General features: G+C 60.9%; 119 protein-coding genes and 1 pseudogene (2 of these 120 running past the window's edge). 64 read left to right on the plus strand and 56 right to left on the minus strand.

Features of this window, described 5'->3' with window-relative positions:
- Positions 1-2,588, minus strand: partial view of a DNA gyrase subunit A gene (gene gyrA / locus SynA1562_RS09385; protein WP_186493657.1) — the 5' portion only. It extends 10 nt beyond the left edge of the window; 2,588 of the gene's 2,598 nt are visible here — the first part of the coding sequence; it begins with the start codon at positions 2,586-2,588; its stop codon lies beyond the left edge, outside the window.
- A 91-nt stretch (positions 2,589-2,679) separates the two neighbouring features.
- On the opposite strand from gyrA, the gene SynA1562_RS09390 reads away from it, so the two are divergent.
- From SynA1562_RS09390 to rsmD, 5 genes and pseudogenes are all read left to right on the plus strand, one after another.
- Positions 2,680-3,222 (plus strand): CAAD domain-containing protein, encoded by a 543-nt coding sequence (locus SynA1562_RS09390; RefSeq protein ID WP_186493658.1) that lies wholly within the window; start codon positions 2,680-2,682, stop codon positions 3,220-3,222.
- A gap of 63 nt (positions 3,223-3,285) precedes the next feature.
- A complete protein-coding gene (locus tag SynA1562_RS09395; RefSeq protein ID WP_186493659.1) occupies positions 3,286-4,449 on the plus strand; it encodes a GuaB3 family IMP dehydrogenase-related protein in 1,164 nt (387 codons plus the stop codon).
- A gap of 180 nt (positions 4,450-4,629) precedes the next feature.
- The gene (gene trxA, locus SynA1562_RS09400) at positions 4,630-4,953 is read left to right on the plus strand and encodes a thioredoxin (RefSeq protein ID WP_006851354.1); all 324 of its coding nucleotides are present in this window, start codon (positions 4,630-4,632) and stop codon (positions 4,951-4,953) included.
- A 26-nt stretch (positions 4,954-4,979) separates the two neighbouring features.
- A complete protein-coding gene (hisH, locus tag SynA1562_RS09405; RefSeq protein WP_186493660.1) occupies positions 4,980-5,621 on the plus strand; it encodes an imidazole glycerol phosphate synthase subunit HisH in 642 nt (213 codons plus the stop codon).
- Positions 5,618-6,157: pseudogene (gene rsmD / locus SynA1562_RS09410) on the plus strand (16S rRNA (guanine(966)-N(2))-methyltransferase RsmD); the annotation flags it as partial. The gene hisH and the pseudogene rsmD, both read left to right, overlap by 4 nt.
- 10 nt (positions 6,158-6,167) lie before the next feature.
- Here rsmD and petG read toward each other — a convergent pair.
- Positions 6,168-6,284, minus strand: a complete 117-nt coding sequence (gene petG / locus SynA1562_RS13080; protein WP_009790260.1) for a cytochrome b6-f complex subunit V — start codon at positions 6,282-6,284, stop codon at positions 6,168-6,170.
- A gap of 56 nt (positions 6,285-6,340) precedes the next feature.
- Between petG and SynA1562_RS09415 the strand changes: the two genes are divergently transcribed.
- The 13 genes from SynA1562_RS09415 (at position 6,341) to SynA1562_RS09475 (ending at position 17,455) form a co-directional block, all read left to right on the plus strand.
- The gene (locus SynA1562_RS09415) at positions 6,341-6,754 is read left to right on the plus strand and encodes a c-type cytochrome (protein WP_025362444.1); all 414 of its coding nucleotides are present in this window, start codon (positions 6,341-6,343) and stop codon (positions 6,752-6,754) included.
- Positions 6,755-6,763: 9 nt separating this feature from the next.
- Complete coding sequence (locus SynA1562_RS09420) at positions 6,764-7,510, plus strand: RNA methyltransferase (protein WP_186493662.1); 747 nt, start codon at positions 6,764-6,766, stop codon at positions 7,508-7,510.
- 28 nt (positions 7,511-7,538) lie between these two features.
- Entirely contained in the window at positions 7,539-8,684 is a 1,146-nt protein-coding gene (locus tag SynA1562_RS09425; protein ID WP_186493663.1) for a serine hydrolase, read from the plus strand.
- Positions 8,681-10,033 carry a DUF3370 domain-containing protein gene (locus tag SynA1562_RS09430; protein ID WP_186493664.1) on the plus strand — a complete coding sequence of 451 codons (1,353 nt, stop codon included), beginning with the start codon at positions 8,681-8,683 and terminating at the stop codon, positions 10,031-10,033. Before SynA1562_RS09425 ends, SynA1562_RS09430 begins: the two co-directional genes overlap by 4 nt.
- A gap of 20 nt (positions 10,034-10,053) precedes the next feature.
- On the plus strand, positions 10,054-11,142 hold the full coding sequence (gene bchI, locus SynA1562_RS09435; protein WP_011364902.1) for a magnesium chelatase ATPase subunit I: 1,089 nt from the start codon (positions 10,054-10,056) through the stop codon (positions 11,140-11,142).
- A gap of 18 nt (positions 11,143-11,160) precedes the next feature.
- Complete coding sequence (ruvC, locus tag SynA1562_RS09440; RefSeq protein ID WP_186493665.1) at positions 11,161-11,625, plus strand: crossover junction endodeoxyribonuclease RuvC; 465 nt, start codon at positions 11,161-11,163, stop codon at positions 11,623-11,625.
- Positions 11,622-12,170 (plus strand): 5-formyltetrahydrofolate cyclo-ligase, encoded by a 549-nt coding sequence (locus SynA1562_RS09445; RefSeq protein WP_186493666.1) that lies wholly within the window; start codon positions 11,622-11,624, stop codon positions 12,168-12,170. Before ruvC ends, SynA1562_RS09445 begins: the two co-directional genes overlap by 4 nt.
- An 11-nt stretch (positions 12,171-12,181) precedes the next feature.
- A complete protein-coding gene (locus SynA1562_RS09450; RefSeq protein WP_186493667.1) occupies positions 12,182-12,625 on the plus strand; it encodes a hypothetical protein in 444 nt (147 codons plus the stop codon).
- Between the two features lie 7 nt (positions 12,626-12,632).
- Positions 12,633-13,055 (plus strand): SufE family protein, encoded by a 423-nt coding sequence (locus SynA1562_RS09455; protein WP_115161315.1) that lies wholly within the window; start codon positions 12,633-12,635, stop codon positions 13,053-13,055.
- Positions 13,056-13,142: 87 nt separating this feature from the next.
- Positions 13,143-14,450 carry a homoserine dehydrogenase gene (locus SynA1562_RS09460; RefSeq protein WP_011364907.1) on the plus strand — a complete coding sequence of 436 codons (1,308 nt, stop codon included), beginning with the start codon at positions 13,143-13,145 and terminating at the stop codon, positions 14,448-14,450.
- 101 nt (positions 14,451-14,551) lie between these two features.
- Positions 14,552-14,788 carry a hypothetical protein gene (locus SynA1562_RS09465; RefSeq protein WP_041435076.1) on the plus strand — a complete coding sequence of 79 codons (237 nt, stop codon included), beginning with the start codon at positions 14,552-14,554 and terminating at the stop codon, positions 14,786-14,788.
- Between the two features lie 115 nt (positions 14,789-14,903).
- Entirely contained in the window at positions 14,904-16,436 is a 1,533-nt protein-coding gene (locus SynA1562_RS09470; RefSeq protein WP_255445785.1) for an ABC transporter substrate-binding protein, read from the plus strand.
- Positions 16,436-17,455 carry an ABC transporter permease gene (locus SynA1562_RS09475; RefSeq protein WP_186493668.1) on the plus strand — a complete coding sequence of 340 codons (1,020 nt, stop codon included), beginning with the start codon at positions 16,436-16,438 and terminating at the stop codon, positions 17,453-17,455. The genes SynA1562_RS09470 and SynA1562_RS09475 overlap by 1 nt, the downstream gene beginning before the upstream one ends.
- Here SynA1562_RS09475 and SynA1562_RS09480 read toward each other — a convergent pair.
- Positions 17,449-19,023, minus strand: a complete 1,575-nt coding sequence (locus SynA1562_RS09480) for an alpha/beta hydrolase (protein WP_186495388.1) — start codon at positions 19,021-19,023, stop codon at positions 17,449-17,451. The two genes, SynA1562_RS09475 and SynA1562_RS09480, sit on opposite strands and share 7 nt — an antisense overlap.
- 77 nt (positions 19,024-19,100) lie before the next feature.
- On the opposite strand from SynA1562_RS09480, the gene SynA1562_RS09485 reads away from it, so the two are divergent.
- Positions 19,101-20,369 carry an MFS transporter gene (locus SynA1562_RS09485; RefSeq protein ID WP_255445786.1) on the plus strand — a complete coding sequence of 423 codons (1,269 nt, stop codon included), beginning with the start codon at positions 19,101-19,103 and terminating at the stop codon, positions 20,367-20,369.
- 408 nt (positions 20,370-20,777) lie between these two features.
- Complete coding sequence (locus tag SynA1562_RS09490) at positions 20,778-21,353, plus strand: AAA family ATPase (protein WP_186493669.1); 576 nt, start codon at positions 20,778-20,780, stop codon at positions 21,351-21,353.
- Between the two features lie 8 nt (positions 21,354-21,361).
- On the opposite strand, the gene ychF is transcribed toward SynA1562_RS09490, so the two are convergent.
- A complete protein-coding gene (ychF, locus tag SynA1562_RS09495) occupies positions 21,362-22,453 on the minus strand; it encodes a redox-regulated ATPase YchF (protein WP_186493670.1) in 1,092 nt (363 codons plus the stop codon).
- Positions 22,454-22,504: 51 nt separating this feature from the next.
- Here ychF and SynA1562_RS09500 point away from each other — a divergent pair, with 51 nt between their 5' ends.
- The 4 genes from SynA1562_RS09500 to SynA1562_RS09515 are packed head-to-tail and all read left to right on the plus strand — an operon-like array spanning position 22,505 to position 28,447.
- Complete coding sequence (locus tag SynA1562_RS09500; protein ID WP_255445628.1) at positions 22,505-23,671, plus strand: efflux RND transporter periplasmic adaptor subunit; 1,167 nt, start codon at positions 22,505-22,507, stop codon at positions 23,669-23,671.
- A gap of 24 nt (positions 23,672-23,695) precedes the next feature.
- Complete coding sequence (polA, locus tag SynA1562_RS09505; protein ID WP_186493671.1) at positions 23,696-26,656, plus strand: DNA polymerase I; 2,961 nt, start codon at positions 23,696-23,698, stop codon at positions 26,654-26,656.
- Between the two features lie 46 nt (positions 26,657-26,702).
- Positions 26,703-28,184, plus strand: a complete 1,482-nt coding sequence (cysS, locus tag SynA1562_RS09510) for a cysteine--tRNA ligase (RefSeq protein WP_186493672.1) — start codon at positions 26,703-26,705, stop codon at positions 28,182-28,184.
- 20 nt (positions 28,185-28,204) lie between these two features.
- On the plus strand, positions 28,205-28,447 hold the full coding sequence (locus tag SynA1562_RS09515) for a hypothetical protein (RefSeq protein WP_255445629.1): 243 nt from the start codon (positions 28,205-28,207) through the stop codon (positions 28,445-28,447).
- A gap of 21 nt (positions 28,448-28,468) precedes the next feature.
- On the opposite strand, the gene SynA1562_RS09520 is transcribed toward SynA1562_RS09515, so the two are convergent.
- Entirely contained in the window at positions 28,469-29,788 is a 1,320-nt protein-coding gene (locus SynA1562_RS09520) for a sodium-dependent transporter (RefSeq protein ID WP_186493673.1), read from the minus strand.
- 79 nt (positions 29,789-29,867) lie between these two features.
- On the opposite strand from SynA1562_RS09520, the gene SynA1562_RS09525 reads away from it, so the two are divergent.
- The 3 genes from SynA1562_RS09525 to SynA1562_RS09535 all read left to right on the plus strand — a co-directional run bounded on the left by SynA1562_RS09525 (position 29,868) and on the right by SynA1562_RS09535 (position 32,848).
- Complete coding sequence (locus SynA1562_RS09525) at positions 29,868-31,115, plus strand: 1-deoxy-D-xylulose-5-phosphate reductoisomerase (protein ID WP_186493674.1); 1,248 nt, start codon at positions 29,868-29,870, stop codon at positions 31,113-31,115.
- 2 nt (positions 31,116-31,117) lie between these two features.
- Positions 31,118-31,507 (plus strand): ferredoxin, encoded by a 390-nt coding sequence (locus tag SynA1562_RS09530; RefSeq protein ID WP_186493675.1) that lies wholly within the window; start codon positions 31,118-31,120, stop codon positions 31,505-31,507.
- Positions 31,508-31,702: 195 nt separating this feature from the next.
- Positions 31,703-32,848 (plus strand): fatty acid desaturase, encoded by a 1,146-nt coding sequence (locus tag SynA1562_RS09535; RefSeq protein WP_186493676.1) that lies wholly within the window; start codon positions 31,703-31,705, stop codon positions 32,846-32,848.
- A 37-nt stretch (positions 32,849-32,885) separates the two neighbouring features.
- On the opposite strand, the gene SynA1562_RS09540 is transcribed toward SynA1562_RS09535, so the two are convergent.
- Genes SynA1562_RS09540 through SynA1562_RS09555 form a run of 4 tightly spaced genes read right to left on the minus strand, consistent with a single transcriptional unit; the run spans position 32,886 to position 36,773 of the window.
- Positions 32,886-33,917: an alpha/beta fold hydrolase gene (locus SynA1562_RS09540; protein ID WP_186493677.1), complete on the minus strand. Its 1,032-nt coding sequence runs from the start codon at positions 33,915-33,917 to the stop codon at positions 32,886-32,888.
- Positions 33,917-35,338 (minus strand): NAD(P)(+) transhydrogenase (Re/Si-specific) subunit beta, encoded by a 1,422-nt coding sequence (locus SynA1562_RS09545; RefSeq protein WP_186493678.1) that lies wholly within the window; start codon positions 35,336-35,338, stop codon positions 33,917-33,919. The genes SynA1562_RS09540 and SynA1562_RS09545 overlap by 1 nt, the downstream gene beginning before the upstream one ends.
- The gene (locus SynA1562_RS09550; protein WP_011364925.1) at positions 35,338-35,634 is read right to left on the minus strand and encodes an NAD(P) transhydrogenase subunit alpha; all 297 of its coding nucleotides are present in this window, start codon (positions 35,632-35,634) and stop codon (positions 35,338-35,340) included. The genes SynA1562_RS09545 and SynA1562_RS09550 overlap by 1 nt, the downstream gene beginning before the upstream one ends.
- The gene (locus SynA1562_RS09555) at positions 35,634-36,773 is read right to left on the minus strand and encodes a Re/Si-specific NAD(P)(+) transhydrogenase subunit alpha (protein ID WP_255445630.1); all 1,140 of its coding nucleotides are present in this window, start codon (positions 36,771-36,773) and stop codon (positions 35,634-35,636) included. The genes SynA1562_RS09550 and SynA1562_RS09555 overlap by 1 nt, the downstream gene beginning before the upstream one ends.
- Before the next feature lie 125 nt (positions 36,774-36,898).
- Between SynA1562_RS09555 and SynA1562_RS09560 the strand changes: the two genes are divergently transcribed.
- On the plus strand, positions 36,899-37,477 hold the full coding sequence (locus SynA1562_RS09560; RefSeq protein ID WP_011364927.1) for a hypothetical protein: 579 nt from the start codon (positions 36,899-36,901) through the stop codon (positions 37,475-37,477).
- Positions 37,478-37,525: 48 nt separating this feature from the next.
- Here SynA1562_RS09560 and SynA1562_RS09565 read toward each other — a convergent pair whose 3' ends face one another.
- Positions 37,526-37,759, minus strand: a complete 234-nt coding sequence (locus tag SynA1562_RS09565; protein ID WP_136975370.1) for a hypothetical protein — start codon at positions 37,757-37,759, stop codon at positions 37,526-37,528.
- 144 nt (positions 37,760-37,903) lie between these two features.
- Here SynA1562_RS09565 and SynA1562_RS09570 point away from each other — a divergent pair, with 144 nt between their 5' ends.
- From SynA1562_RS09570 to trxB, 3 genes are all read left to right on the plus strand, one after another.
- Positions 37,904-39,259, plus strand: coding sequence for a DEAD/DEAH box helicase (locus tag SynA1562_RS09570; protein ID WP_370593284.1), 1,356 nt, complete (start codon positions 37,904-37,906; stop codon positions 39,257-39,259).
- 96 nt (positions 39,260-39,355) lie between these two features.
- Complete coding sequence (locus SynA1562_RS09575; RefSeq protein WP_186493679.1) at positions 39,356-39,604, plus strand: hypothetical protein; 249 nt, start codon at positions 39,356-39,358, stop codon at positions 39,602-39,604.
- A 107-nt stretch (positions 39,605-39,711) separates the two neighbouring features.
- The gene (trxB, locus tag SynA1562_RS09580; RefSeq protein WP_186493680.1) at positions 39,712-41,094 is read left to right on the plus strand and encodes a thioredoxin-disulfide reductase; all 1,383 of its coding nucleotides are present in this window, start codon (positions 39,712-39,714) and stop codon (positions 41,092-41,094) included.
- Positions 41,095-41,106: 12 nt separating this feature from the next.
- Here the strand turns inward: trxB and infA are convergent, their stop codons facing one another.
- Positions 41,107-41,376, minus strand: coding sequence for a translation initiation factor IF-1 (gene infA, locus SynA1562_RS09585; protein ID WP_006041809.1), 270 nt, complete (start codon positions 41,374-41,376; stop codon positions 41,107-41,109).
- A gap of 201 nt (positions 41,377-41,577) precedes the next feature.
- Between infA and SynA1562_RS09590 the strand changes: the two genes are divergently transcribed.
- Entirely contained in the window at positions 41,578-42,240 is a 663-nt protein-coding gene (locus tag SynA1562_RS09590) for a pseudouridine synthase (RefSeq protein WP_255445631.1), read from the plus strand.
- Here SynA1562_RS09590 and SynA1562_RS09595 read toward each other — a convergent pair.
- From SynA1562_RS09595 to SynA1562_RS09615, 5 genes are read right to left on the minus strand one after another with little or no spacing between them, the layout of a single operon-like run.
- Complete coding sequence (locus SynA1562_RS09595) at positions 42,173-43,000, minus strand: methyltransferase domain-containing protein (RefSeq protein WP_186493682.1); 828 nt, start codon at positions 42,998-43,000, stop codon at positions 42,173-42,175. The two genes, SynA1562_RS09590 and SynA1562_RS09595, sit on opposite strands and share 68 nt — an antisense overlap.
- Positions 43,000-43,215 carry a hypothetical protein gene (locus SynA1562_RS09600; RefSeq protein WP_011364934.1) on the minus strand — a complete coding sequence of 72 codons (216 nt, stop codon included), beginning with the start codon at positions 43,213-43,215 and terminating at the stop codon, positions 43,000-43,002. The genes SynA1562_RS09595 and SynA1562_RS09600 overlap by 1 nt, the downstream gene beginning before the upstream one ends.
- Before the next feature lie 53 nt (positions 43,216-43,268).
- Positions 43,269-44,231 (minus strand): NAD(P)H-binding protein, encoded by a 963-nt coding sequence (locus SynA1562_RS09605; RefSeq protein WP_186493683.1) that lies wholly within the window; start codon positions 44,229-44,231, stop codon positions 43,269-43,271.
- A gap of 56 nt (positions 44,232-44,287) precedes the next feature.
- Positions 44,288-44,389, minus strand: a complete 102-nt coding sequence (gene petM / locus SynA1562_RS09610) for a cytochrome b6-f complex subunit PetM (protein WP_011364936.1) — start codon at positions 44,387-44,389, stop codon at positions 44,288-44,290.
- Positions 44,390-44,417: 28 nt separating this feature from the next.
- Positions 44,418-45,548 (minus strand): N2,N2-dimethylguanosine tRNA methyltransferase, encoded by a 1,131-nt coding sequence (locus SynA1562_RS09615; RefSeq protein ID WP_186493684.1) that lies wholly within the window; start codon positions 45,546-45,548, stop codon positions 44,418-44,420.
- A 37-nt stretch (positions 45,549-45,585) separates the two neighbouring features.
- On the opposite strand from SynA1562_RS09615, the gene SynA1562_RS09620 reads away from it, so the two are divergent.
- Complete coding sequence (locus SynA1562_RS09620; protein ID WP_186493685.1) at positions 45,586-46,551, plus strand: alpha/beta fold hydrolase; 966 nt, start codon at positions 45,586-45,588, stop codon at positions 46,549-46,551.
- Positions 46,523-47,053, plus strand: a complete 531-nt coding sequence (gene ilvN, locus SynA1562_RS09625) for an acetolactate synthase small subunit (protein WP_011364939.1) — start codon at positions 46,523-46,525, stop codon at positions 47,051-47,053. The genes SynA1562_RS09620 and ilvN overlap by 29 nt, the downstream gene beginning before the upstream one ends.
- Positions 47,054-47,055: 2 nt before the next feature.
- On the opposite strand, the gene SynA1562_RS09630 is transcribed toward ilvN, so the two are convergent.
- Both SynA1562_RS09630 and SynA1562_RS09635 read right to left on the minus strand, forming a co-directional pair.
- On the minus strand, positions 47,056-47,727 hold the full coding sequence (locus SynA1562_RS09630; RefSeq protein ID WP_186493686.1) for a peptidylprolyl isomerase: 672 nt from the start codon (positions 47,725-47,727) through the stop codon (positions 47,056-47,058).
- Positions 47,728-47,731: 4 nt separating this feature from the next.
- Complete coding sequence (locus SynA1562_RS09635; protein ID WP_025362460.1) at positions 47,732-48,268, minus strand: photosystem I assembly protein Ycf4; 537 nt, start codon at positions 48,266-48,268, stop codon at positions 47,732-47,734.
- Positions 48,269-48,456: 188 nt separating this feature from the next.
- Here SynA1562_RS09635 and psbD point away from each other — a divergent pair, with 188 nt between their 5' ends.
- The 5 genes from psbD to cysK all read left to right on the plus strand — a co-directional run bounded on the left by psbD (position 48,457) and on the right by cysK (position 54,670).
- Complete coding sequence (gene psbD / locus SynA1562_RS09640) at positions 48,457-49,512, plus strand: photosystem II D2 protein (photosystem q(a) protein) (RefSeq protein ID WP_006851499.1); 1,056 nt, start codon at positions 48,457-48,459, stop codon at positions 49,510-49,512.
- Positions 49,496-50,884 carry a photosystem II reaction center protein CP43 gene (psbC, locus tag SynA1562_RS09645; protein WP_011364942.1) on the plus strand — a complete coding sequence of 463 codons (1,389 nt, stop codon included), beginning with the start codon at positions 49,496-49,498 and terminating at the stop codon, positions 50,882-50,884. Before psbD ends, psbC begins: the two co-directional genes overlap by 17 nt.
- Before the next feature lie 109 nt (positions 50,885-50,993).
- Positions 50,994-52,136, plus strand: coding sequence for a PLP-dependent aspartate aminotransferase family protein (locus SynA1562_RS09650; RefSeq protein ID WP_186493687.1), 1,143 nt, complete (start codon positions 50,994-50,996; stop codon positions 52,134-52,136).
- Positions 52,133-53,629 carry a PLP-dependent transferase gene (locus tag SynA1562_RS09655; RefSeq protein WP_186493688.1) on the plus strand — a complete coding sequence of 499 codons (1,497 nt, stop codon included), beginning with the start codon at positions 52,133-52,135 and terminating at the stop codon, positions 53,627-53,629. Before SynA1562_RS09650 ends, SynA1562_RS09655 begins: the two co-directional genes overlap by 4 nt.
- A gap of 54 nt (positions 53,630-53,683) precedes the next feature.
- A complete protein-coding gene (gene cysK / locus SynA1562_RS09660) occupies positions 53,684-54,670 on the plus strand; it encodes a cysteine synthase A (protein ID WP_186493689.1) in 987 nt (328 codons plus the stop codon).
- Positions 54,671-54,745: 75 nt separating this feature from the next.
- On the opposite strand, the gene queA is transcribed toward cysK, so the two are convergent.
- The 10 genes from queA to lipB all read right to left on the minus strand — a co-directional run bounded on the left by queA (position 54,746) and on the right by lipB (position 66,111).
- Positions 54,746-55,846, minus strand: coding sequence for a tRNA preQ1(34) S-adenosylmethionine ribosyltransferase-isomerase QueA (queA, locus tag SynA1562_RS09665; protein WP_186493690.1), 1,101 nt, complete (start codon positions 55,844-55,846; stop codon positions 54,746-54,748).
- A 12-nt stretch (positions 55,847-55,858) separates the two neighbouring features.
- Entirely contained in the window at positions 55,859-57,190 is a 1,332-nt protein-coding gene (locus SynA1562_RS09670) for a dihydrolipoamide acetyltransferase family protein (RefSeq protein ID WP_186493691.1), read from the minus strand.
- Between the two features lie 119 nt (positions 57,191-57,309).
- Positions 57,310-58,221 (minus strand): Druantia anti-phage system protein DruA, encoded by a 912-nt coding sequence (locus SynA1562_RS09675; protein ID WP_186493692.1) that lies wholly within the window; start codon positions 58,219-58,221, stop codon positions 57,310-57,312.
- 31 nt (positions 58,222-58,252) lie between these two features.
- A complete protein-coding gene (locus SynA1562_RS09680; protein ID WP_186493693.1) occupies positions 58,253-58,924 on the minus strand; it encodes a sulfotransferase family 2 domain-containing protein in 672 nt (223 codons plus the stop codon).
- A gap of 389 nt (positions 58,925-59,313) precedes the next feature.
- The gene (locus SynA1562_RS09685) at positions 59,314-59,511 is read right to left on the minus strand and encodes a hypothetical protein (protein ID WP_186493694.1); all 198 of its coding nucleotides are present in this window, start codon (positions 59,509-59,511) and stop codon (positions 59,314-59,316) included.
- Positions 59,512-60,298: 787 nt separating this feature from the next.
- A complete protein-coding gene (locus SynA1562_RS09690) occupies positions 60,299-60,934 on the minus strand; it encodes a recombinase family protein (RefSeq protein ID WP_186493695.1) in 636 nt (211 codons plus the stop codon).
- 338 nt (positions 60,935-61,272) lie between these two features.
- Complete coding sequence (locus tag SynA1562_RS09695) at positions 61,273-62,730, minus strand: hypothetical protein (protein WP_186493696.1); 1,458 nt, start codon at positions 62,728-62,730, stop codon at positions 61,273-61,275.
- A 205-nt stretch (positions 62,731-62,935) separates the two neighbouring features.
- Positions 62,936-63,379: a YlqD family protein gene (locus SynA1562_RS09700; protein ID WP_114989554.1), complete on the minus strand. Its 444-nt coding sequence runs from the start codon at positions 63,377-63,379 to the stop codon at positions 62,936-62,938.
- Between the two features lie 91 nt (positions 63,380-63,470).
- Positions 63,471-65,384, minus strand: a complete 1,914-nt coding sequence (locus SynA1562_RS09705) for an AMP-binding protein (protein ID WP_186493697.1) — start codon at positions 65,382-65,384, stop codon at positions 63,471-63,473.
- A gap of 28 nt (positions 65,385-65,412) precedes the next feature.
- Positions 65,413-66,111: a lipoyl(octanoyl) transferase LipB gene (gene lipB / locus SynA1562_RS09710; RefSeq protein ID WP_186493698.1), complete on the minus strand. Its 699-nt coding sequence runs from the start codon at positions 66,109-66,111 to the stop codon at positions 65,413-65,415.
- An 11-nt stretch (positions 66,112-66,122) separates the two neighbouring features.
- Here lipB and hpf point away from each other — a divergent pair, with 11 nt between their 5' ends.
- From hpf to SynA1562_RS09735, 5 genes are read left to right on the plus strand one after another with little or no spacing between them, the layout of a single operon-like run.
- On the plus strand, positions 66,123-66,710 hold the full coding sequence (hpf, locus tag SynA1562_RS09715; protein ID WP_186493699.1) for a ribosome hibernation-promoting factor, HPF/YfiA family: 588 nt from the start codon (positions 66,123-66,125) through the stop codon (positions 66,708-66,710).
- 14 nt (positions 66,711-66,724) lie between these two features.
- A complete protein-coding gene (locus SynA1562_RS09720; protein WP_186493700.1) occupies positions 66,725-67,405 on the plus strand; it encodes a 2-deoxyribose-5-phosphate aldolase in 681 nt (226 codons plus the stop codon).
- Positions 67,406-68,179, plus strand: coding sequence for a DNA repair protein RecO (recO, locus tag SynA1562_RS09725; protein WP_186493701.1), 774 nt, complete (start codon positions 67,406-67,408; stop codon positions 68,177-68,179). It begins immediately after the preceding gene.
- 28 nt (positions 68,180-68,207) lie between these two features.
- Positions 68,208-69,587 carry an MFS transporter gene (locus tag SynA1562_RS09730; RefSeq protein WP_186493702.1) on the plus strand — a complete coding sequence of 460 codons (1,380 nt, stop codon included), beginning with the start codon at positions 68,208-68,210 and terminating at the stop codon, positions 69,585-69,587.
- A gap of 32 nt (positions 69,588-69,619) precedes the next feature.
- On the plus strand, positions 69,620-70,789 hold the full coding sequence (locus SynA1562_RS09735) for a glycosyltransferase family 4 protein (protein WP_186493703.1): 1,170 nt from the start codon (positions 69,620-69,622) through the stop codon (positions 70,787-70,789).
- Positions 70,790-70,797: 8 nt separating this feature from the next.
- Here SynA1562_RS09735 and SynA1562_RS09740 read toward each other — a convergent pair whose 3' ends face one another.
- The 4 genes from SynA1562_RS09740 to SynA1562_RS09755 all read right to left on the minus strand — a co-directional run bounded on the left by SynA1562_RS09740 (position 70,798) and on the right by SynA1562_RS09755 (position 72,955).
- Positions 70,798-71,316 carry an isoprenylcysteine carboxylmethyltransferase family protein gene (locus SynA1562_RS09740; protein ID WP_186493704.1) on the minus strand — a complete coding sequence of 173 codons (519 nt, stop codon included), beginning with the start codon at positions 71,314-71,316 and terminating at the stop codon, positions 70,798-70,800.
- The gene (locus tag SynA1562_RS09745) at positions 71,317-71,883 is read right to left on the minus strand and encodes a hypothetical protein (protein WP_255445632.1); all 567 of its coding nucleotides are present in this window, start codon (positions 71,881-71,883) and stop codon (positions 71,317-71,319) included. It lies immediately after the preceding gene.
- 70 nt (positions 71,884-71,953) lie between these two features.
- Complete coding sequence (locus tag SynA1562_RS09750) at positions 71,954-72,373, minus strand: hypothetical protein (RefSeq protein ID WP_255445633.1); 420 nt, start codon at positions 72,371-72,373, stop codon at positions 71,954-71,956.
- A gap of 21 nt (positions 72,374-72,394) precedes the next feature.
- Positions 72,395-72,955, minus strand: a complete 561-nt coding sequence (locus SynA1562_RS09755; protein WP_186493705.1) for an acireductone dioxygenase — start codon at positions 72,953-72,955, stop codon at positions 72,395-72,397.
- 68 nt (positions 72,956-73,023) lie between these two features.
- Here SynA1562_RS09755 and cobI point away from each other — a divergent pair, with 68 nt between their 5' ends.
- Positions 73,024-73,734 carry a precorrin-2 C(20)-methyltransferase gene (gene cobI / locus SynA1562_RS09760; protein WP_186493706.1) on the plus strand — a complete coding sequence of 237 codons (711 nt, stop codon included), beginning with the start codon at positions 73,024-73,026 and terminating at the stop codon, positions 73,732-73,734.
- Here the strand turns inward: cobI and proC are convergent.
- The 6 genes from proC to der all read right to left on the minus strand — a co-directional run bounded on the left by proC (position 73,731) and on the right by der (position 78,421).
- Positions 73,731-74,507, minus strand: coding sequence for a pyrroline-5-carboxylate reductase (gene proC / locus SynA1562_RS09765; protein ID WP_370593285.1), 777 nt, complete (start codon positions 74,505-74,507; stop codon positions 73,731-73,733). The genes cobI and proC overlap by 4 nt on opposite strands.
- Positions 74,508-74,551: 44 nt before the next feature.
- Entirely contained in the window at positions 74,552-75,118 is a 567-nt protein-coding gene (locus tag SynA1562_RS09770; protein WP_186493708.1) for a cell division protein SepF, read from the minus strand.
- 75 nt (positions 75,119-75,193) lie between these two features.
- On the minus strand, positions 75,194-75,856 hold the full coding sequence (locus SynA1562_RS09775; protein ID WP_186493709.1) for a YggS family pyridoxal phosphate-dependent enzyme: 663 nt from the start codon (positions 75,854-75,856) through the stop codon (positions 75,194-75,196).
- Positions 75,857-75,860: 4 nt separating this feature from the next.
- Positions 75,861-76,127, minus strand: a complete 267-nt coding sequence (locus tag SynA1562_RS09780) for a PipX family protein (RefSeq protein WP_186493710.1) — start codon at positions 76,125-76,127, stop codon at positions 75,861-75,863.
- 14 nt (positions 76,128-76,141) lie between these two features.
- Positions 76,142-77,050, minus strand: a complete 909-nt coding sequence (locus tag SynA1562_RS09785; RefSeq protein ID WP_186493711.1) for an energy-coupling factor transporter transmembrane protein EcfT — start codon at positions 77,048-77,050, stop codon at positions 76,142-76,144.
- A 3-nt stretch (positions 77,051-77,053) separates the two neighbouring features.
- Positions 77,054-78,421, minus strand: a complete 1,368-nt coding sequence (gene der / locus SynA1562_RS09790) for a ribosome biogenesis GTPase Der (protein WP_186493712.1) — start codon at positions 78,419-78,421, stop codon at positions 77,054-77,056.
- Positions 78,422-78,551: 130 nt separating this feature from the next.
- Here der and SynA1562_RS09795 point away from each other — a divergent pair, with 130 nt between their 5' ends.
- A complete protein-coding gene (locus SynA1562_RS09795; RefSeq protein ID WP_186493713.1) occupies positions 78,552-78,935 on the plus strand; it encodes a L,D-transpeptidase in 384 nt (127 codons plus the stop codon).
- 14 nt (positions 78,936-78,949) lie between these two features.
- On the opposite strand, the gene SynA1562_RS09800 is transcribed toward SynA1562_RS09795, so the two are convergent.
- Positions 78,950-79,417, minus strand: coding sequence for a DUF1823 family protein (locus SynA1562_RS09800; protein ID WP_186493714.1), 468 nt, complete (start codon positions 79,415-79,417; stop codon positions 78,950-78,952).
- Positions 79,418-79,423: 6 nt separating this feature from the next.
- On the opposite strand from SynA1562_RS09800, the gene dusB reads away from it, so the two are divergent.
- The 7 genes from dusB to SynA1562_RS09835 are packed head-to-tail and all read left to right on the plus strand — an operon-like array spanning position 79,424 to position 90,554.
- Positions 79,424-80,425, plus strand: a complete 1,002-nt coding sequence (dusB, locus tag SynA1562_RS09805; RefSeq protein ID WP_186493715.1) for a tRNA dihydrouridine synthase DusB — start codon at positions 79,424-79,426, stop codon at positions 80,423-80,425.
- Positions 80,422-83,433, plus strand: coding sequence for a rhamnan synthesis F family protein (locus SynA1562_RS09810; RefSeq protein WP_186493716.1), 3,012 nt, complete (start codon positions 80,422-80,424; stop codon positions 83,431-83,433). The genes dusB and SynA1562_RS09810 overlap by 4 nt, the downstream gene beginning before the upstream one ends.
- An 8-nt stretch (positions 83,434-83,441) precedes the next feature.
- Positions 83,442-84,380: a glucose-1-phosphate thymidylyltransferase RfbA gene (gene rfbA, locus SynA1562_RS09815; protein ID WP_186493717.1), complete on the plus strand. Its 939-nt coding sequence runs from the start codon at positions 83,442-83,444 to the stop codon at positions 84,378-84,380.
- Positions 84,370-84,960 (plus strand): dTDP-4-dehydrorhamnose 3,5-epimerase, encoded by a 591-nt coding sequence (gene rfbC, locus SynA1562_RS09820; protein ID WP_186493718.1) that lies wholly within the window; start codon positions 84,370-84,372, stop codon positions 84,958-84,960. The genes rfbA and rfbC overlap by 11 nt, the downstream gene beginning before the upstream one ends.
- Positions 84,957-85,841, plus strand: a complete 885-nt coding sequence (gene rfbD, locus SynA1562_RS09825; protein WP_186493719.1) for a dTDP-4-dehydrorhamnose reductase — start codon at positions 84,957-84,959, stop codon at positions 85,839-85,841. The genes rfbC and rfbD overlap by 4 nt, the downstream gene beginning before the upstream one ends.
- A gap of 55 nt (positions 85,842-85,896) precedes the next feature.
- Positions 85,897-87,033 carry a dTDP-glucose 4,6-dehydratase gene (rfbB, locus tag SynA1562_RS09830; protein ID WP_186493720.1) on the plus strand — a complete coding sequence of 379 codons (1,137 nt, stop codon included), beginning with the start codon at positions 85,897-85,899 and terminating at the stop codon, positions 87,031-87,033.
- Positions 87,034-87,065: 32 nt separating this feature from the next.
- Positions 87,066-90,554 (plus strand): rhamnan synthesis F family protein, encoded by a 3,489-nt coding sequence (locus SynA1562_RS09835; protein WP_186493721.1) that lies wholly within the window; start codon positions 87,066-87,068, stop codon positions 90,552-90,554.
- 232 nt (positions 90,555-90,786) lie between these two features.
- On the opposite strand, the gene SynA1562_RS09840 is transcribed toward SynA1562_RS09835, so the two are convergent.
- The 4 genes from SynA1562_RS09840 to SynA1562_RS09855 all read right to left on the minus strand — a co-directional run bounded on the left by SynA1562_RS09840 (position 90,787) and on the right by SynA1562_RS09855 (position 94,245).
- Positions 90,787-91,995, minus strand: coding sequence for a sugar ABC transporter (locus tag SynA1562_RS09840; protein ID WP_186493722.1), 1,209 nt, complete (start codon positions 91,993-91,995; stop codon positions 90,787-90,789).
- A 46-nt stretch (positions 91,996-92,041) separates the two neighbouring features.
- Positions 92,042-92,731 carry an ABC transporter permease gene (locus SynA1562_RS09845; RefSeq protein ID WP_255445787.1) on the minus strand — a complete coding sequence of 230 codons (690 nt, stop codon included), beginning with the start codon at positions 92,729-92,731 and terminating at the stop codon, positions 92,042-92,044.
- Positions 92,732-92,886: 155 nt separating this feature from the next.
- Positions 92,887-93,642, minus strand: coding sequence for a hypothetical protein (locus SynA1562_RS09850; RefSeq protein WP_186493724.1), 756 nt, complete (start codon positions 93,640-93,642; stop codon positions 92,887-92,889).
- Between the two features lie 87 nt (positions 93,643-93,729).
- Positions 93,730-94,245 (minus strand): DUF1997 domain-containing protein, encoded by a 516-nt coding sequence (locus tag SynA1562_RS09855; RefSeq protein WP_255445634.1) that lies wholly within the window; start codon positions 94,243-94,245, stop codon positions 93,730-93,732.
- Positions 94,246-94,305: 60 nt separating this feature from the next.
- On the opposite strand from SynA1562_RS09855, the gene SynA1562_RS09860 reads away from it, so the two are divergent.
- Positions 94,306-95,739 carry a class II fumarate hydratase gene (locus SynA1562_RS09860; protein ID WP_255445635.1) on the plus strand — a complete coding sequence of 478 codons (1,434 nt, stop codon included), beginning with the start codon at positions 94,306-94,308 and terminating at the stop codon, positions 95,737-95,739.
- 2 nt (positions 95,740-95,741) lie between these two features.
- Here the strand turns inward: SynA1562_RS09860 and SynA1562_RS09865 are convergent, their stop codons facing one another.
- On the minus strand, positions 95,742-98,516 hold the full coding sequence (locus SynA1562_RS09865) for an RNA helicase (RefSeq protein WP_186493725.1): 2,775 nt from the start codon (positions 98,514-98,516) through the stop codon (positions 95,742-95,744).
- Positions 98,517-98,760: 244 nt separating this feature from the next.
- Here SynA1562_RS09865 and SynA1562_RS09870 point away from each other — a divergent pair, with 244 nt between their 5' ends.
- From SynA1562_RS09870 to SynA1562_RS09880, 3 genes are all read left to right on the plus strand, one after another.
- On the plus strand, positions 98,761-98,991 hold the full coding sequence (locus SynA1562_RS09870; RefSeq protein WP_186493726.1) for a hypothetical protein: 231 nt from the start codon (positions 98,761-98,763) through the stop codon (positions 98,989-98,991).
- Between the two features lie 1,222 nt (positions 98,992-100,213).
- Positions 100,214-100,375: a hypothetical protein gene (locus tag SynA1562_RS09875; RefSeq protein ID WP_255445636.1), complete on the plus strand. Its 162-nt coding sequence runs from the start codon at positions 100,214-100,216 to the stop codon at positions 100,373-100,375.
- Positions 100,365-100,562, plus strand: a complete 198-nt coding sequence (locus tag SynA1562_RS09880) for a hypothetical protein (protein WP_186493728.1) — start codon at positions 100,365-100,367, stop codon at positions 100,560-100,562. Before SynA1562_RS09875 ends, SynA1562_RS09880 begins: the two co-directional genes overlap by 11 nt.
- A gap of 50 nt (positions 100,563-100,612) precedes the next feature.
- Here SynA1562_RS09880 and SynA1562_RS09885 read toward each other — a convergent pair whose 3' ends face one another.
- Together SynA1562_RS09885 and SynA1562_RS09890 are read right to left on the minus strand one after the other, a co-directional pair.
- Positions 100,613-100,777: a hypothetical protein gene (locus tag SynA1562_RS09885; RefSeq protein ID WP_186493729.1), complete on the minus strand. Its 165-nt coding sequence runs from the start codon at positions 100,775-100,777 to the stop codon at positions 100,613-100,615.
- 618 nt (positions 100,778-101,395) lie between these two features.
- Positions 101,396-102,328 carry a bile acid:sodium symporter family protein gene (locus SynA1562_RS09890; RefSeq protein ID WP_186495396.1) on the minus strand — a complete coding sequence of 311 codons (933 nt, stop codon included), beginning with the start codon at positions 102,326-102,328 and terminating at the stop codon, positions 101,396-101,398.
- 55 nt (positions 102,329-102,383) lie between these two features.
- Between SynA1562_RS09890 and SynA1562_RS09895 the strand changes: the two genes are divergently transcribed.
- The 5 genes from SynA1562_RS09895 to SynA1562_RS09915 are packed head-to-tail and all read left to right on the plus strand — an operon-like array spanning position 102,384 to position 105,763.
- Positions 102,384-103,523 carry an 8-amino-7-oxononanoate synthase gene (locus tag SynA1562_RS09895; RefSeq protein WP_186493730.1) on the plus strand — a complete coding sequence of 380 codons (1,140 nt, stop codon included), beginning with the start codon at positions 102,384-102,386 and terminating at the stop codon, positions 103,521-103,523.
- 14 nt (positions 103,524-103,537) lie between these two features.
- Complete coding sequence (locus SynA1562_RS09900; protein WP_255445637.1) at positions 103,538-104,209, plus strand: serine aminopeptidase domain-containing protein; 672 nt, start codon at positions 103,538-103,540, stop codon at positions 104,207-104,209.
- Entirely contained in the window at positions 104,191-104,955 is a 765-nt protein-coding gene (locus SynA1562_RS09905) for a methyltransferase (RefSeq protein ID WP_186493732.1), read from the plus strand. Before SynA1562_RS09900 ends, SynA1562_RS09905 begins: the two co-directional genes overlap by 19 nt.
- Positions 104,952-105,611 carry a dethiobiotin synthase gene (bioD, locus tag SynA1562_RS09910; protein ID WP_186493733.1) on the plus strand — a complete coding sequence of 220 codons (660 nt, stop codon included), beginning with the start codon at positions 104,952-104,954 and terminating at the stop codon, positions 105,609-105,611. The genes SynA1562_RS09905 and bioD overlap by 4 nt, the downstream gene beginning before the upstream one ends.
- Entirely contained in the window at positions 105,608-105,763 is a 156-nt protein-coding gene (locus tag SynA1562_RS09915) for a hypothetical protein (RefSeq protein ID WP_186493734.1), read from the plus strand. The genes bioD and SynA1562_RS09915 overlap by 4 nt, the downstream gene beginning before the upstream one ends.
- A 4-nt stretch (positions 105,764-105,767) precedes the next feature.
- Here the strand turns inward: SynA1562_RS09915 and SynA1562_RS09920 are convergent, their stop codons facing one another.
- The gene (locus tag SynA1562_RS09920; RefSeq protein WP_255445638.1) at positions 105,768-106,028 is read right to left on the minus strand and encodes a hypothetical protein; all 261 of its coding nucleotides are present in this window, start codon (positions 106,026-106,028) and stop codon (positions 105,768-105,770) included.
- Positions 106,029-106,059: 31 nt separating this feature from the next.
- Between SynA1562_RS09920 and bioA the strand changes: the two genes are divergently transcribed.
- On the plus strand, positions 106,060-107,358 hold the full coding sequence (bioA, locus tag SynA1562_RS09925; RefSeq protein WP_186493736.1) for an adenosylmethionine--8-amino-7-oxononanoate transaminase: 1,299 nt from the start codon (positions 106,060-106,062) through the stop codon (positions 107,356-107,358).
- Between the two features lie 11 nt (positions 107,359-107,369).
- On the opposite strand, the gene SynA1562_RS09930 is transcribed toward bioA, so the two are convergent.
- Positions 107,370-107,642 carry a DUF3143 domain-containing protein gene (locus SynA1562_RS09930; RefSeq protein WP_255445639.1) on the minus strand — a complete coding sequence of 91 codons (273 nt, stop codon included), beginning with the start codon at positions 107,640-107,642 and terminating at the stop codon, positions 107,370-107,372.
- Positions 107,584-108,123, minus strand: coding sequence for a J domain-containing protein (locus tag SynA1562_RS09935; RefSeq protein ID WP_186493737.1), 540 nt, complete (start codon positions 108,121-108,123; stop codon positions 107,584-107,586). Before SynA1562_RS09935 ends, SynA1562_RS09930 begins: the two co-directional genes overlap by 59 nt.
- Positions 108,124-108,148: 25 nt before the next feature.
- Between SynA1562_RS09935 and rsmG the strand changes: the two genes are divergently transcribed.
- On the plus strand, positions 108,149-108,880 hold the full coding sequence (gene rsmG / locus SynA1562_RS09940; RefSeq protein WP_186493738.1) for a 16S rRNA (guanine(527)-N(7))-methyltransferase RsmG: 732 nt from the start codon (positions 108,149-108,151) through the stop codon (positions 108,878-108,880).
- A gap of 9 nt (positions 108,881-108,889) precedes the next feature.
- On the opposite strand, the gene SynA1562_RS09945 is transcribed toward rsmG, so the two are convergent.
- The 7 genes from SynA1562_RS09945 to SynA1562_RS09970 form a co-directional block, all read right to left on the minus strand.
- Positions 108,890-110,089, minus strand: coding sequence for an aldo/keto reductase (locus SynA1562_RS09945; protein ID WP_186493739.1), 1,200 nt, complete (start codon positions 110,087-110,089; stop codon positions 108,890-108,892).
- The gene (locus tag SynA1562_RS09950) at positions 110,089-110,439 is read right to left on the minus strand and encodes a ferredoxin (protein ID WP_244272378.1); all 351 of its coding nucleotides are present in this window, start codon (positions 110,437-110,439) and stop codon (positions 110,089-110,091) included. Before SynA1562_RS09950 ends, SynA1562_RS09945 begins: the two co-directional genes overlap by 1 nt.
- Positions 110,440-110,442: 3 nt before the next feature.
- Entirely contained in the window at positions 110,443-110,835 is a 393-nt protein-coding gene (locus SynA1562_RS09955) for a DUF1257 domain-containing protein (protein ID WP_186493740.1), read from the minus strand.
- Positions 110,835-111,038 carry a DUF2997 domain-containing protein gene (locus SynA1562_RS09960; RefSeq protein WP_186493741.1) on the minus strand — a complete coding sequence of 68 codons (204 nt, stop codon included), beginning with the start codon at positions 111,036-111,038 and terminating at the stop codon, positions 110,835-110,837. Before SynA1562_RS09960 ends, SynA1562_RS09955 begins: the two co-directional genes overlap by 1 nt.
- A 74-nt stretch (positions 111,039-111,112) precedes the next feature.
- A complete protein-coding gene (locus SynA1562_RS09965; protein WP_115080885.1) occupies positions 111,113-111,925 on the minus strand; it encodes a HEAT repeat domain-containing protein in 813 nt (270 codons plus the stop codon).
- Between the two features lie 30 nt (positions 111,926-111,955).
- Positions 111,956-112,081 (minus strand): hypothetical protein, encoded by a 126-nt coding sequence (locus SynA1562_RS13085; RefSeq protein ID WP_011365010.1) that lies wholly within the window; start codon positions 112,079-112,081, stop codon positions 111,956-111,958.
- 30 nt (positions 112,082-112,111) lie between these two features.
- Positions 112,112-112,118, minus strand: partial view of a sodium:solute symporter family protein gene (locus SynA1562_RS09970; protein WP_186493742.1) — the final stretch only. 1,748 nt of this gene lie beyond the right edge of the window; the window shows 7 of its 1,755 coding nt (coding positions 1,749-1,755); the start codon falls outside the window, past its right edge; its stop codon occupies positions 112,112-112,114.

Genomic DNA, 112,118 nt, shown 5'->3' on the forward strand with positions numbered 1-112,118 from the left:
TGCGCTTCAGCTTCGGTGTCGTTGGACTCGGTGTCGTCAGCAGAGTCGTCCTCCGCTTCCGGTGGCACCAACACCACCTTCAGCAACCGGTCGCCCTTGTCGAGCTTCTGCAGACGCACCCCTGTGGCAGCACGGGATTGCTGGGGAATGGCATCGGCGCTGGTGCGCACGATCACCCCTTTCTCGCTCACCAGCAGCAACTCTTCACCGGCACCGAGCACACTCAGCCCCACCAGCTCGTCGGCATCGGTGCGGAACTTCATCGCCCGCAGGCCCATGCCGGCCCGCTTCTGCAGGCGGAATTGCGTCACCGGAACCCGCTTGCCCAGACCCGAGGCCGACGCCACGAGCACCCAGGGGCCCTCGCTGGCGGCATCGTCTTCATCATCTGCGCTGGCGGCCACCTGATCGGCGAGTTCCACCGGCAGCACATCCATGCTCACCAGGGCATCGCCATCGCGCAGGTTCATCGAACGTACGCCGCGGGCTGTACGCCCCAAAGGCCGCAATTCCTCATCACTGAGGCGGAAGTGGATGGTCATCCCGGCTTTGGAGCCGATCAAGACGCTGTCGCCGGGCACCGCCAAACGCACCCAGGTGAGGGCATCGCCTTCCTCCAGGTTGATGGCGATCAGACCATTGGAGCGGATGTTGCTGAAGGCCGAAAGGCGGGTGCGCTTGATGAAGCCACCTCGGGTGAGCATCACCAGGTCGGTGTCGTTGCTGAACTCCGACACCGGAATCAATGTGGTGATCGCTTCTTCCCGGGGGATCGGCAACAGCTGCACCACCGGCGTTCCCTTGGCCGCACGGCTGCACTGGGGCACGCGGTAGGCGGGCAGGGCGTACGACACACCACGGTCGCTGAACAGCACCAAGGTGTCGTGGTCGTTGCAGCTGATGAACAGCTTCACCGCATCTTCACCCTGGCTGCGGGTGCCCGCCTTGCCGCGGGTGCCGCGGCTGGTGGCCTCGAATTCGCTCACCGGCATCCGCTTGAGGTAGCCGGTCTCGGTGAGCAACACCACCGACCGCTCGTTAGCGATCAGGTCGATGTCAGACAGGCCACCGCCGAGGTCGAGGATTTCGGTGCGGCGCGGCGTCGGGTAGCGCTCCTGCAGCTGAGCGAGCTCGCTCTGGATGATTCCGAAGACCCGCTCACGCCGGCCAAGGATGTCCTTGTAGTCGGCGATCTTGGTGACCAGGTCCTCGTGCTCGAGCCGGATCTTGTCGGCCTCAAGAGCCGTGAGACGACGCAGCTGCATCTGCAGGATGGCGTCGGCCTGGATGTCGGACAGGCCATGGCGATCCTGCAGCTGTTGCCGTGCCGTGGCCGTATCGGGGGCAGCCCGGATCAAGGCAATGATTGGATCGAGCTGATCAAGGGCCAGCAGCAGGCCCAGCAGGATGTGGTCGCGCTCCTCGGCCTTGCGCAGCAGGTAGCGGGTTCGGCGCTCGATCGTCTCGACCCGGAAGTCGAGGAACACCTCGAGCATCTTGCGCAGGGTGAGCAGGATCGGCTCACCGTTCACCAGCGCCAGCATGTAGGCACTGAAGTTGCTCTGCAGCGGGGTGAGCTTGAACAGGTTGTTCAGCACCACCTGCGGGTAGGCGTCACGACGCAGCTCCACCACGATCCGCATGCCATCGCGATCGCTCTCGTCGCGGATGTCGGAGATGCCCTCGAGCTTCTTGTCGTTGACCAGCTCAGCAATGCGCTCAATCAGCGCCGCTTTGTTGGTCTGATACGGCAACTCGGTGATGATCACCGCATCGCGATCGGGCCGCCCTGGGGCCTCGATCGTTTCGATGTTGGCCACGCCGCGCATCGTCACCGAGCCGCGACCACCCAGGTACGTCTCGCGGATGCCTTCACGCCCCAGGATCTGACCGCCGGTGGGGAAATCTGGGCCGGGGATCAGCTGGATCAACTCCTGATCGGTGATCTCTGGATTGGCGATCAGCGCCTGCAACCCGTCGATCAACTCATTGAGGTTGTGGGGAGGGATGTTCGTCGCCATCCCCACGGCGATGCCCGCTGAACCATTCAGCAGCAGCTGCGGGATCCGCGCCGGCAGCACCGTGGGCTCCTGCTGTGAGCCATCAAAGTTGTCGGCGAAATCAACGGTCTCAGCCTCGATGTCCTCCAGGAGGCTGTCTGTGGTGAGCGCCCGCAACCGCGATTCGGTGTATCGCATGGCCGCCGGTGGGTCGTTGTCCACCGAACCGAAGTTGCCGTGCCCATCGATCAGGGGCATCGACATGGAGAAGTCCTGGGCCATGCGCACCAGGGCGTCGTACACGGCGGTGTCGCCGTGGGGGTGATATTTGCCGAGCACTTCGCCCACCACACGGGCGCACTTGCGGTAAGGCCTGTCGCTGGTGAGGCCCAGCTCGTACATCGCGTACAGGATCCGGCGATGCACCGGCTTGAGGCCATCGCGGGCATCGGGCAGAGCCCGACCCACGATCACGCTCATCGCATACTCCAAATAGGAGCGCGACATCTCGTTGCGCAGGTCCGTCTGAATGATCCGATCGTCGGAATCGCCGGGACCGCCGCTGCCAGGCCCCACAGAATCCGTCATACGTGCATCAGACGTCCTTTGTCATTCTATCTCGGACAGTGGAAGCAGCAGAAAAGTCCGGATAAACTCCGACCCGCTTTCCACTGAAGTGATGGGTCCTGTCGACGAGCCCCGCCCTGAAGCCGAAACCCCAGGCAGCGACCCCACCCCCACACCGGAGCCCACGCCCGCACCAACCCCGGAACCTGAGCCGACTCCGGCCCCAACACCTGCGCCCACTCCAGCGCCAACTCCGGCACCGCCCCCCGCTCCAACACCCGACCCGGTGATCGCCTCCACCGTGTCGATCCCTGCTCAAGAGAGCGCCGACGAAGACGGCGGTGAATGGGAGCTGCTGGTGGGCAAGGTGAAGCACTGGCTCGAGCAGAACGATCTGGCGGAGCTCTGGACCAAAGCCCAGCTGCCGCTGCGGGTGGTGGGCGGACTGATCGTGTTCAGCCTGGTGGCGACGGTTTACTCCGGTGTGCTCAGCACCATCAACAGCATCCCTCTGGTGCCGGGCCTGCTTGAGCTGGCTGGCCTGATCTGGCTGGTGAACTTCGCCCTGCGCAACCTGATCCGCAACAGCGATCGGGACAAGTTCATCCAAAGCATCCGCTCCACCTGGACCCGCGTGACAGGCCGTTCAAGCTGACTCAATCAAACTGAGCCGATCATCCCGATTGGTAGCTTGATCTGACTTTATTGAAGTCGCGCGGTGGACATTCAGCTCGGACGCTCCAAGACCGTTCGCCGGGCCTACGGAATCGATGAAATCGCTCTGGTGCCTGGGGGTCGCACGGTAGACCCCGAGGTCACCGATACCCGTTGGACCCTGGGGGGAATCGAGCGCGAAATTCCGATCATCGCCAGCGCCATGGACGGCGTGGTGGACGTGGGCATGGCCGTTCGCCTGTCCAAACTGGGCGCCCTCGGCGTGTTGAACCTTGAAGGCGTTCAGACCCGCTACGAAGACCCCAATCAGGTGCTGGATCGCATCGCCGCCGTCGGCAAGGACGAATTCGTCCCGCTGATGCAGGAGATCTACAGCCAGCCGGTTCAAGAGGAGCTGATCCGCAAACGCATTAAGGGCATCAAGGCCCAGGGCGGCATCGCAGCCGTCAGCGGTACTCCTGTGGCCGCCATGCGTTTCGGCAAGGCCATCGCCGAAGCCGGAGCCGATCTGTTCTTCGTGCAAGCCACCGTGGTCTCGACGGATCACACCGGTCCTGCAGGCCAGGAGACCCTGGATCTCGAAGCCCTGTGCCGCGACATGGGCGTTCCCGTGGTGATTGGCAACTGCGTCACCTACGACGTGGCCCTGCAGCTGATGCGAGCCGGCGCCGCCGGCGTGATGGTGGGCATCGGCCCCGGTGCCGCCTGCACCTCCCGTGGCGTTCTCGGCGTGGGCATCCCCCAGGCCACCGCAGTGGCCGACTGCGCCGCCGCCCGGGCCGACTACGAAAAGGAAAGCGGTCGCTACGTGCCGATCGTTGCCGACGGTGGCATCGTCACCGGTGGTGACATCTGCAAGTGCATCGCCTGTGGCGCCGATGCCGTGATGATCGGTTCCCCCATCGCCCGTGCTGAGGAAGCTCCCGGCCGGGGCTTTCACTGGGGCATGGCCACCCCAAGCCCGGTGCTGCCCCGCGGCACCCGCATCAATGTGGGCAACACCGGCAGCATCGAACGCATCCTGCGCGGCCCAGCCAAATTGGACGACGGCACCCACAACCTGCTGGGCTGCTTGAAGACATCGATGGGCACCCTGGGCGCCCAAACCATCAAGGAGATGCAGCAGGTGGAGGTGGTCGTGGCACCCTCCCTGCTGACCGAAGGAAAGGTCTACCAAAAGGCCCAACACCTCGGAATGGGCAAGTAAGGCAGGGCTAAATTGGAGGTGTGCGGGCTTCGGCCCACACACTCCTCACACCCCCCGGCCCGGCGCGATCGGGCTTTCACTCTTTTTGGAGAGCGACTGTCACAGTTCCCTTCTCAGCAGGGAAGAGCTGTGTTTTCGCTCGAAACCGTTGCTAAATTCTCCCTAAATTCCCCTGCTCATATGTCCAGCGCTGCTGCTGTCACCGACGCATCCTTCGAGCAGGACGTGCTCCAGAGCGACGTGCCGGTTCTCGTGGACTTCTGGGCACCCTGGTGCGGACCCTGCCGCATGGTGGCTCCGATCGTGGAAGAGATCGCCAAGGAATTTGACGGCCAGATCAAGGTCTTCAAGCTCAACACCGACGAGAACCCCAACGTGGCCAGCCAGTACGGGATCCGCAGCATCCCGACGCTGATGGTGTTCAAGGGTGGTCAGAAGGTGGACACCGTGGTGGGAGCTGTTCCCAAGGCAACCCTGTCAGGCACCATTTCCAAGTACCTCTGAATCCGTCTCCAGAACGGATCAATCGGTTGAGTCTGAACCTCGGGTTAATCGATTACGGCATGGGCAATCTCCACTCTGTGGAGAAATGCCTTGAACGGCTTGGTCAGGGCTGCTCTTTAATCCATAACGCCAATGATCTGGACGGTGTAGATTCGCTGATCCTCCCTGGGGTCGGCGCCTTCGACCCGGCCATGGCCAACCTCAGGGCCACCGGGCTGGTACCTCATCTGCTGCGCTGGGGCCAGGAGGATCGTCCCTTGCTCGGCATCTGCCTCGGCCTGCAGCTCCTGTTCGAGCAGAGCGATGAAGGCAGCGATCCAGGCCTCGGCCTCTTGGGCGGACGGGTGATACGACTGCCCAGCAACAGCGGCGAACGCATCCCCCACATGGGCTGGGCTCCGTTGAAGCATCACGGCAATTGCCCGCTGCTCAGCAGCGATGCCCCCTCGGAGTGGGTGTATTTCGTGCACAGCTACGCCGCTATTCCCACCGATCGGAATGACCTCAAGGCCTCTGCCCCCTTCGGCGATCAGGAGGTGACTGCTGTGGTGTGGCGGGGCCGCGTCGGCGCCTGCCAGTTCCATCCGGAGAAGTCGTCTGATGCCGGGGAACAGATGATCAAGCGGTGGTTGACCTGGCTGCGCAACGGAGCTGAACCCTGCCCATGAGCGGTGGCGGACAACTGCGACTCAGCGGGGGGCGACGGCTGCTGAGCCCCGAGGGTCGCACGGCTCGGCCCACCACCTCCAGGGTGCGCGAAGCGGTGATGAACATCCTCGCCCCGCACCTGAAGGACTGCCGCTGGCTCGACCTCTGCAGCGGCAGCGGCGTGATGGGCTGTGAGGCCCTGCAACGGGGGGCACGCTGTGTGGTGGCCGTTGATCAAGACCCGCAATGCATCCGCGTGAGCCGCAACAACCTCAGTGCAGTGGCGGCAAGCCGTTCACCGGCTCCTGAGATCCGCACTGAACGCCGGGAACTGATCACATGGCTGCGCAAGGGCTGGAGCCAGGAGCCCTTCGACATCGTCTATTTCGACCCTCCCTACGACCAGGGCCTCTACGAACCCTGCTTGATCGCCCTCGCCGAGGGGAATTGGCTTCACCAGGATTCTCTGGTGGTGTGTGAACACCGCTCCAACTTGAACCCAGAACCGGGCTCAGGTTGGACGGTTGTGGATCAACGCCGCTACGGCATCAGCAGCGTGATGCTGCTCAGCCCCCTAGAGCGCTGCCACCTCGGCGGTACTGATTCCATGCCGCCACGAACAGACCCAAAAGCGTGACGGGGATCAAACCCAGAACGATGCCGCAGAGCAGAGGTTCGATCATTGCGTCGCGTCAGCAATCAGAATTAGAGAGAATTCTCTCATTGGAACTCCAGGTCTGTGGTCCAGCCGTCACGAATTGCGGCCGAATCGGCATCAGCTGATGCAAATGATTCGAGCGATCGGGGTCGCGGCCTGATCGCCGCGCTGGTTGTGTCGGCTGCCACGGCTTGCGTGGTGCTGGTGCTCTGGGTGCTGGGGAGCGCGCAGCAGGACCCCTACATCAAGGCCAGCCTTGAGTTGCAGGGGGCCGTGGACCACGGCGGCCAGCTGTTCCGGATCAATTGCGCCGGCTGCCACGGCCTAGCTGGCCAGGGGTTGGTGGGCCCTCAACTTCAGGGCGTGAGTAATCAGCTGAAAGACCCCGTTCTGGTGCACCAGATCATCAGCGGAGAGACTCCCCCCATGCCGAGCTTTGAGATGGAACCGCAATCCATGGCCGATCTGCTGGCCTACCTGCACACCCTCAGCTGAGCCGCTGCCTTGAATGCCGTCGTCGTGCTGGTGGAGCCGGCCGGCCCCCTGAACATCGGAAGCGTGGCCAGGCTCTGCGCCAATTTCGGGGTGTGCGAACTGCGGCTGGTGGCCCCCCGCTGTGACCATCTCAGCGATGAGGCCATGCTGATGGCCGTGCACGGCCAAGCGCTGCTTCAGGCCGCCGTGGTGGTTCCCGACCTGCTGACAGCCATCAACGACTGCCGCCGCACCGTGGGCAGTTGCGGACGCCTGGACCATGGCGAGATCCCCCTGCAAACACCCGAACAGGCCCTGGGTTGGTTGCTGGCCAGAGATGGCAGCAGCTCCAGCTCAGGCGCCCCCGTGGCCTTGGTGTTTGGACGGGAAGACCGCGGCCTCAGCAACAGTGAGCTGCGGCTCTGCCAGAGGGTTCTCTGCCTGCAGAGCGGAGAGGCCTATCCCTCGCTGAATCTCTCCCACGCCGTGGCAGTGGTGCTGCATGAGTTGGCCCGCCTCAACAGCGGGACCACTGAAACCCGCTGCATCGAGCCCCCCTCGCCGGACCCTGCAGCCGCCAAGGCGCTTTCAGCCTGTCTCGACGACGCCAGCGACCTTTTGCTGGAGGCCGGTTTCCTGCTGGAGCACACCGCCGCTGCGCGCATGGCCAAGGTGCGGGATCTGCTGCAACGCGCCACGGTGCGCGCCGAAGAGGTGGCTCTGCTGCGGGGAATGGTGCGCCAACTGCGCTGGGCCATCCGCGCCAAGCGCCCCTAATCTCTGCCGAACAGTCACGGCTGAAAGGTTGAGCAGCAGTCGTTCGTCACGTCGCTCCGCCGGCTGGAAAGGTCCGGCCCAGCTCATCCTGCGGCTGGTGTTGATGGGGGTGGGTCTGGGACTGCTCACCGGCAGCGGCCTGCGGCTGCTGGCGCCCCGCGTTCAGCAACAGGAGATCGCACTGCCCAGCTGGCTGGCCGATCAAGCGCTGATCACCACGCTGCTCGGTGACGCCGTGGAGCCGCCCAGCAGTGAGAACGCCACTGAGAAGAAAACTGCTCCTGTCGTGGCGGAGGGCCTGAAGCAGGCACGCTTCGCCCCCAGGCAGGAAATCAGGGCGCTGTCGGAACGCTGGCTGGAGCTGGCCGCGCAACAAAGCGATCTGCAGGCCAGCGCCTACATGCTGATTCTTGACGACGGGCGCTTTGCAGCCATGCAGGCCGAACGGCCGATGGCTGCCGCCAGCTCGATCAAGACGCCGATCCTGCTCGCAGTGCTGGAACTGCTGGATCAGGGAACACTGCAATGGAACGAACCGCTCACGCTCACCGAGGAGCTGGTGGGGGGAGGCGCCGGTTGGATGGCCTCCCGGCCCGTGGGCAGTCGCTTTCCAACCCATGAGGTGGCCACGGAAATGATCCGGGTGAGCGACAACTCCGCCACCAACCTGATGATTGCCCGGGCGGGAGGAATGGATGCGATCAACGCCCGCTTTCAAGAGCTGGACCTGCCTTCCACCGTGGTGAACAACTGGCTGCCGGATCTCGACGGAACCAACACCACCAGTGCCAGAGATCTCAGCCGGGCCATTGCCCTGGTGGATAGCGGTGAGCTGCTGGCTCCCCGCAGCCGGGATCTGTTTCGCGAGGTGATGGGAACGTCGATCACCAACACGCTGCTGCCCAGGGGCTTGATGCGCGGCCTCGGCGGCGCCCAGGGCGAACCGGACGCAAGCCTGGCCCGCAAGGGGTACCGCGTTTACAACAAAACAGGTGACATCGGCATCGCCTACGCCGATGCCGGGCTGATCGAACTCCCCGACGGACGACGCGCAGTGGCGGGATTCCTGGTGGAGGGTCCCTTCAACGACCCCCGATCCACCGAACTGATCCGTCAGCTCGCCGCCGCCATGGCACCGCACCTCAAACCCGTCCCTGTTCCGCCCAAGCCATGAAGCTCGCTCCGCTGTTGTCTGCTGCCTGGCTGGCTGTTGCAGCCATGCCTGGCACTGCCGAGGTGATTGAGCGTCAGCAGAGCGTTCGCCCCCTGCCGGGAGGCCTCGACAGTGTGTTGATGGTGAACGACAACAACCCCGAGCTGATCGAGGATGACGGCATCCTGATCTCAACCTTCCCCAATGGGGAGGCGGCGTCGGTTCCGGTGGTGCTCAACGGTCGCTTCGACCTGTTCAGCCACCACGTGTACGCCGGTGATGCGGAGGGCAGCCCCAGCTCAACCCTCTGGCTGGCGGTGCTGGCAGCTCCGCTTGGGAACACTCCTGTGACCCTGCAGCTGCTCGCAGGCAGCACCTCGCTCTCTCAGGCCAAAGGGCCGGGCCAGACCCAGGCCCCTTTCCTGCCCCTGCCGAGCCTGATGCCAGAAACCACGGACGTGGTGGCGGCAGGACCCGGCAGCCGTGTGGCCGGAGATCTGTTGGCAGGCCGCAGCGCAGCGGAACTCACCAACCGCCGCTGGACTCTGGCTCCAGGCACACCCACACAGCTGCTGCTGTTGCCCATTCCCGTGGCCGGTCTCGATCCCCTGCTCAACGGCCGCAACCTGCAACTGCGCTTCCACAGCTCCGGCCCAGTGGCGATGGCCACCCTGGCCGCTCACGGTGAAGACGGAAAGGCTCCAAGCGAGCAGCACTGGCTGCAGCTACTCAAGGACCAGCGCATGAGCAGCAAGGAGCATCAACCCACCCCCCGGGGCAGCAAGGGCAAGATCATTTATTCGCGGGTGAGCGGTGTTCAGATCGGCAGCAGCTGGCGGGCGCGCATCACCGACCCGGGCAGTCCTGTGCTGGCCGCACCCACGGCCCCCATCTCCTGGCCGATCAGCAGCCTGGAGCGCGGCACCCTGTCCACCAACCAGGTGCAAACCGCGGAACTCAAAAGCTTTTATCCCGGCACCGCCTGGGCGGCCCACGGCAACTACGGGGTGGAATACGACCTCACCCTGCCGCTGAAAAACACCGGCGCAGCGGCGGTGACGCTGCAGCTGTCGCTGGATTCGCCCCTCAAGGGCAACAGCACCACCTCTCTGCTGCGCTTCCGCGATGACCTCAACGGCCCGGTGATGTTCCGCGGGCCTGTGCAGACCACGGGTCTGGAGGATTCAGAGGGTGTTTCCAAGGGGCGCCAGACCCAGCACCTGGTGCTGCGCCAGGGGCAGCAGGGGCCGTCCTTGGGGCAGCTGATGCTCAAGCCAGGGGAAGCCAAGCAGGTGCGCGTTCGCCTGGTCTATCCCGCTGATGCCACGCCACCGCAGGTCATCACCGTGCAGCCTGTGAAACAATCCTGAGCACGCCTAGAGAATTGCTCGTGACTGCACCCCGGAAGCGCAGGGTCTTCCCCTTCACTGCGGTGATCGGTCAAGAGGAGATGAAGCTGGCCCTGCTTCTCAACGTGATTGATCCGCGCATCGGCGGCGTGATGATCATGGGAGACCGTGGCACCGGCAAATCCACCACGATCCGTGCCCTGGCTGATCTGCTGCCGGACATCGACGTTGTCGCCGGCGATCCCTACAACAGCTCGGCCAGCGATCCCGACCTGCAAAGCAGTGAGGTGCGCGAGCGGATGCAACAGGGGGAAACCCTGAGTACCGAACCGCGGCAGGTGCCGATGGTGGACCTGCCCCTCGGTGCAACGGAAGACCGCCTCTGCGGCACCATCGACATCGAGAAAGCCCTGAGCGAAGGCGTGCGCGCCTTTGAGCCCGGTCTGCTGGCCAAGGCCAACCGCGGCCTGCTCTACGTGGATGAGGTGAACCTGCTCGACGACCACCTCGTCGACGTGCTTCTTGATTCAGCAGCCTCAGGCTGGAACACGGTGGAACGGGAAGGCGTCTCCGTGCGCCACCCCGCCCGTTTCGTGTTGATCGGCTCCGGCAACCCCGAGGAAGGCGAACTCCGCCCCCAGCTGCTCGACCGTTTCGGCATGAGCGTGGAAGTGCGCACCGTGCGTGATCCGGAGCTGCGGGTGCAGGTGGTTGACCAGCGCACCTCCTTCGACAGCGACCCCGATGGCTTCAGCACCGCCGTGGAGGGCAATCAAAACGCCCTGCAACAGCGTGTGGTGGAGGCCCAACAACGCCTCGACCAGGTAACCATCGATGAGGACCTGCGCCTGCGCATCTCCGCCGTCTGCGGTGAGCTGGATGTGGATGGTCTGCGGGGTGACATCGTCACCAACCGTGCCGCCCGGGCCCTGGCCGCCTTCGAGGGACGCACGGAAGTGAGCGAGGAAGACGTGGCCCGCGTGGCCTCCTGCTGCCTCCGCCACCGGCTGCGCAAGGACCCCCTGGAGCAGGTGGATTCCGGCGACCGCGTGGTGAAGGTGTTCTGCAAGGTGTTTGAGCGCAGCGAGAGCAGCGACCGCGCTGATTTCGAACTGGCCCTCGCCGCCTGATCCCCCCACAATCAACCCATGCGGATCCTCGGCATCGACCCGGGCCTCGCCCGGGTGGGCTACGGGGTGATCGACATCGAGGACGGGTGCCAGCGCATGCTCGATTGCGGCATCATCCAGACCGATTCCGATCGCTCCGATGGTGATCGCATGGTGGAGATCGCTGGCGACCTGCGCCAGCTGATCCGGATCTGGCGCCCGGAACTGGCGGCCGTGGAGAAGTTTTTCTTCTACCGATCCAGCAACACCATCAATGTTGTTCAGGCGCGCGGCGTGGTGGTAATGACCCTGGCCCGCTTCAAGATCCCGATGGTGGAGTTCCCTCCCATGCAGATCAAGCTCGCCGTGGCGGGGTTCGGCCATGCCGACAAAGATGAAGTGCTGGAGGCGGTGATGCGGGAGTTGAACCTGGAGGAACCACCCCGTCCGGATGATGCGGCCGATGCCCTGGCGGTGGCGCTGACGGCCTGGTTGCAGCGATGAGCAGCAAGCCGACTCTGCGCCGTCACTTCAAAGCCCAGCGTCAACTGGGAGAAGCAGCCACGCGATCCATCCAGGAGGCCGTGGCGGCGCTGATCGCCCAGTCCAACTGCGGCAGCCGCCATGTGGGGATCTACTGGCCCCTGCCAGGGGAAGCGGATGTGCGGCCGCTGCGGGATGGTCCCCATTCGCCCTTGGCCTTGCCGGTGGCCGATGGCTGCGGCGGGCTCCTCTACCGGAGCTGGGGTGAGGCCCCGCTTCAGCCCGATGGCTGCGGCATTCCCGCTCCTGCCGCTGGAGACGCTCTGAAACCCGATCAGCTGGCGCTGCTGCTGGTGCCGGCGCTGGCGGTGGACGGCGCGGGAATCCGCCTGGGCTACGGCGGTGGGTATTACGACCGGCTCAGAGCTGATCCCGCCTGGGCTGCCGTTCCGGCCTGGGTTGTCCTTCCCTCAACCTGCCTTGCGGCCGAGGCTTTGCCCCGCGAGCCTTGGGATGTTCCGTTCACCGGCTGGATCACGGAACAGGGTGCTGGTCGGCCCGCCTGAGGGGCCGCATCATGGGCACCATTGATCGCCCTTCCATGCTGCGTCTGCTGGCTCCACTGCTTTTGCTCGGCTCGATGCTGCACGGCGCGGTTCTGGCTCCTGCCAAGGCCCATCAAATCGAAAGTGCTCTGCAGTATCTCGATGGCGATCTGCAATTGAGCAGCAGCTTTTCCAACGGTGAGCCCACCCAAGGGGCCGTTGTTCGCTTGCTCAATGCCGATGGCACGCCAGGGCAAGAACTGGGCCGCACCGATGCCGAGGGACGCCTGAGCCTCGATCTCAGCAGCGTGGGCAATGGCACCGTTGATCTCCAGGTGGACGGTGGTCCAGGCCACCGCGACTACCTCGAACTTCCCGTTCAAGACGGCGAAGTGGATCTGAACGAGGTGGTCATGTTCCCCTTCAGCCTGGTGATGGTGGGGCTGCTGGTTAGCGTGCGTCGTCGAAACGACTGAGCCCCGCATGGCCACCAGCACCGGCAGTGACGCCCTCGACCGGATGGTGGAGCGCTTGGGCGGCACCGCCGATCCAAAACGCCGCTACGAGTACGTGCTCTGGTTGGCCAAGAAGCTCGCGCCCATGCCGGCCGAAGAGCAAACCGACGACATCAAGGTGAAGGGATGCGTGTCGCAGGTGTTTGTGCGGGGTGCCCTCGATGAGGGAGTGATGCGCTGGCAGGGGGACTCCGATGCGCTGATCACCAAGGGACTGCTGGCGTTGTTGATCCAGGGGCTGGATGGATTGACGCCAGCCCAGGTGCAAGCGGTGGACCCAGCCTTCATCGCGGCAACAGGCCTGCAGGCAAGCCTGACGCCCTCCCGCGCCAATGGCTTCCTCAACATCCTCCTGGCCATGCAGGAGCAGGCCCGTCAATTGGAAAGCTGACCCGAGCGCTGTTCAGGACAGGAACAGAAGCCGAATCACGTCAATACATAGAGTCGCTCGCAAACGTTCCAACACGGATCACAGGGGATGGCAGCAAAGGTCGGCGTGGGTCTGCTGGGACTGGGCACGGTTGGCGGCGGAGTCGCTTCGATCCTCCAGAACCCCAGCGAACGTCACCCTCTGGTGGGTGAACTGGAGCTGATCCGTGTTGCCGTCCGCGATCTGAACCGTCCCCGGCCCGTCGCCCTGGACGAAAGCCTGCTGACCACCGACCCATCGGCGGTGATTCAGGACCCAGCCGTGGACGTGGTGGTGGAGGTGATCGGTGGCCTGGAGCCGGCCCGCAGCCTGATTCTCCAGGCGATTGCAGCCGGCAAATCCGTGGTGACCGCCAACAAGGCCGTGATCGCACGCCACGGTCAGGAAATTGCTGAAGCCGCGGCCGCGGCCGGGGTGTACGTGCTGATCGAGGCCGCCGTTGGTGGCGGCATTCCCATCATTGAGCCGTTGAAGCAGTCCCTGGGGGGCAACCGCATCAACCGCGTCAGCGGCATCATCAACGGCACCACCAACTACATCCTCACCCGCATGGCTGAGGAGGGGGCCGCCTATGACGCGGTGCTCAAGGATGCCCAGGAGCTGGGCTACGCCGAAGCCGATCCGGCAGCGGATGTGGACGGTCTTGACGCGGCCGACAAGATCGCGATCCTGGCCACCCTGGCCTTCGGCGGCAGCGTGGATCGCGCTGCCGTTCCCACCGACGGCATTAGTGGCCTGCAGGGCGTGGATGTGGATTACGCCAATCAACTGGGCTATGGCGTGAAGCTGCTGGCCGTGGCCGAGCGCATGGCTGAAAGCGGCGATCCCCTGCCCCTCTCCCTGCGGGTGCAGCCCACGCTGGTGCCCAAGGACCACCCCCTGGCGGGCGTGAACGGGGTCAACAACGCCATCCTTGTGGAAGGTGACCCCATCGGCCGTGTGATGTTCTACGGCCCCGGTGCGGGAGCCGGCCCGACCGCCTCTGCGGTGGTGGCCGACATCCTCAACATCGCTGGCATCCGCCAGGCCAGTGAAGGGCCTGGAAAGGTGGATCCTTTGCTGGCCGCCAGCAGCTGGCGGCCCTGCTCCCTCGTCGACTCAGGCGACATTCGCCAACGCCACTATGTGCGTTTCAAGACAAAAGACGCCCCTGGCGTGATCGGCAACGTGGGCGGCTGCTTCGGCCAACGCAACGTGTCGATCCAATCGATCGTGCAGTTCAACGCCAGCGACGCCGGCGCCGAGATCGTTGTGATCACTCACGAAGTGAGCCAACGCCAGATGAATGAAGCGCTCGACGCCATCCAGGCATTGCCGGAGGTGTCTGGCCTAGCTGCTCATCTGGGCTGCCTCTAGGGAGAGCTCCGGCCCTGGCGGATGCCCCCGGGCGTGCGTCAGAGTATCAAGAACTTTCACGGCACAGGCCTGAATTCTCAGATCTGTGCTCGAAACGGTTCATGCAGAACCTCACCTGTTCGAGTCCCGGTCAAGGCTGCCCCCTAGAGGAGGGGGTGAATCCGATGACGGTGCACCAGGGAGATTGCGTCAATCTCGACAGTGACGACGACACCTATCAAGTGATCGGTGTGGATGGCGACCACGACCGCTGCTGGGTGCGCCGCTGGCCCCTGCAGAGCAACGAGGGCTCACCGGTGTTCGAAATCTCGTTGGAAAGGATTCGCCAGGTCGGGTAAGTCCCTGTTGAATGGGCCGACCCGTGATGGTTCAGGCCCTTTGAAGCGCATCGATCGCCCCACGAGATGGACGTGCGGTGGCGCGCTGGTGGCCCTGGCCCTGGCCATCACCCAGATGGGGTGTCAGGCCCCACCCCCCACCAGCCGCATCACAGTGGCCTCAGCGGGCCGAATCAGTTCCCTGGATCCAGCCCAGGCCAGCACCCTCGGCGCCACGCAGCTGATCAGCGCCCTGGGGGATCCGCTCTATCGCCTTAGGCGGGATGGCTCACTGGAACCCCGCCTGGCGGCATCGCCCCCCGTTCTGAGTGATGGCGGTCGCACCGTCACGGTTCCCCTGCGCACCGATGTTCGTTTTCACGATGGAACGCCGTTCAATGCTGCAGCCATGGCCTTCAGCCTGCGGCGTTTCCTCGAAATCGGAACCCTCAGCTACGTGGTGGGCGACCGGATTGCGGCGGTTGAGGAAGCCGACAGCCACACCCTGCGGCTGCGCCTCAGTCGCCCCTCCACATCCCTGCAGGGTCTGCTGACGTCGATCAACCTCACCCCGATCTCACCAACGGCCTACAGCAACTACCAGGACCGTTTTCTGCACGACCGCTTTGTGGGGACAGGCCCCTACAGACTGACGCGCTTCAGCGAACATCAGCAACGACTGGAGCCCTTTGAGGAGTATTGGGGGGAAGCGCCACGCAACAAAGGCCTTGATCTGATCTCACTGAGCAACTCCACGGCGCTCTATGGGGCGTTGCGCAGTGGCGAGGTGGATCTGCTGCTCTCCGCCTCGATCGACGAAGACCAGCGCCACACACTGCATGAACGGGCCAGCGCGGGGGAGCTGCACGAGTCGGTGGGTCCGGCGATGGAGATCGGCTACATCACCCTGCTGAGCAACCAGAAACCGTTCCAGAACCCCAACCTCAGGCGGGCCCTGGCCGTCAGCCTCAACCGAAGCGAGATCAGTGAACGGGTGAGCTATGGGCTGCGCCGACCGCTGCGGGCGCTGGTGCCGCCCAGCCTGGCCGGCGGCGCCAGGGCCCCATGGCCCGAACACAACCCCGAGCAGGCCCGCGAGCTGCTCCAGGCAGCGGGCTATTGCAACGGCAGCCCCTTGCACTTTCCGCTCACCTTCCGCTCCAACGTGCCCGCCGACAAACTTCTGGCCCTCACCTGGCAGGCCCAGGTGCAACGGGACCTCTCCGATTGCCTGGTGTTGGATCTGGATGGCGTCGAATCCACCACCATCTACCGCCAGCTGGGGGAGGGTGCCTTCAAAGCCGTGATGCTGGATTGGCGCGGCAGCTACCCCGATCCGGAGGCCTATCTGACGCCACTGTTGAGCTGCACGTCAGTGGAGGGTGACAGCTGCATGGCTGGAGAAGCAGCGATCAGCGGCAGCTTCTGGAGCGTCCCCGGATTGCAGACCGCCCTGCTGGAATCCGACACGCTGACGGGGGATGCCCGCCGTGCCGCCCTGGACCGTGTGGATCATCTTTCCGCCAACGGTGCCGCCTACATCCCCGTCTGGCTGGATTCCCCTCGAGCCTGGGCCCAGCTGAACCTCAGCCCTCCACAATTTGATGGCAGCGGCCGGTTGATGCTCGCTGAACTGAAACGCCGTTCAGACAGGTCGACGCAGAACTGATGGGACGCGCCCGAGACCTCGCCCGCTACAGCGCCACCCGCCTCGCCCTGGCGCCATTGATGTTGTGGCTGATCGCCAGCCTGGTGTTCCTATTGCTGCGCGTCGCCCCAGGGGATCCCGTGGATGCGGTGCTCGGCAGCCGGGCTCCCGCCGCCGCGAAAGCCGCCATGCGGGCTCGGCTGGGCCTGGATCAATCGTTGCTGGATCAGTACCTCAGCTATCTCAACGGATTGATCCATGGCGATCTGGGGCAAGCCCTGATCAACCAGGAGCCGGTTCGGACCATCATCGGCAAAACCCTGCCCGCCAGCCTGGAACTGAGCGTCATCGCCCTGGCTGTCGCTGCTGTGGTGGGGCTGAGCATTGGCTTCAGCGGAATCGCCCGGCCCGAGGGAAAGATTGACCTGGGAGGTCGCCTCTATGGATTGGGCACCTATGCCCTGCCGCCTTTCTGGGTGGCCATGCTGGTGCAGCTGGTGTTCGCCGTCAGCCTGGGCTGGTTGCCAGTGGGTGGACGCTTCCCCCCCAGCCTTCTCCCCCCCGAGGGCAGCGGATTTTTCCTGCTGGACAGCGCGCTTCAGAACAACTGGGCCGCCTTTCGCGGCACCGTGCGTCACTTGATCCTGCCCGCAGGAACCCTGGCCCTTCTGCTCAGTGGCACCTTCACGACCGCCCTGCGCCTGAACCTGCGACGCACCCTGCGCAGCGACCACGTGGAAGCGGCCCGCAGCCGCGGCCTGAGTGAGCGTCAGGTGGTCCTTCGCCACGGACTGCCCAATGCCTTGCTGCCGGTGCTCACCATCGCTGGCATCACCGTGGCCTCGTTGATTGGTGGGGCCTTGCTGATTGAAGTGACCTTTTCCTGGCCAGGCATTGCCCTGCGCCTTCAGGAAGCCATCAACCAAAGGGACTACCCCGTCGTTCAGGGGATCGTGGTGGTGATCGCAGCCTTGGTGGTGCTGGTGAGTGTTGCCGTTGACCTGCTGGTGGCCGCCCTCGATCCTCGGGTGCGTTACTGATCCAGCAGCTGCAGGGCCGAGGGTCGGCCCAAGCGATGCCAGCGCGTTTTAGAGCTGGCTTCCATCAGGTGAACGGCATCGTTGCGGGGTGACCCTGAGCTCAGGGAATCGAGGAAACGGATGACTTCATGGGCAATCACCCGTTGAACGCTGAGGGGATTGACGCCCACCAACTCTTCGCCGAGCCGGAATAGGTCGTCGCCCTCAGATGCCTTCCCCTGGCCATCCACACGAATCGGCGAAAAGTGACTGGCCCCCTCCACCACCACCACACGGCTGGCGGGATGCTCCGCCAATCCAGCCAAAAGAGGCAGCTGCTCGTCCAAGGGAGGGGTGATCAGATCAAGCGTCCCACCCACCATCAACAGCGGAATCGGCAACGCCTGGCTGGAGCGGTGCGGCCAGATCACCCCGCCAAAGCTGTTGAGCCCCACCACCGCCCGGGGCGGAGAAGCCATCGCGTTTCCCTCGAGCACGCGGCCTGCCGCAAGCTCGCACTGCAGCAACTCCGAGAGGTTGGTGAGGGGCAGGCCCGCCAGAGCCGCTTCACAGCGCTGCTCCATCCCGAGCACTGGCTGCGCCCCACTGGCCACGAGAGCCGTCAAGGCACCCAGGGAATGCCCCATCAGCACCACCTCGGTCCCGGGGATGTTCAAATCGCCCCGTTGTTGCGCGTCCAGCACCGCCACAAGATCAGCCAATCGATCACGCATTGCTGCGGCGCCGTCAAACGACTGACGCCCCTCAAGCAACGCCTGGACGGCGGCAGCATCGCTGCCGGGATGCTCAAGCACCAGCACGGGCCAGCCCGCTTGCATCAGCGAACGCGCCAGCCAGCTGAAATGGTCGGGGTCCCCGCCCAGCCCAGGCATCATCAAGACCCAGAGTCCGTCCTTGGATGACGACTCGGGGATCCAGCGTTCCATCCGCAGGGGACGCGAACGATGGTCCACCCCAAGCGTTGACTGACGGGGCGCATCGGCCAAGACAAAACCCTCGGTTCCCTTGAGGAGCTGCAGGCGGGCCTCTTTCTGAGCCAAGGTCCGCATCAAGGTCTGATGTCGCTTCAATTCCAGCCGCCAGCGGTTGGCGGCAGCCACCAGCGCATCCAGATCAAGACGCAGCTGCTGGGTGGGCAACGCTTCCAACACATCCAGCGCCGAAACAGTTGCCTGCCGTTCAAGCAACTGCTCCAGCGTGGAGAGCACCAGTGAACGATTGATGCGCTTTCCGTCCTCCACCCGAATCAATTCCCCCAGCGCATCCAGAAGTGGACCCGCTCCCCAGCTGCTCAGCAACTGCCGCCCGAGGCTGGGACGGGAAAGCACAGGAGCCTTGAGCAGACGGATCAGCCCCTGTCGGCTCTCCGGCGCGAGAAGACCCATCCAGGTGGAGAGCTCCGATCGCGAGAGCTGTGCTGGATCAGCCGTCGGCGAGCGCACGAAGGCGCCGAGTTCCTCCACCGAAACCGGAAGAACCAGGCCATCGATCTTGACCTCCACACGTTCTGTGGAGCCAACAGGCCACGATCCGCCCGCGCTGAGCAGCAGACTGCCCATCAAGCCCATCGCGATGCATCGTCCTGTTAAGCGTCCGCGCAGCAACGCCTGACCCTCTGCGGTGGTGGAACCAGTTTCCATCACCGCTGAGAAACGTCACCCGACTGAGGTTTCTGGCGTCCATCGGAGCCGGCGGGGTGATTTTCATGACGCCGCTGATCTTTCATGCGATTGACTTCTCAGCGCGTGAAGTGGGCAGCGGCATGGCCGTCTCCGCCCTGATCGGCACGGTGGTGCGTCTGCTGAGCGGTGCACTGCTCGATCGAGGCGTCCGCTGCTCCTGGCCTGTCAGGGGCACAACTCTTTTGGCCATTGCGGCCGATCTGATCCTGCTGCAGGCTGACAACTACAACAGCTACCTGTTCGGACAACTGCTGCTGGGCTGTGCGGCAGGTCTGTACTGGCCTGCCATCGAATTGGCCGTTCCCTTGAGTTGCGGTGACCTTCCTTCAGGCCGGGGCTACGCCCTGGTGCGCAGTGCCGATGCTCTCGGCATTGGCATCGGCACGCTGATCGGAACCACAGCCGCCACCCTGGGAATGCTGCGAACGGTGTACAGCGTTGAAGCGCTGTGCATGGCCGCCGTTCTGGTGCTGATCAGCCTTGTTCCACTCCAGGACGGCCCTCCTTACCGCAACCTCAGCAGAAATAGCCCCGATCCTGATGGTCCACGGTCAACGTCCCGGCTGCCTTGGTTGCTGCCCCTGCTGCCGGTGCTGCTGATCAGTGTGGTGGCCACCGGGATCCTGGCCCTCCAACAGAGTGCGCTTCCCTTGGATCTGGTGCGCGGCGGGTTGTTGCGACCGGCACTGAGCGAAAGCCACAGCAGCGCATTGATCTCCCTTCAGCTGACCTTGCTGGTGAGCCTGCAGTGGCCGGTGGGCCGTTGGCTGGCAGAGCGCAGCGTTGCCTTCGGGCTTGGCCTGAGCCTGGCGGGATTCAGTCTGGGCTGCGCTTTGATTGCCCTGTCCTCACTGTTCGAGAACGGAACGATCCTGGTGCTGGCGGCACTGCTGCCGATGGCCTTCGCCCAGGCCGCTTTCTTGCCCACGGCCACAGAGGCCGTCATCGAAGAAACACCACCGGAACACCGAGGTTTGGCGATGGCGCTGTTTTCCCAGTGCTTCGCTATCAGCGCCATCGTGGCGCCCCTCGCCGGAGGAGCACTGCTGGACCTTCAGAACAACGGCCTGCTGCTCTGGCTGTTGATGGGTGGGGCGTGCCTGGTTGTGCTCCCGACCCTGCGCAGCCTCAAGCCGCGTTACAGCATCGCTGGCACGATTGCGATGACCAATAGTTCAAAGGATGATTCAAAACCGACAAACATTCTTACCACCAATTCCAGAAATATTTAGAATCCAAAATGCAATACAACCCATAGCAATGGCATCCCGACGCCATCACCTGAGTTCTGACTCTTTAAGATGAAATTCAAGACCTGGCCTGTGTGTCCAATAAGAATCGCGAAGAATCAAACAACAATTCTAGCGAAATACATTAACGGGCGCCTCGTGGAATTACATATCCCCTACCATCATCAACATACACGAACAGAAATATTTTAATTTCACGTAGCAAGAGCGGGGTTTTACTTTTCTTGGGCACTATCCTACAGACGAAACACTTTTTTTAGATAGTGAAACCGGGCAACTCTTCACCAAACAAGCCAGATAGCGCCTTCCCCTGCAAAAGCCTTCAACTTGCATAATGAGCACTGCTCAAGTACAGTCTAAACATTATTGAGCAGTAATTAAATGAGAGAAATGAACGACAAAGAGGTCATCGTAGTTGCCGGCCCTTCAGCTTCCGGCAAGTCGCACCTGCTGAAACAACTTTTGACCAAGAAAAAAAATAAATTCAGAGACAAAATCTATCGCTTGCTGAAGATTAATCCCAAGCAATCAAGATCTTGCATTGCAATCGGAGCACTAACAAAGAAAAACATAAAGCCTGAGCACTCCCGCAAGCTAAAGAAAGATCTGATATTTATCCACTTCGACACAACCAGTCGTCGCCAAACCAAAAAAAAGCGACTGCTCTTATCAATCACAAAAGACTGCGAAAGCGTGAAAGTACTGACGATTCATACAACCTTTGAGACATGGAGGAATCGAATGCAAAAGCGCATCGAATCAAGCCCGAACGAAATCCCTCTCAACAGGGCCACAGAAATTTACAACTTGTCAAAATATATACGCTTTTTTGCCAAAATTAAATACAACTTAGTTTACAAACGTTGGGCAAAATTTATTAGTGAAATCGACTTTGATGATCAGCTAATTATAAAAAATGAAGAAATACCGTTCAAATCAAAACGACAGAAATTTCCAACCAAATAACAGCAGACTCAAACGTTAAACAAAAATTCCATCACGTCTCCCTCGTCAACCAAATACTCTTTCCCTTCACTGCGTAGCCAACCCTTGTTGCGGGCTTCCGACAGTGAGCCGGCTTCCAGCAGCTTCTCCCAACCGATGGTCTGAGCACGGATGAAGCCACGTTCGAAATCGGTGTGGATCACACCGGCAGCCTGCGGAGCGGTCATGCCGGCCTTGAACGTCCATGCCCTTGTTTCCTTTTCACCGGTAGTGAAATAGGTGCGCAGCCCCAGCAATCGATAAGTGGCCCGAATCAGGCTCTGCAAACCCCCTTCCGTCACTCCGAGACCTTCCAGATAGTCCGCGGTTTCCTCATCTCCCAGCTCCACCAGCTCAGCTTCCACCTGGGCAGAAATCCGCACCGTTTCAGCACCTTCCTTGGCAGCCAGTTCAACCACCTCGGTGCAGAAGGCATTGCCCTTGGCCAGGTCGTCCTCACTCACATTGGTGGCGTAGATGATCGGCTTGGCGGTCAAGAGCCCCAAGGGTTTGATCATCGCCGCCTCTTCATCGTTCAGATCGACGCTGCGAGCCGCACCACCGTTCTCGAGCACCGCCTGAATCCGCTCAAGGGCAGCGTCTTCCACCTGCGCCTCCATGCTGGTGCGCATCTGCTTTTTCAGACGCTCCCGGCGCTTCTCGATCTGAGCCAAGTCCGCAAGACCCAGCTCCAGATTGATCACCTCCGCATCCCGGGACGGACCCACGGACCCTGAAACGTGGATGACGTCATCGTCCTCGAAGCAGCGGATCACGTGAACGATCGAGTCCACCTCGCGGATGTTGGCGAGAAACTTGTTGCCCAAACCTTCGCCCTGGCTGGCGCCTTTCACTAGACCCGCAATGTCCACAAACTCCATGCGGGTCGGAATGGTGTCCTGGCTTTTGCTCAGTTCCGTTAACCGGTCCAGTCGCTCATCAGGCACCGCCACGGTGCCGACGTTGGGCTCGATGGTGCAGAAGGGGAAATTGGCAGCCTGAGCCTGCGCGTTGGCAACCAACGCATTGAACAAGGTGGACTTGCCCACGTTGGGCAATCCGACAATTCCAGCTTTGAGCATCGGCGGAATCTACCGGCCAGCGGCGAGACTGTTGTGAAGTTTTGTGGGCCCATGATGCATTCCTTGCGCTCCCCTGCGTCCCCATCGCCTGAAGCAGAGCTGGCCTCAGTGGCGAAAGCACAATCCAAACGGCCCAAAGCCGCGATGGTGGGATTGCTGGTGTTGGTCCTGTGCGGGAGTGGGCTGCTTCTGCGTTTCGGACCCTGGGGCAACCGCCAACGGGATCTGACGCCCTTCACCACCACCGCAGAACGTGGCGTCCTCTCTGGGGTGATCACCGCCAGCGGCGAACTGCAGGCCCAGCAGAAGGTGAACGTGAGTCCGCGCAAGCAAGGGCTGCTGGCTGAGCTGAAGGTGGATGAAGGAGATGTGGTGGAGAACGGACAGGTTCTGGCCGTAATGAATCGTGGCGATCTCGATGATCGGCTGCAGGAGAAGCAGGCTCTGCTGCGCCAGGCCGAAGCCAACCATCAGAACAAGCGGGAGGATTTCGAACGACGCAGCCAGCTGTATGCCAGCGGCGCGCTCAGCGCTGACGACTTCAGTGATGCACGCTTCGAGATGCTGGCTGGGGAGGCGGGCCTCGTTGCTGCCCGGGAACGGTTGGAGCAACTGGAACAGGAGAGTCGAGAAAAGACGATCCGCGCACCCTTCTCGGGAACGATCACAGCGCGCTACGCCGAACCGGGGTCGTTTGTAACCCCCACCACTGCCGCCTCGGCCACGGCCGGTGCCACAAGCTCTTCGATCGTTGAACTCTCGCAAGGCCTGGAGGTGAGGGCCCGCGTTCCGGAAAGCGACATCGGCCGCATCGCGACCGGCCAGAAGGCCGAAATACGGGTGGATGCCTATCCCGATGAGCGCTTCCAGGCAAGGGTGAGTGAAATTGCTCCCCGCGCAGCCAAAGAGAACAGCGTCACCTCCTTCGAAGTGAAGCTGAACTTCGTCAACCCGCAAAACAAATTGAAGATCGGCATGACTGCCGACATCAATTTCCTAACCGGGCGTAGTGACCCCAAAATCCTTGTGCCCACCGTGGCGATCACCCTTGAGGACGGCCAACAGGGTGTGTTGCTGGTGGATGAGAACCAGCAACCACGTTTCCAGCCGGTGGAACTGGGCAACAGCAGCGGCGACCAGACTGCGATCCTGAACGGTCTCGAATCAGGAACTCGCGTGTTCATCGATCTGCCCCCCTGGGCAGACCCGCGCGATTGATCCAACCACGTTTTCAACACCGTCATGCCTGAGGCCACCGCCAAGCCCCTTCTGCTGCTTGTGGATGGCCATTCCCTGGCATTCCGCAGTTTTTACGCCTTCAGCAAGGGTGGCGAAGGGGGTCTGGCCACCAAAGACGGCCGGCCCACCAGCGTGACCTACGGCTTTCTCAAAGCCCTGCTGGACAACAGCAAAACCCTGAAGCCTGAAGGCGTTGCCATTGCCTTCGACACAGCCGAGCCCACCTTTCGCCACAAGGCTGACGCCAACTACAAGGCCCACCGGGATGTGGCCCCTGAGGTGTTCTTTCAGGACCTTGAGCAGCTGCAGCAGATTCTCGAAACGCACCTGCAGCTCCCTCTCTGCATGGCCCCCGGCTTCGAAGCCGACGATGTGCTGGGAACCCTGGCGAACCGAGCAGCCGACTCGGGATGGGGCGTGCGAATCCTTTCGGGAGACCGCGACCTGTTCCAGCTGGTGGACGACAGCCGCGACATCGCGGTGCTCTACATGGGTGGAGGCCCCTACGCCAAAAGCAGTGGCCCAACGCTGATCCGCGAAGAAGGGGTGCTTGGCAAGCTCGGCGTGATGCCCAACAAGGTGGTGGACCTCAAGGCTCTTACCGGTGACAGCTCCGACAACATCCCCGGCGTGCGTGGTGTTGGCCCCAAAACAGCCATCAACCTGCTGAAAGACAACAGCGATCTCGACGCGGTATACACCACCCTCGAGGAAGTGGAAGCCGAAGGGCCGAAAGCCAGCCGGGGCGCCATCAAAGGAGCTCTGAAGGGGAAGCTGCGCGCCGACCGCGACAACGCCTATCTGTCGCGCAAGCTGGCCGAGATTCTCGTGGATGTACCACTGCCCAAGGAACCCAGCCTGCCGTTGTCGTCGGTGGATGCTGATGGCCTAAGCAGCTGCCTGGAAGACCTCGAGCTCAACAGCCTGCTGCGCCAGGTGGGGGGCTTTGTGGCGGCCTTTTCCGAAGGGGGCTACGGGGCCAATGCGGAGGCCGCTGCGGCCAAGACTCCCCGCCGCTCAGCCACTACAGAACCGGCAGCTGCCGAAACCGCAACTGAACCGGTCACCAACGACGACGTGGGGCTGCCGGCCCTGAAACCGCAGCTGATCCAGACCGAAACGGCCCTGGACGCCCTGGTGCAGAGGCTGATGGCCTGTACCAGCAGCAGCCTGCCTGTGGCCTTCGACACCGAGACCACCGACCTCAACCCGTTCCGCGCGGAACTGGTGGGCATCGGCATCTGCTGGGGAGAGGACCTGGACGCACTTGCCTACATCCCGCTTGGCCACAAAGGCAGCGAAGACAGCAGCCCGGAGCAGCTGCCCTTGGAAACCGTGCTCACCGCCCTCGCCCCTTGGCTGGCCAGTAGCAACCACCCCAAGACCCTTCAGAACGCCAAGTACGACCGCCTGATCCTGCTGCGGCATGGCATTGCCCTCGAGGGGGTCGTGATCGACACGCTGCTGGCTGATTACCTGCGGGATGCCGCAGCCAAGCATGGTCTGGAGCTCATGGCGGAGCGGGAATTCGGCTTCCAGCCCACCTCATACACCGATTTGGTGGGCAAGAAACAAACCTTCGCCGACGTGCCGCTGGAGCCCGCCAGCCTGTATTGCGGCATGGATGTGCACGTCACCCGGCGCCTCGCCCTGCTGCTGCGCCATCAGCTGGAGACCATGGGCCCGCAACTGCTGCCGCTGCTGGAGCAGGTGGAGCAGCCACTGGAACCAGTGCTGGCCCGGATGGAATCCACCGGCATCCGCATTGATGTGCCCTATCTCCAGGGCCTTTCCGAAGAGATGGGCTCCACCCTTCAACAGCTGGAGTCCGACGCCAAAGCGGCCGCAGGAGTGGACTTCAACCTGGCCTCACCCAAGCAACTCGGAGAGCTGCTGTTCGACACCCTTGGCCTGGATCGCAAGAAATCCCGCCGCACCAAAACCGGCTTCAGCACCGATGCCACCGTGCTTGAGAAACTCGGCAACGACCACCCGGTGGTGCCACTGGTGCTGGAGCACCGGGTGCTCAGCAAGCTCAAGAGCACCTACATCGACGCCTTGCCGCAGCTGGTGGAGGCGGAAACCGGGCGGGTGCACACCGATTTCAACCAAGCAGTGACGGCCACTGGGCGCCTGAGCAGCAGCAACCCCAACCTGCAGAACATTCCCGTGCGCACCGAGTACAGCCGGCGCATCCGCAAGGCCTTCTTGCCCCAGGAGGGCTGGACCCTGCTCAGCGCCGACTACTCCCAGATCGAACTGCGGATCCTCACCCACCTCTCTGGCGAAGAGGTGCTGCAGGAGGCCTACCGCAGCGGCGACGACGTGCACGCGCTGACCGCCAGGCTGCTGCTGGACAAAGACGAGGTCAGCCCGGACGAACGCCGGCTCGGCAAAACCATCAACTTCGGTGTGATTTACGGCATGGGAGCCCAACGCTTCGCTCGGGAAACCGGAGTGAGCCAGAGCGAAGCCAAGGAGTTCCTGGCCAAGTACAAGCAGCGCTACCCGAAGGTGTTCGCCTTCCTCGAACTGCAGGAGCGGCTCGCCCTCAGCCGCGGCTACGTGGAAACCATTCTCGGCCGCCGGCGACCGTTCCACTTCGATCGCAACGGCCTGGGGCGGCTGCTGGGCAAAGACCCCTTGGAGATCGACCTGGACGTGGCCCGCCGCGGTGGCATGGAGGCACAGCAGCTGCGGGCGGCTGCCAATGCCCCAATTCAGGGGTCGAGTGCCGACATCATCAAAGTGGCAATGGTGCAGCTGCAAGACGCCCTGCAGCATCAGGGCCTACCGGCCCAGCTGCTGCTTCAGGTGCACGACGAACTGGTACTTGAGGTGGCACCGGATGCCCTGGAGGCCACACGAGAGCTTGTGGTGCAGACCATGGAACAGGCCGTTGAGCTGAGTGTTCCCCTGGTGGTGGAGACCGGCGTCGGCGCGAACTGGATGGAGGCGAAATGAACGCAGCCGAACAGGCCGTAGCCTCATCCTGAGCTCCAGATCAGCTGTGTCCCTGCGCTTCACCAACAGCCTCACCAGCCGCACCGAAGCGTTCGAGCCCCTCACCGCGGGCAAAGCCAGCATCTATTGCTGCGGCGTGACGGTCTATGACCTGTGCCACCTGGGCCACGCCCGCAGCTACATCAACTGGGATGTGCTGCGCCGTTATCTGATCTGGCGCGGGTACGACGTCACCTACGTCCAGAACTACACCGACATCGACGACAAGATCCTCAACCGCGCCAATGAGGAAGGCATCACGATGCAGGCAGTGAGCGAACGCAATATCGAAGCGTTCGAGATCGACATGGGGCGTCTAAATATTCTCCCGGCCGACCGAATGCCTCGGGCCACCGGCTGCATCGAAGGCATTCAGACACTGATTAGCGAACTGGAATCCAAGGGAGCCGCCTACAGCTCAGATGGTGATGTGTACTTCGACATTTCGAAGGCCAAGAATTACGGCAAGCTCAGCGGCCGCGACCCCAACGACCAGCAGCAGGGAGCCAGCGGTCGAACCGCTGATGGAGAGGAAAGCCGCAAGCGTCATCCCTTTGATTTCGCGCTCTGGAAGGGGGCCAAAGCCGGAGAACCCAGCTGGAAATCCCCCTGGGGGCCAGGCCGCCCTGGCTGGCACATCGAATGTTCAGCGATGGTGCGCCAGGAACTGGGGCAAACCATCGACATTCACCTCGGTGGCGGAGATCTGGTGTTCCCGCACCACGAAAACGAGATTGCTCAATCGGAAACTGCCAACGGCACAACCCTGGCGAAGCTGTGGCTGCACAACGGCATGGTCAATGTCGGTGGCACCAAGATGTCCAAATCGCTCGGCAACTTCACCACCATCCGCGCCTTGCTGGACAGTGGAATCTCGCCGATGACCCTGCGCCTGTTTGTGCTGCAGGCCCACTACCGCAAACCGCTTGATTTCACCGCCGAGGCCCTTGAGGCCGCAGCCACCGGCTGGAAGGGGCTGAATGCAGCCCTGAGCCTTGGCGATCGCCAAGGCGACAGTCTCTGCTGGAGCTCGGCCGCACCTCTCACAGAGGGCGCCATGACAACTGATGGAGGACCAGCCGACACCGCTCTGATGGAGCTCGAGCAACGCTTCATCAGCGCCATGGACGATGACCTGAACAGCTCGGGCGGACTGGCCGTGCTGTTCGATCTGGCCAAGCCCCTGCGGGCCCTCGCCAACCGGCTGGAACGGGGGGAAGACGCCGCCCTGCCTGAGCCGGAGTTGAAGGGTCTGGAGGGTCGTTGGCAGCTGCTGCGACACCTGGCGGCGGTGCTTGGACTGCGCTCGGAAGCGGAAGCCGCCCCCAGCCTCGACGACGGCGCCATTGATGCAGCCATCACGGCGCGCAAGGCGGCGAAAGCGGCGAAGGATTTCGCGGAGGCCGACCGGATCCGGGATGAGCTCGCCACCCAAGGGGTGGAGCTGATCGATAAACCCGGCGGGGTGACGGAGTGGATCCGCGCCTGATCCCGGCAGACTGAACCCCAATGCTGTCGCTCCCCATGCTCTGGCTGAAGAAGCTGAACTTCATGGAAACCGCCAAGCTCGAGATGGAGCTGATGAAGGCCCTCGATGCCGGCGAGGATCTTGAGGCGAAGCTCAAGGCTCAGAAGCAATTGGCCGCGACCACGGGCGATGCGGAGCAAGCCTGGAAAGCAGAGGTGTGGGACAAGATGCTGCAGAGGATCCGCAAGATGGAATCCATGCTCAATTCTTCGGATAAGCAGTAGGCACTCGCCAGACGAATCCCCTCAGCTGGGGATCAGATCAATCACGCTGATCACCAGACCAACAGTGATCACCGGCGGTGAAATCCAGCGCAGCATCACCAGCAGAAAGCGCTGCAGCCAGATCGGGCTCCCCGAATGGCTGAGCTCCTCCTGAAAACGAGCGGGGAGCACCCAACCCAGCAACAGGGCCAGGAGCAAGCCCCCCAAAATCAGCAGCAGGCCCCCAAACACGGAATCCATCCAGCCGAGAACCTCCATGGAGGTGGCCGCTGGAAGACCGGCCACAAAGATCAACGCCGTGGACACCCAGACAGCCCGAGAGCGGTTCCACCCGTGGCGATCGATCAAACAGGCCACCGGAACCTCCAACAGCGACACCGCTGAGGTGATCGCTGCAATCAGGGCCAGAGCAAAAAAGAGCACCGCCACCAGCTGACCTGTGGCCCCCAGCGAGCCGAGGCCAGTGGGCAAAGCGATGAAGATCGTGCCCAGGGTGGAGCCACTGATCACATCCTGGAGGCCAAAGCTCATCACCACAGGGAAGGTGACCATGCCGGCCAGCAATCCCACAGCGGTGTCCATCCCCACCACCGCCACGGCTTCCCGGGGCAGGTGGGCGCGCCTGCTCAGGTAGGCCGAATAGGCCAGGATGCATCCGATGCCCGTGCCGATCGAGAAGAAGGCCTGGGTGAAGGCATTGCGAATGGTGGTGGGGTCCTGCAGCTGGCTGTTGTCCCAGCGGAGCAGGAAGGTGCGATAGCCCTCCGAGGCCCCATCAAGACCAGCGGCCCAAACCGCAAGGCCAATCAGCAGCACAAACAACAGCGGCAGCCCCCAACGGGACAACCGCTCAATGCCTCCACGCACGCCGGCGGCCACCACAGCAGCAGTCGCCACCAGGCTGAGCAGCTGGCCGATCAAGGCCGAGCGGCCGCCACTGAGGCCGGCGAAAAAGGCTTCTGCTGAAGCGATATCCGCCGGGAGCCCCTGGGTGAGGGTCTGCACGAGCGTGGCCCCGGTCCACCCCATCAACACGGCATAGAAGGCCAGGATTCCACTGGCCGCCAGCACGAACAGCCAACCCATCGGCTGCCAGTGGCGACCGGCTGCCGCCACTGGCGCGAGCAGAGGGCTTTGGCCAGTGCTGCGCCCCAGCACCATTTCGGCCACCAGCACCGGCAGGCAAACCAACAGCACAATCACCACGTAGAGCAGCAGGAAGGCGCCGCCACCTCCCTGGGAGGCGCGGTAGGCAAAGCCCCAGAGATTGCCCAAACCCACGGCACTGCCTGCAGCCGCCAGGACAAACCCCAGGCCCGATCGCCACTGTTCCTTCGCCATGCGCTCTCCACAAGCTGTCCGCCAGCTTGCCAGCGTTCAACGGTCCTGGTGGGAGACTTGTCGCAACTGCCGGAACAGCATGAAAGCCATCAGCGTGCTGGGATCCACTGGTTCGATCGGCACCCAGACCCTCCAGATCGCTGAGGAGTTTCCGGAGCAGTTCCGCGTTGTGGCGCTCACGGCCGGCCGCAATCTGAAGCTTTTGGTTGACCAAGTTCAGAGGCATCGCCCTGAGGTGGTAGCCCTGGCGGATGCCGATCTCCTGCCGGAACTGCAGGAGCGGCTGAAGGATGCAGGCGTCACAGGCGCCGATGCACCCCAGTTGGTGGGAGATGCTGATGGTCTCAACGTTGCTGCCGCCTGGGACAGCGCCGACCTGGTGGTGACGGGCATTGTTGGTTGCGCCGGTCTGTTGCCGACCCTGGCGGCGATCCGCGCCGGCAAGGACCTCGCTCTGGCGAACAAGGAAACCCTGATTGCGGCCGGCCCCGTGGTGCTGCCGGAACTGAAAAAGAGCGGCAGCCGTCTGCTGCCGGCGGATTCGGAACACTCAGCCATTTTCCAATGCCTGCAGGGAACCCCCTGGGCTGAAAACGCACGGCTCTCCACCGGCGTGCCCACACCCGGGCTGCGCCGAATCCAGCTCACAGCCTCCGGCGGCGCCTTCCGCGACTGGACGGCCGCCGACCTTGAGAAGGCCACCGTGGCCGATGCCACCAGTCATCCCAACTGGAGCATGGGCCGCAAGATCACCGTGGATTCCGCCTCCTTGATGAACAAGGGACTGGAAGTGATCGAAGCCCACTACCTGTTCGGCCTGGATTACGACCACATCGAGATCGTGATCCATCCCCAGAGCATTATCCATTCGATGATCGAACTGGCGGATTCGTCCGTGCTGGCCCAACTGGGCTGGCCCGACATGAAGCTGCCGATCCTTTACTGCCTCAGCTGGCCTTCACGCCTTGAGACGCCATGGCGGCGACTGGATCTCACGGAAGTGGGTCAGCTCAGCTTCCGGGCCCCCGATCCCGCCAAGTACCCCTGCATGGAGCTGGCCTACGCCGCTGGACGCGCCGGCGGCACCATGCCCGCAGTAATGAATGCTGCCAACGAGGAAGCTGTGGCGCAGTTCCTCGAGGAAAAGATTCACTTCCTCGACATCCCCACAGTGATCGAGGCCGCCTGCGAGCGTCATAAACCCGATCTGATGGCCCAGCCTCAGTTGGACGACGTGCTGCGGGTGGATCAGTGGGCGCGAACGGCCGTGCGGGAACAGGTGAACCGCGGTGTGACCCGTCTGCCCATGGGAGCCATCGCCGCTTAGGCATGCAACGGGTCAGCCATCACCTCCTGCTCTGCGCAACCGCCACCAAAGCCAAATGCTGCGATTCAGTGCTTGGGGCACAAACCTGGAATGCACTGAAGAGCATTGTTCGTGAACTGGATCTCGAAAATGCAGCACGCCCCGAGGGGATTGTTCTGCGCAGCAAAGCCGATTGCCTCAGGGTGTGCGAACGAGGGCCGATTCTTCTGGTCTGGCCAGACGGAATTTGGTATTCCGATGTTTCGCCAGATCGCGTCAAAAGAATCATGGAACAACACATCATCGGCCAACAACCTGTCGAAGAATGGATTCTCAAAAGAACACCATTCGAGGCAATCAATGGCGTCCTTTCAGCAGAAATTAGACCCCAAATAAACCCAGGAAAGGATTAGCGAAAAGCTCAAATCACTACTAAAGAAGAGGATCCGAGGCAAAAAGAGTTTGAAATTCAGCCGGAATTCCCAACAACGAAATCCGAACAATTGCGATCGGGCTCTGCAACACCATTCCCCCACAGCTCGCAGGTCAAGCAATTATAATGAAAACCTAAAGCTCCAACTGTTGAGCGCTTGTCTTGAGGCTTCCATTTGGCATTTGCAACAGCGACCCGACCCGCAAATCCAGCCCCTGAAGACAGCGCTGAATCCATCTCCTACCCCAGCAAAGCTGAGTTGCTCAGTGCCCTGCCAGCAGAGCTCTCCAAGCTGAGCCCAGCGAAGTCGTGGGCGAGCTTGGCCATGTCTGCAGGCCTTTCGCTGCTGGCCATCGGACTGGGAACACTTATTCCGCTCTCTGCAGCCGCCACCCCCGTCTGGCTCCTCTACGGAGTGATCACCGGCACCATCGCGATGGGCTGCTGGGTGATCGCCCATGAATGCGGCCATCACGCCTTCCACCCCAACCGCCGGATTGAAGGCGTTGTGGGTTTTGTACTGCACAGCATTTTGCTGGTGCCGTATTACAGCTGGGCCCACAGCCACGCGGTGCACCACGCCCACTGCAATCACCTGGAACAGGGAGAAACCCATGTTCCGCCGCGGGCAACATCACCGATGGGCCGAACCACCGAACAGCTCAAGCAGAGGTTGAATCCCACCGTCTTCGGAATCATTTCTCTGTTCAATCACCTCGTGATTGGCTGGCAGCTTTATCTCTTCCTGGGCGCCACCGGCGGCGAAGACTACGACTCCCCCACCTCCCATTTTTGGAATCGTAAGCGCAATTTCAACGGCAAACGCCGCCTTTTCCCGCAGTCATTCGGCAAATGGATGCTGCGATCCAATCTGGGATTGCTTGCCATGGTTGCCCTGTTGATCATCGCCTCCGTGCAGTTTTCCCTGCTCCGTGTGCTTTGCGTCTACGGACTGCCCTACCTGGTGATCAACATGTGGCTGACCACCTACACCTGGCTGCAGCACACCAACGCCGACATCCCTCACTTCTCCAACGAAACCTGGACTTGGTCGAAGGGAGCCCTGCAAACGGTTGATCGTCCCTACGGGCCCATCCTCAACCTGCTGCACCATGGAATCGGCTCAACCCACGTGTGCCATCACGTCAATTCATCGATTCCGCACTACAACGCCTGGCGTGGCAACCAACTGCTGAGGCAGAGGTTCCCTGAGCTGGTGCGCTACGACTCCACACCGATCCACAAAGCGCTGTGGAGGATTGCCACACGCTGCGGTGGTGCTGTGTATCAGAACCCAAGCGATCGGGCCTTCTATTACTGAAGAGCGAGAGAGGCCCGCAACCAGTAGGAATCACGGCTTAGCCAGCAACAACGTCCCTGAGCCAGGCCGCCGCCAGCTGGTCGCCCCAGCAGCCGTCACGGCCATGGAAGCCGTTGTGCCCTCCCCGTAGCGTGAACAAGGTGCGAATCGCAGCCTTCGGCGGCAGCGCCTCTGCCAGATCCATTGCAGAGGAGGCAGGAACCCAGGGATCATCCAGGGCCTGCAGCAGCAAGGTGGGTGGCATCGCTTTGCAGGCAGGCACCAGATGCTGCAGGGGTGAAGCCTCGCGGTAGTAGGCCTCCACATCCGCAAACCCCCAGCGGGGAGCCGTCACGGCACTGTCGAACTCACGAATCGAACGGGGGGGCGTCGCCTGCAGCTTGGCTTCCTCGTCGGCGTTCACCCCAAAGGGATCCGCGAGGGTCTGATGCACCAACCGCTTGAGCAGCCAGCGTTGGTAGACCCGATTGCGCGGTCGCTCGATCGAGGCGCTGCAGGCGGCCAGATCCAAGGGACTGCTCGCACAGAAGAGGCCATCAAGCACGCCGGGGGAAGCCAGAGCGGCATTGAGCAGCATCGTGCCGCCCAGGGAAATGCCTGCCCCCAGCAGTGGGCGACCCGCCGCCAAGCTTCGGGCCCGAGCAATCACCGGCAGCAGATCGCTGTTGCAGCGTGCTGCATAGGTGCCACCCGCAAGGTGACGACCTGGATCAGCGCCGCGCAGGTTGAGGCGCAGCACCGCAAAACCGGCGGCCTGAAGCGCCACACCCATCCGCCTCAGGCCCTCCCGGGAACTGGATCCCCCCAGGCCATGAAGCAGCAAAACCAAGCCCTTGGGGTCCCCTTCCGGCTGATCGAGCAGGGCCAGCAACGACCCGGCAGCCGCCGCTCCACTGGGCAGGGCTGGCACGGGAATTTCAATCGGAACCCCTTGATCGTGGGGAAGATCCACCTCGCGCAGGGTGTCGCGCAGGGTTTGCAGGTCGCCGCCGATCCAGGGCCAGCGCTGCTCAAACGACGGAACCCCCAGCCGCTCCCGCAGCTGGGGGTTATCCACGCCGCGGCCCATCACTTCTTGCCCAGGCCCAGATCCTTGAGTTCCACCAGGAGGTCGCCGAGCACCTTCTTGGCATCGCCGAACAGCATCGAGGTGTTGGCCAGCTCGAACAGATCGTTCTTGATGCCGGAGTAGCCAGCGCTCATGCCCCGTTTCACTACGAACACCGTGCGGGCGTCCTGCACATCCAGAACGGGCATGCCGTAGAGCGGCGAATTGGGGTCGTTCTTGGCCTGGGGATTGACCACATCATTGGCACCCAGCACCAGCACCACGTCGGTGGCGGGGAACTCGGGATTGATCTGATCCATCTCCTGAAGCTGCTCGTAGGGCACATCGGCCTCAGCCAGAAGCACATTCATGTGACCCGGCATACGACCGGCCACCGGGTGAATGGCATAGGCCACATCGATGCCAGCACTCTCCAGCACCCGGGTAACTTCCCTGAGGGTGTGTTGCGCCTGAGCCACGGCCAAGCCATAGCCAGGAACGATCACCACCCGTTCAGCGGCCTCGAGGGTGAGGGCGCATTCCTCAACACTGCAGCTAGTGATGTTGGTGTATTCACCGCCGCCACCGCCTGCAGCGCTCGTGGCACCCAGGGCGCCACCGAACAGCACAGACACCAGGGAACGGTTCATGCCGTTGCACATCACCTGGGTGAGGATCAGGCCAGCAGCACCAACCATGGCGCCGGCAACAATCAGCAGCTGGCTGCCCACCACGAAACCGGCAGCGGCAGCAGCCACACCGGAATAGCTGTTCAGCAGGGAGATCACCACAGGCATGTCGGCGCCGCCGATCGGCAGCGTCACCCCGATTCCCAGCAGGCCGGAGGCCACCACCAGCAGCCAGAGGCCCGTGCTCGAATCAGCGTTGCGCAGCATCTCAACGGCACCCACCAGGGATGCCACCGCCAGCGCAATGTTCACGGCATGGCGCGCCTTGCTCTGCATCCAGGCCGGCGTGGACAGCCAACCCTGCAGCTTGGCCATGGCCACGATCGAACCAGTGAAGGTGATCGCACCCACGAACACGGAAACAACGATCGACACCACGGCCACGGGGCCTGCCGCATCGAGGGCAGCCGGGTACAGCGCAGCTGCCAGAGCCACCAGCAGTGACGACATGCCACCGCAGCCGTTGAAGAGGGCGACCGTCTCCGGCATCGAGGTCATCGGCACCCGCTGGGCGGTGATGGCGCCGAGCACACCACCCACCAACGTTCCGGCGATGATCCAAGTCCAGGCGGCGATGCTGATGCCGCTGGTGCCGAGGTAGTTGATCAGCAGACCCAGCACCGCAAGGCCCATGGCCACAGCGGCCAGCTGGTTGGCGCCCCTGGCGGAACGCACCTTGGAGAGACCCTTGATGCCGAGAGCCAGCAGCAGAACCGCAACCAGCTCGATCGCGTATTTGAGAAGGTCAGACATCAGCGGTTCTCCTTGCGGGCAGGCTTGCGGCTGAACATGGCCAGCATGCGATCGGTCACGAGGAAGCCCCCGATCACGTTGAACAGGGCAAAGCCCAGCGAGACGGAACCGAGCAGCAACAGCACGGTGTTGTCGCCGGCTTTGATGATGGCGGTGAGCGCTGCCAACACGGTGATGCCGGAGATGGCATTGGCACCACTCATCAAAGGAGTGTGCAGGGTGGGGGGAACCTTGCCGATCAGCTCCAGCCCAAGCAGGCTGCCAAGCAGGAGAACCCAGAGGAATTCAACAAACATCAGTTGGCACCTGGGGTAAGAACATCGCCACGACGGATGGTGCCGTCCTGGGCGATCAGACAACCGGCGATCAGTTCATCCTCGGGATCAAGGCTGAGGACGCCATCCTTCAAGGTGGGCTCCAGCAGAGCCACGAGGTTGCGGGCGTAGAGCGCACTGGCGTGATTGGGAACGCTGCAGGGCAGGTCATTACCACCGATCAGCTTCACACCCTTGCGATCCACGGTCTGACCAGGAACGGTGTCGGCACAGTTGCCACCCTGGGCCACGGCCAGATCCACCACCACCGCACCGGGGCGCATCCGATCGAGCATGTCTTCGCTGATCAGACGCGGAGCGCGGCGGCCCGGCACCTGGGCGGTGCAGATGGCCACGTCGGCCTCCGCCAGCTGATCCGACAGCTGCTGACGCTGGGCCGCCAGGAAAGCGTCGGAGGCCTGTTTGGCATAGCCACCGGATTCCGAAGGCTTGTCCTCCATCTCGGGGGGCTCAATGAAGCGGGCTCCAAGCGATTCCACCTGCTCCTTCACGGCAGGTCTGATGTCACTGACGTACACCACAGCACCCAGACGACGTGCTGTGGCCACGGCCTGAAGGCCGGCCACACCGGCTCCAAGAATCACCACCTTGGCCGGCTGAACGGTGCCCGCTGCCGTCATCAGCATCGGGAAGTAACGGTCCAGCGCGGCGGAGGCCAGCAGCACCGACTTGTATCCGGCGATGTTGGCCTGGGAGGAGAGCGCATCAGCAGACTGGGCCCGGCTGATCCGGGGCAGCAGCTCGAGCGCCATGGCTGAAAGCCCGCTGCGCTGCAGGGCGGCCGTCAGCTCTTCGTTGGCATAAGGGGACAGCAGACCCACCACCAGCGCTCCCTGGCGCAGGCGGGCCAGGGTGGCTGCGCTCGGAGACTGAACACAGAGGAGAACGTCGGCCTGACTCCACGCCGACGAATCTCCCGTCCCAATGAGATCCGCGCCCTGCTCGGCGTAGGCCTCATCGAGGTATCCGGAGGGGGTACCGGCTCCGCGTTCGACTGCGACGCTGCAGCCCAACGAAACAAATTTCTTGACCGTGTCCGGTGTTGCCGCGACGCGGTTTTCTCCCGGCGTCGACTCCACCGGTATAAGAAGTCTGGGCAAGGGGAACACAACCACCGACCCGGCACAGGGTAGAAGGTCGCCTTCTCGAGATCGAGGAAACTTCCTGAAGAACGCACAGAACTTCTGTCGTTCTTGCTACGTGAAGTGGACCCTCTGTGCTCCCCATGGGTCTCAGCGCAATCGAGTGTCCCGACGGCCTCTGCCACAGCCACCACGGTGGCCATGCCGTTGAACGGGAAACCATGCAGTCCACCCTCCAGTTGCACGGCAAAGACTGGTGTGAACGGCTGGCGGAGCGGATTTATGAAATCTCCGTCGACACCTTTTCGCAAAGTGTGATGCCGAGCCTGCATACGGCCGGCTGGCAGCGACGCCATCTCGACTGGGAATTCAAGCTCAACGACGGCGAGAGCGAACCCGATCGCACCCTGGTGGACGGGATGATCAACGCCACGGAAAGCTTCCTGCGCAGCAGCGAAGTGCACCGCCTGTTCATCCAGGAACTCGTGCAGGGCACCTTCGCGGAAGCCGACAACGACGACCTGCGCATTCAAGCGGTGCGCACCTTGGTAGAAACCGAGATCGTGGCGATGCTTGAGGAGCACAAAGAGGAGCTGCTGGATCGGCTCGCTCAGCAGCTGCTGGACAGCGCCAAAGGGGATTTCACAGCAGCTCGCTCCGCCTCAGAGGAGGCCTTGAAGGAGGTGGAGCACCTGGTGGTCAACCACGCCGAAGCGCTCTGAAGCAGGCGCTCTAAAGCAAGCGCTGATGATCCAAGACGTGCTGCCGGATCAGACGATCGGCAGCACTTCCTGTTCGAGGCCGGCGGCCCCGTTCACCTCTCCGCGGCGGTGCAGAACCCGGGCCCGAAGAATCAACGGATCGATGTCGCATTCGAGTTGCCAGCAGCCATCGAGCTGGTCGCGCTGCTGATCGAGGGGGCTGCTGAAGAAACGACGTTGGGCCATGGCGATGGGCGGGACCCGATCCCGATGGAGCTGATGGCCGGACGGTAGAGATGCCACGGCGCAAAGGAATGGTTAAAAAGACTCATCTTCCCGGGAGGTGATATCTCAGCCGTCAGCTTCAACCTCCCGGCCAGGCAGACCACGAACGAGTCCCAAGCCCGCCAGGTTCAACCAAGGCAGTGGCAGCAACAGCTGATCCAGCTGCTGCTGCGCAGGCTCGAGCTCGAGGGCAGCAGCCGCGACCTGCTGGTGTTTGCAGGCCCAGGGGCAGGCAAAACCCTCGGGGCGTTGCTGGGATTCCGCGCCATGCGCGATCAAGGCCGGCTGGACCATTTCCTGGTCTTCTGCCACCGAACCTCAATCCTCAATCAGTGGAAATCCGCCGCGGCGCGTCTTGGCTTGCGGCTGGAGGAGTGGCCTTGCCCGCCGGAGCGAAGCCAAGACGCTGATGGCTTGCTGGTGACCTATCAGGGGGCCGGTCGCCAGCGCGAGGCTCTGGGGGCACGGTTCGAGCAATGGGGCCTGAGCGCCTGCATGGCGATCGCCGATGAGGCCCACCATCTCGGCGTTGATCCCGACGAGCCGGATGCCACCGCCTGGGGGCAGACCTTTCTTGAGCTGACCGGCAGCGTGCGGCTGCGCCTGGGGCTCACGGGGACCCCCTTTCGTGCCGACAACCTGGCGTTCTGCGCCGCCCGGCGCATGCGGGTGCGGCTGGATGACGGCGGTTGGGTTGAGCAGATCCGACCGGATCTCTGCGTTGAGCCCAGGGGCTTAATCGCCGCAGGGGATGTGCGCCCCCTGGAGTTCCGTTTTCAGGACGGCTGGGTGGAACACAGCCGCGAAGGACACCCCGACCGCGACGTTTCCCCCCTCTCGGCTGAGCAACGGGAAAGCTGGCGCGCGCGCAACCTGCGTCGCGCCATCCGCCTGGCCGATAGCAGCAGCATTGGCCAGCAGGTTCTGCTGCGCGCCCAACAGAAACTGAATCAGTTGCGTGAGCGGCAGCCGCAGGCTGCTGGTCTTGTGATCGCCCGCGACATCAGCCACGCCGAAGCCATCAGCCGGGTGTTGATCGACGACGGCAACCGGGTGGAGTTAATCCATTCCCAGAGCCCCCAAGCAACGGAGCGCTTGAACGCCTTCCAAAGCGGTAACGCCGATTGGCTGGTGAGCATCGACATGTGCGCGGAGGGCTTTGATGCGCCACGTCTGCGGGTGGTGGCCTATCTGACCACCGTGGTGACCCGAAGCCGTTTCGTGCAGGGCATCACCCGGGCTGTGCGGATGACGCCCGAACTGGCCGCCCGTGAAGCCATTCCCAGAGAAGCCTCTTACGTGTTTGCTCCGGCAGACCCGCTGCTGATGGACTACGCCAGGTCATGGTCAGTGGCCGAGCCCTACGTGCTGCGGCCTCAGGAGCCGGAAGTCGAGGACCAGCAGCCAGGGGTTGGAGCCTGGCGCGGGCCGAGCCTTCCCCTGGAGGCGGTGGAGGATGGAGCCGGTGCTGTGATCCGGCTGAAAACGCCCGAATTGCCCGCTTTTTTGCAGCGCTGAGCACAGCATTGGCCAGAGGAAAATGCGAATTTGTGCAAATGAACGGCCGAAAGGGACCCCCGATCCGCCAATCTGATCAACATCGAGGAGACAGTCATGGACGCCGCAATGGAACGCCGGATCGTCGTTGCAACGGGCTGGGCATCCACGCGCATCGCAGTCCTGGACAAGGAAGAGCGCTATGAAGACAGTTATGCGATAACGCAAGAATTCTGCGAATGGATCACATGCATCGGCGAAAACGTTGAGATGCTTGAGGCCAATGTTTTGGCGGTTCCGCGCAACCCGAGCAAACGGCGTCCGATTCACGACCCCAGCTCCAACGACTCACAAGTTGAAATCTGAAGGTTTTCTTAAATTCTCCTGAAGCTCAATCATTCATTTCCAAGCCTTTGCTCACGTCGGCTTCCAGCAGGGCTTTAGATTTAACTCATAGTCAGTTCGCTTAAGCGGTGGGTCAAGCCGATACAGATCACATCGAAAATCTGGTCATCGTTGGGTCAGGGCCAGCCGGGTACACAGCTGCCATCTACGCCGCACGGGCCAATCTGCAACCGCTTCTAGTCACAGGGTTCCAACGCGGTGGCATCCCCGGTGGCCAGCTGATGACCACCACCCATGTGGAGAATTTTCCTGGCTTCCCGGACGGAGTGCTCGGGCCCGACCTGATGGACCTGATGAAGTCTCAGGCGGTGCGGTGGGGCACTCACCTGCTTGAAGCGGATGCCGACAGCATTGATTTCAGCTCCAAGCCCTACTGCATTGAGGTGGAAGGACAGACCATCCGCACCCACGCCCTGGTGATTGCCACGGGCGCCAGCGCCAACCGCCTCCAGTTGCCTTCAGAGCAAACCTTCTGGAGCAAAGGGATCAGCGCCTGCGCGATCTGTGACGGCGCCACACCGCAGTTCCGCAACGAGGAACTCGCCGTGGTGGGCGGCGGCGACTCTGCCTGTGAAGAGGCGGTGTATCTCACCAAGTACGGAAGCCACGTGCATCTGGTGGTGCGCTCCGACAAACTCCGCGCCAGTGCCGCCATGGCTGATCGGGTGTTGGCCAACGACTCAATCACGGTGCACTGGAACAGCGAGATCGACGACGTGAGCGGGGACGACTGGATGCAGTCGATGACCCTGCGCAATCGCATCGAGGGCAGTGCATCCACCATCGCCGCTAAGGGGCTCTTCTATGCCATCGGCCACACCCCCAACACCGATCTGCTTCAGGGGCAAATCGATCTGAACGAAAAGGGTTACCTGACAACGGAACCGGGACGACCGGAAACGTCCATGGAAGGCGTCTTCGCGGCCGGCGATGTAGCCGATGCCGAATGGAGACAGGGCATCACCGCAGCTGGCAGCGGCTGCAAGGCGGCCTTGGCAGCAGAGCGCTGGCTGAGTCACCACAACCTGGCCACCCGGGTGCAGCGTGAGCAGGTGGAGCCGGCAGTGGCGGAACGTCCTGTGAATGTGGATGTCACCACGGAAGCCACCTACGACCCCCAGGGGCTTTGGCAGAAAGGAAGCTTTGCCCTGCGCAAGCTTTATCACGACAGCGCCAAGCCCCTGCTGGTGATTTACACCTCACCCACCTGCGGCCCTTGCCACGTGCTGAAGCCCCAGCTGCAGCGGGTGATTCAAGAGCTTGATGGATCAGCCCAGGCCGTTGTCATCGACATTGAGGCCGATCAAGAGATCGCCGAACAGGCCGGAGTGAGCGGCACACCCACGGTGCAGCTGTTCCACAACAAAAGCATGGTGAAGCAATGGCGTGGCGTAAAGCAGCGCAGTGAATTCAAAGCTGCAATTGAAGGTTGCCTTCAGGCAGCAGCCTGAGGGCAACAGCCCTCAGCGACGGCGCGGGCCGCCGGGGCGGTTGCCGCCGGGACGACCGCCGGGAGCACCGGCATTGCGCTCGCGGTAGGTGATGCGGCCACGGGTGAGGTCGTAGGGGCTGATCTCTACCAGCACCTTGTCTCCCGCGAGCAATTTGATCCGGAACTTGGTGAGCTTTCCAGCCGCTCTGCAGAGGCATTGGTGACCAGCAGGCTGCTCGAGGGTGACCAGATAGAACCCGTTGCCCTGTTCCTTCTCGATCACGCCCGAGGTTTCGATCATGCGCTGGTGGCCAGTTCTGTCTTGCTGCAGTCAGTTTAGAAGGCCACTTGCACCCCGCAGAGACAACACAGCCCTTAGGCTCCAACGCCGATACACATCCCCCTGCCGTGATTCTCCCCCCGTTGAGCCTGGATCTCGGCCTGCTGCTGATCTCCATTGGCGTGGTCAACCTGTGGAGGATGCGCGAAAACGCAAGCTGACTTGACGACGCTGCTGCTGAACAAGCCCTACGGGGTTTTGAGTCAATTCACGCCTGAGGAGGGAAGCCGCTGGGGTTGCCTGAGCGACTTTGTTGATGTGCCCCAGGTGTACGCCGCGGGTCGACTCGATGCAGACAGCGAGGGGCTGCTGATCCTCACCAGCAACGGCCGACTGCAACAGCGCCTCACTGACCCTCGCTTTGGCCACTGGCGCAGCTACTGGGCGCAGGTGGAAGGCACTCCCAACACCGAACAACTGCAACAGCTCTGCGATGGCGTTGTGGTTCAGGGGCGCCGCACCTTGCCAGCGAAGGCGCACTGGCTTCAGAACCAAGACCAACCGCAGTTGCCCGAACGAACACCTCCGATTCGTTTTCGCGCTGCGATTCCCACCAGTTGGTTGCAGCTGTCCCTCACCGAGGGGCGCAACCGGCAAGTGCGCCGGATGACGGCGGCTGTTGGCCTGCCGACGTTGCGTCTGGTGCGCTGCTGCATCGATCTGATGGACAACGGTCCACCGCTGGACCTCACGGGCCTTCAACCCGGCAGTTGGCGTGCGGTGACAACAGCTGAGGAGGAACGGCTCAACCGCCTGATCAACAGCAGCTCGAGCGCTGCTGCTCAGCGGGGAGGACATCGGCAGGGAGGGCACCGACGAGGGTGACCGCCCGGAACTCAATGCCCTCCACCTCACGCCAGGGCTGCTCACTGCGATCGGCGTAGCGAACCTGCTCAAAACCAAGAGCTTCGAATGCCTCCAGGAAGGCCTGCTCCTGCCAGGCGCCGCTGATGCAGCCGCTCCAGAGATCAGGGTCCTGCTGCAAACGCAGGGGCACCACCTGATCGCAAACGATGTCGCTGATGGCAACGCGACCACCGGGAGCCAGGACCCGGCGAATGTTGGCCAAGAGCCTGTCGCGTGCCGACGGGTTCACCAGGTTGAGCACACAGTTGCTCAGCACCACATCGATCGAACCGTCAGCGATCAGGGGTTCACCCGTGGCCGTGGGGGCATCCAGGGCTTCGATGGCACCATCAACAAAACGGACGTTGTCGAAGCCCACGGCCGAAGCAACTACCGGGATCGCTTCACGGGACAAGGCCAGCATGTCAGCGTTGCGGTCTACACCAGTCACGCGGCCGGATGAACCGACAATTTGGCTGCAGATGAAGGCATTTTTGCCGCTGCCGCTGCCCAGGTCGAGCACCCGATCCCCCTGCTTCACCCAGCGGGTGGGGTCACCACAGCCGTAATCCCTCTCAACAACAGCCTCAGGGATCACCTTGAGCAGGGCAGGGTCGAAGCCGACCGGAGTGCAAAGGCAGGCTTCCTGCTCTTGGGCCGCAGCCCCATAGCGGGCTTCGACTGCCTGGGTTTGATCCAGAGACTGGGGCACTGGGGCCGAACAACACGATTCCGCCATCAGCCGATCGCCTCCTGCAGCTCACGCACCACATTCCACTGGCCGTACCAGTAGTTGGCCTCGGCCCGTCGGTCGGGGTCGGCCATGCCATCCACTGCATCGGGGCCCACCGACTTCCACAGCTCATGGCCGCAGACGCGGTTGAGGCCTTGTTCCGCCTCATCCGACAACAACTGCAGACGCCGCTGCAGATTTTTGAGCTGAGCGACAGCCATCAGAACAGAATCAATTGTGGCGATAGTACAAAAGAACCAAGAGAGATCAAGGCTCAGAAGGGCAGCTTTTTCTTCGCGTCCTTGTCGAGATCGGCTTCCATCTCGCGCAGACGCTTCAGGATCGTGTCGTAGTACTCACCGATGTAGCCCTCCATGTCCGTGGTCTCCGAGGCCTCAAGACCGAAGGCGGCGTAGCTGTTCTGCATGGGGGCATCCAGGGTCTGACCGCTGCCGGTGACCTCAGCAAAGGCCAAGCGCTCCGCCACGTTGACGGCGGGTTCAAAGAAGGACGCCACCCCCTGCATCAGGTTCATCAGGACGGGCTGCACCCGAAACACTCGGGCTGTCTTGCCACTGCAGCGTTCACAGAGCTGCACTAGTTCGCCAGTGTTCCAGGCCTTGGGACCAACAACGGGGTAGGTGCCACGCACGGTTTCCTCCCGCTCGAGTGCCGCGACGGCGAAGCGGGCCATGTCCTGAGTGTTCATGTAGGCAATGGCCGTGGGGCTGCCACTGACCCACACCGTCTGACTCTCAAGAACAGGAATGGCGAACTGACTGATCACCCCCTGCATGAAGGCGGCACCTTGCAGGATCGTGTAGTCGAAATCCGACGACTCAAGCAGCTTCTCGGTGCAGGCCTTGATGTCCATCAAGGGAACCTGGCGGTGCTGATGCGCACCCAGCAGCGAGAGAAAGACAAAACGCTTCACCCCTGCTCGCTCACAGGCACGAAGCAGATTGAGCTTTCCATCCCAATCCGTTTCGTAGATGCTGCGGGGGTCGTTGGGGCGACTGGTGGATGCATCGATCACGGCATCCATGCCCTCAAGGGCGTAATCGAGGCTGTCGGGCTCCAACAGGTCGCCCCGGGTCAGCTCACAACCCCATTCCTGAAGAAAGGCAGCCTTGCGGGGGGTCCGCACCATGCAGCGCACTTGGTGGCCGGCGTCAAGGGCACGACGGGCGACCTGTCGTCCCAGGGTGCCGGTGCCACCCACCACAAGCACTTGCATCGGCGCCTTCCTCACGAAGGGTGGAGCTTAATAGCCCCGGTAGCAAAGCGACTGCCTCAGTCGTCGCCCTGCAGCTTCAGCAGCAGAGCACCACCAGCGAGGCCGACGGGAATCAAGACCCAGAAGATCGCAGCAGTTCCAAAAATCTCAGCAGCCATGGTCTGGGCAAAGCGATCACCCGCCCATTTAAATCCCTTCCCCCCGCAGGCTGGCGCAGATCTGTAACAGCTGCGGTAATTCCGCATCAGTTCGCACCTGGCCCGGCATGACGCCACTGGCACTGGCGCGATAACCCGCCGCCTGGAGCGCCTGCACCAATGGCCCCAGAGCTGTTGGTCCACCGCTGCCCAGCCGTCGGGCCAGCTCATCAGTGGGCCAGACCGTGGGGCGATCGCCGGGATCCGCCTGCAGACGCTGCATCAATCGAAGGGTGGCAGGGCTGATCTGCTGACGCCCCAGCTGTTGAGCCTCGGCAATCAGCTGCTGTAAAAACTGTGGCTCCTGCAAGGGACCAATCCACAGCGGGCCGCTGATGCTCCAGCGCCCCTGACCAGCCGCGCAATCACAGGCGGGCCAGCCGCTGAGCTTGAGCAGGGGCTGCACCCGTTGAGCACCACAGCGTTCGCAACGGGCCACCAGCCCCAGCTTCTGTTCATCACCTGCGGGGATCTGGCGCCGCAGGCGCAGCGCTAGGCGAAAGGTGCGGCCTTCACTGAAGCTGAACAGCGGCTGCAGTCCGCGTCCCAGCATCCAGGCCTGACGCGCCACCAGCCCGATCTGCTGCCGCAGGGCCATTTCCCAGCTGGAGGGATGGGCTCGAGCGGCAGCCCCGAGGCTGCGAATAGCGCCCGGCCGGTCATGGCCAGTGGGGGAGCGACCATCCGTGGAGGCCAGAAACAACAGGCCGTCGAAGCGCAGAGCCTGAAGAGCCGGCTGAATCAGAGGCCCAGGAGCACCGAAGGCATCAAGGTCGATGAAATCGAACCAGTGGCGCTCAACAATCGAGCGGTGCAGCAGCAGGTCTGCAGCCTCAGCCGTGAGCCGCATTGAGCACCCCAGCCTTTGCAGATTGGCCTGGATCAGCGGCAGCCGGTCGGGATCCCCATCGTTGATCCAGAGCTCCGTTTCAACGGCCGTGTTGGCCAGCGCCTCCAACCCCCAGCGCAGGGTTCTGATCCCACAACCGGCCATCAGATCCAGCCAGCGCAGGGGCCGCGTGGCATGGAGGCTCTGGTGACGGGCCAGCAACACCGAAAGGTCCCGGGCCGGACGCGACTCAGGCCTGAAAAAGCCTGGGCCAAGGCTGAGCTCAGCCAAACCTTCGCGATAGTGATGATCGGTTGAGGTCAGAAGGGTGCCACCTGCTGCTGTCCAGACTGCCGAGTGGGGGGTCCAGAGCACCTGGCAGTGGAAGGGCTGGCCCTGCCACTGGCGGGTCAGCGGCCCTGAAGCGGGCCCTGCCCTGCTGCTGTTGCACGGTTTCGGCGCCGCCAGCGGACACTGGCGCCACTGCGCGCCGCGCCTGGCCGAACAGGGCTGGCGGGTCTACAGCCTGGATTTGCTGGGTTTCGGCCAATCCGCCCAGCCGGCACGGCAGATGGACAACCGACTCTGGGCCCTGCAGGTGTGCGCATTCCTCGATCAGGTGGTGCAAGGGCCAGCGGTGGTGATCGGCAATTCCCTGGGGGGCCTGACCGCACTCACCGCGGCGGTGCTGGCGCCAAGCCGGGTGCGGGCGGTGGTCGCCGCGCCCCTGCCGGACCCTGCCCTGATTCAACCGTTGCCGAAACGGCGGGCGCCCTGGCGGCGGCGTTGGCAGCGGCGCCTGCTCGCCCTGGTGCTGCACGTGCTTCCGCTTGAACTTGTGGTGCCCTTGATCGCGCGCACGGGCTTGCTCAAAGCCGGGCTTCAGGGGGCCTACTGGCAGTCGATCCAATCCGATCCGGAGCTGCTGCAGCTGATCGCCCGTCCTGCCCGGCGCCCTACAGCAGCCCGGGCCCTGCGGGGCATGAGCCTGGGCATGGCCAACCGCCCCCGAGGCGCCACCGCCCCAGCCCTGCTCGAACAACTGCGGGTGCCGATGCTGCTGATCTGGGGCCGTCAGGATCGGTTTGTGCCCCTGGCCGTCGGGGAATCCGTGGCCGCCAGCCACACAGCACTCGAGCTGAAGGTGCTGGATCGCTGCGGCCACTGCCCCCATGACGAAGCGCCTGATCGCTTCCTGGCTGTGTTGTTGCCCTGGCTGGACCGTAACTTGGGAGGACCAGACCGGCAGGGGACGACCAGCGGCGATGAAACACACCCTTTCAGTGGTGGTTGAAGACGAATCCGGCGCACTCAGCCGGATCGCAGGACTCTTCGCCCGACGCGGCTTCAACATCGACAGCCTGGCTGTCGGCCCAGCAGAAGCCGAAGGGCAGTCGCGCCTGACCATGGTGGTGGAGGGCGATGACCAGACGCTCCAGCAGATGACCAAACAACTGGACAAGCTGGTGAATGTGCTTCAGGTCCTCGACCTGACACAGCGCCCGGCTGTGGAGCGGGAGCTGATGCTGCTCAAAGTTTCAGCACCGGCAGCATCCCGGGGCGCCGTGATCGAACTCGTTCAGGTGTTCAGGGCCAAGGTGGTGGACGTGGCTGATGAAGCCCTGACCCTGGAAGTGGTGGGTGATCCCGGAAAGCTGGTGGCCCTCGAACGGTTGATGGCCCCCTTCGGCATTCTCGAAATCGCCCGAACCGGCAAGGTGGCCCTTGAGCGGGCCTCAGGTGTGAACACCGAAATGCTCAAGGTGTCACCGAGCCAAAGCCGGGTGCCGGCCTGAGTTCACTCCTTTAACACCGCCTTGGTGATGCGATCTCCCTGTTGGATCGCGTCCACCACCTCCATGCCATCGACCACACGGCCGAAGACGGCGTATCGGCCGTCGAGTTCCGGCAAGGGACGCAAGGCCACATAGAACTGGGCACTGGCGGAATCAGGAGCCTGGGAGCGGGCCATGGCCACCGCTCCACGCTCGTGGGTCAACTCCAGGCCATCAAGTTCCGCTGGATTGGTGCTGACCCTGCTGTAGCGGGGCTGCGGCTCGGATCGGAACTTGATCTCAAGCGGAATCATCCGAGCCTGGCCGTTGTCGGGATCCACAAAACTGCCGGTGCCGAGCTGCCCCAAGGGAACCGATCGATCACTGGATTGCGGATCGCCACCCTGCACCACAAAGGGAACGGGCTCGCGAACAACGCGATGGAACATGGTTCCGTCGTAGATGCCGCGCCGCACCAGATCGATGAAATTGCCGGAGGTGAGGGGAGCGGAATCGCCATTCACTTCAATCGTGAACTCGCCCTGGCTCGTCTGTATGGTGACGGTGGCCAGGCCCTGCAGGCAGGCCGCCTGAGCATCAGCACAGCCGGTCACCACCGAAGCGCGCGGGGAAGTGCTGCAACTCACCAACAAAGGGATGAGCAGCAGCAGCGCCCAGGAACGAAGACGACGCATCGAATCAGAGGCCCTCAAGGTTGACGCCCAGGAATCGGGCCAGTTCAGCACCGTCCTTCTCTAACTGGGCCAAAGGAAGCGGTTCACCAACGCGGGTGAGCGGCATGTCACGGCGTCCCTGGATTCGCAGGGCGACGCGGCGGCGCGCATTGAAGCCATCGCGCACCTCCACCTTTACCGCTTTGACATCTTTAAGCGGAATTTCCACCAGAACAGGCTTGCGGAAACCGCGGCGGCTGATGGTCACCACACCGGCATCCTTATCGAAGCGATTGCTGCCGCCACCAACGTTCACAGCGATCACGTACCAGAGATACGTGGCCAGCAACGCCGCAGCAAGGCTGTACAAGCCCATCACCAGTCCCTGGGGCACAAACACCAGTGCTGCAGGGTGCCCAATGGGAACCAGGTCGCGACCGAGGTAGCTCGAGAGCGACGCCAGGAGGAAGCCCACGCCCCCAATCGTGACGGCCGAAGCCACCAAAAAATTCGAGAGACGACGGGAGCCGAGCACGGGTTGCTCGAGCACTGCTGCGGACATGACCCAGTCAGAACGAAGCGCCATTGTGACCGCAGAAAGGCCCCGAAGACGAAATAGGAAAAAATCACTAAGAAACAGAGCGATACAGGGGGTTTCAGCTCAGACAAATCAGCCCCGCAGGTCGCTTGAAGATTGTTAAGGTCGCGGCGTATCCCACAGCCTGCGGCTTTCCGCACCGTTCACCTCTCATGACGATCGCTGTAGGACGCGCGCCACAGCGGGGATGGTTTGACGTCCTCGATGACTGGCTCAAGCGCGACCGCTTCGTTTTTGTCGGCTGGTCCGGCATTCTTCTCCTTCCAACGGCCTACCTGGCCATAGGTGGCTGGCTGACAGGCACCACCTTTGTCACCTCCTGGTACACCCACGGCATTGCCTCCTCGTACCTGGAAGGTTGCAACTTCCTTACCGCTGCTGTGTCCACCCCCGCTGATGCGATGGGTCACAGCCTGCTGCTGCTCTGGGGCCCTGAGGCCCAGGGCGACTTCGTTCGCTGGTGTCAGCTCGGCGGCCTCTGGGCCTTCGTGGCCCTGCACGGCGCCTTCGCACTGATTGGCTTCATGCTCCGTCAGTTCGAGATCGCTCGTCTGGTCGGCATCCGCCCCTACAACGCCATCGCCTTCTCCGGTCCGATCGCGGTGTTCGTCAGCGTCTTCCTGATGTACCCCCTCGGCCAGAGCAGCTGGTTCTTCGCGCCCTCCTTCGGTGTGGCTGCGATCTTCCGCTTCCTTCTCTTCCTCCAGGGCTTCCACAACTGGACCCTGAACCCCTTCCACATGATGGGCGTCGCCGGCATCCTCGGCGGTGCACTGCTCTGCGCCATTCACGGCGCCACTGTGGAAAACACCCTGTTTGAGGACGGTGAGCAGGCCAACACCTTCAAGGCGTTCGAGCCCACTCAGGAAGAAGAGACCTATTCCATGGTCACCGCCAACCGCTTCTGGAGCCAGATCTTCGGTATCGCCTTCTCCAACAAGCGCTGGCTGCACTTCTTCATGCTGTTCGTGCCTGTGATGGGCCTGTGGACCAGCTCCATCGGCATCATCGGTCTGGCCCTCAACCTGCGCGCCTATGACTTCGTGTCCCAGGAAATCCGCGCTGCAGAAGATCCCGAATTCGAGACCTTCTACACCAAGAACATCCTTCTGAATGAAGGTCTGCGTGCCTGGATGGCACCGGCTGACCAGCCGCACGAAAACTTCGTCTTCCCTGAAGAGGTTCTGCCCCGTGGTAACGCTCTCTAATCCCGGTCTTGGCGCCACTGGCGGCAAAGACCTTCCCTCCACCGGGTATGCCTGGTGGTCTGGCAACGCCCGCCTGATCAACCTGTCCGGCCGTCTGCTTGGTGCCCACGTGGCCCACGCTGGTCTGATGGTGTTCTGGGCCGGCGCAATGATGCTGTTCGAGGTGAGCCACTTCACCTTCGACAAGCCCATGTACGAGCAGGGCTTCATCTGCATGCCCCACGTCGCCACCCTTGGCTACGGCGTGGGCCCCGGCGGTGAGGTCACTGATCTCTTCCCCTTCTTCGTGGTCGGTGTCCTGCACCTGATCAGCTCCGCCGTGCTCGGCCTCGGCGGCCTCTATCACGCCCTGCGTGGTCCGGAGATCTTGGAGAACTATTCCTCCTTCTTCTCCCAGGACTGGCGTGACAAAAACCAGATGACCAACATCATTGGTTACCACCTCATCCTTCTGGGAGTCGGCTGCCTGCTGCTGGTCTTTAAGGCCATGTTCTTCGGCGGCGTTTACGACACCTGGGCCCCCGGCGGCGGTGACGTCCGCATGATCACCAACCCGACCCTCGATCCGGGCGTGATTTTCGGTTACCTGTTCCGCGCTCCCTTCGGTGGAGAGGGCTGGATCATCGGTGTGAACTCCATGGAGGACATCATTGGTGGCCACATCTGGCTGGGTCTGACCCTGATCTTCGGTGGCATCTGGCACGCCATCACCAAGCCTTTCGGCTGGGTGCGTCGCGCCTTCATCTGGAACGGTGAGGCCTACCTGAGCTACAGCCTTGGCGCTCTGAGCTTCATGAGCTTCATCGCTTCTGCCTACATCTGGTTCAACAACACCGCCTATCCCTCCGAGTTCTGGGGCCCCACAAACGCTGAGGCATCCCAGGCTCAGAGCTTCACCTTCCTGGTGCGTGACCAGCGCCTCGGCGCCAACATCGGTTCCGCCATGGGTCCCACCGGCCTTGGCAAGTACCTGATGCGCTCACCCACCGGTGAAATCATCTTCGGTGGTGAAACCATGCGCTTCTGGGACTTCCGTGGTCCCTGGCTGGAGCCCCTGCGTGGCCCCAACGGTCTCAGCCTCGATAAGCTGCAGAACGACATTCAGCCCTGGCAAGTGCGCCGTGCGGCTGAGTACATGACCCACGCTCCCAACGCCTCGATCAATTCCGTGGGCGGCATCATCACCGAGCCCAACTCGGTGAACTACGTGAACCTCCGCCAGTGGCTGGGTGCAACGCAGTTCGTGCTCGCCTTCTTCTTCCTGGTTGGTCACCTCTGGCACGCCGGCCGCGCTCGCGCTGCTGCTGCTGGCTTCGAGAAAGGCATCGATCGCAAGGCTGAGCCTGTGCTCGGCATGCCCGACCTCGACTGATCCACCGGTTCAATCCAAACGATCGTCATCAACCCTCGCCACACGGCGGGGGTTTTTTATTGGGATGGAAGAGGCGATTTCTTAGCCTGTCCGAATCGATGGATCGTCCGTGAACACAGGCCTGAACACCCGGGTGATCCACCACGGCGACAGCTTTGCGGGAGACACCGGCACGGTGATGCCGCCGATCTTCCCCACCAGCACCTTTGCCCATGGCAACGCCGGCGGATTTGATTACACCCGGTCCGGCAACCCCAACTTCCGCATCCTTGATGGGGTGCTCGCCTCGGTTGAAGGCTGCGCCCACGCCACCGTGTTCGCCTCCGGCGTCAGCGCCATCACCGCCGTGGTCTCCCAACTGAAACAGGGCGATCTGGTGCTCTGCGAAGAGAACCTCTACGGCTGCACCGTGCGGCTGTTCGAGCAGGTGTTCGCGAAGTTCGGATTGAAAACCGCGTGGGTGGACTTCACCCAGCCAACCGCACTGGAGCAGATCCAAGCCCAGAAGCCAGCGATGGTGTGGCTGGAGAGCCCCACCAACCCTCTGCTCAAGGTGATCGACCTGGAGGCGGTGTGTGCCATCACCCAACCCCTCGGCATCCCCGTGGTGGTGGACAACACCTTCGCCACCGCCCTGGTGCAGCGCCCGCTGGAGCTGGGCGCAACCCTCTCGCTCACCAGCACAACCAAGTACATCAACGGCCACTCCGATGCCCTCGGTGGAGCCGTGTGCACCAACGATCCCGAGTGGCACCAGAAGATGGTGTTCTCCCAGAAGGCCCTTGGGCTGCAGCCGTCCCCCTTTGATTGCTGGCTGATCACGCGGGGCATCAAGACCCTGCCACTGCGGCTCAAGCAGCAGATGGCCAATGCCGCGGCCCTGGCCGATCAACTGGCGGGGCACGCGAAGGTGAACTGGGTGCGTTACCCCCACCGCAGCGATCACCCTCAGCATCAGGTGGCAACCCGTCAGATGCGTGCCGGTGGCGCCATCGTGACGGTGAGCTTCAACGCCAGCCAGGAGCAGACCTATGCCCTCTGCAAACAGCTGCGCTGGTTCACCATGGCCGAAAGCCTGGGCGGCATCGAAAGCCTGATCTGCCACCCCGCCACCATGACCCACGCCGCGGTGTCGGCTGAGGTAAAGGCCAAACTGGGCATCGACGATGGCCTGGTGCGCTTCTCCGTGGGCTGCGAAGACCTCGCCGATCTGCAGGCCGATCTGGACCAGGCCCTGGAGCTGCTGGCGTGAGTCCCCGCAATCTGCTCAGCGATCCGGCCTGGCAGGGCTCTGATCTCGGCCATCCCCTTCCGGACTCCCCCCATGCGGTGTCTGTGGCGCTGCCGCGCTGGTGCGATGTGATCGCCTACGAGGAGAAGGATCCGGCCTGCCGCGATGCCCTGCAGACGATCTATCCCCGCTTCGGCCTGCATCCGCTGATCCGACAACTAGTTCAGCCTTCGGAGCTTGCAGGCACCACGGTCTGGCCTTACCCCACCGAAGCGGCAGCCCAGGCAGCCCTGGCCCACTGCCAACGCAAAGCACCAGAGAGCCGCTCGGAGCTGATCGCCATTGCCGGGGTGACCTGCCTGCGCAGTGATGCAGCGGCGAGCCCCCATGCCAAAGCGTTCTGGCAGCACACCGGCCTGGGCCTCTCCTCCCGCCAGGCCGCCATCGCCCTAGGGAAGGAGACGGCCCCCAGCAGCTCATACGGCGACGCCGCCCGCGAGGTGATTCGAAAGCGCTTGGCTGGCATCCATAGCGTCGACGCCCAGCAGATCAGCCTGCATCCAGCGGGAATGGCCGGGCTGCATGCGGCACTCAGCGCCATCCAGACGCTGCGGCCCGGGAAGCCCACGCTGCAGCTGGGCTTTCCCTATGTGGATGTGCTGAAGCAGCCGCAGGTGGTGTTTCACGGTGGCGAGCTGTTGCAACCGCAGAGCCTTGCCGAGGTGGAAGTAGCCCTGGATCAGCTCCAACCGGCGGCCGTGATTGTGGAGCTGCCCAGCAATCCGCTGCTGCGCTGCATGGATCTGCCAGGCGTGTCGGCCCTGGCCCGCAGCCGCGGCATTCCAGTGATTGCCGATGACACGATCGGCACCGGCATCAACCTCAATGCCCTGCCCTACGCCGATCTGATCTTCACCTCACTCACCAAAAGCTTCGCTGGCCGAGGTGATGTGATGGCGGGCAGTGTGCTGGTGAGTCCGCAGTCGGCCTGGGCGACCACCCTGCTGGCGGCGGTTCCAGCCATCGCCCCACTCAGCGATGCCGATGCCATCGCCCTGGAGATCGCTAGCCGGGATGTGCTCCAGCGGGTGCCGCAACTCGATGCCAACGCCCTGCTTCTGGCGGAACGGCTCGAAGAGCACCCGGCCGTGCAGCGGGTGCTGCATCCGAAGAGCTGCCCCAACTTCCGCGCCTTGATGCGCAGCGGTGCTGGCCACGGCTGCCTGCTCTCCTTTGAACTGAAAGGAGGCCAAGAGCATTCCAAGCGGGTTTACGACGCGCTTCGGATCAGCAAAGGCCCCAGTCTTGGCACCGATTTCAGCCTGGTGTGCCCTTACACCCAGCTGGCCCACTACGACGAACTGAGCTGGGCGGAGCAATGCGGTGTGCCGGCTGATCTGCTCCGTGTGTCCGTCGGCCGGGAAGACCCCGAGGCGCTGTGGATGCGGTTTGAGCAAGCGTTTGCTGACCAAGAGTCCGGTGAGACTCTGAAAAAGCCCTTAACAACTGGGTGAGGAGAGGCTTTCGATCATTAGTTTGTTTTCTTCGGGCCCCTCTACAGCAGCTCCATGTCCCGCATTTACGACGACAACAGCCAGGCCATCGGCAACACCCCGCTGGTCAAGCTGAACAACGTCACCAAAAACTGCAAGGCCACTGTGCTGGCCAAGGTTGAGGGGCGCAACCCCGCCTACAGCGTCAAGTGCCGGATCGGCGCCAACATGATCTGGGACGCAGAAAAGAGCGGCAAGCTCACCAAGGGCAAGGTGATTGTTGAGCCCACCTCCGGCAACACCGGCATCGCTTTGGCCTTCACCGCCGCAGCCCGGGGTTACAAGCTGATCCTGACGATGCCCGAGTCGATGTCGATCGAGCGGCGTCGGGTCATGGCCGTGCTCGGAGCTGAGCTGATCCTCACCGAGGCCGCCAAAGGCATGCCCGGTGCGATCGCCAAGGCCAAGGAAATCGCTGAGAGCGATCCGGCCAAGTACTTCATGCCTGGCCAGTTCGACAATCCCGCCAACCCCGAAATCCACTTCAAGACCACCGGTCCTGAAATCTGGAACGACTGCGATGGCGCCATTGACGTGCTCGTGGCGGGCGTCGGCACCGGTGGCACGATCACCGGCGTCTCCCGTTACATCAAAAATGAAGCGGGCAAGGCGATCGAATCCGTGGCCGTTGAACCCACCAACAGCCCGGTGATCACCCAGACCATGAACGGTGAGGCCGTCAAGCCCGGTCCCCACAAAATTCAGGGCATCGGTGCCGGCTTCATCCCCAAAAACCTCGACCTCTCCGTGGTCGACAAGGTTGAGCAGGTGACCAACGAGGAGTCCGTTGCCATGGCCCTGCGCCTGGCCCAGGAGGAAGGCCTGCTTGTGGGCATCTCCTGCGGTGCCGCCGCTGCAGCCGCCATTCGTCTGGCTGAGAAAGACGATTATGCCGGCAAAACCATCGTGGTGGTACTGCCCGACCTGGCCGAGCGTTACCTCTCCTCGGTGATGTTCGCTGAAGTGCCGACCGGCATCATCGAGCAACCGGTGGCTGTCTGAGCTGGCTCCACCAGAAGCCTTGGCCCCGTCGTTGACGGGGCTTTTTTTATGGCCTCACCGATAACCGTTCAGGCCTCAGCGTGCCGGTGGGCGGGCCTGGGGCTGCACCGCCGCTGCATCAATCCACATGGCATCGCCATAGGAGAAGAAGCGATAGCTCCTTTCAATCGCTTCGGCGTACAGCTTCAACAAGTTTTCGCGGCCGATCAGGGCACTCACCAACAGCAGCAGAGAACTTTTGGGGAGATGGAAGTTGGTGAGCAGGGCTTGAATCACCCTGAACTGATAGCCCGGCTGAATCACCAGATCCACCGGCCCCGTGTAGGGCTTGAGAACACCGCCATGGGCTTGAGCGGCCCCCTCCAGGGCACGAACACTCGTGGTGCCCACCGCAATCACCCGGCCTCGACAAGCCTGCACCGCCTCCACCAAAGCAGGGCTGACATCCACCCATTCACTGTGCAACTCCAAGGCGGTGAGGTCTTCCGTTTCAACAGGGCGAAAGGTGCCGAGGCCCACATGCAGGGTGATCCGGGCCAGATCCACCCCTTTCTGCTGCAAGCCCGCCAGCAGTTCATCACTGAAATGCAACCCCGCCGTCGGGGCGGCCACCGCACCGGGGCGATCGGCGTAACGGGTCTGATAACGCTGGCTGTCGCTTGGATCGTGCCGTTCGATATAGGGCGGTAGAGGCACCTCGCCCACGTCATTGAGCAAACCCTCAATGGTTTCGGCATCCCTGCAATCACTGGGGAACTGCACCACCCGTCCACCACTGGCGGGGTCTTCCGCGAGCACCGTCAGGCTGATCGAAGTGCCATCAATCGTGAGGCTGTCGCCCGGCCGCATGCGCTTGGCAGGACGGGCCAGGCACAGCCAGCGGCCCTCCCCCCTCGGCTCCAGCACCAGCAACTCAGACAGCCCACCCCCAGAACGCCGCACCGCCAGACGGGCCTTCAGCACCCGGGTGTCGTTCACCACCAGCAGGTCACCGGGCTGCAGCTGCTCGAGCAGATCCCACACCTGGCCGTGAGCGGCATCCGTTGATGGCTCCCCCTGAGGGGGAACCATCAACAAACGAGCACTGTGGCGGGGCTCAACTGGTGCCTGAGCGATGCTCTCGGGCGGCAGCGGGTAGTCGTAGCTGCTGAGTTGCAGGTCCCTGGGGTCAGGCACGTAGGCAACCGATCAGAGCGCCAGGCTTTCTGGACGGTTCTCGATCAGATCGGCGAGATCCTTCAGAAATGCGGCACCGTCAGCGCCGTAAATCACCCGGTGATCCGCCGTCAGGTTGACCTGCATCTGACGCTTGACGGCGATGGACCCGTCCTTGTTCGCCACCACCGTGGGGCGTGATGCGGCGACGGCAAGAATGGCTCCGGTGCCTGGGGGAAGGATCGCGTCGAATCGATCAACACCGAACATCCCAAGGTTGGAGAGGGTGAAGGTGCCCGTGGAATATTCCTCCGGCTGCAGCTGCTTGCTGCGGGAGCGCTTGACCAGATCACCCCACTGACGCGACATCTCATAGAGATCGGTGCGGTCGGCATTGCGCAGCACCGGCGTGATCAAGCCGCCGTCTTCCATCGCGACGGCAACAGCCACGTTCACATCGGCTGGATAGGCCATGCCAGCGGCTGTGGTGGCGGCATTCACCTGGGGATGACGCGCCAGGGTGACAGCCACCGCTTTGGCCAGCAGCGCCGTCATCGTGACGCCCTTGGGCTTCACCTTTTTGTAGAAGGCATCCAGCTTGTCGGTGGTGATGGTGTAACCAACGCGGAAGCAGGGAACCGCCAGGCTCGCCTCCATGTTTTTGTTCACCGCACCCTGGAGGGTGTTGAAAGCCACAGTCTCACCGGGGCGACCAAAGCTGTTGCCCGCCGGAGCCGCCGGGGCCGCTGCTGCTGCAGTGCCTGCCGCGGAAGCAGCGGGAGCCGTTCCTTCCGCCACCCGGGGCACGGAGATGGGCTGACCGGAAGCTTGCTCAACGTCTTCCGCCTGAATCCGGCCATGGGGACCGCTTCCGCGCACGGTGGCCAGGTCCACACCCATCTGGGAGGCCAGCTTCTTCGCCCTGGGGCTGGCCACGATGCGGCCGTCATTCACCACCGGTGCCGACGGTGCTGGAGCAGCAACAGGTGCCGGAGCCGGCGCAGGGGTTGGAGCTGGGGCCTGGACCGCCGCTGGTGTGGGAGCCGGAGCCGGTGCAGGGGCGGGAGCTGCAGCCGCCGCGGGAGCGCTGGGGGCCTTGGCCTGCGCGTCGGCGATCTCAGCTTCGGTTTCGACAATCAGTCCAATGGTTTCGCCCACCGGTGCCGTGCTGCCGGCAGGCATCAACACCGCAGCGAGGTAGCCGTCCTGGAACGACTCAACGTCCATGTCCGCTTTGTCGGACTCAACGACAAGAACCGACTCTCCCCGAGCCACCTTGTCTCCGGGCTGTTTCAGCCACTCAACGATCTTCCCCTCCGTCATGGTGGAGCTGAGGGCAGGCATGAAGATGTCTGTGGTCGCCATTCAGTCCTGTTTGCAAGGGATCTTGGGGTGCTGTCCAACTGTTTGCCCAACAGTTGTCCAACTCATTCGACGACTCTAAGGCGCAGAAGACCCCCATCCACCAGTAACGGCAAGGGGAGTCAGGTCTCTCCTCGTATGACATCAAGCACGATGTCCAGCGGATCACTCAACATCTGATCTCGCCTCTTGCGTAAATCTCTTTTGAGATCTAGATCGTTCCACGCAGCTGCATAGGAATCACAAAGTTCTCTCCCTTTGATCCGTAGGCAGTAGACCAATTTCTTGGACCGAAGGGTTTTGTCTTTGATCTCACGACCGCGAGCATTGGTTTTTCCATATCCACGGGTGATACCAACCATTTCCCAGTTATCAGCGCGATAACAAGCACCATTTCTGGTCTTTCCATTCCATAGACGTTCTTCGACGACAAAGGTCTCGAACCCTGCTATCGGAACTCCATATAGTTTTTCCCAGTCCTCCATTATCCGTTTTCTCCAGATGGAAAGAACAATCGTTGCTAGATTTGGTGCGGGATATTCAAGACGAAAAACATTGTTGTTGACGATGCTATTGAGTTGTTGTATTTTGACTTCCGCTTCCTCCGCAAGACCAAAGAACTCGTCCCGTGCCTGATTAGCAAAGACGGCGGAAGCACCACCAATGATTCCAACGACCTCAGATCCGTAGAAGATCAGGTACTGGAGTTGTTGTCCCATCGTCCCTCTGTCAGGGATGTAGTGGCTGCGACGGAACTTTTGATAGAGGGGGTTACTGCTCTTGACCAGTTCCAACCTCACAAGGTCTCTCTGAGCGACAGGAAGGGGATCTGGAGGTGAACTAGGTGTCAGTACACCCTCAAGCAGTTTCACGATGCTTCTGCCACGTCCTGTCCCGTGTTCTCGTCCATACGCATCGAGTGCCTCTATGAACGGTTCAGGCAGAGAGACTTGAATTTGTCTTGCAGGTGGATGTGAACTCTCAACAAACTTCCCGCCTTTGTCACGATTCTGATGGTCCTTCGAGAGCGGCACGTTACGGACTCATACCAGTCGGACATGGAACTTAATTCAGATTGATATTTGCTCCATAAAAAAAGTCTTGATCTTCTTGATGTTTTGAATTGAATATCAACTTTTGAACCGCAGGGTCTGATTTTGCTTTTTTCGAAGAATCTCTGTACGGTGAAACATTGCTTGAATTATTGATCTCCAAGTCAAGGAGGGCAGATGCATCCAGTTTTAAGTTTTCAGTTCTAATTATTTTCACTTTTGAAGGTATGCGTGTGGAAGAAATACATGGAATATCATGATTACTAGGAATGGATAATATTTTTATCATTGTAGGAATTTTTTCAATCATCTCCGCGAATTCATCGATATCGAAGTCAACTTTTTCAGGATAAGAGATTTCTCCAGTGATTTTATTTCGTTTAACATGTCTATGCGGAGAAAAATAAAATGAAACTAACCTGTCAAGAGAATTCCGAATGCATGTAAAAATTTCAAAGGATCGCAACTGTTCGTATTCAAAGTATTCAGACAATTTCATATGTTTTTTGGAAGTGAATCGACCTCTCACTTCGAATCTATCTTTGCCGTCCTGGTGACCCGAGATTTTCATTTCATCCATGGAGTCACCCTTGTCAAAAATGTGCTTCTGGATAGTATTACCACCTGTTTTGGGGATATGTATGAAAATTGCCTTTCCTTCGGGAGAATTAAAAATCATCTTCATAGTTTTTGTCCTTTTCTTTATACCATAGATGACCCTTATTGAGAATACGACATCATCAGTTTTCTATTGAAGCAACAATCTTGACACGTATACTTGACAAATATCATTAACTTGAATATAATAACTCTGTAAGGGTTAAAGAGAACAATGTACTTTGAACTCTAGAGACTGGATTGATACCAGGAATTTTTTTGAAGATGATGTATTGAGTTACTCCGATCGTCCGTAACACTTTGTAGGTTGACAGTATCTTCGATTTTAGTTTTACCTGCTACGTCTTATCGAACTTATCTTTGATCAGTTGTTCAATGAGTCTTTCGTAGTTCTGACTAGGCAGTCTCATCTTTTTAATCAGTTCTCTCGCTAACACTTCTGATTTATCTGAAAGTCTAACTGTTTTCATCTTCGATCTCCCTGTAAACCTGTTTTAGTTCTGTTTCAAGCAGTTTCATTCTTTGTTTGTCGATCTCTTTCATCAGAAACGACACTTGATTATTCTTCTCTTCAAAATCACCATCACAGATTTCATCTAGTTTGTTGTAGAGGTAATCAATCTTTTTTCTTGTAGCGGTAGTTTCGTCTTTCATAGTGCCGCTTTCAACGCATAATATTTCTCTCTGACTAGATTCTTGTGCAGTTGAGAGTAGTTGTACCCGTAATGATCCATCAGTGAACCTTCCATCAATGACAGTCTTTCAATCTCCTGTTCCTGATAAGAAACCATTTTTTTATTGGGTTGTTGCTTTGTTGGCGTCATGTTGATTCTTTCTAGATGATTGATGTAGATAAGTTTTTAGGAAAAACACAAGTGGCGATAACAAATCACCTAAGACAACAAGAGGAGTCATATTAAAATCACCCTTTTGTTGTCTACTAGTTATACGATTGAAGTGGTTTCAGTGTTTTGACGGTTACTCTAAACAGGACTCTTAATAAGTTTCTGAACAATACTATCTATAAGAATTCTGTCTTCCAGATATAAATACGTCAGAGAACAAACACAGAAGGGATTGAAATGAGTTGGAACTTTTACACGAATGAATCAATAGAAGAACCCTTTGTTCATGATGTTGGTCGTTTCATGAATGCCATAGAGAATCCCAGGAAATTCAATGGCAGAGTCGCTTACCAAAAAGGTGAGTGTCCAGTATGCAAAAGGAAGACAACAGTGCTGGGATTCTCACCTCGAACAAACACCTGGATGATGACGTGTCCTGTTCAGGTCTGTGGTCTCCGAACAATGACGTTGTACAAGGCGATCAAGAGTTACTTTCCAACCCTCCAGGAGGACTGTAGACGTGCGAGATGGACTCCAACGTATTCAGGAGACTGGTTACCGATCAGGAACAGAAAGAGGTCAGTGCCAGAGGATGATCAAGAAACAGAGACAGGTTCATGTGTTTGAACGATGCGTTGCACCATCGATCGACTCATACCCATTGATCTAGCGATCGTTCCATACCCCTCACCAGCAGTACGTTTTTTCATCACCTCTGCTGCTTGATGTTCGGTATAGGTCTTTTTCCGACCGAATTTCACCCCACGGGACCTAGCGACTTCTCTGCCTTCAGCGGTTCTGGATTTGATCTGATCCAGTTCTTGAGACGCCGCATACCCCAGGACCGACACGATGAGCATCGTGATTTCCTTTGGCATCGCAGTGGTATCAAGACGTTTGTCGAGAGTCCTGATATGGATCCCACGTTCCAACAGGTTGCTTACCTCGTTTACCATCCCCAGGAAGGAACGAGATAAACGGGAGAGTTCAGAGATCACCAGCGTGTCTCCCTCGACCATCTCATCTAAACAACGACGTAGTTCAGGACGGGTGTTCCAGTCACTAGTGCCTGTGATCTTGTCTCCATAGATCCGTTCGCAACCTGCACGTTCTAAGGCGAGCACCTGTCTCTCCTGATCTTGTAGGTCGGTGCTGCACCTCCACACTCCAAAAACAGTCATTGCATGGGTGTCTGTATCGGACATTTTAATACGGCATTCCGATACAGTCACTTCTCTGTTGGCACGGTTAGCAAGGTGGTGTATTGGAAATCAAAAAAATCATTACAGGATCCCAATGGTTTGAACGTTCCCAACCGACTCATATGAGTCGGTCTCAAGACGACTCGGGCGACCACTCTTTTGTCCACACCAGAGAGGCGACTAGAAGACCCCCAGATAGGAATTCCAGCCGCGTCCAAGATCTATGGGTTTTGTCCTCCTGCTGCCTTCTCTGTCCCTCCTCTGTCTCCTCCTGAGGCGATATCCCCCCGACTGATCGATGGAGTGATGATCTCATTGATCTGTGGCAGAGAAACACTCCCTGAAAAGAAGAGTAGGAGGAACAAATACTATTCTTCTGCTTGTAACTGGTCTTCTGGTTTCAAAGTCTTCTTGTGCATTCCTAGTTCATCAATATTCAATAAATTGTTGATCCGATAGTAGGTACTCTCAATTTCCGACTCGGAAGTACCACAATTGTCAGCAATAACTCTTATGCGAGTGCCATTCAAAAGATTGTGTGTGATATGTGTTGAACGTAATGAGTACAAAGTGAATCGACTGTGATCAGTAGGTTTTGTTTGTCCTTTGTAGAAATCCGTCAAAGCAGTACGAACAAGTTCCTCGTACTTCTTTCTGATCGTCTCTGAACTATAAACTCCGACTTCCCATCGGACTTCATCCAACCTTCCTTCTACCTCGAACTTCTTGATGCTTCTCTTGTCCTCCTTGTTCATGGTATGAAAAAGGGGATTCAAGAATAGACATGTGTCTTTATTCGATTGTGGCAGTAATGGAATTTCCCCTTGAAATCTCCAACGATAATTTGTGATCTCTCCACTAGCAACAATCAAGTTATGTTCTTCGATTTGTTTGTTTCTCAACTTGATGCCTTTATTTAAATGCGATTTCACAGAGTTCAACCAATGACCATTCATCACAACAGTTCTCTTACCTCTTTTCGTCAGAGGACTTACGCGGACTAAACCCTTTAACTTGCCGTCAGGCATCTTTCTAGTTTCGAGATCACCCAAACGCAACGTCATCGCTTCGTGAGGACGACCACCAAAGTGATACATGAAAAATATCCAGTTGTAGATCCAACGTCTCCTCCACTTCTTCAGTTCATCATCACCCTCTTTAATTTTCACCCATTCATTAAGAGCAGACTTCAGCGCTTCCCACTCTTCTGGCATGAAAGCAGGATTGGCATCCTCACGGAACTCTTTTCTATTCCGAAGTTTTTTAATGAAGGGGAATTCATTAGCATCAAGAATACTCTTCTTGACCATCCAACCCAAGAGTTCATTCAATGTCGAGAGATCGGAATTAATCGTGGAGACAGATAAACCTGCTGTAGCAGAATTCCATTTCCCCTTTGTCTCAACTTTTCTGTAGTAAAGACCATACTCTTCAAAACTTTCACGTTTAATATCGCCAATATTCAAAACACCAACCTTTGTGGCATAAGGAATTATCCTTTGGTGAATACGTTGAGAATATGATTTAACAGCACTCTCTTTAATCTCCCCGATATCCGCTTGTTCCAGTTTCCATTTCAAAAACTCTTCACAGACAGTGGCGAAACGATACTTTTTATTTTTGGAACGAAGTGGTTGATTGATTGTCGCTGCATAAACATCAAGTGCTTTGTCGTGAGCAATCTTGAGATCTGTTGTACCTAATGAAATGTTGTTGTACTTCTTGTTCCCTCTTGGAATGCGAAGCGTCAAATACTCACGATCGGCATAAGCGACGATGTGTGCACGTCCGTTCAACGTTTCCTCTTTGAACTGGATCTTGGGCATCAGGGGAAGTGTCCAACTTCCTGCCAAACCACTCAGCAGAAAGCACCGCAGGCACTAAGTGTACCCACGGTGCGTTTCAATGTCCAACCACTGTCCAACTGTATAAACCCTTGCAAACACTGACACTAGGAAATGTCTGTGGTCGCCAAAACCGTCTCCGGGAGGGCAGATCAGGGGAGTTTACGAGTCAGCAGAGGCCAGCCGATCAGGCTTCCTCAATCGACTGCACAACGCCATCCTTCACAACGATGGCCACCTGCATCTTCTGCACCAGGTTGTCGCCAACCTTCAGCTCACAGCTGCTCTCCAGCTGACCCTGCTCAACGATCTGGTCCATCTCCAGCTCACGCACCTGGGCCTGCTGCTGAAGCAGGTTGCGCTTCTGCTCCTCCAGCTCGGCGCGCTTGGCCGCCACCTGCTGTTGGATCTGCGCCACCTGATCCTGCACGCGGGGATCAAGGGGGTTGGCGCTCTGACGACGCACCTGGTCCACCACGTCCTGGCCTTCCTGTTCCAGCTGAGCCAGCTGTTGGTCAGCGGTGGCAATGCCATTGCTGAGCTCGCGCTCTGCTTCTTCTTTCCAGGTGGGCGTTACGACGGCGCGGACGGTGATCGGACGCTTGATCGTCAGGGAGGTGCCGTCGGACATGGGTGCTTGGGAGACGGCCAAAGCGTGTCAGCCCTTTCACGTGGGGTCAATCACCGGACAACCGACCACCCCCAAGCCTCCTCAGGCGCGGTCAACGTCCGTAAAGGCCATCGATCAAATGCTGATCGCGGCTGGTGATGCGATCACGGCGCTGCTTCAGGGTCTGGGTCAACAGACCGTTCTCAATGCTGAAGGGATCCACAAGCACCACCCCCGCCAGCCGTTCATCACCCCGGGAGCCCGACCGCTGCTTGAGCAAGCAGTTGCATTCGCGCATCAACAAGCGAAGCAGGGCCGGATCACCGGGTTGTCCGCCCAGGTCCTGCGCCACGTTCACGCCGGCTTCAGCCGCCCAGGCCACGATCGCCTCAGCACGGGGAACAATCAGGGCACCGAGCTGGCGTTCATCCTGACCCACCAGCATCACCTGCTCGATCAGGGGGCTGGCCACCAGGGCCTCTTCCAGGGGGCCGGGCTCGATGTTCTCGCCACTGCTCAACACAATCGTGTCTTTGGCCCGGCCGGTTAGGGCCACCGAACCATCCGGCAGCAGCATGCCGAGATCGCCGGTGTCAAACCATCCCGCGGCATCGAGAACCTTGGCGCTGGCCTCGGGTTTGCCGAGGTAGCCCGCCATCACCTGGGGGCCACGCACCATCACCCGCCCCCGTTGCCGGAAGCCCAGGGGCTGGCCGTTGTCGGGATCGACGATCCGGAATTCGGTCTGGGGCATCGGCAGCCCGGAGCTGCCGCGGATGTTGCGCCAGGGCCTGCGGCAACTCACCACAGGGCTGGTTTCGGTGAGGCCGTAGCCCACCAGCAGCTCAATCCCCACGGCTTCAAAAAAAGCATCGATGTGGGGCGCGATGGCACCGCCACCACTGATCGGATAGGAGAGCTGACCACCACTGAGCTGGCGCCGCAGCTTCGGCCAGATCAATGTCGACGCCAGGGCATGCAGGGGCCAGCGCAGGGCGGCGGAGCCGCAGGCACGCAGCCGGCCGGAGGCTGACACCGGTTCCAGCAGGAGGTTGCGCGCCGTTCGCACGGCTTTGCGCTGGGCAGCGCTGTTGGCCAATGCCGCACGCAGCAGTCGCTGCCGGGAGGGGGGGAAGGTCTTAAGCACATCCTCAAATCCAGCCTGAACCGCCTCCCAAAGCCGCGGCACAGTGGCCATCGCGATCGGCCGGACCCGCGGCAGATCCTTCTTCAGTTGCTTGATGGTTGTGTAGGTCTGCGTGCAGGCGCAGGAGAGGAAGAAGTAGCTGGCACTGCGCTCGTAGGCATGCCAGATGGGCAACACACTCAGCACCGGAGCACCGGGCTCGGGATAGGCCACACAGGCCAGTGAGCTCATCTGATGCAGCAGGTTGGCGTGGGTCAACGGGACCCCTTTGGGTTGGCCAGTCGTGCCCGAGGTGTAGAGAACAGTGGCCACGGCGTCTCGCCCCCCCGCCGGGCTAACGGGATCAAGGCCGGCCCCGGACGCCAGAAACGCCTCCCAGCCCATGGCGCCCTCAGCAGGCTCCCCTTCCAGCTGAAGCACAAAACGCAGCTCAGACCGTTGGTCTGGGGGAAGGGCCAGACGACGCCACGCCTCAGCGTTCTGCACCACCAGAGCCGTTGCCTGGCAATCCGAAAGGATGTAGCGCAGCTCCTCCACTGGGGCCGAGGCTCCGCGCACGGCATCAGCGGCACCAGCACGCATCAGGCCCTGATCCGCCACCAGCCAGCGGGGGCTGTTCTCAGCAAACAAAGCCACCACATCGCCTTCCTTCACGCCATGGCGCCGAAAGGCAGCTGCAGCGGTGGCGATGCGTTCCGCCAGTTCGCCGAAATTGAAGCGTTCGGGATGCGCTGCATGGGGAGCATCAACGGCGGCAATCAGCCCATGGCGGTCGGCGAGCCAGGGCCATACGGCATCGACCCTCGGCAACCTCTGAACATGGGCATGACGCTGCAGAGCGTCCGTTTCACGGGTTGTCGGGCTCCAGCTGGCCGTCATCCGAGGCAGGGGTTCAAACAGCTCAGGTTTATCTCGCTTCCTCCTCCCAGACCAGAGCGAAACGATGGGCCAGGGCATGCCGAAGCAGCGGCTGCACCTCAGCCGACGTCAGCCCTGGCAACCAGTCCGCAAGCCGCCCGACCTCACGACCGGTGAGCCCACAGGGGGTGACCTGCTCAAACCCCTGCATCGAACAATCAACGTTCAGGGCGAGGCCGTGCTGGGTGATCCAGCGGCGACAGCCCACACCGATGGCGGCGACCTTGCGGTTGTCCAACCAGAGGCCGGTCAACCCCGGCAGACGCTGACCCTCCAGGCCCAACTCCGCCAGAACATCCAGAACGACTTGTTCGAGCTGGCGCAGATACCAGTGCAAATCGGGGGTGCGGCGCTTTAGGTCCAACACCGGGTAGGCCACCAGTTGGCCGGGCAGGTGATGGGTCACCTCCCCACCCCGATCGATCCGGTACAGGGGTGCCGGTGGCTCAGCGGGATCGAAATGCAGGTGCTCCTCGCTGGCGCCACGGCCGAGGGTGTAGCAGGTCTGGTGCTGCAGGATCCAGACCGCCTCCCGAGCCGATGGATCGGCCAGAAGGCTGCTCTGCCAGCGCTGTTGCGCCGACCAGGCGGCATCGAATCGAACCGGATCACCGGGCTCGAAAAGAAATGCACGCTGGGGGTGGGCCGAATCGTGCGCCGTATCTAGCTTGCCGATAACAACCGGCACAGGAGTGAGGCATGAAGTTGCTGATCCATGGTCGCAACCTCGAGATCACGCCGGCGTTGCGGGATTACACCCAAACCAAATTGGAACGGGCCACATCGCACTTCGGTGATGCTGTTCGCGAGGCCGACGTCCATCTCTCCGTGGCCCGCAATCCCCGTGTGCCTCAACAGACCGCCGAGGTGACGGTCTTTGCCAACGGCACGGTGATCCGCGCCCAGGAACGCAGTGAAAACCTCTACGCCAGCATCGATCTGGCCGCCGGGAAACTGGCCCGCCAACTGCGCCGCTGGAAGGAACGCCACAGCGATCACCACCACAGCCACGGCCACAGCGCCAGCCACACCCCCAGCACGGATGTGGTCAACGATGCATCCCCCGTTGAAGCCTCCCTTTTGCACGGGCGTGAGGCGGAACTGCCGGATCCGGGTGTGCGACGCAAATATTTCGCCATGCCGCCCATGGAACTGGAGGAAGCACGCCGCCAATTGGATCTGATCGACCACGACTTCTACCTGTTCCGTGAGAAGGAGAGCGATCAGCTGCAGGTGATCTACCGCCGCAACCACGGGGGGTATGGGGTGATTCAGGCTCGTGACTGACCTCCCGGCCCGCCATGGCTGATCCAGCCCAAGAGCTCCCCGACCTACCCCCCCGGCTGGATCAGGCGATCCTCGACCCGCTGCTGACCCGTGACCAACTCCAGGCCCTCTGCGATTCGGGAATGCAGGAGGGCGTGCGGGCCATCTGCACCACACCGCGTCAACTGCCACTGCTGCGGGACCGCATCGGGACCACCGACGCAGGCCCCCGCCTGGTGGCGGCCATCGGCTTTCCCTTCGGAGCCATTCCCGCTGAGCTCAAGCTGGCCGAAGCGGAGTGGTGTGCCGCCCATGGCGCCCAGGAGCTCGATGTCGTGCCCGATTTCAACGCCCTGGCCAATGGCGATTCAGGCGCCTTTGCCGAGGAACTGGCCGCCCTCTGCGAGCTGGGGCTTCCCGTGCGGGCCGTCCTGGACATGGCCCGTCTGGAGAGCGAACAGCTGGAACTGGCCGTGGAGGCCGCCATTGATGCTGGCGCTGCGGGGCTGCAAACCAGCAACGGCTTTGGCCCGGCCTGCCATTCCGATCAGATCCTTGCGTTGAAACAGCTGATCCGCAAACGCTGCGCCATCAAGGCAGCCGGTGGCATTCATAGCCTCAGCCACGCAGGAGACCTGCTGTTGGCGGGGGCAGATCTGCTGGGCACCAGCAGCGCGCCGGCTCTTCTGCAGGCCCAGCGCCGCCCCGCGGCCTGAATGGCAGAACGACGCCTCACCGGACTCGCCCTCAAAGTGGGCCCCCTCGGCGAGCACGACCGCCTGTTGAGCCTGCTCAGTGATGCGGAGGGGGTCAGTCGCTTCGCCGTTCCCGGAGCACGCCGACCCAGGAGCAGTCTGGCCGCCGCGGCCCCCCTAACCCTGCTGGAACTGCAGGTGGGAGGACGCAGCGGCCTGGCCCGGGTGCGCCAACTGCGGGTGCTGCGCAGTTTTTCCGGCCTCGGCCAACAACTGGAAACCCTTGCTGCTGCTCAGGCGCTGTGTGATCTGAGCCTTCAACTGGCGGCCGAAGACCCCGTGGAGGGGCTGCTGGACACAATGCAGCTGCATCTGGAACGCCTGGAGGAACACCGAGCCGACCCGGAGTTGGTGCTGGCCGGCACGGTCCAGGCCTGCATCCATCTGCTCACCCTGGGCGGTTATGGACTGCCGTTGCAGACCTGCTGCATCACCGGCGATCCCCTGGAGCCACCGCTTGGCCAGTGGGACTGGCGCTGCAGCCTGCTGCCGCAGGACGGTTTTGCGATCGATGAGCAGCCTGGGGCAGCGATCCAGCTGAATCCCTCCGAACTGGCCCTGCTCCAGCGACTGACCCGGGCCGAACTACCGCGTCGCCGGGACGGTGAGCTGATGGGCCCCCCAGCCGTGTGGCGCCGGCTGCTGCGGGTGGTTGAAATCTGGAGCCGAACACATCTGAACCGACCCAGCAAAGCCCTGGCCATGCTGCGAGAGACGCTCCTGGCAGGCGCGTGAGCCATCATGGCCGCGATGCAATTGCCCCTTGAGCGGACCGAGCCTCACCACCCCTGAACCCGCTCTGCCCACCGGCAGCAACCCGGAGGGAAAGCGTGGCTTGGAAGCCGTGCTGCGCCTCAAGGACTTCCGCAAACTCTGGCTAGGCCAGATCTTTTCCCAGCTGGCAGACAAGTTCTACATCGTGCTGATGGTCTTCCTGATCGATCAGCACCTGCTGCTGAAGGGGCAGGGAAGCGGCGTGCTGGCGGAGATGGCCTCGGATTACGGCCTCGACATCAGCACACGCACCCAGGTGATCACCCTGTTGGCCACAGGCATCTTTGTGGCCAACACCATCCCGGCCATGCTGCTGGGAACGGTGGCTGGGGTCTGGGCTGACCGCTGGCCCAAGCGTCGGGTGATGGTGGCCAGCAATGCCATCCGAGCTCTGTTGGTGGTATTCGCACCGATCTGCCTCCTGCCGGGGCCCGTGTGGCTTGGTCTGCCCTGGGGCTACTGGGGGCTGGTGGGCATGACCTTCCTGGAGTCGATCCTGACCCAGTTTTTCGCCCCCTCGGAACAGGCCACGATTCCTGTGGTGGTGCCGGGAGATCACCTGTTGGCGGCCAACTCCCTCTACCAAGCCACCAGCATGGGGGCGACGATCCTGGGCTTCGCGCTGGGGGAACCGATTCTGCGTGCCCTGCACAGCAGCCTGGCGATCATCGGCATCGATGGCGGCGAGTTTCTGCTGCTTCCGCTCTGTTACGGCCTTGCGGCCCTCAGCCTGTCGCGCCTGAAGCTGCAGGAAGCGCCCAAGCCCCCCTCCACTACATCGGTGTGGACCGAGATCGGCGAAGGATTGCAAGTGCTGCGCCGGGTGCCATCGGTGCGCGGCGCCATGATTCATCTGGTGCTGCTTTACAGCCTGTTGGCAGCGCTCTACGTGTTGGCGCTCCAGCTGGCTGCCCTGATCGACAACTTGGGCCCCTCAGGCTTTGGTGCCTTGCTGGCAATGAGTGGACTGGGCATGGCGATCGGAGCCGTGGTGATCGCCCAGCTGGGCCATCGGTTCAGCCGCCGCCGGCTCACGGCAGCAGGCCTGGGAACCATCACCTGGACCCTGGTGCTGCTCAGCCAGCTGCGGGGATCCCTGGCCTTCACCCTGAGCCTCTGCGGAATCCTGGGCATTGGCGCAGCTCTGGTGGCGATCCCAGCGCAGACCACGATTCAGGAAGAAACCCCTGAAACCGAGCGCGGCAGGGTGTTCGGACTGCAGAACAACCTGATCAACATCGCCCTGAGTCTGCCGCTGGTGCTGGCGGGCACCTTGGTGAGCAGCATTGGTCTTCAACCGGTGCTGTGGCTGCTGGCGGGGTTGGCGCTGGTGGCGGCGTTGATCGAACGGCCGTGGCAACGCTGCTAATTTGCGCTTTCGCCTGAGGAGGCCCAACCCGCTTGGCGCAGATTGCGTGGCTCGGCAAGAAGTCTCCCTTCTGCGGGAATGTGTCCTACGGGATCAGCACCACAGAGGCCCTGCGCAAACGCGGGCATCAGGTGCACTTCATCCATTTCGATAACCCGCGCAGCCCGGAGCGCGACAACACATCGCTGCTGGCCAACGACCCGGACGTCAGCCTGCCCTATCTGGTCAAATCGCAGGTCTACACGATCCCTTCCCCCGGAGCGCAGCGGGAGCTGAGGGAATCCCTGGAGCGGCTGCAGCCCGATCTCGTGCACGCCAGCCTCACCCTTTCGCCCCTGGATTTCCGCCTACCGGAGCTCTGTCAACAGCTGGGCGTGCCCCTGGTGGCCACCTTTCATCCCCCCTTCGATGCAGGCCTGCGCAACCTGACTGCAGGCACCCAACAGCTCACATACCAGCTGTATGCACCGGCCCTGGCCCGCTACGACCGGGTGATCGTGTTTTCACAGCTGCAGGCGGATTTTCTTGAGCGCCTCGGCGTTCCAGCCGATCGTCTGACGGTGATTCCCAATGGTGTGGACACCGACCGCTGGTGCCCCACCAGCCCCGGCACCATTTCTCTGATGCATCAGCAGGTGCGGCAACGGCTGGGCCGAGAACGGATCGTGCTCTACATGGGGCGCCTGGCGACGGAGAAAAACGTTGAAGCCCTGCTGCGGGCCTGGCGTCTGGTCTCACCGGAGGGCTGCCGTTTGGTGATCGTCGGCGACGGGCCGCTGCGCAACAGCCTGATGAACCAGTTCAACGACGATCGGATCCTCTGGTGGGGCCACGAGCCAGACCTGGACACCCGGGTTGCACTGCTCCAGTGCGCTGAGGTCTTCATCCTGCCGAGCCTGGTGGAGGGCCTGTCGCTGGCCTTGCTGGAGGCGATGGCCAGCGGAACAGCATGCGTTGCCACCGATGCTGGTGCCGATGGCGAGGTGCTCGAACAAGGGGCGGGAATCGTGCTGAGCACCCAGGGCGTCACCACCCAATTGCGCACGCTGCTGCCGGTGCTCAGGGACCAGCCGGTGCTGACGGCGGAACTGGGCCGCAAAGCCCGCCTCCGCGCCCTGGAGCGCTACACGATCTCAAGCAACATCGACGCCCTCGAACAGCTCTACGCCGACCTGATGCTGACCAGCACGGTCGCCGCATGAAGGGCTGATCACCGCCAGTCCAATCCAGGAACCCAGCCCACAATCGCCGGGGTGACTGCGGCGTATTGGCCGTAATCCGGATGCAGCGCCCGTAACCCCTGCTCCTCGAAGCGGGCTTTGCCACGCAGCACAGCCGCCAGGCTGACCAACAGCAACAGATGCAGCGGGCTGCCTGTGGCCAGCACCACGCCTGCAGAACACAGCAGCACTGCCCGGTACAAGGGATGCCGGCAGACGGCGTATGCACCTGTGGCGATCAACCGATTCGCCGGCTTGGGCGCCGGCAGCGGCGAAAGGCTGGTCCCGAGACAGCGAAACGCCTCAAGGGCCCGAAACAGGCCAAAAGCCAACAGCAACAAGCCCAGCCCAAACAAGGGTTTGGGCCAAATCGCAACACCGAAGCTGGCCGGAGCAGGCCAGGCCGGCAGCAGATGGGCCGTGATCAGCAGCAGCTGGGCCAGCAGCCACCACTCACCGCGGCGGTTGTCCAACCAGCCGCCCCAACTGAAGCCCCAATCGGAAAACATTCAGTCGCTGACCACCAATGTTCGGACGTTACGGCGCTGCACCAGACCCGCCAGAGTCTGCATGTCGTCCCAGCGAATCAAGCCCACACAGCTGAGTGTGCCGCTGTTGGCATTGCGATTGGCACTGGGGTCGAGATGAATGCCCAGATGGCCTCGCCCCGTAGGGAACTGCGGTTCAATCCCGATCCAGATCGGCCCGAGCTCGCGCGGATCCGTGGGACCCAGGGGCTCCACTGGCCCAAGGCTATAGCGACCGGCGGGCAGCGGCGCGCGGGTGCCGGAGCGATGGCGATCGGCGTTCTGACGGTGGGCCCGACCGCTGACGGCATCGAAGTGCTGCACGGGCTGACCTGGGGTTTCCAAACGCAGACTCCAGATGGGATCGCCCGTGCGCGGGAGCGATCGCGTGGTGCGGTTAAGCACCAAGACTGACTCGTTGGGGGAGTTGGAAATGGATCGCGACGTGGTTTGGAGCGTGGAGGCCGAGGCCAGATCCATCTCAGCGGCAGAACAGGGCACGACCAACAGCGCCAGCAGCTTCAACGCGAGACACGACCGAACGACCACAGCAGCCAGGCAAACAGGCCGGAACCCTATGGGCGGTTTTTATTCGCTGAGGAAATAAAAGCCAGCGCTCTCACTGCCCCCTTCTGAGACCCAGCTCGAGAAAAGGTTCAGAGTTCGTTTTCGGCCAGCTGAAGCGCTTCAGCCTCCTTGGTTGGATCCAGGCGCAGCTGTCATCCAGCAGGCGCTGCAGGCGAGGACTGACGGCAACCACGAGGGGATTCGTCAGCACGCGCCGGCTGATGCCCAACTCCTCGAGCGAAATCGCCAGGGCTTGCCTGGCCTCGAGGCGCGGAAGACGCCCCTTTTCCACCTGGCAGTCGCTGCTGGCCTTGGCCATGGCGGCATAGCCGCGAATGCGGCGGGCCAGCACCACCACGGCAACCCGGCGCTGAACCTCGGGTGCCAAGGGAGCCTCCTCAGCAGCAACAGGGATGGGTCCTGCCATGGGCAGACCCAGCAGAAGCGCAGTAAAGGTGCGGAGCAGACGCATCAACGTGCCTGGAACGCCCTCTCAGTCAAGCCTGGGAAATCGCTGGGCGATGCTGCTGCCGGTGTACTGCGCCACCCAGCCCTCGGGGTTGTTGAACCAACGCACAGCACAGAACCGGGGCTGAGAACCCATGTCAAACCAATGACGGGTCCCTGCTGGGACCCGCATCAGGTCGCCCCGTTCGCACAGCACGCTGAGCACCTCGGAACCGATGTGCAGCACAAACAAGCCGCACCCTTCCACAAAAAAGCGCACTTCGTCTTCGGCATGGGTGTGCTCCTCAAGGAACTTGCAGCGCAGGGGCTCGCGATCGGGATGATCCGGCGTCATTCGTATCGCGTCGACCGTGACGTAACCACCATCGCGTTGAACCCGAGCGATGGCATCGGCATAGGCCTCGAGGATGGTGGCCTGGTCGACCCCCTCCGGCAGACCCTGCTCCGCCGGCCATTGCTCAAATCCGATGCCCCTGCGGCTGAGCTCCGCCTGAATCACCGCCGGATCGTTGCTCTCCAGCAAAGGCATAGGCCCATTTGGAGCATGGGCTGCGCTTTCGTCTGGAAAGATGCTGAGACGACTCATCGTCTGGACCCCGGGCGCATCGACTGCTGACCATCATCGATCCCACCACGACTGGGGGGCTCACACTGGTGGGGGTCGGCCCCGGCGATCCTTCCCTGCTCACCCTGGCCGCCGTTGAAGCCATCCGCAAAGCGGAGGTGGTGGCCTACCCGGTCGGACGACCGGGGGGCGACAGCATGGCCGCCAAAATCGCCGCGGCCTGGATCCGCAGCGACCATCAGCGCCTGCCCTTGTTGTTCCCGATGGTGGAAGCCGCCGAACCGCGGCGCACCGCCTGGGGAGCGGCAGCGCAGGAACTGCAGCAAGCCATCCGTTCCGGCCAGCAGGTGGCACTGCTGTGTGAGGGAGATGCGTCGCTGTTTGCGAGTTGCAGCTACGTGCTGCTGGCCTTGCGTCAGGCGTGGCCCGACTGTCCCATCAGCGTGATTCCCGGCATCACCTCCTGCTCGGCAGCCGCGGCTGCGGGCCTCTGGCCCCTCGCTCTGCAGCAGGACCAACTGCTGTTGCGCCCTTGCCCCGACACACCCGAGGAGCTGGAGCAGGTGCTGGACACCGCCGCGGCAACGGGGCAAGTTCTGGCCCTGCTGAAGCTGGGTCGGCGCTGGAGTTGGGTGCAACCCCTGCTGAAGCAGCGAGGCCTGCTGCAACAAGCACTGTTTGCCGAGCGGGTCGGCTGGCCCGACCAGCAGATCTGTTGTGCGGATGCCGTTAAGGCCGAACCTCGCCCCTACTTCTCGCTGCTGCTGATCCGGCAGGGTTGGCCGGAGGTGCTGCCCTAGGCCAGCTCTCGGCTGCGTTCCGCAGCAGCGACCACTGCTTCGATCAAGGCGGAGCGCAGGCCGATGCGTTCGAGCGCGCGAACGCCGGCGATGGTGGTCCCCCCCGGGGAGGTGACCATGTCCTTGAGCTGGGCAGGGTGCAGATTGCGACGGTCCAGCAGCTCAGCCGTTCCAGCCAGGGTGCGGTGGCTCAGCCGCAGGGCCAGGTCTCTGGGAAGACCGGCAGCAACAGCCCCATCAGCCATGGCTTCCGCCACCAAGGCCACAAAGGCAGGGCCCGACGAGGTGAGGGCAAGGAACGCATCGAGTTTGGCTTCCGCCAACTCCAGAACTTCGCCCACATCGGCGAACAGCTGCCGCACCTGATCCCGTTGCCCTTGGTCGATCCCCTCCCCCCAGGCCAGAGCTGTCAAACCAGCTCCCACCAGCGCAGGGGTGTTGGGCACCGCCCGCACACAGCGATGACCGGGAAACAAACGCTGCAACCGCGCCAGAGACACCCCCGCCAACACAGAAATCAGCAGCGGTTGACCCGCAACAGGTGCTGCAGCTGCTGCAACAGCATCGAGTTGCTGCGGCTTCACCGCAAGCAGCTGGATCGGAGCCGTCCAGACCTGCTGAGCGGAAGGGTCATCAGCCGCAACCAAACCGATGCCAGCCGGAAGGCCCCCACGTCGTTGCTCAAGAGAGCCAGACCCTCCAACCACCGCCAACAGCTGGTCGGGCGGAATCCGTCCACGTTCCAGGAGAGGAACCACAAGGGCCTGAGCCATGCGGCCCAGGCCGATCACACCGAAAGCGGGCTGCACTGCGGGCTTCAGAGAGCGGCTGCTCCCCAGGCGGGCGAGGGGGCGCTGGCGGATTCATCAACATCGGCCACATCGGCCTCACGGCTCACCACCGTTGGAGCCGAGGCTTCGTCATGACCGGTGTTGGTGACGGTGACGCAGCTGGGGGCGAACAGGAAGATGCTCTCGCCGACGCGCTCCTGGTGACCATCGATCGCGAAGGTGCCACCAGCAACGAAATCAACAGCACGCTGGGCCTGGTCGGGCTCCATCATCGTGAGGTTGAGGATGACGGTCTTGCGCTCCCGCAGAGCCTGAATGGCCCGAGGCATTTCATCGAAGCTGCGGGGTTCCATCACATTCACCTCAGCAGCAGCATTGCTGATGCCGGGCATGCCGATCACGTTGGATCCAGGCAGATCACCACCGAGATCAAACGGGTTGGCATCTCCAATGGTGGCCAACGCCCCTCCGTCAGCCTGCAAGGCGCGCTGGTCCTGGTCATCTTGCTCGTCGTCGTAGGCGAAATCATCCAATTCGCCATCGAGATAGTCATCGCCAGCGACGACGGCACGGAGACGGGAGATCAGCGACACCTTGGGATTCCTCTCGGTCTGAATGTGGTTCGAAAACCATGTCCCTGGATACCGTTTTCGTTGCGACGGGGCAAGTCAATTCGCAGCGTCTGTTGACACCAATCTCGGGCCGAACAAGGCCGAGCCGATCCTGAGCCAGGTGCTGCCCGCTTCAGCGGCCTCTTTCCAGTCCGTGCTCATCCCCATTGAGCACTCCGCCAAGGCGAGCTGATCGGCTAAAGCTCGGCAGTCGGAAAACAACGCCTTGCGCTGCTCTGCGGCCATGTCGAGCGGCGCCATGGTCATCAGGCCCGAGATCCGCAACCCCGGCAGAGCCTGCAGGTCGGACCAGATGGCGCTTAGTTCATCGGCCGACAGCCCCCCCTTACTGGGATCAGGGCGCAGTTTCACCTGCAGCAGAACGTCAGGGTGACGGGCCTCCTCCACAGCGATGCGCGACACCCGTTCGGCCAGCGACAGGGAATCCACCGAGTGAATGACATCGAAAGCCTTCACCACCGGCCGCACTTTGTTGCTCTGCAAGCGACCGATGAAATGCCAGCGCAAGTTCAGATCGATCAGCTCCTCTTGCTTCGGCAAAGCCTCCTGAACGCGGCTTTCCCCGAAATCAAACTGACCAAATTCAGCCACGCAACGCACAGCAGCTGCTGGGTGCCCTTTGCTGACGGCCAGGAGTTTGGTGGAGGAAGGACGGTCGAGATTGAGCGCCTGCCACCGCGCAGCGAGTGAATCGGTCAAGGGTTCAGATGAACGTCTGATCGAACAGCTGAGTCCAGGAGTCCAGATCCTCTGACCCATTCCGCCGGCAGCGGCCCAGGTGCACCTCAGCGTGGTGACGCGCGTCTCCGTAGGGAATCACCTCGAATTGGGCGCCACGGGGCTGGAGCGTCACCAGGAAGAACATCCGCTGGGCGTACAGCGTGGCGTAGACGTCACGACCTTCTCCAGCCGGAGCCACCCTGTAGAGCATCCCGAAGGTGGGGTGATTCAGATATCGCTCGGACGCCATGCCCTAATCGATGGTCATAGAGCACCGTACTGACCCCGAAGCCCGATCACCAACACCAGAGCGAGCATCGCCAGTCCATTCAGCAGGGGAGCAGGACGATCAGGCGGCATGCGGAAGTACGACGGACCGAGAATTCGGCCGCCACGGGCGACTAGAGCATCGGCCCCCTGCTCAGCCCTGAGAAGGATGTTGGCCAGCAGCCGCTCCCCGACGGCCAACACCAAGCCGAAACCAGCCTTGAAGCCCAGCTGACCGAGGTTGACAGCGCGGCTGGCGAGAGAGCGCAGCAGATTCTGGAGCTCTTCCTGCACCAGAGGCAAAAAGCGAAGTGCCAGCAGCAATTGAAACCCCAGTCGCTCCACAGGACACCCAACCCACTTCAAGGGAGCCAGGCACCAGCTGAGGGCCCAGACCAGATCCTCTGGGGGGGTCGTGATCAGCATCAGATTGACGCTGTGAATCACAGTGAAGATCAGGGTCGACGTGCGCAGCCCCAGCAGCGCCGAGGCACGATCAACTACCAGCGGGCCCAGCTGGAGACCGCCCAACTGCAGGGGGCCGAGGCGCAGCAGATCCCAGGAAGGGCCCTCCATCTCGAGCCCGGAAAGCTCAGCGGGACTGCGCAGCGGGAAGGCTGCAGGAGGATCCACCGCCGGCAACAACATCGACAAGAGGCCCACCACAACGGCCAAGGCCGTCAGCAGCAGCACAGACCGCCACCACAGCGAGCGTGCCAGTCCACTGCCAAGGGTGATCAGCACCAGAGCCACCACCAGACCAACGCGCCAGAGGGGCCCCGCCAGAACAGGCGTGAGCAGAAAGACAAGGGACCAGGCCAGCTTCAGGCGAGGGTCCAGGCGCCGGAGCCAACCCGTGGAGCCATCGACGTATTGGCCCATGGGGACCTGGCGCAACCAGTCCATGAATCAGCCTTTGCGACTCTGCTGACGGGCCAGGTCCCGTTCGGCATCGCGCTGTTGCTTGCCGCGCCAGAACAGGCGCAACGGGCTGCCATCAAAACCGAGGCCCTCGCGGATCTGCCGCTCCACATAGCGCCGGTAGGTCTCACCGAACAATTTGGGGTCGTTGACGAACAGGGTGAAGCTGGGGGGCCTGCTGGCCACCTGGGTGCCGTAATACAGCTTTCCCTGGCGTCCACCGCGGGTGGTGGGTGGGCTGCGCCAGCTCAGCGCTTCCTTGAGCACCTCGTTCACAACGGACGTACTGACGCGGCGACGGTGCTGCTCAACCGCCAAGGAGGCCAAAGCAAAGATGCTCTCCACCCGCTGGCCCGTCAGCGCCGAAGTGAACAGCATCGGAGCCCAATCAAGGAAATAGAGCTTGGAGCGCAGCTCCTTTTCCATCGCCGTCATGGTGTGGCTGTCTTTTTCCACGGCGTCCCATTTGTTGACGACCACCACGCAGGCACGCCCGTCCTCTTCAATGCGGCCCGCCAGGCGCTGATCCTGCTCGGTCACCCCATCGAGGGCATCGATCACCAGAACACAAACATCACTGCGTTCAATGGCCTTGAAACTGCGGTTGATGCCGAAAAATTCCGGGCCGTAGTTGACGCTGCGACGCCTCCGGATGCCTGCGGTATCGACTAAGCGCCAGGGGCGATTCTCACGAATGATGCTGGTATCAATCGTGTCGCGGGTGGTGCCGCGGATCGGGCTGACAATCGCCCGCTGCTCTCCGCAGATGGCATTCAGAAGACTGGATTTACCGACATTCGGCCGTCCGATTATGGCCATCTGAATCGGCTCTTCCTCGTCACCCTCCTGATCCTTCGGGGGCAAAAAGGTGAGCACCTGATCCAGCAGCTCTCCGGTGCCTGCGCCATGGATGGCCGAGATTGGATGGGGTTCACCCAGCCCAAGGCCCCAGAATTCGCCGGCCATCGCCAGGCCCTGTTCCGGCGATTCGCACTTGTTCACCGCCAGAAGCTTGGGACAGCGGTGACTGCGTAGAAATTCCGCGATGGATTCGTCAGCGGCGGTGAGCCCCTGCTGACCATCCACGATCACCAGAGCCACACTGGCTTCCTCGAGCGCGAGCGCCGCCTGCTCCCGGATCTCCGGCAGAAACTCACTGTCATCGTCGAAGACCAGTCCACCGGTGTCGACAACCTTGAATTCCCGATCGCCCCAGTAACCATCCTGGTAAGTGCGATCACGCGTCACGCCTGGCTGATCGTGAACGATGGCCTCCCGGCTGCGGCAAAGCCGGTTCACCAAGGTCGACTTACCGACATTGGGGCGTCCGATGATTGCGACGACAGGACGCGCCAAGGGTCTTCTCAGGCCAATCTTTCACCCTACATAGAGGCCAAAAACCCGCTGCAGAACCGAAATTCTTTCGGAGCGAGACAAATGAGTCTCAATTGAGACAGCTAGGTCAGGCTCAATCTGATCCCCCGTCATGCTCGAGCTCGTCGCCAGCCTTGTGGTCGACCTCTCCGATCAACGCCTGACCGTCTACAACAGCGATCAGGAGGTGGTTCGCGTGATTCCGGTCAGCACCGGCAAGGCCTCCACACCAACCCCGATCTTCAACAGCAAGGGCCTTACGAAATACCGATCCACCACGATGTACGGACGCACCTACACCGTTCCAGGGGTGCCGTTCACGATGTGCGTGAGTGCGAATGAGGCCATTTGCCTCCACGCCGCCCCCTGGCAGGAGAACGCCGGGCAACCCTTCGGCGTGCCCCGCAGCCATGGCTGTGTGCGCATGCCGATGAACCATCCCCGTTGGTTGTTCCACAACACCCCGAAAGGCACACCCATCACGATTCAGGCCTGAGTCAGGCCAATAGATCACTTCACTGGCAGATCGCCGGGGTGCCCCTGCACCGGATCGTCTGGAGGGGGAAGCTCAGGGCCCAAGGGCCCCTGCTCCGGCAGAGGCTCGCCCTGCTGGGCCAGCCAGGCCAACAGCCAGTTCACGGCAGTGGCTCGTCGAGTGCGGCGGGGGTACAAGTCACCGATGCGGTAACCCGCGAAGTTGAGCTGTTGCTTGAGCAGCTGTTTGTGTTCCTTGGGAACCGAGCGGGTCAAACGAACCGACGCCGGACGCTCCGCGATCAACTCGGGAGCCTGGGGGAAGGCATCGGCCCATTCGGAGGGTGTGTCAGGACCGGCGCACCACTGCGGTTCAGAGGGCTGATAGCCCAGACGTTCCCAGATCCTTTCGCAGACAAAGCGATCGCTGCAGCGGTCCTCGAGGATCTGCAACAGCAACGAACGACTGAGCGGCCAGGGCATGTCGATTGCGTTGTGCAGCATGGACCCATGATTGCTTCACCCCCCCTGCAGCTGCCCGGCAATGGCATCGCGCGTCAGCTGCGCTGCCGCGTGTTGCAGTCGCCGCTGGCAGGAGTGAGCGATCGGGTGTTTCGCGGCCTGGTTCGACGCTGGGCGCCCGATGCCCTGTTGTTCACCGAAATGGTGAATGCCACCAGCCTCGAGATGGGGCATGGACTCTGCAAGGTGGAGTCGCTCGCCGAGGAATCCGGCCCCATCGGCGTGCAACTGTTCGACCATCGCCCCCAGGCCATGGCCGATGCGGCACGACGGGCCGAAGCCAGTGGCGCTTTTCTGATCGACATCAACATGGGCTGCCCGGTGCGGAAGATTGCCCGCAAAGGGGGCGGTTCCGGGTTGATCCGTGATCCGGGGCTGGCCATTCAAATCGTGGAAGCGGTGGCGGACGCCGTGGCCGTCCCCGTCACGGTGAAGACACGCCTGGGTTGGTGTGGCAGTGATGCCGATCCCGTGCACTGGTGCCAGCAATTGGAACAAGCCGGGGCACAACTGCTCACGCTGCATGGACGCACCCGCGAGCAGGGCTTCAAGGGTGCCGCGGACTGGAGCGCCATCAGGCAGGTGCGGGAGGCCCTCACGATCCCGCTGATCGCAAACGGCGACATCAACAGCCCCGACGATGCCCTGCGCTGCCTGAATCAGACCGGCGCAGCGGGCGTGATGGTGGGCCGAGGCACGATGGGATCCCCATGGCTGGTGGGGCAGATCGACGCCGCCCTGGCCGGTCGCTCAATCCCCGCCACGCCGGATCCTTCAGCACGACTTGCGCTGGCCCGCGATCAACTGGATGGCCTCGTGCAGGATCGCGGTGACCACGGGCTTCTGATTGCCCGCAAACACATGGGCTGGACCTGCACAGGCTTCCCCGGTGCCTCGCGACTGCGTCATGACCTGATGCGGGCCCCCACACCCGCCCAGGCCAGGGATCTGCTGACCCAGCAGATCGATGCCCTTGCTGCGTCCGCTTGACTGGACGCCCCGACGATCAGGGCGTGGAGCCTGCCAGCGGCCAAGACAGAAGCACGCTTGATGCTCAGGCCTGGCAGCGTTGGCGGTCTGGTCGCGCCAGCGCCGAAGAGATCGAGCATTGGCAGCAGCAACTCCAGCAGCAGCTTCCGCAGATCCCGCCAGAACTGCTGGATCCTTCACTGCTGCCAACTGCCCTGTTGCGCGACCCAAGCCAGTGGTCCCCTGAAGACAGCGGGCTTGATCCCATCGCTCTTCTGGCCTGCCATCGGGACCTTACGAATGCCAAGCAACTGCTGAGCAGCGGCCGGCTGGGCGAAATCGCCCTGGGACAACGCAGCCTGTTCACGGATCTGCCGCCGGTGCACCTCCAGGCCTACCGGGATGGGTTGAGACCAGCGGCACGTGAAGGATCCCTCAGCGCCTTGGAGCATCTGGGGGGCATCGGCCGTCAACGCTTCCAGCAGGGACGGCCCCTGGGCATGGATCTCGATCGCTACCAACCCCCGATCCCAGACCCGGCTCCAAGGGGGCCCATCCCCTCAGCGGCCTCGGTGTTGGTGGTTTTCCACCCCACCCAAGAAGAGGCAGAGGCCGAGTCGGCTCGCAGTTCACGACCAGAAGAATGGGGCCAGATCCGGCACGCCTCTCTGGAGCAACCATCGGGATGGATCGGAGCGCCGGCCCCAGACGACGAGACCCTCGTCAGCTTCTGCCATGCCAGTGATCAGCTGGATCCCCAGGCAGCCCTGCGCATGGCGCACTGCGCAGCGCACCACCCTGCCGCGGTGTTGCTCACCAGCGATGAAAGCCTGCACTGGAGCGATGACCCAGCCATTCCTGCAGGAAACCGCCAGAGCAGGACAGCGATCACACCGTTTCGCCTGCTCTGCCGGGGATGCCTCGGTGGCCTGGTGACCCTCCGCTGGTCAACGCTGCAACAACTGACACTGCCTCCATCCACCGGTTCGCTGCATGCCCTGCTGCTGGATCTGGCACTGCAGGTTTGCCATCGTGGCGACGCCGTGGCCCACTGCCCGGAGGTGTTGCTGCAGCGATCCGTCCAGGCGAACCCGACCGTGCCCGATGTTGCCTCCCCGGCCGACCGCCACTGTTGGACCCCTGAGCTGAGCGCTGAGATCCTGGCGACCACCCAGCGACACAGCCCAGGCTTTCTGGAGCCAGGTGGGGAGCTCACTTCCTCTCAATCGCTAAGCGCCTGCCATCAGCTGAAGCTCCGCGCGGATCCCAGGGTTCTGGTGTCGGTTCTGATCCCGTTTCGCGACCGGGTGGATCTCACCCAGAGCTGCGTCGAGTCTCTGCGCCGCTGCGCCGGAGCTGTGAGCTACGAGCTGATCCTGATCGACAACGGCAGTGAGGAGGCCGCCACCAAGGCCTGGCTGGACGAACAGGCCCAGATCGATGACGTGTGCGTGGTGCGGGTGGACGAGCCGTTCAACTATTCGCGGCTCAACAACATCGGCCGCCGCCATGCCCAGGGCAGCCATTTATTGCTGCTGAACAACGACATCGAATTCCGATCCGCCGAGGTGCTTCAGGCACTGCTGGACCCCTTCGCCTACCGCAGCACCAGCGCCGTGGGGGCCAGGCTGCACTACCCCGATGGGAGCATCCAGCATCAAGGAGTCGCCCTGGTGAAGGGGGAGCGCCGCTGTGTTGTGGAGCCTGGCAAACACCTGCACAGCCCCGCCGTGCTGGCCACCCTCACGCCCCTGCTCCTGCAGGAGGAATTCACCGCCGCCACCGGAGCCTGCCTGATGCTTCGCAGCAGCGATTTCGATCGCATTCAAGGCTTCGATGAAGATCTCGCCGTAGTGTTCAACGACGTGGATCTCTGCCTGCGGCTCCGCGCGCAGGGCGGATCAATCGTCGTGACCCCCTATCTGGAGATCGTTCATCACGAATCGATCAGTCGCGGCAAGGATCGGGAAGGCGCTGCACTGGCCCGCCATCAACGGGAATCCGGTCAGCTGAGGGCCAAGCACGCTGGGCTGTTTGCCGCAGGCGATCCCCTCACCAGTCAGCGGATTCATCCCCACAGCAATCGCTACCAACCCCGGGCGCCTGAGCCGCGCTCCAAAGGCCCGGTGTCCAATGCCGTGCTGATGCACTGGAGGAATCCGAACTTCCAGCCCAGCCGCCAACGACCGATCGTTCTGCTGGCACACTTTTCATCCAACAACCGGGTTCGGGACGATCTCTTCCCCTTGCTGGATGAGTACCAGCGCTTCGCCGACGTGATTGTTGTGTCGTCAGCTAGCGGGCTGCGCTGGCACCGGCGAACCCTGCATCGGCTGCGCCAACGCTGTGCCGCGATCGTGATCAGGCGCAATCAGGGGTACGACTTCGGCAGCTGGAAAGCAGCACTGAAGCTGCATCGGCAAGACATTGCGCAGGCGGCGTTCCTGGTGCTCACCAACGACAGCTTCTGGGGACCGATCACTCCCCTCGACGATCTGTTTGGACGCCTACACGCAAGTTCAGCGGACGTGATTGGACTGACGGACGATCTGATGTACGAGCCCCATCTTTCGTCAGCCTTCACGGCTTACAAACCCAAGGCACTGCAGTGCCCAGCCTTCAACAACTTCTGGCATTCCCTGCAGATCTGGCCCCGTAAACGAGACCTGGTCAAACAATGCGAAGTGGGCCTGCCGGTGCAGCTGCGGGCAGCGGGACTGAAGCTCGAGAGCCTCTACACCCACAACGCCAACGGCAACGTTCTGCACTACGACTGGAAACAACTCATTGAGGAACGCGGCTTCCCCTTCCTCAAGGTGAGCCTGCTGCGCGATAACCCCACCAGGCAACCCGTCGACACCTGGCCCGAGGTAATTGGCCAACGCAACCCTCAGCTGGCGTCCAGCATCGAACGCCAACTGCGGCCGAAACCAGGGTTAAAGCGACTGCTTGATCGGCTGCGCCGTCGACGGAATGAAAGTGTTCGCAAGGGGTCTCGTGCTGTAATAACGCCGACTCCACGCCTGTGAGCCAGCCGATGAGCAGCGCATCCGATCGACGGGGAATCATCTTGGCTGGCGGTAGCGGCACGCGGCTGCATCCGATCACCCAAGCCGTCAGCAAACAGCTGCTTCCGGTTTACGACAAGCCGATGATTTATTACCCACTCAGCACCCTGATGCTGGCGGGAATCCGCGAGGTACTGATCATCACCACCCCCCACGACCGCGAGGCATTTCAGCGCTTGCTCGGCGATGGCAGCCGCTGGGGCATGACGATCGAGTACGCCGTGCAGCCGAGCCCAGACGGTTTGGCCCAAGCGTTTCTGATCGGGGCCGACTTCCTGGCGGGCCATCCTGCCGCGCTGGTATTGGGGGACAACCTCTTCCATGGGCACGACCTGGTGCCCCAGCTGGTGAACAGCAACGCACAAGCCCAAGGGGCGACGGTTTTTGCCTATCCCGTCAGTGATCCCGAGCGTTATGGCGTGGCCGAGTTCGATGCCGATGGCCGCGTGCTCAGTCTGGAGGAAAAACCTCAGAAACCCAAAAGCCGCTACGCCGTCACCGGGTTGTACTTCTACGACGACAGCGTCGTGGAACGGGCCCACCAAGTGAAGCCTTCCGCTCGTGGAGAGCTGGAGATCACTGATCTCAATCAGATGTACCTCGATGAAGGGCTGCTGCGGGTGGAACTGATGGGCCGTGGCATGGCCTGGCTCGACACCGGCACCTGCGACTCCCTCAACGATGCCGGCAGCTACATCCGCACGCTCGAACACCGTCAAGGGCTGAAGGTTGGCTGTCCAGAAGAGGTGGCTTGGCGTCAGGGCTGGATCAGTGCCGCACAACTCGAACAACTGGCGCAACCCCTCAAGAAGAGTGGCTACGGCTCATATCTCCTCCAAATGCTCGAGGAGAGCGTGAGCGATCACGCAGCCCTGCAAACCAGCCTGGAGGTAAGTCATGCAGTTTGAACAACTCACGACCTCGTCCGGCGTATTGATGCAGGGCCCCCTGCTGATCACCCCCCAAGCCTTTGGCGATGACCGTGGGTGGTTCTACGAAAGCTGGAACCAGCGCAAGTTCGATAACGCCGTCGGCGAATCAGTGCTGTTTTCGCAAGACAACCACTCCCGCTCGATCCAAGGGGTGCTGCGGGGTCTGCACTACCAGCTCGCTCCGGAACCCCAGGCCAAGCTGGTGCGTGCCACGCTCGGGGCGATCTACGACGTTGCCGTCGACATCCGACGCAGCTCGCCCACTTTTGGTGCCTGGGTCGGTGCCGAACTCAGCGCTGAAAACAAATCCCAGCTTTGGATCCCCGAGGGCTTCGCCCACGGCTTCCTCACCCTCAGCGATGTTGCTGAGGTGCAATACAAGGCGCGGGGGTTCTGGAACAAATCCTGTGAGCGGGCCATCGTCTGGAATGATCCGGATTTGGCCATTGCCTGGCCTCTCGATCGGCTGCAGGGCGCAGAGGTGAGCCTCTCGGGCAAAGATGCCGAAGCAGCAGGGTTCAAATCCGCTGAGGTGGCTGGAGACGTTTTCCCATGAAGGTGCTGCTCACCGGAGCCGGCGGTCAGCTGGGCCAGGCTCTGATCGCTTCCGCCCCTGAGGGACTAGATCTGGTGGCCACCAGCCGTCAGCAGCTTGACCTGTCTGACCCAGAAGCCTGCCGCAGCGCCGTGAAACAGCACCAACCCGACTGGGTGCTCAATGCAGGTGCCTACACAGCAGTGGACAAGGCCGAGTCGGAACCGGAGCTGGCCCATGTCGTGAATGCCGGGGCACCCGAGGCCTTTGCCCGCGCTCTTGATCAACAAGGAGGACGCCTGCTCCAGATCAGCACCGACTTCGTCTTCAACGGAACCCAGGGCACCCCATATCAACCCGAGCAGGCCCGCGACCCTCTCGGTGTTTACGGCGCCAGCAAAGCTGCTGGAGAAGCAGCGGTCCAAACAATTTTTGGCGCAAGCGGACGGAGCCTGATCCTGCGCACCAGCTGGGTGATCGGACCCGTGGGCAAGAACTTTGCCCTGACCATGCTCCGCCTCCACCGCGAACGGGATCAACTGGGTGTTGTCGCCGATCAAGTGGGCTGTCCCACCAGCACCCTCAACCTCGCTCAAGCCTGTTGGCAAACGCTTCAAATCGCTGATGAGCGCGAACTACCAACTGTGATGCACTGGAGTGATGCCGGCGCCGCCAGCTGGTACGACGTGGCGGTGGCCGTAGGCCAGATCGGTGCTGACTTGGGGCTAATCGACACGCCCGCAGCCGTGCAACCAATCACAACAGCGGACTACCCGACGCCTGCTGAACGGCCGGCCTATTCCCTGCTGGACTGCACGGCCACCCGAGCAGCACTGGACCTCAACGGCGAGCACTGGCAGCAAGCCCTGAAGGCTGTGTTGCAGCAAGCCAAAACGCCATGAAGCGCCACTGAGTTCTACGCCGCAACCTCAAACAAAGCCCCCCACGCACACACCAATGGTTTCCTCCATGCCTTCCGCCTCCGACCTGCTGGGAGGTCGCCGCAAAGTTCTGGTCACCGGAGGCGCCGGCTTCATTGGCGGCGCGGTCGTGCGCAGGCTACTTCGGGAAACCACAGTCACCGTCTTTAATCTCGACAAGATGGGCTATGCCAGCGACCTGTCTTCGATTGAGGAGGTGCTGAGCGAGCTGGGCGGAGCGGCGAACAATCGGCACAGGCTTCAGCAGGTGGATCTGACCAATAAAACCGCCGTTGAGGCGGCAGTGCAGGAGGCCGACCCCGATTTGGTGATGCACTTGGCGGCGGAAAGCCACGTGGATCGATCCATCTCCGGCCCTGGCGTGTTCATCGAGAGCAACGTGAACGGCACCTACAACCTGCTGCAGGCGGTGCGGGGCCACTACGAGGGTTTGAGCGGTGAACGCCGTAATTCCTTCCGGATGCACCACATCAGCACCGACGAAGTCTTTGGGTCCCTAGGCGCCGAGGGGCGTTTCTCAGAAACAACGCCCTATGACCCCCGCAGCCCTTACTCCGCCAGCAAGGCGGCAAGCGATCACCTGGTTCAGGCCTGGCACCACACCTTTGGACTTCCCGTGGTGCTCACCAACTGCTCAAACAACTACGGGCCCTGGCAGTTCCCGGAAAAGCTCATCCCCGTGGTCACCTTGAAGGCCGCAGGAGGTGAGTCGATTCCTCTCTACGGCGACGGGCTGAATGTACGGGATTGGTTGTACGTGGAAGATCACGTCGATGCATTGCTTTTGGCCGCCTGCAAGGGTGAGTCGGGTCGCAGTTACTGCGTTGGCGGCCACGGTGAGCGCACCAACAAAGAGATCGTTCACGCCATCTGCCAACAGCTGGATCAAAGCTGCCCCTCATCAGCACCCCACGCGGAGTTGATTACGCCTGTGACCGATCGCCCTGGCCACGACCGTCGCTACGCGATTGACCCAAGCCGCATTAGTTCCGAGCTTGGCTGGAGCCCTCGTCACGATGTCGAGCAGGGACTAGCAGAGACGGTGCGCTGGTACTTGGCCAATCAGAACTGGTGCAGCAAGGTACGTCAGCGTGCGGGATATGACGGCAGCAGATTGGGCATGGGGACACCAAAAACCAACTCAAACGAGTGATAGGTTTCCACATTCTGTTTTAGACCTGCCACATGAGCGGCATGCCAAAACATCGTCATCCGCTCTCCGCTTTTTCCCACACGACCAAGCAGGTACTGAAGCGCTCAGCTTCTGCGATGGGCCAGCAGAAAATATTGCCCAAGGCACTACGAAAGCAGCTCAATCGACTGGGCCAAGCAAAACATCCAGCGCCACCCAACAACAAGCGCAAAAAAACAACACCTGAGCTGCAGGATTACATCAAGAGGCTTGAAAGAAAAGATATAAGCAAGAAAATTATTCGCGACTTTCGAGAATTAGCCCATTACGCCTATGTGTTCGACATCGAACACTATAAGTCTCAATTAGAGAAAGAAGAAGTAGAAACCCTTGAATGCATTGGAGACGTTATTCTTCATTACTGCACATCAGGCAACAAAACCGGGATTGATCCCAGCAATTTGTTTGATACAGACAATTATCTAAGCAAGTACCCGGATGTCAGAAAAAGCGGACTCAACCCGATGGTCCACTGTTTCAAGTTCGGAATGAACGAACACCGCTACTCGATGGACAACATCCATTTTATGCGGAAAATGGCCGACATCAAACGGCCTAAAACAAGTGCCTTGAATTCAATCAAGGACGACCTGAAAGGCAAAAAAGTTGGCGTCTTCCTGCATATCTTCTACCCAGAGCTGGGAGAAACAATCGCCGCTTACCTGAAGAATATACCCTGCAGCATCGACATCTTCATTTCCACGAAAGAAGATTCAGTTGAAGTGTTGAAACACATTTTTGCACGAGTCGAAAATGCCCAGAGGGTTGACGTTAGGCACTTCAAAAACATTGGACGCGACGTCGCTCCATTCTTCGTTGGCTTTAAAGATCAAATCCTCAACTACGACCTCATCCTTAAGCTCCACTCCAAAAAAAGCCCCCACAGCAATGCGCTTAGCGGCTGGTTTCTTCACTGCCTTGACAACCTGATTGGCAGCAAAACCATTACAGCCACCAATCTCAAAGCCCTCCAATCACCAGAGACAGGAATCGTGTATCCGATTGAGAACTACGCACTCAGCCTCGGAATTAAACACGATTCCTGCTGGGGCCATGAGGATGGTAACTACACCAAAGCCAATCCCTTCCTAAAACGCTTCAATCTCGACCACATCAAAAGAGACAGTCAGTTTCGCTTCCCAACCGGCACGATGTTCTGGTGCAAGCCAGAGCTACTCAAACCCATTCTTGAATGGGATCTCAGCTGGAATGACTTCGATGAGGAAGGCGGTCAGATCGACGGAACCATCGCCCACAGCATTGAACGCCTCATAGGCCTTTCGACGACTGAAATATTCAATCAAAAGCTGCAAACAACATACTGCGGGTACTCCCTTTCAAAACAACATCAAACCGATAAAACAATTATTGAAGGCAAAAATAAACTGACAATCCAGGGCTTTGAAAAAGTTATTCAATTCAAACCCCAGCAATTGGATCCAGACTGGTCGCTGAAGAACAATATCAACCCCAAATCTCTGCACATCCATTGGGTCATCCCCAATTTCACGCCCGGCCTCGGCGGCCACATGACCATTTTCAGAGCTATTGACTATCTGGAGCGCTGTGGTCACCAATGCACAATCTGGGTTCACTCCGAGCTCAAGGGGAACGACAAGCCAAGCCGCCTCAGCTCGTTGCACAAACGTGGCATCGACCAGTCCTTCATTCCACTGCGTACAGATCAGGTCTACATGCTGGGCAACAACCAAGACGACCTTGATCTTGTATCAGGCGACGTTGTCATTGCCACAGACCGGATGAGCACTTATCCCGTGCTTGGAATGAAAAAATTTCAGAAAAGATTTTATTTTGTTCAGGATTATGAGCCCTACTTTTTCGCGCGAGGTAGCTCAAGCATCCTTACCGAACAATCCTATGCATCTGATAACAATTTTTCCTGCATTTGTGCCAGCCCTTGGCTGAAACAGAAGATGGAAAGCTTTGGCAACTCAGCCATCTCTTTCCCACTGGCCGTCGACCACAGTGTTTACTACCCCAAGAACGAAGAGAAACGCAAACGCGATGCAATTGCATTCTATGTAAGACGCAGTACGCCAAGGCGGCTTTATGAACTGGGACTGCTTGCCTTAAGGGCTTTATTTGATCTGGGCGACCACTTCGAGATCATCACCTTCGGCGAAAAAGACCTTCCCGATCTTGGAATTCCAGTGAAAGTGAGGCATGCAGGAATTCTGGACGCCGACGCCTTGGCCAATCTCTATCGCCAATGCGCAGTTGGTTTGGTGCTTTCAGGAACCAACTACTCACTGGTGCCGAACGAAATGATGGCCTGCGGGCTGCCGGTTGTTGATATTGATGCCGAGCACACGCGGATCTCCTATCAACCAGAAACGGCGGTGTTGGCCAAACCAACACCGATAAAGCTGGCCTCAGCATTAAGCCGATTGTTGAATGATGCGTCGTTCAGGCAAAGCACCGCTAAGGCTGGCCTTGCCGCCACTGAACAGCTCAGCTGGGATGACTCCAACAAACTGATCGAAGCCTTCATTCAGGAGTCACTGTCATCGGCGCCATCGCTCCCGCGACAACTTCAGGCATCGACTCCCTTGGTGACGATTGTGATCCCCGTTTACAACGGAGGCACGATGCTCAAAACCGTCATTGAGTCTTGTCTGTCGCAAGATCTTGATCGGGAATTTGAAGTGTTATTGATCGACAGTGCCTCCAGTGATGGATGCCTCGATGCACTGCCAAAAGACGAACGACTCCGTCTACACAGAATTAAGCAAGAGGATTTTGGCCATGGACGCACCCGCAACTTGGGGGTAGAGCTAGCGCAAGGGGAATACGTCGCTTTCATCACGCAGGACGCGATTCCGGCAAATCGCATGTGGCTGATGAATCTCATCGCTCCACTGCAAAAGGATCCAAATGTGGCCGGTGTTTTCGGCTGCCATATCGCCCATTGCGGTCATGGACAACTCACCGCCCATGACCTTGACCGGCACTTCAATCGTTGGATCTTCAGGAGTCATCGACAACCAATCAAACTGGATGTTGATCGACAGAACTCCAATGGAATTGTCTCCACCCATGAACGTTTCTACTCAGACAACAATTCATGCCTGAGAAAATCTGTATGGGAAAAATTACCACTTCCCGATGTTGTTTATGGTGAAGATCAATTGTGGGCACGTGAAATCCTCAGGAAGGGCTACAAAAAGGCCTATGCCTCAACAGCTGTTGTTCGCCATTCCCACGAATATGGTTTCCGGGAAACAATCATGCGCGCCAACACGGAATGGCACTTTTATAATCAACTTCTTGGAGAAAGTTTACCTTCCAGCAAAGAACAGGTTTTGCAAATGGTTGAACAAGCCTGTGCCAACGACCGCGAAGCTCAGAAGTTATACCCAAACGTCAGCGACGACGATTTACTCCAACGGCGACGGATTCATTTTGCTCGGGCCTGTGGCTACTACTTGGCCGCCAAAGGGCACGGCGACCTACGTCCCTAATAAAATAAACAAGCCATGTTCATACAACAAATCATCAACTTCATATTTTGAGCAATACGATCAGGAAAAATAACCATAAGTCACTACAGCTTTTACATTATCGAGATCAATTCAAAAGTAAGCGCAAAAACATCTGCCTTAAACTTAAACTCACAGATCTAGTCATTACTTAGAGAAAGGTGAAAATACAGTGCCATTCACAGTCCTTCAATCAAACAGACTGATCAACAAATCAGCTCTTACGCATTGCATTCAAAATAAATCCACCGACACCCCAACCCACAACAATGATTCCGACAGATGCCAAAAATGCTTGCCACCGCCAGTTTTGATCTGGCTCAACGGGCAATCCAGGTTGACTCAGAACAACAACAAATTTTAATTGACGCTGGCTTTCTCGACGACTGTTATCAGAAGCAAGTCGCGCCGATTGAAGCGTTTCAGTGGCAAATTCGACGTCTGAAATCAACCCTGCTTCTTCAAGAACAAGAGTATTGAGGTCTCGACCGTCATTACTGACGGATTTATCCCTTTCTTGACGAATCTGCACTTGAAGCTCCTTAACTTGGTCTGCAACAAATGAAACTTCAGGTGCATTTGGATCGCGATATTGACGGCGCAATGCTGCTTCTTCAACCTTCAGTTCAACAAGCTGCGATTCCAGGCCAGAAATAAATGAAGATGTTGCAGCTTGCTCAGACTCAACACTCAAGTTCCCATGTTTTTTGCGGAAAAGCTCAAGCTTCCTTGAGGCTGCTTTGAGATTTAGTTCCGCCAACTGAACTTCTTTTCTAGCAAATTTATTTTGATCAGCATTGATTGACTGGTTCACTTCATTCACAAATCGACGCGACTGTTTCAGCAGCGCAGCGTTAAGATCAAAAGCCTGCTTTGGGGTAAAGCCGGAAGTCGTGAGAATGACTGAACCACTCATCGGCTGAGGAGCTACAGACAACTGTTTTCTGTAAAAATCAAGCTGCGCTGGTGCCGAACTACTCGCAGGCAATCCAGTCCAGACATCAGGGAGTCGGGGTCGATAAGCCTGCTCAAGCTTCTTGCCATCGGGGAACAGACGATTTTTTATGTCTGAAGATTCAAGGTAGACCTGTAGGTATTGTCCATCAACGAGGGAAGTTAAAACTTGCGGAGAAGAAGCTGCACCAGCCAATACCGAAGCAGATGAACCATCCAATGGAGCTGCCTGTTGAATCACAAACTCAGAGACAGACGTGTAACGGTCTCGACCAATGACAAAGCAATAAAAGGCTGATGTTGCCAGAAAAGCCGAGATCAAAATCCGGGGCTTTGCGTAACTGGCAAGCCGCTCACGCCATAAAGTGATAAGTTGATTTGACTCGAAAGACTCAGCGAATTTAAATGATGAAGACAATTTCTTAGGGGTGTTAGAGAAAGTATTGGAACGCTGGTTTGACTCAGACATGACTCAAATTCATTTTAGGTAATGGAGCAGGGAGAAAATCAAGTGGTTAGTCATCAACTGACTCAAGGAGCAAGGACTCATTCGTCCTGTAAAGAATCAGAGAAAATCCTAAAAGTATCAGGGAACACCAAATGAGGTATGACAATGAAATATCGGGAATTGGGTATTCATTATTTAGAGAATAACGGAAAAGCTCAACTGCATGAAGGAGAGGATTCCATGTAACGAATGGTCTTGAATATAGGGGGAGTTCAAAAGTGGCGAAAAACAGACCGGATGTGAAAATAAGAATACGATTAATAAGACGTTTAATCAGCCTAGTAATAAATTTATTATAACTACCAAGAAAGACAAGACAGATACCAAACCCTATTGCCATCACAACGGTTAGCAGATAGATGCACAGAGCCAACCCAGGACTATCCATTCGAAAATCCCATGTAAGAGCCCATATCAGTGCCATAAGGCCAAGAGTGAGGGTCAACAAAGCCCTAACATTGTTAATTGACAAAGCTAAAAGTATGTCCAGCGGCTCAATACGCTTGTAATATAAAGGAGATCTCAATTTCAAGCCGGATAGTGCTTGTATGGCCAGCTGTCTAAAAGGAAAATAAATTGTAAATCCAGCGGCCATAAAAATAACGATGTTGAAATATAGGCTTGTAGCGCTGCCACCTAACGACCCACCAGATAACAGATATCGAAATCCAATACGGATCCCGATAAAGAACAGCATGATCTGCAACGGATTAATCAGACTCTCCCAAGAGCCAACTGAGCTACTGGTTGATTTCCGATCGTTCTCATAGGCCGCGAGAGCAAGGATTGTCGATATCTGTCTCGACATTGCAGCCAAAAATCTTCTAAAAAAGAACATTATACTTTCCATACTTAAAAGTCTATTTCATCATCAGTAGAGTCTGAATTGCTCAAATTTAAGTTAACCTCAAAGCCATCATCTTCAGACTCTAATACATTGGAACGCTCTAGGTTTTGGTCTGCCCACTGAATGGCATCTGCGAGAGGGCCCAAAAAGAGAATTTGACCTAGAGGGCCCAAAACCAGGCCATCTGTACAGAATTCTCGCTGGAACTGAACATTTGCCGAAGTAGAAAAAAGCATTTTCCCCTCGATCTGCCTCAACAACAACTCTTTAAGCAGATTGGCAGGCTTAGACATTAAAAATCTTGTCTTAGGAATTAAATAGCAGTCGAAGGAAAAAATCACAGACAAGGCCAAACCGAAGAAATCTTTCTGCTCTCTTGAGAGCTCTTTAATTACAAGGTCTGGCTCAATACCGGTATCTGACAAGGTCTTCCAAAATTCGTCAATACTGACGAGAGATTTGCCAAGGCAATCGTTGTAGACGGTTGATAGAAAGCTGACGGCATGGGAAACCCGCAGCTTTCTATCCAATCCTCCATCTGCTCCAACAGGCCAGCCAATCACGCTATTACTAACAATTTGACCTGTTACTGGAGAGACCAGGCCAGACATACAAGCAATCAGCTGGTAACGAAGGAAAGAATTATTCGTAATAAAAGCTATTCTCTTGCCTTGACCACACTCCCAATTCCAAGGAGTATCAAACGAAACTAGAGGATTTGACTGATCGCAGCGAAGGGAGAAGTTGCGGAACGTCAGCACTGGTTTAGATGAAGCTGTCGCAATTACCACTCAACCAGGTGCGGAAGTCTCTGTGCAATAACGATACCACTAAGAAATAAAGCAGCTTTAGGGGTGACGCGCAATCCAATTAAGTGCACCTTTCCTTAAGCCAGTGCGGCACCGCTTTTCCAGGCGATCCGTAACCAAACTCAGGGCAAGATCTCCGGTGCGTTGAATCAGCGGCTCCGGTACAAGTGACCCTGCTCCTCGCGGAGACAGTTCAAGACTGAGATCAGCCTTAGCCATCAACCGTTGCTGCTCGGGACGAATCCATGCCTGGCACTGGAACTGCACAAGATCCTGCAAGCGCCCAAGGCCATGAATCGTGCAGTGCTCAAAAAGAATGGTGAGTTGGTCGCCATCCCAGCTGGAGCGGAACACCACCTCAGGCTGGAGCTGAAAATTCAGCAACTGATACGGCCGGGATGCATAAAGGAAGCGGCCATCTGCGAGCCGCTCCACCTTTTTGCGATTCAACAGAGCCTTCAAGGGGCGCCCAGGCTGCGCCAGGTAGGCCTGCAGCTGAGGCAGGGATGCATCAGGCACCTGCACATCGATGCCATGGGAGCGGTGAACCTGCACCGAAAACCACCGAAACAGTTGCTGCGGAACGATGGCACGACCAACGGACAGTGATCACGGATGATCGAAGCATCACTCGATCGCGCCGAAGATCCGATGACGCAGCCGTTCAGGATTGAAACCGACAGCCTGGGTGGCATTGAGGTGGCATCCGAAGCGCTCTGGGGAGCCCAGACCCAGCGATCCCTTCAGAACTTCGCCATCAGCGACGAACGAATCCCGCTTGAAATCCTCCAGGCCCTGGCCTGGATCAAGCGTTCCTGCGCCACGGTGAACGGCCAGCATGCGCTTCTGAACCCTCAACAGGTTGAGCTGATCTGCACGGCGGCCGATGCCATTGCCGCTGGCCAGCACAACGATCAATTCCCGCTGCGGGTCTGGCAGACCGGAAGCGGGACCCAGACCAACATGAACGTCAACGAGGTGATCAGCAATCTGGCGTCTCAGGCTTCAGGCACCGCCCTCGGAAGCCACAGCCCAGTGCACCCGAATGACCACGTCAATCGGTCGCAATCCACCAATGACGTGTTTCCCGCAGCGATTCACGTCGCCGCGGCCAAGCACCTAAAGGACGGGCTGCTGCCGGCGCTCGATGCCCTGGTGCAGGCCTTGGATGCCAAAGCCCAGGCCTGGATGCCCATCGTCAAGATTGGCCGCACCCATCTGCAGGATGCGGTGCCCCTGCGTCTGGGCGATGAAGTGGGCGCCTGGCGGGATCAACTCAAACAAGCCCAGGCATGGCTGGGGGACTGTCTGGTCAGCCTCGGTGATCTCCCGCTTGGTGGCACCGCAGTCGGCACAGGGTTGAACACTCCACCTGGCTTCCGTCATGCCGTAGCGGAAGAGCTGAGCCGGGTCGCTGGCGTCGAGGTCCGTCCCGCTGAGAACCTCTTCGCGGTGATGGCCGGCCATGACGCCCTCGTCCATGCGATGGGCCAACTGCGCCTGCTGGCGGTGACCCTGCTCCGCATCGCTAACGACGTGCGTCTGCTGGGATGCGGTCCCCGAGCTGGGCTAGGCGAGTTGCAGCTGCCCGCCAATGAACCCGGCAGCTCGATCATGCCGGGGAAAATCAATCCCACCCAGTGCGAGGCCATGGCCATGGTCTGCACCCAGGTGATCGGGCTCGATGGCGCCGTGGCCGCAGCCGGAGCAGGCGGCCATCTGCAGATGAATGTCTACAAGCCCTTGATCGGCTTCAACCTGCTGCAGTCGATCCGCATGCTCAAGGACGCCATGACCAGCTTCCGCCAGAACCTGGTGGAAGGGTTGGAGCCGGATCGCGAGCAAATTCAGCGGTTCGTCGATCGCTCCCTGATGCTGGTCACCGCCTTAACCCCGAGCATCGGTTACGAGAAGGCGAGTGCCATCGCTCAGCATGCCCACCATCAGGGGCTGACGCTGAAGCAGGCGGCCCTGGAGCTTGGCCACATCAGCGAAGCCGACTTTGATCAGCAGGTGAATCCCGGCGCCATGGCCGCTCCAGAGGCCTGAACTCAGGCGGCCCGCTCCGTTGCCGGGTTCAGCGCAGCGGAGGCCGGCACCAGATCCTCGGCTTCAGCCACGGGGAAGCGGTTGATCGCTTTCAGCGCCTGACGGGCATGGCTGCGCAATTGCTCGCTGATCGCTTCGCAGTAGGGCACCTGGGCCAGAAGGTCCACGGTGCGGCGCATGATTCGCACCACATCACCCTCATCAAGGGAGGTATTGGCGATCAGATCGCTCCAGGACGTTCCCCGCGCCCAGGCATCCACAAGGCCCATGAGCTCGGGTTCCCACCAGGCCGGCACCACCACACCGGCGCGTTCCTGGGCCCGCAGCAGCTCGCGACGCAGACCCGAAAGATCCTGCAGCGCTTCCTCCGCTGCAGCAGGTGGCGGGAAGCCACTCCACAGGTCGGGGCGGTTCACCTCGGTGCTGATCGCCTCGAACACCGCCGCCAGGTCGGGGGGGGAGAGGTCATCGAGATGGCCACTCATCAGCGCCAGCCCGAGCCAGAGTTCGTTGTCGCCTCGCAAGGCAGCAACGGTGCGGCCGATCTCCGTGGGATCCAGCTCATCGAGACATCCGAAGTGCTGCAGGATCTCCATCAAGGCCAGGAAGGTTTCCCAGTGGCGGTTGGCCCGCTGATGCAGCAGGTGCTGCCGTTCAGCGATCTCCAGCTCCAGATCTTCCATGCGACGGCGGTGCTTCTTCAGCTGTTTGCGATCTCCCCAGCGATGGGCCGGATGCTGCTCCTGCTCCTGCTCGAGATCCCGCACCAGCCTGGCCTGGGTCAACACCTCCCCAGCCAGGTCGTATTGCGGGGTGGTCATGTCGTGGCGCCGGGCCATGTGGGCCACGGCTAACGCCAAACCACCACTGGCCTGATCGCCATGGCGCAACTCACCGGAGCGAGACAGCTCCGGGACCTCGAGCCCGTCCACCTGCAGGCAACTGAGCTCCGCATGGATGCTCACCACAGCCTGACAGGGCAGCAGGATCCAGACGTTTTCATCGGTCAGGCAGAGCAGCAGCGGGAACTGACCGGGCCCCTTCACCTTCTCGACGATCACCGCGGGCGCAACGCGCCCCCGCAGCTGCGGTGATTTGAGGCTGACCAGGGTGCCGGTGCTGGCGAACTGCAGGGCCATCGTCAGCTCGTTGGCCAGCGTCTCCTCGGCCTGCTGCTGAAGGATGCGGAGCAAGCGCCGCTCTTCGCGGAGCCGCCCACGCATTTTTTCGTAGTCCTCAAAGTCTTCCCAGGGGATATCGCCGGCAACACCCTCCAGCTGGCTGAGTTGCAACCGCAGCTGGGAGAGATTCTCCTCGTCCTCCACGAGGTCAAGCCCCGCCAGATAGCGGCCGAAACTGCGCTCCACCAGTTCCCTGGCCTTGGCCAGATCGTGGCGTTGCAGCAGGTTGAGAACCATGCCGTAGCTGGGGGTGAACTGGCTCACCAGGGGGTCAGCGGGACTTGTCGCCAGCTGACCTGCTTCACGCACACCTTCGAAACGGCTTTGCACCGTCACGACGTAGCCCTGGGAGTCGAGGCCACGACGCCCGGCCCGGCCGGCCATCTGGAGGAACTCACTGCCCATCAGCGGGCGATGCCCCCGCTCGGTGCGCTTGGAGAGAGCCGCAATCACCGTGCTGCGGGCCGGCATGTTGATGCCCGCCGCCAGGGTCTCTGTGGCGAAGACCACCTTCACCAACCCCTGCTGGAAGAGCTCCTCGATCAACTCCTTCCAGGCGGGCAGAACACCGGCGTGGTGGGCCGCGATGCCCCGCAGCAGCGCATCAGCGTGAATTCCATCCCGAACGGCCTCGGGGTTGTCTTGGCTGTAAGCGGTTAGACGCTCCTTGATCCGCGCCTGCTCCTCCTGGGTCACCAGGCACTGCACCCCCAGATCCCGCACCGCCTTGTCGCAACCGCGGCGGCTGAAGATGAAATAGATGGCTGGGAGCATCTGCCGCTCCGCCATCTGAGCCACAACGAAGCTGATCGGCGGTGGCTCCGGTTGCGGCGGCCTCTGGGAACGTCCTTTGCGCTTGTGCCCCTTGGGCGCGCGCCAGACCTTGCAGTTGGGATGAAGACCCGTACCGGCTTCGTTCAGCAGTGGATGCAACCCCTTGGCACTGCAGAAACTGAACTGCAGCGGCACCGGCCGGTGGTCACTCATCACCAACGTGGTCGGACCATGCACCTTCTCGATCCAGTCGGTCAGCTGCCCGGCATTGGCCACGGTGGCGGAGAGCGCCACCAGCTGCACCGTGGGTGGGCAGTGAATGATCGACTCCTCCCAGACCGTGCCGCGCTGGGAGTCATTCATGTAGTGGCACTCATCGAGCACCACCGCCTCCACATCAGCCAGGGGATCGTCGTGCTCATCCACCTCGGCGTAGAGCATGTTGCGGAAGATCTCCGTGGTCATCACCACGATGGAGGCCTCGCGATTCACGCTGAGGTCACCGGTCATCAAACCCACGTTCTCCGCACCGAACTGATCACGGAAATCGCGCAGTTTCTGATTGGAGAGAGCCTTCAGCGGTGTGGTGTAGAAAACCTTCTGGCCGTGGGCCAGGGCGCGATGAATGGCGTATTCACCGATCAGGGTTTTGCCGGATCCTGTGGGGGCACTGACCACAACCGAATGTCCCTGATTGAGGGCATCCATGGCCTCCAGCTGGAAATCATCCAGCGGGAAGGGAAAGATTTCTGAGGGATTCAGTGGGGCACTGCAATCGACATCGGGCTCGGATCGGGGCGTGGCCGGTGTCGATTGGTTCATCGAATGATCTTAAGGAGCCTGGCTGAGCACTCTTTTCAAACAAGCGATAAGCCACACCAATGCCATCAATCAGATCTGCCGACATCCTTTGACGGCAGCTGGTCGAATCATGAAAAATAATGCAGAGAATGCTTCGAGCCTTGGTGATCCCACTGGGGCTTTTTTTGTGCCTGCCTGTGCAGAGGCGAAGGATGACAGGGGCACTCCGCCGGTGCCATGACAGAAGGAACGAACGCATCACCCTGTGACCACCACTCAGCTCACCAAGCCTCGGCCGGCAGAAGACACCCTGATCGATGCCCTAAAGGGCTGCCGCGACGTGAAGGAGCTGAAGGCCCTCGAACAGCGCCTGGCATCCACCACCGATGCGCCACCGCTGTTCAGCTGGATCTGCGATCTGCTCGTGGCACGACGCATCTCCCGTGGCCTCGCCGCCCGTCTGCTGTTCGAACTCCACGACGGGGGCTCGACCTAGGGCGACCGACTAAGGCGAGCGACGCCTCCAGACGGCGGCGAGGACAGAGATGAGCACCTTGGATGTGACCGGATCAGTGCGGGACATCTGGGAGTGCTTGAACAACCAAAACTCGGTCGATCAGCTCCAACAGCTTTGGCTCACCAGCAGCATCGAGAAATATGGAGGGTCGCCAACCATCAAGGCTTACTGCCTTGATGGGCCTGCCTCGACCTGTTGCTCGCCGACAAGCTGAAGGCTTTCGTCCCGGTGTGGTGCCGCTCCACCGGCAATCGCTTCATGGATCCCCACCATCGACCAGGAGACCTGGGAACCAGACTGGATGCATGGAACAGGTGTCGCCAAAAGTCACCCCATGGAAATGAGCCTGGCGTCGATGCAGCAGGCCATGCACCTCAGGCCGAGGTCTCAGCTAGTTGGCCGATACGTCAGACGATCTCTTTACGGCCAGACTTGATCTTCTCTTTGGCCGTCATGAGGCCGTAGACGAGCAAGCCGAGAAGAGCAATGTTCACGCCGATGAAGAACATCATGTCCATGGTCTTGTGGCGACTTGGCCAGTAATAGACGGGAAACGCAAGCCGGCCTACCCGTCAGAGGACTCATTAATCGTGAGGGGAGCAGGCAGCGGGTGCCTCAACTGGAAAGCAATGCACCGCATGGGTAGCGGCGAAACGGTAGCGGTATGAAGGAGCGAGCCACTCTTAATCGGATGCGCTCAAGACACGATCCAGCCAGCGAGTCAGGTTCTTAAAAGACGGGCCTTTACGAGTGGTCTTGGCCTTGGGAACGCACATTGCGTGAACAGCTGAGCCAGCCGCGAACTTCGCAGCAACTTCAGATAGTTCGATTGTCTTGCCGCACACGCGGCAAGGGAGCTTTTTGACCAAGCGGGGATGCCTTTAACCCTGTTGTTAGTGGTAGCCCTACAACGCGCGAAAAAGCCAGTTGTCGATACAGGCGTCACCAATTGGGTGAGCACTGACCTGGTGACTCAGATCGTCCCCAGGGTTTCAACCTTGACCTCAGCCTTTTGCCGGCTGCGCCAGCCTGTAAAGGTTCAGGGCTACGAGAGCCACGCCGAAGCTGCAAAAGAAAGCGATCAGGTCTTGGCTGGTGATGGACATAGGAACCCGAAAACGAGACCAATAAGAAATGTAACGAATGCTTGTAGTGTGACGGCATGAGTCGAATCAAAAAATCACTAGCGATCCCTGCTTCCTTGGGTGACAGCGTGATCATCGCTGTCATCGCCTTGGTTGTACTCAATAGCGTCTCCAACGCTGGCGACTGCTCCCGCAGCAAATCAGCTGTAGCAACTTCGCTGGAGGCTCATCAGAAAGCTGACAAAAAACTGAAGTCGAGGCCTGACGATGTCTATTGATGCCCGATGCAAGGAACAGCAATCAGCCGCTGATCGCCTGTTCATGGACTTCAAATACACCCGCCCTGGATCGAAAGAGCAGTTACAGGCCCTAGCCACACTGAGCTTTCTCATAGGGATGTGGGCCGATTTCCTCACTGCAGAGGAGAAGAGAATGGATCAAGCCATAGCCCTAGAAGGCCGTTGAGCAGCAACGAAGGGAAATCCCCGCTCGCGCGGGGGCCTTGGATCGTTAACTCAGGCAACAGAGATGCTGTGAGGTGCAGCGGGATAGCTCGTCGGCATTGGATCTGCCTTTCCTTCGGCCATCGCTTTAGCGCGTCGGTACATCTGGCTGTTGGTAGCCCCTTGAACTTCCATGACGGCTGCAACAACTGCCCAGTTCTTGGTTTCGGAGGTCATTGACTTCAGAAAATTTCAACCCATGAACCATCGCGGAATTGTTCCTTGTGCCGTGACGGAGGCATCCGCACCGCAGACCGCTCGCAGAAAGAGAAAGCGTTAGCTACAGCGCACCTGTATCAGGCCCTACGTCAAGCAATGTTGAGTATCTGTAATAATTCCTGAAGACGCCTCTACTCAGTGCGCGAGGAAATAGTTGCGAGCCTCCACCTTGATTTGCGGTCTCTCAAGCTCGAATACAAGACGACTTGCGATGCGTTGAGAAATTGGCCTGGCGGACCTGCAGAGGAGCAAGAGTTTCTTGAGTACAAAAAACAAGAGCTTTTTCGAGCCTTGCTTGAGCACACCTTCCATGACGATCCTGTCTGATCATTTGCCAAATGCTCAGCAGCTGTAAGCCTTGGGCACCTACCTGGCAGAGGGAGGTGAGGTGGGCAGATGAAGCGTGTTAGCCAGCGAGTCTCACCTGGTGATCATGTCTTTGGAAGTAACGGGTTTTTATGAATCGCGGCCGTCCTTCCGGGGATTTTATGAAGGCGTATCAGGCAGTTAACTGACAACTAGTCGCAATCTGGTTGCAATCACCGCCGGTAGCGAAATAAACACTTACCTGTCAGATCATCTGCAATTACTGCAAGGTTGGCGCCTCCACACGGCGGCAAGGGCGCTGCCGATCAGGCAGTGAATCACCGCAGAGATGGCACCCGGCAACGCCGTAAGGGGATTGGCGAACCCGCCACTGCGGGCGAGCACCACGGCCAGTCCTGAGTTCTGCATGCCCACCTCGATGCTGATGGTGCGCTGGGCCTGCACGCTCTGCCCCGCCAGCCGGGAAATCAGCCAGCCGAGAAGGAAGCCGCCGCCATGCAGCAGCAGGCAAGCCAGGATCAGCACGGCCCCCTGCTGAAGCAGCACAGCCCTCTGACTGCCCACGATGCTGGAGACGATCATCACGATGGCCATCACTGCCAGGGGAGGCATCACCGGCTCAATCCGCTGGGCCACACCGGGCAGGCCACGCTTGAGCAGCACCCCAATAGTGACGGGCAGCAACACCACCTGAAGCACGGCCAGGAACAGGGCCCAACCGTCCACCGGCACGTACTGGCTGGCCAACACCTGGGTGAGACGGGGGGTTAACACCACCGCCGTCAGGGTGCTGATCGTGGTCATGACCACCGAAAGCGCCACATCGCCACGGCCGATCAGAGCCACCACATTGCTGGCGGTCCCCCCTGGGCAGCAGCCGACCAGAATCAAGCCCACTGCAAGCGGGGCAGGCAGGTGCAGAGCCGCCGCGATCCCAGCGGCAAGGGCCGGCATCACCAGGAACTGCAGCAGCACCCCCAGCAACACAGCGCGGGGGCGACGACCCACCCGCACGAAATCAGCGGGTGTCAGCCCGACGCCCATGCCGAGCATGATCACGCCGAGTCCAAGGGCGATCAGTGGCCCCTTGAACCAGATGAACAGCGGAGGATGGAGCAATGCCAGCAAAGCTCCCAGCAACGTCCAAAGCGGAAACAGCAGCGTGAAACGCTCCCAGGTCATGACGATCAGAGGATTGAGGCCATCCTCGATCAGGGGGGGGTTCCAGACTGTTGTGATGCTGGACCACGCTTCTCCCATCCCTCCAGCCCGCCGACGCCGCCTGCGGAGCTTGAATTCCGGCCAAGAGCCCTGGCAGCTGCAGGATCCCGCCGGAGCCGGCCAGCTCGTTGATCTGGCGAGCAACGACTACCTCGGGCTCAGCCGCCATCCCGACGTGATCGCAGGGGCAACGCAGGCCATGGCCTCCGATGGCGTCGGTGCCGGTGGATCTCGCCTGATCACCGGAACCCGACCACGCCATCTGGAGTTGGAGGCAGCCCTCGCCACCTGGTTGAACCGAGACCGGGTGCTGCTGTTCCCCAGCGGATTTCAAGCCAACATCGCTGCCTTAACGGCCCTGAGTGACAGGCACACCACGGTGTTGGTGGACCGGCTGATCCACCACTCGCTGCTGGCGGGCATTCGCACCAGTGGAGCGAGGCTGCAACGCTTTGCCCACAACGATCTTGAAGATCTCGGTCAGCGGCTGCAGCGGCTCAAGGACGCCAGGACCCCTTCTCTGGTGGTGACCGAAAGCCTGTTCAGCATGGAGGGCACCAGCCCTGATCTGCAGGGCATGGCTGAACTTTGTGCCCACCACGGTGCACAACTGCTGGTGGACGAAGCCCATGGCCTGGGGGTGCTGGGGCCTGGCGGCCGCGGGCTTTGCCATGGACTCCAACGGCCTGTGACCTTGGTGTGCGGCACCTTCGGCAAGGCCTTCGGCAGCGGAGGTGCGTTTCTGGCTGGGGACCACACCACGATGGAGCGGCTGCTGCAAACCAGTGGGGCCTTCCGCTACACCACGGCCCTGGCCCCACCGCTGGTGGCAGGAGCCCAGGCGGCCCTGCGCTTGATCCAAGCCCACCCCAAATGGGGAAGCGAGCTGCGCCAGCGCTCAGAACATTGGAGGACGGCGCTGGCGAAACAGGGCTGGCCGAAACCAGCAGGGCATGGCCCCGTGCTCCCCCTCTTGGTCGGGGACGACCAGGACGCGCTCGACCTCCAGCAAAAGCTGGAGCAAGCGGGGCTGCTGTCGGTGGCGATCCGGCCGCCCACCGTGCCGGAGGGAACTGCCCGCCTGCGCCTGGTGCTGCGGCGGGACCTGCCGGAGGGCACATTGGAGCAACTGCTCGCAGCCCTCGGCTCTCGATGATGCAGGTCCTGGCGATGCATGGTTGGGCTGGCCAGGCCGGCACCTGGTCCCACTGGCGTCAACGCTTTGAAGACGAGGGAGCAGAATGGTCCAGCGCAGACCGGGGCTACAGCGGCGGTGAAGCCGTTGCTCCGGCATGGCCCCCCGGCTCAGGACGCAACCTGTTGATCGCCCACTCGCTGGGGCTGCACCTGCTCCCTGCAGCTGTTCTGGCGCAGGCCGATGCGGTGGTGCTGCTGGGCAGCTTCAGCGCCTTTGTGCCCCACGGGCGCGCAGGACGCGCGGTGGCGGCGGCTCTGAAGGGGATGCTGGCGGCCCTGGGCACCGACCAGGAACTGACGATGCTGGAACACTTCCTCGAGAAGGCCGCTTCACCCCATGCCCGCAGCGCCCTGCCCCCAGCCCCCCTGCTGCAGGGTTTGACGAGCCTGGGGCGCCAGCGGCTGCAGCAGGATCTGGAGCTTCTGGCGCGCTGCAAGAGCCTGCCAACGGGCTGGCCTGAAGCGGTGCCTGTGCTGGTGGTGCAGGGCGAACGGGACGCTGTGGTGCACGCCGCGTCAGCGCAGCAGCTGATCGATGACCTTGGAACGCAGCCGCTGACCCTGCATCGGGATCCGAATTGGGGCCACGCACTGATCACACCAACGGTGCTCTCGGTGGTGCAGCAATGGCTGGGGGCCCTGTGATTCGCCCCGACCAGGTACTGGAGCGCTTCAGTCGCGCAGCACCGACCTACGCAGGCGAGGCGTTGCTGCAACGGGCCATGGCCTGGCGCCTGGCCCAACTGAGCCGTCGCTGCTCCATCCGGCGGGGCCTGTGGGCTGACCTGGGCAGCGGCACCGGTCACCTAGCCGCAGCCCTGGAAACCGCTCATCCGGGGCAGCAGGTGATCCGCCTTGACGGAAGTACCGCCATGTTGAACAGCCACCCCCATGGAACACACACCCTGCGGCATGACCTGAGCAGCGGGCTACCGGACTGGAGTGAGCCTCCGCAACTGCTGGCCTCCAGCTTTGTTTTGCATTGGTTGCCGGATCCAGCCCAGCAGCTTCGGCGTTGGGTGGATGCACTCCCGGAGGGAGGCTGGCTGGCCCTGGCGGTGCCGGTGGCTGGGAGTTTTCCTCAATGGCAGCACGCCGCCCGGGCAGCGAATCAAGCCTGCACGGCCTTATCCGTGCCAGTACGGGAGCAACTGATGGCGGCCCTGCCGGATGGCGTGGTGCAACGGGACGAGTGCCTGAGCTTCACCCAACACGCCGACAATCCACTGCGGCTGCTGCGCCCGATGAGCAGCATCGGCGCCTCCGTTACCAACGGTGGCCAGCTCTCAACAGGCCAGTGGAAGGCCGTCTTCCGGGCTTGGCCCCAAGCCGACGCATCAGCCGGTTTCGCTCTGACCTGGAGGATGTGGGTCCTGATGGTGAAGCGATGAACGACAACGTCAGTCGCCTGGTGGTGTGCGGAACCGACACGGACGTCGGGAAAACCGTGGTGAGTGCGTGGCTCGTGCAGGGGCTTCAGGCCAGCTACTGGAAACCGGTACAGAGCGGACTGGAGGGCGGCGGTGACCGCGAACGGGTGCGGCAGCTGTTGAACCTCCCGCCGGAACGGATGCTGCCCGAGGCCTATGCCTTCAACGAGCCCGTCTCCCCCCACTGGGCCGCCGAACTGGACGACACGCCGCTCGAGCCAGCCCAACTCGCCATTCCCCAGCACCAGGGATCCCTAGTTGTTGAGACGGCTGGAGGGTTGATGGTGCCTCTCACCCGCAACTGGCTCCAGATCGATCAACTGGTGGAGTGGCAGTTGCCCATCGTTCTGGTGGCCCGCAGTGGACTGGGCACCCTCAACCACACCCTGCTCAGCCTGGAAGCGTTGAGACGGCGAAATCTCACTGTGTTGGGACTGATCCTCAACGGTCCCCTCCATGCCGACAACCCGGGGACCCTCAAGCAGTTCGGTGACGTCCCCGTTCTGGCGCAGCTACCCCCCCAGGCCTCGCTCTCAGCAACGGTTCTGGAGCGGCTTTGGGACGAGCAGGATCTCACCACTACATTCCGAGAAGTGTTGAAGCGCTCGTCCCCGTGACTTCACGTCAAACCCTTGCGACCCTGGTTGTTTCAGCACTCTGCGTAGGGATTCTGGTGCTGTTCACCGATATCGAGGTGCAGCTGGTGCGCTGGGTGAACTGCAGCGCCATTGCCACAGAGGCGGAAAAGAACAGTGACGTTTGCCGCTGACCACTCAGCCCAGGGCCTTTGAACCAGTGGGGCAGGTGCCCAGACGCATTGCGGCATGACGCAATGCGATCCGCAACGGCCATCCGTGACTGAGTTCAGCCTTGATCACCTCCAGTTGGGACGACGACCAACCCCGCAGCTCAAGATCACTGCGAATCGCTTGCCAGTCGCCCTCAGCGACAACGAAACGACGTTTGGCCGACGGCTCAGGCCGCGTGGTGGGAACAAAACGCTTGGATTGACGACGGGTGCGTGGGGCAGCCATCCGGGGCATCTCCATCAGCTCCAGATTCAATATGGCAAAAGCTGCCGCTGCTGCCATGGGGTCAATCCGCCATCCAAATCTGTGGCCCCCCTTCACCCAGATGGCCAGCGCAGCCAACGCCCAACGGGTGGTGTCTGGAGACGGGGCTCTGCTGATCCGTGAACAGGGGGAACCGCTGATCGATGCCATCAGCAGCTGGTGGGTCACCCTGCACGGCCATGCCCATCCGGTGTTGGCCAAGGCGATCGCCGATCAGGCCGCCCGCCTCGAGCAGGTGATTTTTGCCGACTTCACCCATGAGCCTGCAGAACAGCTGGCCGTTCGCCTAAGCGGCATCTGCGGCCTACAACGGCTGTTCTTCTCCGACAATGGCTCCACTGCGGTGGAAGTGGCGCTCAAAATTGCCTGCCAGTGGTGGGCCAACCGAGGGCAACCGCGCTATCAGATCGTCGCCTTCGACGGGGCGTACCACGGCGACACCTTCGGGGCGATGGCCGTTGGCGAACGCAACCTGTTCAGCGCCCCCTTCGAAGACAAGCTCTTTCCCGTCGCCCGGGTTCCATGGCCGGCCACCTGGTGGGATGACGATGCCGTGGAGACCAAGGAATCGGCGGCACTCGAGGTGCTTGAGCGCGTGCTGGAGACACCGACAGCGGCGGTAATCCTCGAGCCGCTGCTGCAGGGGGCCGGCGGCATGGCGATGGTGCGGCCCGAGTTTCTGCGACAGGTGGAGGCACGCACCCGTCAGGCGGGAGCATTGCTGATCGCCGATGAAGTGCTCACCGGCTTCGGACGCTGCGGCGACTGGTTCGCCAGCCGGCGGGCAGGCATCCGGCCGGATCTGATGGCGCTGTCCAAAGGCTTGACGGGTGGATGTCTACCGATGGGCGTGACCATGGCCAGCGAAGCGGTGTTCGAAGCCTTCGTGGGTGACGACCCCTGCCTGACCCTCTGGCACGGCCACAGCTTCACGGCCAATCCGCTGGGCTGCGCCGCGGCCAACGCCAGCCTCGACCTGCTGGAGCGCAACCCCGCTGCTTTTCAACAGTTCGAACAACGGCATCGTCCGCACCTCGAACGGTTGGCGCGCCATCGGAAGGTGCAACACCCCAGGCTGACGGGGACGGTGGCCGGCTTCGATCTCGTGGTGGAGGGAAGCTCGGGCTACCTCAACCCGGCGGGGCCAAAGCTGAAACGGCTGGCGATGGAGAACGGCGTCTTCCTCCGCCCCCTGGGCCAGGTGGTCTATCTGCTGCCACCGCTCTGCATCAGCGATGCCCAGCTGGAACGCTGCTATTCGGTGCTGGAAAAGGCCCTCGATCAGCTCTAAACCTTGGGGCCTCATGGACCCGCCTGAATCGCCGCCTCGACATCGGCCCTGGAAAGGCCATAGGGCAACGAGCACTGCAGCATCGCCTCCAGGGAACCGGGGTGCCAGATCACTTTGAGGTCCTCCCGTTCCAGCAGCAACAACGCCCTCCACTCAGAACGCTCGAGCATCCACTGGCAGGGGGTGTCGTCCATACGGACGGCACCCAGCTGCTGAAGCCAGGCCTCAAGCGCCGGGAGAGAGTGCTGATTCAGCGGGGTGCTCTCCGGGGGCAGGGCGACCATCAGGTTGTGAACGCACGGATGTGTTCTGAGTCTGCTCATCCGCCAGCCAACTCGGCGACACCTGCCAGTCGCGGCCCTGGGCAAGCGCCACCCCCAAGCCCAGCACCAGGCTGAGCAACAGCGCGATGCTCAACAGCACCAACGAGAACCATTCCCCACCGGAGAGGGGCCTCCGTTGACCAATGCCCTGCCAGGCATCCGGGCGGGCCTGACGCTGAAGGGGCGAGGGCGATGACGGCGCCTGGGCGCCAAGACTGAAGCTTGCTTGGCTCTGGCGCAGCAGAACGTCGTAAGACTCCTTGAGCTCCTGAAAAGCAATGCTTGCCTGCTCGGGAGGCAGTTGAGTGGTGTCGGGATGCAAGGCCTTGGACTGGCGTCGAAAGGCCTGGCGCAAGGTTTCAGCGTCAACCCCGGGGCGCACGCCAAGCCGTTCGTGATGGCTGGGGCGGGCTTCGGACACAGGGGACGGCCGGTCCTTCATCCTAAGGAGAGTTATTGCTGCAGCCATGGCCGCCACCGCGCCTGAACCGGCGTTCTGGGACGCCCTGGGATGGCAGCCATCGCAAGCGCAGTGCGACCAGCTGGTGGAACTTCAAGGCCTGCTTCAGAGCTGGAATGAACAGGTCAACCTGACGCGCCTGGTGAACGGCGACGATTTCTGGATTGGTCAGGTCTTCGACAGCCTCTGGCCGCTGGCGGGGGAACTCCAGTCAGCGGACGAGCCGCAGCACTGGATTGATGTGGGAACCGGGGGAGGCTTCCCCGGCATCGCCATCGCCATTGCCCTTCCCCAGGCACAGGTGACCCTGCTGGATTCCGTCGGGCGCAAGATCGCCGCCGTGGAGGCCATGGCCAGCAGCCTGGGGCTTTCCGATCGGGTGCAGGTCCGCACCGAGCGGATCGAAACCACCGGGCGCGATCGCCACTTCCGCGGCAGCTTTGATCGTGCCGTGGCCCGGGCTGTAGCGGCCGCTCCAGTGGTGGCCGAATACCTGGTGCCCTTGCTGAAAACCGACGGCCAGGCCCTGCTGTATCGGGGCCAGTGGACTGACAGCGATGCCGTGCCGTTCAACAAGGCCCTGGATCTGCTCCAGGCCCGTTTAGTCGAGGTGCAGCACCAGCAACTACCCAGTGATCGCGGCACACGTCATCTGCTGCGGGTGCAACCAAACGGCCCCTGCCCCCGCCGCTATCCAAGGGCCGTGGGCACGCCCAGCCGGGATCCTCTTGGGAGCTAAGAGGAACGCTCAGACGCTCGACAAGCGCATCTGGGCTTCCCCCTTAAGCCGGTGCTTGAGGCTGCGCAGAATCTCCGGGATGCGCTCACGCCATGGGCTCTCTTGCAGGACGCTCTGCAGCTCTTCGGCACTGACCTCCCCATCCAAGCCATCGGCATTGGCCCCAGCGAACCAATGGCCTCCGGAGCCCAACAACCCATAGCGGGCCTTGGCATAACTCTCGAGATCCCAGGCCTCCAGCAGGTTGTACAACCAAAGCAACACCGGCAAGTTGATCTCCCCAGGCGTCGCATGCCAAGGCGGCAGCCCGACGGACCAGGTGGCCATCCAGTCACGACCCAGCGCTTCATCGGCCGCTTGCCGAAGCCGCTGATCCACAGGAGCAATCAAGGATGCTGCCTCCGGCAGCCGCTGCAACGCCTCCATGTGAAGCTCGAGATCCTCCGGCCGGGCCGCTCCCACGCTGATGGTGTGAACCCGCGGATCCTGGAGACAGAACAGGTCGTTGAAGACGATGGGATGCAGCGGTGAACACAGCTCCATCAGCCGTTGGGATGGCGTATGCAGATGACCGCCCTTGTCGGTAGGGCTGATGATGAACACCCCCATGTCCTGACGGCGGGCCGCATCCAAGGCGGGACCGTTGTCCTGGCGGATGTAATACCAGTGCAGATTCACGTAATCGAAGGCACCGGAGTCGCAGGCCTCTGCGATCAAGGCTGTGGGGCCATGGGTGGAGAAGCCCACGTGACCAATGCGACCCTCCGCCTGCCAGCGGCGCACCACCTCCATGCAGCCCCCGGGCTGAAGGGTCTGCTCGAGATGCTCCGGCAGGTTGATGCCATGGATGGCCAGTAAATCCAGACGATCACAGCCCAGCCGCTCAAAACTGAGCTCCAGTTCCGCTTCGAAGGCGTCGGGATCGGGCCGAGGAGGCACCTTGCTCTGCAGCAGACGGGAGGGGTCGGGTGAGCGCGGCAGGGCCCAACCCAGCTGACGCTCGGAGCTGCCGTAGTGCCGCGCCGTTTCCACGTGGTGAAAACCCAGATCCACCGCGCGCTTCAGGGTCGTCTCGAGCTGGGTCTGGGAGGCAGAAGTGATCTCATCAGCAGGAAGGTCGGTCCAGCTCTGCTGAAAGCGCATTCCCCCAAGAGACAACAGGGGGATCTCAAGCTCCGTGCGGCCGAATCGACGGGTGGGAAGCGCCATCAACCCTGTGGACGCGGTTGCAGATTCTGGCGAATCAGGTTTTGCCGCAGCGTTTCCAACGATTCAAAGGGAACCCAGTGAATGCAATCCACAGGACAGGTGTCGATGGCCTCCTGAATGCATTCGGTGGAGTCACCGTCCTGTCGGATGGCCCTTGAGCGTCCCAAATGCGGCTCAACAACAAAGGTGTTCGCAGCCACGTGGGCGCAGTAGCGACAGCCGATGCAGACGGCTTCATCCACCCAGACAGCCTGATCTCGCATGTCTCCCCCGAGCAGGGGTTCCCTACCGGTGGCCTGCTCCTGCGGCCGAGCGGGGGCGGAAAAGGCGTGAGACGAAGGATCAGCCAGGATTCAGGCGTCCCAGCGGGTCACCACGAGTTCGATCGAACCATCCTCTGTTTGGGTCTGCTCGGCGACCTGAAAGCCTTCCTTGGTGGTGGCAGTCAGCACGGTGTTCAAGGCGTAGCGCTGCGTGAGCTTGGAGAGAAAACGTTCCACGGGGATCTGTTGCTTCCACAGATCGAGGTCGGTGACCAGCTCGTAGGACTCCGATGCGCTGTTCCAGCGGAAGCCGATATCACCACCGTCCTGCACGGCAATGGCCAGATCAGCGGTGACGGTCTGGCCGCGGTAGCCACGCACAGGACGTTCACCCTGATCGGGGGCATAGCCCATGTCTTCGAGGGCTTTTACCAGAGGCTCCAGCTGGCGCAGTTCGGTTTTGACGGTGCTGAAGTGCGACATCAGTTCAAATGAGCGGGAAGAGACTGGGACTGGACCTCAGGCTGCAGAAACGCTTCGGATGTGGACTCCTGACGTTCAACCGTTCCAAGAGCAACTTCCACTTCTTCAGTGAGCTGCTGGCACGCTTCCCCTGCAACACCCTCGACCTGCTCTTCCACACGACCATCAGGACGGATGGTGAAGCGAATGGTCTTTTGAGGCATTGAGAAAGCGTGATTTGCGCAGCAATCTAGTGGGGGTCTCCTCCGAATGTTGCCTTTCTCGTTACACAGCCCAGTTACAGGATGAAACCGTCGTTGATCAACGCCTGCAGGCGTTCCAGCACCAGCGGATCCTCCAGCTGCTCGAGAGCGGTTCTGGCCTCATCGCGCACGGAGATCTCTCCGTCATGGAGCAGGGCACTCACCAAAGCCTCAACGATCTCGGCTTGCCGCGGCTGCACCAGCTGATCCATCAAACGGCCCAAAGCCCAGATGCAGTTGCTGCGCACCACCGCTTCACTGTCGATGCGCAAACTCACAAGCAATTGCCCCGCCGCGGGGTCGGCCTTGACCGGGGAACGGCTGCCGGCCTCCGCCAGGGAACCTGGACACCAGAGGCGCACCGCTGCGACATCCGTCTGCAGCGCCCGGATCAACGGATTGAGCACCGGAGCATCGGGGAAGTTGCCAAGGCTCCAGGCCGCAGCCTTGCGGACGTAGGCATTGGCATCGAGCTGCAGCAGCTGCAGCAGCGGCTCAACAGCCGGCGGCGATGGATTGCGGCCCAAGGCGTAAACAGCACTCATCCGCTCCACCGGACAGGAGTTCTGGAGCAAGGGCAGCAGCAGGGCAATCGACCGGGGATCACGGTGTTCACAGAACACCTGCAGGCCCTGCAGCCGCTCTCCATGGTTGCCACGCAACCAGATCAAACCCTGGTCACAGGCCCGGGCAATCTTCAGAGAGGAATCCTGCTCGGCGTCATCGAGCTGGATCGCGTCAAGCGGATCAACGTCGTCTTCCGCAGCCAGCTCACGCGCCAGCAGATCAGGATCCACAGAAAGGCTGGACAGCCCCTGGTCCTTCTGTTGGCTGCGGTCGTCAGTCATACGGGGATGCTACGGGAGCCATTCCAGGGCTCAACCCATGGGAGCTGGAGCCAGCATGTCACCGGGAAGCCAGATGCGGGCACTCACAGCGAACAACGCCAGGGCAAACAGAAGAACAATCAGAGCCGGCAGAAGGGTGGAACGAAAAAACGACACCGGAACACTCCAATCAAGGCGCCATTCTGCTCAAGAG

Origin of the sequence: Synechococcus sp. A15-62, from assembly GCF_014280075.1 — a bacterium.
Lineage (GTDB): Bacteria > Cyanobacteriota > Cyanobacteriia > PCC-6307 > Cyanobiaceae > Parasynechococcus.

What these genes read in the sequence shown, in the direction of transcription:
- rfbD (WP_186493719.1), top strand. Translation starts at nt 84,957, where the DNA reads ATGAAGGTGCTGCTCACCGGAGCCGGCGGTCAGCTGGGCCAGGCTCTG.
- SynA1562_RS09465 (WP_041435076.1), top strand. Translation starts at nt 14,552, where the DNA reads ATGCAGAACCTCACCTGTTCGAGTCCCGGTCAAGGCTGCCCCCTAGAG.
- SynA1562_RS09520 (WP_186493673.1), bottom strand. Translation starts at nt 29,788, where the DNA reads ATGGCGAAGGAACAGTGGCGATCGGGCCTGGGGTTTGTCCTGGCGGCT.
- SynA1562_RS09560 (WP_011364927.1), top strand. Translation starts at nt 36,899, where the DNA reads ATGGGTCTCAGCGCAATCGAGTGTCCCGACGGCCTCTGCCACAGCCAC.
- SynA1562_RS09750 (WP_255445633.1), bottom strand. Translation starts at nt 72,373, where the DNA reads ATGCGTCTGCTCCGCACCTTTACTGCGCTTCTGCTGGGTCTGCCCATG.
- proC (WP_370593285.1), bottom strand. Translation starts at nt 74,507, where the DNA reads ATGGCTCAGGCCCTTGTGGTTCCTCTCCTGGAACGTGGACGGATTCCG.
- polA (WP_186493671.1), top strand. Translation starts at nt 23,696, where the DNA reads ATGCCTGAGGCCACCGCCAAGCCCCTTCTGCTGCTTGTGGATGGCCAT.
- SynA1562_RS09550 (WP_011364925.1), bottom strand. Translation starts at nt 35,634, where the DNA reads ATGTTTGTTGAATTCCTCTGGGTTCTCCTGCTTGGCAGCCTGCTTGGG.
- SynA1562_RS09835 (WP_186493721.1), top strand. Translation starts at nt 87,066, where the DNA reads ATGAGCGGCATGCCAAAACATCGTCATCCGCTCTCCGCTTTTTCCCAC.
- SynA1562_RS09720 (WP_186493700.1), top strand. Translation starts at nt 66,725, where the DNA reads ATGGCTGATCCAGCCCAAGAGCTCCCCGACCTACCCCCCCGGCTGGAT.
- rfbA (WP_186493717.1), top strand. Translation starts at nt 83,442, where the DNA reads ATGAGCAGCGCATCCGATCGACGGGGAATCATCTTGGCTGGCGGTAGC.
- SynA1562_RS09515 (WP_255445629.1), top strand. Translation starts at nt 28,205, where the DNA reads ATGCTGTCGCTCCCCATGCTCTGGCTGAAGAAGCTGAACTTCATGGAA.
- SynA1562_RS09460 (WP_011364907.1), top strand. Translation starts at nt 13,143, where the DNA reads ATGGCAGCAAAGGTCGGCGTGGGTCTGCTGGGACTGGGCACGGTTGGC.
- infA (WP_006041809.1), bottom strand. Translation starts at nt 41,376, where the DNA reads ATGATCGAAACCTCGGGCGTGATCGAGAAGGAACAGGGCAACGGGTTC.
- SynA1562_RS09795 (WP_186493713.1), top strand. Translation starts at nt 78,552, where the DNA reads ATGCTCGAGCTCGTCGCCAGCCTTGTGGTCGACCTCTCCGATCAACGC.
- rsmG (WP_186493738.1), top strand. Translation starts at nt 108,149, where the DNA reads ATGGCCGCCACCGCGCCTGAACCGGCGTTCTGGGACGCCCTGGGATGG.
- SynA1562_RS09905 (WP_186493732.1), top strand. Translation starts at nt 104,191, where the DNA reads ATGGCTGGGGGCCCTGTGATTCGCCCCGACCAGGTACTGGAGCGCTTC.
- SynA1562_RS09955 (WP_186493740.1), bottom strand. Translation starts at nt 110,835, where the DNA reads ATGTCGCACTTCAGCACCGTCAAAACCGAACTGCGCCAGCTGGAGCCT.
- SynA1562_RS09845 (WP_255445787.1), bottom strand. Translation starts at nt 92,731, where the DNA reads ATGCTGTTCTTTATCGGGATCCGTATTGGATTTCGATATCTGTTATCT.
- SynA1562_RS09630 (WP_186493686.1), bottom strand. Translation starts at nt 47,727, where the DNA reads ATGCGTCGTCTTCGTTCCTGGGCGCTGCTGCTGCTCATCCCTTTGTTG.
- SynA1562_RS09445 (WP_186493666.1), top strand. Translation starts at nt 11,622, where the DNA reads ATGAGCAGCAAGCCGACTCTGCGCCGTCACTTCAAAGCCCAGCGTCAA.
- SynA1562_RS09700 (WP_114989554.1), bottom strand. Translation starts at nt 63,379, where the DNA reads ATGTCCGACGGCACCTCCCTGACGATCAAGCGTCCGATCACCGTCCGC.
- SynA1562_RS09635 (WP_025362460.1), bottom strand. Translation starts at nt 48,268, where the DNA reads ATGTCCGCAGCAGTGCTCGAGCAACCCGTGCTCGGCTCCCGTCGTCTC.
- SynA1562_RS09900 (WP_255445637.1), top strand. Translation starts at nt 103,538, where the DNA reads ATGCATGGTTGGGCTGGCCAGGCCGGCACCTGGTCCCACTGGCGTCAA.
- SynA1562_RS09455 (WP_115161315.1), top strand. Translation starts at nt 12,633, where the DNA reads ATGGCCACCAGCACCGGCAGTGACGCCCTCGACCGGATGGTGGAGCGC.
- SynA1562_RS09595 (WP_186493682.1), bottom strand. Translation starts at nt 43,000, where the DNA reads ATGGCGGAATCGTGTTGTTCGGCCCCAGTGCCCCAGTCTCTGGATCAA.
- SynA1562_RS09680 (WP_186493693.1), bottom strand. Translation starts at nt 58,924, where the DNA reads ATGAAGATGATTTTTAATTCTCCCGAAGGAAAGGCAATTTTCATACAT.
- SynA1562_RS09450 (WP_186493667.1), top strand. Translation starts at nt 12,182, where the DNA reads ATGGGCACCATTGATCGCCCTTCCATGCTGCGTCTGCTGGCTCCACTG.
- rfbB (WP_186493720.1), top strand. Translation starts at nt 85,897, where the DNA reads ATGGTTTCCTCCATGCCTTCCGCCTCCGACCTGCTGGGAGGTCGCCGC.
- SynA1562_RS09755 (WP_186493705.1), bottom strand. Translation starts at nt 72,955, where the DNA reads ATGAGTCGTCTCAGCATCTTTCCAGACGAAAGCGCAGCCCATGCTCCA.
- SynA1562_RS09575 (WP_186493679.1), top strand. Translation starts at nt 39,356, where the DNA reads ATGGACGCCGCAATGGAACGCCGGATCGTCGTTGCAACGGGCTGGGCA.
- trxA (WP_006851354.1), top strand. Translation starts at nt 4,630, where the DNA reads ATGTCCAGCGCTGCTGCTGTCACCGACGCATCCTTCGAGCAGGACGTG.
- SynA1562_RS09705 (WP_186493697.1), bottom strand. Translation starts at nt 65,384, where the DNA reads ATGACGGCCAGCTGGAGCCCGACAACCCGTGAAACGGACGCTCTGCAG.
- SynA1562_RS09890 (WP_186495396.1), bottom strand. Translation starts at nt 102,328, where the DNA reads ATGACCTGGGAGCGTTTCACGCTGCTGTTTCCGCTTTGGACGTTGCTG.
- SynA1562_RS09860 (WP_255445635.1), top strand. Translation starts at nt 94,306, where the DNA reads ATGATCGAAGCATCACTCGATCGCGCCGAAGATCCGATGACGCAGCCG.
- SynA1562_RS09920 (WP_255445638.1), bottom strand. Translation starts at nt 106,028, where the DNA reads ATGGCTGCCCCACGCACCCGTCGTCAATCCAAGCGTTTTGTTCCCACC.
- bioD (WP_186493733.1), top strand. Translation starts at nt 104,952, where the DNA reads ATGAACGACAACGTCAGTCGCCTGGTGGTGTGCGGAACCGACACGGAC.
- SynA1562_RS09530 (WP_186493675.1), top strand. Translation starts at nt 31,118, where the DNA reads ATGCAACGGGTCAGCCATCACCTCCTGCTCTGCGCAACCGCCACCAAA.
- SynA1562_RS09960 (WP_186493741.1), bottom strand. Translation starts at nt 111,038, where the DNA reads ATGCCTCAAAAGACCATTCGCTTCACCATCCGTCCTGATGGTCGTGTG.
- SynA1562_RS09695 (WP_186493696.1), bottom strand. Translation starts at nt 62,730, where the DNA reads ATGCCCAAGATCCAGTTCAAAGAGGAAACGTTGAACGGACGTGCACAC.
- SynA1562_RS09475 (WP_186493668.1), top strand. Translation starts at nt 16,436, where the DNA reads ATGGGACGCGCCCGAGACCTCGCCCGCTACAGCGCCACCCGCCTCGCC.
- SynA1562_RS09840 (WP_186493722.1), bottom strand. Translation starts at nt 91,995, where the DNA reads ATGTCTGAGTCAAACCAGCGTTCCAATACTTTCTCTAACACCCCTAAG.
- SynA1562_RS09600 (WP_011364934.1), bottom strand. Translation starts at nt 43,215, where the DNA reads ATGGCTGTCGCTCAGCTCAAAAATCTGCAGCGGCGTCTGCAGTTGTTG.
- SynA1562_RS09685 (WP_186493694.1), bottom strand. Translation starts at nt 59,511, where the DNA reads ATGAAAGACGAAACTACCGCTACAAGAAAAAAGATTGATTACCTCTAC.
- SynA1562_RS09740 (WP_186493704.1), bottom strand. Translation starts at nt 71,316, where the DNA reads ATGTTTTCCGATTGGGGCTTCAGTTGGGGCGGCTGGTTGGACAACCGC.
- SynA1562_RS09880 (WP_186493728.1), top strand. Translation starts at nt 100,365, where the DNA reads ATGTCTATTGATGCCCGATGCAAGGAACAGCAATCAGCCGCTGATCGC.
- bioA (WP_186493736.1), top strand. Translation starts at nt 106,060, where the DNA reads ATGGCAAAAGCTGCCGCTGCTGCCATGGGGTCAATCCGCCATCCAAAT.
- SynA1562_RS09895 (WP_186493730.1), top strand. Translation starts at nt 102,384, where the DNA reads ATGCTGGACCACGCTTCTCCCATCCCTCCAGCCCGCCGACGCCGCCTG.
- SynA1562_RS09480 (WP_186495388.1), bottom strand. Translation starts at nt 19,023, where the DNA reads ATGGGCTTGATGGGCAGTCTGCTGCTCAGCGCGGGCGGATCGTGGCCT.
- SynA1562_RS09965 (WP_115080885.1), bottom strand. Translation starts at nt 111,925, where the DNA reads ATGACTGACGACCGCAGCCAACAGAAGGACCAGGGGCTGTCCAGCCTT.
- SynA1562_RS09490 (WP_186493669.1), top strand. Translation starts at nt 20,778, where the DNA reads ATGAACGACAAAGAGGTCATCGTAGTTGCCGGCCCTTCAGCTTCCGGC.
- SynA1562_RS09670 (WP_186493691.1), bottom strand. Translation starts at nt 57,190, where the DNA reads ATGGCGACCACAGACATCTTCATGCCTGCCCTCAGCTCCACCATGACG.
- SynA1562_RS09390 (WP_186493658.1), top strand. Translation starts at nt 2,680, where the DNA reads ATGGGTCCTGTCGACGAGCCCCGCCCTGAAGCCGAAACCCCAGGCAGC.
- SynA1562_RS09785 (WP_186493711.1), bottom strand. Translation starts at nt 77,050, where the DNA reads ATGGACTGGTTGCGCCAGGTCCCCATGGGCCAATACGTCGATGGCTCC.
- SynA1562_RS09945 (WP_186493739.1), bottom strand. Translation starts at nt 110,089, where the DNA reads ATGGCGCTTCCCACCCGTCGATTCGGCCGCACGGAGCTTGAGATCCCC.
- recO (WP_186493701.1), top strand. Translation starts at nt 67,406, where the DNA reads ATGGCAGAACGACGCCTCACCGGACTCGCCCTCAAAGTGGGCCCCCTC.
- psbD (WP_006851499.1), top strand. Translation starts at nt 48,457, where the DNA reads ATGACGATCGCTGTAGGACGCGCGCCACAGCGGGGATGGTTTGACGTC.
- petM (WP_011364936.1), bottom strand. Translation starts at nt 44,389, where the DNA reads ATGGCTGCTGAGATTTTTGGAACTGCTGCGATCTTCTGGGTCTTGATT.
- ychF (WP_186493670.1), bottom strand. Translation starts at nt 22,453, where the DNA reads ATGCTCAAAGCTGGAATTGTCGGATTGCCCAACGTGGGCAAGTCCACC.
- SynA1562_RS09930 (WP_255445639.1), bottom strand. Translation starts at nt 107,642, where the DNA reads ATGGTCGCCCTGCCCCCGGAGAGCACCCCGCTGAATCAGCACTCTCTC.
- SynA1562_RS09525 (WP_186493674.1), top strand. Translation starts at nt 29,868, where the DNA reads ATGAAAGCCATCAGCGTGCTGGGATCCACTGGTTCGATCGGCACCCAG.
- ilvN (WP_011364939.1), top strand. Translation starts at nt 46,523, where the DNA reads ATGAAACACACCCTTTCAGTGGTGGTTGAAGACGAATCCGGCGCACTC.
- SynA1562_RS09935 (WP_186493737.1), bottom strand. Translation starts at nt 108,123, where the DNA reads ATGAAGGACCGGCCGTCCCCTGTGTCCGAAGCCCGCCCCAGCCATCAC.
- SynA1562_RS09885 (WP_186493729.1), bottom strand. Translation starts at nt 100,777, where the DNA reads ATGACCTCCGAAACCAAGAACTGGGCAGTTGTTGCAGCCGTCATGGAA.
- ruvC (WP_186493665.1), top strand. Translation starts at nt 11,161, where the DNA reads ATGCGGATCCTCGGCATCGACCCGGGCCTCGCCCGGGTGGGCTACGGG.
- SynA1562_RS09470 (WP_255445785.1), top strand. Translation starts at nt 14,904, where the DNA reads ATGGGGTGTCAGGCCCCACCCCCCACCAGCCGCATCACAGTGGCCTCA.
- cysK (WP_186493689.1), top strand. Translation starts at nt 53,684, where the DNA reads ATGTCCCGCATTTACGACGACAACAGCCAGGCCATCGGCAACACCCCG.
- hpf (WP_186493699.1), top strand. Translation starts at nt 66,123, where the DNA reads ATGAAGTTGCTGATCCATGGTCGCAACCTCGAGATCACGCCGGCGTTG.
- SynA1562_RS09500 (WP_255445628.1), top strand. Translation starts at nt 22,505, where the DNA reads ATGATGCATTCCTTGCGCTCCCCTGCGTCCCCATCGCCTGAAGCAGAG.
- rfbC (WP_186493718.1), top strand. Translation starts at nt 84,370, where the DNA reads ATGCAGTTTGAACAACTCACGACCTCGTCCGGCGTATTGATGCAGGGC.
- SynA1562_RS09780 (WP_186493710.1), bottom strand. Translation starts at nt 76,127, where the DNA reads ATGGCGTCCGAGCGATATCTGAATCACCCCACCTTCGGGATGCTCTAC.
- petG (WP_009790260.1), bottom strand. Translation starts at nt 6,284, where the DNA reads ATGATCGAACCTCTGCTCTGCGGCATCGTTCTGGGTTTGATCCCCGTC.
- dusB (WP_186493715.1), top strand. Translation starts at nt 79,424, where the DNA reads ATGATTGCTTCACCCCCCCTGCAGCTGCCCGGCAATGGCATCGCGCGT.
- SynA1562_RS09800 (WP_186493714.1), bottom strand. Translation starts at nt 79,417, where the DNA reads ATGCTGCACAACGCAATCGACATGCCCTGGCCGCTCAGTCGTTCGTTG.
- SynA1562_RS09540 (WP_186493677.1), bottom strand. Translation starts at nt 33,917, where the DNA reads ATGGGCCGCGGCGTGGATAACCCCCAGCTGCGGGAGCGGCTGGGGGTT.
- SynA1562_RS09545 (WP_186493678.1), bottom strand. Translation starts at nt 35,338, where the DNA reads ATGTCTGACCTTCTCAAATACGCGATCGAGCTGGTTGCGGTTCTGCTG.
- SynA1562_RS09605 (WP_186493683.1), bottom strand. Translation starts at nt 44,231, where the DNA reads ATGCAAGTGCTTGTGGTGGGTGGCACCGGCACCCTGGGACGACAGGTC.
- SynA1562_RS09430 (WP_186493664.1), top strand. Translation starts at nt 8,681, where the DNA reads ATGAAGCTCGCTCCGCTGTTGTCTGCTGCCTGGCTGGCTGTTGCAGCC.
- SynA1562_RS09865 (WP_186493725.1), bottom strand. Translation starts at nt 98,516, where the DNA reads ATGAACCAATCGACACCGGCCACGCCCCGATCCGAGCCCGATGTCGAT.